This is a genomic window from Paenibacillus sp. PK4536, from assembly GCF_028594455.2.
Classification (GTDB): domain Bacteria; phylum Bacillota; class Bacilli; order Paenibacillales; family Paenibacillaceae; genus Saccharibacillus; species Saccharibacillus nuruki.
This window is the reverse complement of record NZ_CP126313.1, coordinates 458,468-573,810: the sequence shown is the minus strand read 5'-3', so window position 1 is coordinate 573,810 and position 115,343 is coordinate 458,468. Positions and strand designations below refer to the sequence as shown.

At 37.5% G+C, this 115,343-nt stretch carries 86 protein-coding genes (2 of these 86 running past the window's edge); 79 read left to right on the top strand and 7 right to left on the bottom strand.

Going from position 1 to position 115,343, the window contains the following annotated elements; all coding sequences use genetic code 11:
* The 24 genes from PO903_RS02740 to PO903_RS02625 all read left to right on the top strand — a co-directional run.
* On the top strand, positions 1-159 hold the final stretch of the coding sequence (locus PO903_RS02740; protein WP_273592533.1) for a flagellin N-terminal helical domain-containing protein. The gene continues 612 nt to the left of window position 1, outside the view; the window shows 159 of its 771 coding nt (coding positions 613-771); the start codon falls outside the window, past its left edge; the stop codon is at positions 157-159.
* Between the two features lie 236 nt (positions 160-395).
* Positions 396-1,163: a flagellin N-terminal helical domain-containing protein gene (locus tag PO903_RS02735; RefSeq protein ID WP_273592532.1), complete on the top strand. Its 768-nt coding sequence runs from the start codon at positions 396-398 to the stop codon at positions 1,161-1,163.
* A 249-nt stretch (positions 1,164-1,412) separates the two neighbouring features.
* Positions 1,413-2,180 (top strand): flagellin N-terminal helical domain-containing protein, encoded by a 768-nt coding sequence (locus tag PO903_RS02730; protein ID WP_273592531.1) that lies wholly within the window; start codon positions 1,413-1,415, stop codon positions 2,178-2,180.
* Between the two features lie 164 nt (positions 2,181-2,344).
* Positions 2,345-2,725 (top strand): flagellar protein FlaG, encoded by a 381-nt coding sequence (locus tag PO903_RS02725; RefSeq protein ID WP_273592530.1) that lies wholly within the window; start codon positions 2,345-2,347, stop codon positions 2,723-2,725.
* A 12-nt stretch (positions 2,726-2,737) separates the two neighbouring features.
* Positions 2,738-4,216 (top strand): flagellar filament capping protein FliD, encoded by a 1,479-nt coding sequence (gene fliD, locus PO903_RS02720; protein ID WP_273592529.1) that lies wholly within the window; start codon positions 2,738-2,740, stop codon positions 4,214-4,216.
* Between the two features lie 16 nt (positions 4,217-4,232).
* Complete coding sequence (gene fliS / locus PO903_RS02715) at positions 4,233-4,616, top strand: flagellar export chaperone FliS (RefSeq protein WP_273592528.1); 384 nt, start codon at positions 4,233-4,235, stop codon at positions 4,614-4,616.
* A gap of 2 nt (positions 4,617-4,618) precedes the next feature.
* Positions 4,619-4,966, top strand: coding sequence for a hypothetical protein (locus tag PO903_RS02710; RefSeq protein ID WP_273592527.1), 348 nt, complete (start codon positions 4,619-4,621; stop codon positions 4,964-4,966).
* 119 nt (positions 4,967-5,085) lie between these two features.
* On the top strand, positions 5,086-6,888 hold the full coding sequence (locus PO903_RS02705; RefSeq protein ID WP_273592526.1) for a motility associated factor glycosyltransferase family protein: 1,803 nt from the start codon (positions 5,086-5,088) through the stop codon (positions 6,886-6,888).
* Between the two features lie 58 nt (positions 6,889-6,946).
* Positions 6,947-7,966, top strand: coding sequence for a UDP-N-acetylglucosamine 4,6-dehydratase family protein (locus PO903_RS02700; protein ID WP_273592525.1), 1,020 nt, complete (start codon positions 6,947-6,949; stop codon positions 7,964-7,966).
* Positions 7,963-8,673, top strand: a complete 711-nt coding sequence (locus tag PO903_RS02695) for an acylneuraminate cytidylyltransferase family protein (protein WP_273592524.1) — start codon at positions 7,963-7,965, stop codon at positions 8,671-8,673. Before PO903_RS02700 ends, PO903_RS02695 begins: the two co-directional genes overlap by 4 nt.
* Positions 8,674-8,693: 20 nt before the next feature.
* On the top strand, positions 8,694-9,725 hold the full coding sequence (neuB, locus tag PO903_RS02690; protein WP_273592523.1) for an N-acetylneuraminate synthase: 1,032 nt from the start codon (positions 8,694-8,696) through the stop codon (positions 9,723-9,725).
* Entirely contained in the window at positions 9,722-10,861 is a 1,140-nt protein-coding gene (gene neuC, locus PO903_RS02685) for a UDP-N-acetylglucosamine 2-epimerase (protein WP_273592522.1), read from the top strand. The genes neuB and neuC overlap by 4 nt, the downstream gene beginning before the upstream one ends.
* A 12-nt stretch (positions 10,862-10,873) precedes the next feature.
* Complete coding sequence (locus PO903_RS02680; RefSeq protein WP_273592521.1) at positions 10,874-11,512, top strand: acetyltransferase; 639 nt, start codon at positions 10,874-10,876, stop codon at positions 11,510-11,512.
* A gap of 6 nt (positions 11,513-11,518) precedes the next feature.
* Positions 11,519-12,658 (top strand): aminotransferase class I/II-fold pyridoxal phosphate-dependent enzyme, encoded by a 1,140-nt coding sequence (locus tag PO903_RS02675; protein ID WP_273592520.1) that lies wholly within the window; start codon positions 11,519-11,521, stop codon positions 12,656-12,658.
* A gap of 39 nt (positions 12,659-12,697) precedes the next feature.
* On the top strand, positions 12,698-14,740 hold the full coding sequence (locus PO903_RS02670) for a sulfatase-like hydrolase/transferase (RefSeq protein ID WP_273592519.1): 2,043 nt from the start codon (positions 12,698-12,700) through the stop codon (positions 14,738-14,740).
* 52 nt (positions 14,741-14,792) lie between these two features.
* Positions 14,793-16,391 carry a phosphoenolpyruvate mutase gene (gene aepX, locus PO903_RS02665; RefSeq protein WP_273592518.1) on the top strand — a complete coding sequence of 533 codons (1,599 nt, stop codon included), beginning with the start codon at positions 14,793-14,795 and terminating at the stop codon, positions 16,389-16,391.
* Entirely contained in the window at positions 16,391-17,524 is a 1,134-nt protein-coding gene (gene aepY, locus PO903_RS02660) for a phosphonopyruvate decarboxylase (protein ID WP_273594612.1), read from the top strand. The genes aepX and aepY overlap by 1 nt, the downstream gene beginning before the upstream one ends.
* Entirely contained in the window at positions 17,517-18,209 is a 693-nt protein-coding gene (locus PO903_RS02655) for a methyltransferase domain-containing protein (RefSeq protein ID WP_273592517.1), read from the top strand. Before aepY ends, PO903_RS02655 begins: the two co-directional genes overlap by 8 nt.
* Positions 18,203-20,038: a 2-aminoethylphosphonate aminotransferase gene (locus tag PO903_RS02650; protein ID WP_273592516.1), complete on the top strand. Its 1,836-nt coding sequence runs from the start codon at positions 18,203-18,205 to the stop codon at positions 20,036-20,038. The genes PO903_RS02655 and PO903_RS02650 overlap by 7 nt, the downstream gene beginning before the upstream one ends.
* 221 nt (positions 20,039-20,259) lie before the next feature.
* Positions 20,260-20,457: a cold-shock protein gene (locus tag PO903_RS02645; protein ID WP_069328533.1), complete on the top strand. Its 198-nt coding sequence runs from the start codon at positions 20,260-20,262 to the stop codon at positions 20,455-20,457.
* 445 nt (positions 20,458-20,902) lie between these two features.
* Positions 20,903-21,472 carry a ribosome hibernation-promoting factor, HPF/YfiA family gene (gene hpf / locus PO903_RS02640; protein ID WP_069328532.1) on the top strand — a complete coding sequence of 190 codons (570 nt, stop codon included), beginning with the start codon at positions 20,903-20,905 and terminating at the stop codon, positions 21,470-21,472.
* A 391-nt stretch (positions 21,473-21,863) separates the two neighbouring features.
* Positions 21,864-24,317 (top strand): preprotein translocase subunit SecA, encoded by a 2,454-nt coding sequence (gene secA / locus PO903_RS02635; RefSeq protein ID WP_069328531.1) that lies wholly within the window; start codon positions 21,864-21,866, stop codon positions 24,315-24,317.
* Positions 24,318-24,509: 192 nt separating this feature from the next.
* A protein-coding gene (gene prfB / locus PO903_RS02630) for a peptide chain release factor 2 (RefSeq protein ID WP_137225364.1) occupies positions 24,510-25,623 on the top strand; the annotation gives its coding sequence in 2 pieces (ribosomal slippage) (positions 24,510-24,581 and positions 24,583-25,623; 1,113 coding nt in all).
* A gap of 255 nt (positions 25,624-25,878) precedes the next feature.
* Positions 25,879-26,775 (top strand): YitT family protein, encoded by an 897-nt coding sequence (locus tag PO903_RS02625; protein ID WP_273592515.1) that lies wholly within the window; start codon positions 25,879-25,881, stop codon positions 26,773-26,775.
* Positions 26,776-26,965: 190 nt separating this feature from the next.
* Here PO903_RS02625 and PO903_RS02620 read toward each other — a convergent pair whose 3' ends face one another.
* Positions 26,966-27,136 (bottom strand): hypothetical protein, encoded by a 171-nt coding sequence (locus tag PO903_RS02620; RefSeq protein WP_161594325.1) that lies wholly within the window; start codon positions 27,134-27,136, stop codon positions 26,966-26,968.
* A 430-nt stretch (positions 27,137-27,566) separates the two neighbouring features.
* On the opposite strand from PO903_RS02620, the gene argC reads away from it, so the two are divergent.
* The 7 genes from argC (at position 27,567) to argH (ending at position 36,403) form a co-directional block, all read left to right on the top strand.
* Positions 27,567-28,619, top strand: a complete 1,053-nt coding sequence (argC, locus tag PO903_RS02615) for an N-acetyl-gamma-glutamyl-phosphate reductase (protein WP_273592514.1) — start codon at positions 27,567-27,569, stop codon at positions 28,617-28,619.
* A 150-nt stretch (positions 28,620-28,769) separates the two neighbouring features.
* A complete protein-coding gene (gene argJ, locus PO903_RS02610) occupies positions 28,770-29,996 on the top strand; it encodes a bifunctional glutamate N-acetyltransferase/amino-acid acetyltransferase ArgJ (RefSeq protein WP_273592513.1) in 1,227 nt (408 codons plus the stop codon).
* A gap of 57 nt (positions 29,997-30,053) precedes the next feature.
* Entirely contained in the window at positions 30,054-30,857 is an 804-nt protein-coding gene (gene argB / locus PO903_RS02605; RefSeq protein ID WP_273592512.1) for an acetylglutamate kinase, read from the top strand.
* Between the two features lie 569 nt (positions 30,858-31,426).
* On the top strand, positions 31,427-32,680 hold the full coding sequence (gene argD / locus PO903_RS02600; RefSeq protein WP_273592511.1) for an acetylornithine transaminase: 1,254 nt from the start codon (positions 31,427-31,429) through the stop codon (positions 32,678-32,680).
* A gap of 24 nt (positions 32,681-32,704) precedes the next feature.
* Entirely contained in the window at positions 32,705-33,673 is a 969-nt protein-coding gene (gene argF / locus PO903_RS02595; protein ID WP_273592510.1) for an ornithine carbamoyltransferase, read from the top strand.
* A 63-nt stretch (positions 33,674-33,736) separates the two neighbouring features.
* Positions 33,737-34,987: an argininosuccinate synthase gene (locus tag PO903_RS02590; RefSeq protein WP_273592509.1), complete on the top strand. Its 1,251-nt coding sequence runs from the start codon at positions 33,737-33,739 to the stop codon at positions 34,985-34,987.
* 9 nt (positions 34,988-34,996) lie between these two features.
* Complete coding sequence (argH, locus tag PO903_RS02585) at positions 34,997-36,403, top strand: argininosuccinate lyase (protein ID WP_069328523.1); 1,407 nt, start codon at positions 34,997-34,999, stop codon at positions 36,401-36,403.
* Between the two features lie 65 nt (positions 36,404-36,468).
* Here argH and PO903_RS02580 read toward each other — a convergent pair whose 3' ends face one another.
* A complete protein-coding gene (locus PO903_RS02580) occupies positions 36,469-37,110 on the bottom strand; it encodes a pentapeptide repeat-containing protein (protein ID WP_273592508.1) in 642 nt (213 codons plus the stop codon).
* A 257-nt stretch (positions 37,111-37,367) separates the two neighbouring features.
* On the opposite strand from PO903_RS02580, the gene uxaC reads away from it, so the two are divergent.
* The 11 genes from uxaC to PO903_RS02525 all read left to right on the top strand — a co-directional run bounded on the left by uxaC (position 37,368) and on the right by PO903_RS02525 (position 52,972).
* Positions 37,368-38,792, top strand: coding sequence for a glucuronate isomerase (uxaC, locus tag PO903_RS02575; RefSeq protein ID WP_273592507.1), 1,425 nt, complete (start codon positions 37,368-37,370; stop codon positions 38,790-38,792).
* 236 nt (positions 38,793-39,028) lie between these two features.
* Positions 39,029-40,426, top strand: coding sequence for an MFS transporter (locus tag PO903_RS02570; protein ID WP_273592506.1), 1,398 nt, complete (start codon positions 39,029-39,031; stop codon positions 40,424-40,426).
* A gap of 145 nt (positions 40,427-40,571) precedes the next feature.
* On the top strand, positions 40,572-41,576 hold the full coding sequence (locus PO903_RS02565; protein ID WP_069328519.1) for a LacI family DNA-binding transcriptional regulator: 1,005 nt from the start codon (positions 40,572-40,574) through the stop codon (positions 41,574-41,576).
* A gap of 231 nt (positions 41,577-41,807) precedes the next feature.
* A complete protein-coding gene (locus PO903_RS02560; protein ID WP_273592505.1) occupies positions 41,808-43,280 on the top strand; it encodes a tagaturonate reductase in 1,473 nt (490 codons plus the stop codon).
* 58 nt (positions 43,281-43,338) lie between these two features.
* Positions 43,339-44,844, top strand: coding sequence for a UxaA family hydrolase (locus PO903_RS02555; protein ID WP_273592504.1), 1,506 nt, complete (start codon positions 43,339-43,341; stop codon positions 44,842-44,844).
* A 123-nt stretch (positions 44,845-44,967) separates the two neighbouring features.
* Positions 44,968-46,518, top strand: a complete 1,551-nt coding sequence (locus tag PO903_RS02550; protein ID WP_273592503.1) for an MDR family MFS transporter — start codon at positions 44,968-44,970, stop codon at positions 46,516-46,518.
* A gap of 367 nt (positions 46,519-46,885) precedes the next feature.
* Positions 46,886-47,572, top strand: coding sequence for a cell division ATP-binding protein FtsE (ftsE, locus tag PO903_RS02545; protein ID WP_069328515.1), 687 nt, complete (start codon positions 46,886-46,888; stop codon positions 47,570-47,572).
* Entirely contained in the window at positions 47,562-48,482 is a 921-nt protein-coding gene (gene ftsX, locus PO903_RS02540; protein ID WP_069328514.1) for a permease-like cell division protein FtsX, read from the top strand. Before ftsE ends, ftsX begins: the two co-directional genes overlap by 11 nt.
* 141 nt (positions 48,483-48,623) lie before the next feature.
* Positions 48,624-49,919: a murein hydrolase activator EnvC family protein gene (locus tag PO903_RS02535; RefSeq protein ID WP_069328513.1), complete on the top strand. Its 1,296-nt coding sequence runs from the start codon at positions 48,624-48,626 to the stop codon at positions 49,917-49,919.
* A gap of 29 nt (positions 49,920-49,948) precedes the next feature.
* Positions 49,949-51,415 carry a S41 family peptidase gene (locus tag PO903_RS02530; RefSeq protein ID WP_273592502.1) on the top strand — a complete coding sequence of 489 codons (1,467 nt, stop codon included), beginning with the start codon at positions 49,949-49,951 and terminating at the stop codon, positions 51,413-51,415.
* A gap of 156 nt (positions 51,416-51,571) precedes the next feature.
* Positions 51,572-52,972: a PDZ domain-containing protein gene (locus PO903_RS02525; protein ID WP_273592501.1), complete on the top strand. Its 1,401-nt coding sequence runs from the start codon at positions 51,572-51,574 to the stop codon at positions 52,970-52,972.
* 177 nt (positions 52,973-53,149) lie between these two features.
* Here the strand turns inward: PO903_RS02525 and PO903_RS02520 are convergent, their stop codons facing one another.
* Together PO903_RS02520 and PO903_RS02515 are read right to left on the bottom strand one after the other, a co-directional pair.
* Positions 53,150-53,968 carry a flagellar motor protein MotB gene (locus PO903_RS02520; RefSeq protein ID WP_069328510.1) on the bottom strand — a complete coding sequence of 273 codons (819 nt, stop codon included), beginning with the start codon at positions 53,966-53,968 and terminating at the stop codon, positions 53,150-53,152.
* Between the two features lie 2 nt (positions 53,969-53,970).
* Positions 53,971-54,756: a flagellar motor protein gene (locus tag PO903_RS02515; RefSeq protein WP_069328509.1), complete on the bottom strand. Its 786-nt coding sequence runs from the start codon at positions 54,754-54,756 to the stop codon at positions 53,971-53,973.
* Between the two features lie 346 nt (positions 54,757-55,102).
* On the opposite strand from PO903_RS02515, the gene uvrB reads away from it, so the two are divergent.
* The 8 genes from uvrB (at position 55,103) to galU (PO903_RS02475) (ending at position 70,742) form a co-directional block, all read left to right on the top strand.
* Entirely contained in the window at positions 55,103-57,097 is a 1,995-nt protein-coding gene (uvrB, locus tag PO903_RS02510) for an excinuclease ABC subunit UvrB (RefSeq protein WP_069328508.1), read from the top strand.
* A 212-nt stretch (positions 57,098-57,309) separates the two neighbouring features.
* Positions 57,310-60,171: an excinuclease ABC subunit UvrA gene (gene uvrA / locus PO903_RS02505; RefSeq protein WP_069328507.1), complete on the top strand. Its 2,862-nt coding sequence runs from the start codon at positions 57,310-57,312 to the stop codon at positions 60,169-60,171.
* Positions 60,172-60,403: 232 nt separating this feature from the next.
* Complete coding sequence (locus tag PO903_RS02500) at positions 60,404-61,489, top strand: S1C family serine protease (RefSeq protein WP_241669434.1); 1,086 nt, start codon at positions 60,404-60,406, stop codon at positions 61,487-61,489.
* A 96-nt stretch (positions 61,490-61,585) separates the two neighbouring features.
* Complete coding sequence (locus PO903_RS02495) at positions 61,586-63,508, top strand: stalk domain-containing protein (RefSeq protein ID WP_273592500.1); 1,923 nt, start codon at positions 61,586-61,588, stop codon at positions 63,506-63,508.
* A 238-nt stretch (positions 63,509-63,746) separates the two neighbouring features.
* A complete protein-coding gene (locus PO903_RS02490; protein WP_273592499.1) occupies positions 63,747-66,260 on the top strand; it encodes a U32 family peptidase in 2,514 nt (837 codons plus the stop codon).
* A 338-nt stretch (positions 66,261-66,598) separates the two neighbouring features.
* The gene (locus PO903_RS02485) at positions 66,599-68,806 is read left to right on the top strand and encodes a bifunctional alpha,alpha-trehalose-phosphate synthase (UDP-forming)/trehalose-phosphatase (RefSeq protein ID WP_273592498.1); all 2,208 of its coding nucleotides are present in this window, start codon (positions 66,599-66,601) and stop codon (positions 68,804-68,806) included.
* 47 nt (positions 68,807-68,853) lie between these two features.
* The gene (gene galU, locus PO903_RS02480) at positions 68,854-69,738 is read left to right on the top strand and encodes a UTP--glucose-1-phosphate uridylyltransferase GalU (RefSeq protein ID WP_069328502.1); all 885 of its coding nucleotides are present in this window, start codon (positions 68,854-68,856) and stop codon (positions 69,736-69,738) included.
* Between the two features lie 110 nt (positions 69,739-69,848).
* Positions 69,849-70,742 carry a UTP--glucose-1-phosphate uridylyltransferase GalU gene (gene galU, locus PO903_RS02475; RefSeq protein WP_069328501.1) on the top strand — a complete coding sequence of 298 codons (894 nt, stop codon included), beginning with the start codon at positions 69,849-69,851 and terminating at the stop codon, positions 70,740-70,742.
* A 34-nt stretch (positions 70,743-70,776) separates the two neighbouring features.
* Here the strand turns inward: galU (PO903_RS02475) and PO903_RS02470 are convergent, their stop codons facing one another.
* Entirely contained in the window at positions 70,777-73,248 is a 2,472-nt protein-coding gene (locus PO903_RS02470; RefSeq protein WP_273592497.1) for an O-antigen ligase family protein, read from the bottom strand.
* A gap of 135 nt (positions 73,249-73,383) precedes the next feature.
* Here PO903_RS02470 and PO903_RS02465 point away from each other — a divergent pair, with 135 nt between their 5' ends.
* The 22 genes from PO903_RS02465 to ligA all read left to right on the top strand — a co-directional run bounded on the left by PO903_RS02465 (position 73,384) and on the right by ligA (position 102,836).
* On the top strand, positions 73,384-74,754 hold the full coding sequence (locus PO903_RS02465) for an ABC transporter permease (RefSeq protein WP_273592496.1): 1,371 nt from the start codon (positions 73,384-73,386) through the stop codon (positions 74,752-74,754).
* An 11-nt stretch (positions 74,755-74,765) separates the two neighbouring features.
* On the top strand, positions 74,766-75,992 hold the full coding sequence (locus PO903_RS02460) for an ABC transporter ATP-binding protein (protein WP_273592495.1): 1,227 nt from the start codon (positions 74,766-74,768) through the stop codon (positions 75,990-75,992).
* On the top strand, positions 75,989-77,533 hold the full coding sequence (locus PO903_RS02455) for a class I SAM-dependent methyltransferase (protein ID WP_273592494.1): 1,545 nt from the start codon (positions 75,989-75,991) through the stop codon (positions 77,531-77,533). The genes PO903_RS02460 and PO903_RS02455 overlap by 4 nt, the downstream gene beginning before the upstream one ends.
* A gap of 51 nt (positions 77,534-77,584) precedes the next feature.
* Positions 77,585-79,849, top strand: a complete 2,265-nt coding sequence (locus tag PO903_RS02450; protein ID WP_273592493.1) for a glycosyltransferase family 2 protein — start codon at positions 77,585-77,587, stop codon at positions 79,847-79,849.
* 98 nt (positions 79,850-79,947) lie between these two features.
* A complete protein-coding gene (locus tag PO903_RS02445; protein WP_273592492.1) occupies positions 79,948-80,298 on the top strand; it encodes an EamA family transporter in 351 nt (116 codons plus the stop codon).
* A gap of 16 nt (positions 80,299-80,314) precedes the next feature.
* The gene (locus tag PO903_RS02440; RefSeq protein WP_273592491.1) at positions 80,315-82,306 is read left to right on the top strand and encodes a hypothetical protein; all 1,992 of its coding nucleotides are present in this window, start codon (positions 80,315-80,317) and stop codon (positions 82,304-82,306) included.
* A gap of 21 nt (positions 82,307-82,327) precedes the next feature.
* Positions 82,328-85,744 (top strand): hypothetical protein, encoded by a 3,417-nt coding sequence (locus tag PO903_RS02435; protein WP_273592490.1) that lies wholly within the window; start codon positions 82,328-82,330, stop codon positions 85,742-85,744.
* A 238-nt stretch (positions 85,745-85,982) separates the two neighbouring features.
* On the top strand, positions 85,983-87,095 hold the full coding sequence (locus PO903_RS02430) for an FAD-dependent oxidoreductase (RefSeq protein ID WP_273592489.1): 1,113 nt from the start codon (positions 85,983-85,985) through the stop codon (positions 87,093-87,095).
* Positions 87,092-88,036, top strand: a complete 945-nt coding sequence (locus PO903_RS02425) for a glycosyltransferase (protein WP_273592488.1) — start codon at positions 87,092-87,094, stop codon at positions 88,034-88,036. The genes PO903_RS02430 and PO903_RS02425 overlap by 4 nt, the downstream gene beginning before the upstream one ends.
* 40 nt (positions 88,037-88,076) lie before the next feature.
* Positions 88,077-88,853 carry an NAD-dependent epimerase/dehydratase family protein gene (locus tag PO903_RS02420; protein WP_273592487.1) on the top strand — a complete coding sequence of 259 codons (777 nt, stop codon included), beginning with the start codon at positions 88,077-88,079 and terminating at the stop codon, positions 88,851-88,853.
* Positions 88,850-89,662 (top strand): sugar phosphate isomerase/epimerase family protein, encoded by an 813-nt coding sequence (locus PO903_RS02415; protein ID WP_273592486.1) that lies wholly within the window; start codon positions 88,850-88,852, stop codon positions 89,660-89,662. Before PO903_RS02420 ends, PO903_RS02415 begins: the two co-directional genes overlap by 4 nt.
* An 11-nt stretch (positions 89,663-89,673) precedes the next feature.
* Positions 89,674-90,465 carry a glycosyltransferase family 2 protein gene (locus PO903_RS02410; RefSeq protein ID WP_273592485.1) on the top strand — a complete coding sequence of 264 codons (792 nt, stop codon included), beginning with the start codon at positions 89,674-89,676 and terminating at the stop codon, positions 90,463-90,465.
* A gap of 59 nt (positions 90,466-90,524) precedes the next feature.
* Positions 90,525-91,268 (top strand): sugar phosphate nucleotidyltransferase, encoded by a 744-nt coding sequence (locus PO903_RS02405; RefSeq protein WP_273592484.1) that lies wholly within the window; start codon positions 90,525-90,527, stop codon positions 91,266-91,268.
* Between the two features lie 11 nt (positions 91,269-91,279).
* Positions 91,280-91,825 (top strand): dTDP-4-dehydrorhamnose 3,5-epimerase, encoded by a 546-nt coding sequence (rfbC, locus tag PO903_RS02400; protein ID WP_273592483.1) that lies wholly within the window; start codon positions 91,280-91,282, stop codon positions 91,823-91,825.
* A gap of 52 nt (positions 91,826-91,877) precedes the next feature.
* Entirely contained in the window at positions 91,878-92,900 is a 1,023-nt protein-coding gene (gene rfbB / locus PO903_RS02395; RefSeq protein WP_273592482.1) for a dTDP-glucose 4,6-dehydratase, read from the top strand.
* On the top strand, positions 92,897-93,766 hold the full coding sequence (gene rfbD, locus PO903_RS02390; RefSeq protein ID WP_273592481.1) for a dTDP-4-dehydrorhamnose reductase: 870 nt from the start codon (positions 92,897-92,899) through the stop codon (positions 93,764-93,766). Before rfbB ends, rfbD begins: the two co-directional genes overlap by 4 nt.
* 218 nt (positions 93,767-93,984) lie before the next feature.
* On the top strand, positions 93,985-94,950 hold the full coding sequence (locus tag PO903_RS02385; protein ID WP_273592480.1) for a glycosyltransferase family 2 protein: 966 nt from the start codon (positions 93,985-93,987) through the stop codon (positions 94,948-94,950).
* A gap of 91 nt (positions 94,951-95,041) precedes the next feature.
* On the top strand, positions 95,042-95,941 hold the full coding sequence (locus tag PO903_RS02380) for a glycosyltransferase family 2 protein (RefSeq protein WP_273592479.1): 900 nt from the start codon (positions 95,042-95,044) through the stop codon (positions 95,939-95,941).
* A 2-nt stretch (positions 95,942-95,943) separates the two neighbouring features.
* Positions 95,944-97,365 (top strand): undecaprenyl-phosphate glucose phosphotransferase, encoded by a 1,422-nt coding sequence (locus tag PO903_RS02375; protein ID WP_273592478.1) that lies wholly within the window; start codon positions 95,944-95,946, stop codon positions 97,363-97,365.
* Positions 97,366-97,569: 204 nt separating this feature from the next.
* Positions 97,570-98,259, top strand: a complete 690-nt coding sequence (gene pcrB / locus PO903_RS02370) for a heptaprenylglyceryl phosphate synthase (protein WP_273592477.1) — start codon at positions 97,570-97,572, stop codon at positions 98,257-98,259.
* Positions 98,260-98,334: 75 nt separating this feature from the next.
* Positions 98,335-100,671 (top strand): DNA helicase PcrA, encoded by a 2,337-nt coding sequence (gene pcrA, locus PO903_RS02365; RefSeq protein ID WP_273592476.1) that lies wholly within the window; start codon positions 98,335-98,337, stop codon positions 100,669-100,671.
* 146 nt (positions 100,672-100,817) lie between these two features.
* Complete coding sequence (ligA, locus tag PO903_RS02360) at positions 100,818-102,836, top strand: NAD-dependent DNA ligase LigA (RefSeq protein ID WP_273592475.1); 2,019 nt, start codon at positions 100,818-100,820, stop codon at positions 102,834-102,836.
* A gap of 143 nt (positions 102,837-102,979) precedes the next feature.
* Here the strand turns inward: ligA and PO903_RS02355 are convergent, their stop codons facing one another.
* Both PO903_RS02355 and PO903_RS02350 read right to left on the bottom strand, forming a co-directional pair.
* On the bottom strand, positions 102,980-104,251 hold the full coding sequence (locus PO903_RS02355) for a molybdopterin-dependent oxidoreductase (RefSeq protein WP_273592474.1): 1,272 nt from the start codon (positions 104,249-104,251) through the stop codon (positions 102,980-102,982).
* A 355-nt stretch (positions 104,252-104,606) separates the two neighbouring features.
* A complete protein-coding gene (locus PO903_RS02350; protein WP_273592473.1) occupies positions 104,607-105,449 on the bottom strand; it encodes an AraC family transcriptional regulator in 843 nt (280 codons plus the stop codon).
* Between the two features lie 213 nt (positions 105,450-105,662).
* Between PO903_RS02350 and PO903_RS02345 the strand changes: the two genes are divergently transcribed.
* The 7 genes from PO903_RS02345 to PO903_RS02315 form a co-directional block, all read left to right on the top strand.
* Entirely contained in the window at positions 105,663-107,846 is a 2,184-nt protein-coding gene (locus PO903_RS02345) for an alpha-galactosidase (protein ID WP_273592472.1), read from the top strand.
* Between the two features lie 87 nt (positions 107,847-107,933).
* Positions 107,934-109,718 (top strand): sensor histidine kinase, encoded by a 1,785-nt coding sequence (locus tag PO903_RS02340; RefSeq protein WP_273592471.1) that lies wholly within the window; start codon positions 107,934-107,936, stop codon positions 109,716-109,718.
* On the top strand, positions 109,711-111,243 hold the full coding sequence (locus PO903_RS02335; RefSeq protein ID WP_273592470.1) for a response regulator transcription factor: 1,533 nt from the start codon (positions 109,711-109,713) through the stop codon (positions 111,241-111,243). The genes PO903_RS02340 and PO903_RS02335 overlap by 8 nt, the downstream gene beginning before the upstream one ends.
* 77 nt (positions 111,244-111,320) lie before the next feature.
* Entirely contained in the window at positions 111,321-112,286 is a 966-nt protein-coding gene (locus PO903_RS02330; RefSeq protein ID WP_069328576.1) for an ABC transporter permease, read from the top strand.
* 10 nt (positions 112,287-112,296) lie between these two features.
* Entirely contained in the window at positions 112,297-113,235 is a 939-nt protein-coding gene (locus PO903_RS02325; protein WP_137226227.1) for a carbohydrate ABC transporter permease, read from the top strand.
* A 64-nt stretch (positions 113,236-113,299) separates the two neighbouring features.
* Positions 113,300-114,994 (top strand): ABC transporter substrate-binding protein, encoded by a 1,695-nt coding sequence (locus PO903_RS02320; protein ID WP_273592469.1) that lies wholly within the window; start codon positions 113,300-113,302, stop codon positions 114,992-114,994.
* Between the two features lie 179 nt (positions 114,995-115,173).
* Positions 115,174-115,343, top strand: partial view of a glycosyl hydrolase gene (locus tag PO903_RS02315; RefSeq protein ID WP_273592468.1) — the start only. It continues 1,531 nt past the right edge of the window; the window shows 170 of its 1,701 coding nt (coding positions 1-170); its start codon is at positions 115,174-115,176; its stop codon lies beyond the right edge, outside the window.

The following is a 115,343-nucleotide window of genomic DNA, read 5'->3' as shown; positions in this document are numbered from 1 at the left end:
GTAGAAAACTTAACAGCATCAGAATCACGTATTCGTGATACGGATATGGCTAAGGAAATGGTAGCATTGTCCAAAAACAACATTTTGGTACAGGCTTCACAATCGATGTTGTCCCAAGCGAACTCTTCACCACAGGGTGTATTGTCCTTGCTTCGTTAAGATTAGGTATGACTTTAAAGACCTTGCCATTGGCAGGGTCTTTTTTTCTATATTCCTTTACAGCATGAACACGAAAGATAAATATAATTGATAAAGTATCAATATGCTATACATAAGTAAGATGAAGAAGTCGATATAAAGGTAGAGCGAAAAAGTACTTAAGGTCAGCTGACTTTGAACTGGATCGTCAAAAACCACATGGATGTGGGATAACCGAATTCAAGGAGGAAATAACAATGATTATCAATCACAATATTCCAGCTTTAAACACGCAACGTAACATGGGTCTAAACAGTGCAGCAGCAAGTAAAAACATGGAGAAACTATCATCTGGACTACGCATCAACCGTGCAGCCGATGATGCAGCAGGACTATCCATCTCTGAAAAAATGCGTGGACAGATTCGTGGATTAGAGCAAGCACAACGTAACGTACAAGATGGTATCTCTTTTGCACAAACAGCAGAGGGTGCAATGAACGAAGTCAGTTCGATGCTTGGACGTATGAAAGAATTGAATGTTCAGAAAGAAAACGGAACATACAGCTCTGGCGACAAAGCAAATATCAATGCCGAATTGGATCAACTTGGTACTCAAATCGATAGTATCATGAGCAACACAACATTTAACGGTATTCACATTACAAGTAGCGTTAAAGTTCAAGCAGATGATAAAGCATTCCAAATCACAGTTTCTGGTGTAAACACAGGTGGTTTCAAAGGTTTGAGTTCTGGCACTAATCTTTCTTCAGTTAGCCAAGCAATTGAAAAAGTAGCAACACAACGTGCGAACTTGGGTGCTGTGCAAAACCGTTTGGAATACACTTCGAACAACTTGGGAACAACGGTAGAAAACTTAACAGCATCAGAATCACGTATTCGTGATACGGATATGGCTAAGGAAATGGTAGCATTGTCCAAAAACAACATTTTGGTACAGGCTTCTCAATCGATGTTGTCCCAAGCAAACTCTTCACCACAGGGCGTATTGTCCTTGCTTCGTTAAGATTAGATATTGGTGTAAAGACCTTGCCTATGCAGGGTCTTTTTTCATGTTTAACATTATAAATACATTTTAATTTAATCTTAAACCTAAAAAAAACAGAAAAATCATCAAAACTATAAATAAATTATAAGTGGATGACGATATAAATAATAGAGCGACAGAAGGACTCAAGAGTCGGCTGATCTTGAGCTTGATCGCCAAAAAAAACCACATGGATGTGGAATAACTGAATTCACGGAGGAAATAACAATGATTATCAATCACAATATTCCAGCTTTAAACACGCAACGTAACATGGGTCTAAACAGTGCAGCAGCAAGTAAGAACATGGAGAAACTATCATCTGGACTACGCATCAACCGTGCAGCCGATGATGCAGCAGGACTATCCATTTCTGAAAAAATGCGTGGACAGATTCGCGGATTAGAGCAAGCACAACGTAATGTACAAGATGGTATCTCTTTCGCACAAACAGCAGAGGGTGCAATGAACGAAGTCAGTTCGATGCTTGGACGTATGAAAGAATTGAATGTTCAGAAAGAAAACGGAACATACAGCTCTGGCGATAAAGCAAACATTAACGCTGAATTAAGCCAATTAGGTACTCAAATCGATAGCATTATGAGCAACACAACATTTAACGGTATTCATGTTACAAGTAGCGTTAAAGTTCAAGCGGATGATAAATCGTTCCAAATTACTATTTCTGGTGTAGATACAGCTGGATTTAAAAACTTAGGTTCAGGTAGCAAATTATCTGCAATCAGTAATGCTATTGAAAAAGTAGCAACACAACGTGCGAACTTGGGTGCTGTACAAAACCGTTTGGAATATACTTCAAACAACTTGGGAACAACGGTAGAAAACTTAACAGCATCAGAATCACGTATTCGTGATACAGATATGGCTAAGGAAATGGTAGCATTGTCCAAAAACAACATTTTGGTACAGGCTTCTCAATCGATGTTGTCCCAAGCAAACTCTTCACCACAGGGCGTATTGTCCTTACTGCGTTAATACGAAAAACAAGTACTCAAGACTCTGCCTATGGCAGGGTCTTTTTACTTATTTATGCGATATATCTTAAACAATTGCTTGTAATGACCGATATATATACTAACAGACTAATAATAGAAGAAATGATAACTTACACATAACAATATTGAATAAGGAGGTTCTGCATGGATCCGATTCTATCTTCAAGTAATATGGGAAGTACGATACCCACTCCAACCACTGTAATCAAAAAAGAAGTGAGTCCATCTCCACAGCCCAATCTAGCACTTGAACAGGCGATCATAGCTAGTTCCCAACCTACACAATTGACTAAATTACAAAATCAAGAGCAGGCTATAAAAGATTTACAAAGAACGATTGATGCTATCCAGGGCCCACAAAAAGCGTTTGAGATCTCGGTACATCAAGAAACGCATGCGATTATGATCAAAGTGAAAAATAAGGAAACAGGCGATCTGATCCGGGAAGTACCTTCCGAAAAAGTATTGGATGCTTTAGCAAAATTAATGGAAGTTACAGGGCTCATCGTTGATAAAAAGGTATAGGAGGAAAACAATATGGTTACAAGAATAACAGGTTTAGCCAGCGGTATGGATATTGATGCAACGGTTACCAAATTGATGAAGGCAGAAAAAGCACCATTAACTAAGCTGACACAAGATAAACAGTTGGTTGAATGGAAACGTGAAGGATATCGTGATGTTAGTACTAAATTAGTTTCCTTTTTGAATGATAAACTAAACAATTTAAGTCTGAGTAGTTCGATTAATGCTCAGAAAGCAACAATAACGGGTAACTCAACAGCAGTGTCTGCGACTGCAACGGGCTCAGCAAGTGGTGGAGTACTAAATATATCAGTACAAGGTTTGGCTTCAGCAACAAATGTGACTTCAAATACAGGAGCAGGTGCTCATGCAGGTACAGAAGCACTTTCTAATGTTTATAGTGGTACTGATCCGGTAGTCATAAACGGTCAAACTATTAATATTGAACCTACAGATACGATCAATTCGTTTATACAAAAAATTAACTCTAACAAAGATGCTGGTGTTACAGCTGTATTTGATCCAAATAGTGGTAAAATGTCTTTGACCAATAAAGCGACTGGTAATTCTCCATTAACTTTTAGTGGTGCAGCGCTTGAAGCCTTTGGAATCAAAGATGGTAATGTCACAAGCAATTTGGGTAAAGATGCAGAACTTACAGTAAACGGATTAGCGATCACACAAAAATCTAACTCATTTTCAATGAATGGTGTAGATATTACGCTAAATGCAGTTACACCTGCAGGTCAAACGACTCAAGTTTCTGTTACACCGGATACAGACACACTAGTAAAAAGTGTACAAAATTTTGTGGATGCTTATAATGATGTCCTCTCTATGCTTAACTCAAAAGTAGGAGAAGAGCGTTACAAAAAATATGCTCCACTAACAGATGAACAGAAAAAAGATTTAAGTGACGATGAGCAAAAGCTTTGGAACACCAAAGCTAAAAGTGGTATGCTCAAAGGCGATGATATGTTGCAACAAACGATTTCTACTATGCGTACAGCAATGATTCAAGGGGTTACACTAAGTGATGGATCTAAAGTGAACTTTGCTCAATTAGGGATCACTACAGGAACATATGAGACACGTGGTAAGCTTTCATTGGATACAGAAAAACTTAAAACTGCTTTAGCCAAAGATCCTAATATTGTAAATAACTTTTTTGGAGCACAGGATTCAGTTGCAAGCTCAACAAATAAATATACGGATCAAGATGGTATGTTAAGCAGAATGAAAAAAATTACGAAGTCCTCACTTGAGAGCTTAGCCAGTACTGCCGGAACATCTCGCGTAAGTAGTGATGCTAACTCTACATTCTTAGTGAATAGCTTAATGGGAACACAATTAACAGGTATGGAAAGACGTATTTCTGATTGGAATAGTCGTCTAAACACAATTGAAACTAACTACTACAAAAAATTTACTGCTATGGAATCAGCAATCAGCAGATACAATAACCAGTCGACAAGTCTCTCAAGTTTCTAAATAAGGAGGTGATAGAGTGATTAAATCACCCTATCAAAAATATCAACAAGCGCAGGCACAGACAGCTTCGAAACCGAAACTTTTAATTATGTTATATGATGGTGCTATTCGATTCGTCAAAGCAGGTATCGAAGGCATTGAAGAAAAAGATTATCAAAAAGCTAACAATAACCTTTGTAAAGCACAAGCGATTGTACATGAACTCATTTCATCATTGAACTTTGATTTCCCAATTGCTCATGAACTGATTGTTATTTATGAATATATGTTGCACAGCCTTATTGAAGCTAATATTAAAAAGAATGTTAAACTTGCTGAAGAGGTGCTAGTACACCTTGCAGATTTGCGAGAAACTTGGGTAGAAGCAAGTCGTATGCCTGAAGCAGTTAATGGTATATAATAATGAATACGACCGAGAATTTACAAGGTTATTTGCAAAAGTTAGAGCAACTTACTACAAATATAGTGAGTCGTATTTCGATCATAAGCGAAGATGAACTACTTGATTTTGTAAATGAACGTGAACACATTATTACAGGTATGCAAGCTTGTCGTGAAGAGGTAACAGATACAGAAAGACAAGTGATTCAAAGGTTACTGGACTGCGATCCTCTGATCATGCAGAAATTAAATTACTTTAAAGATGAAGCAGGTCGCTGGTTGGAAAAGCAAGGTAGTATTCGTAACCAACATACTGCATACCATCAAAATTATGTGAACGATAGCTTTTTTATAGATCATCTTAAATAAAACACATAAAAATCCACCTAGTGTTGAAACTAGGTGGATTTTTATGTTAAATGTTCACTTCATTCCTATCGATTCCGATATACTACATATAGAAAGTAAATTTACGAGCGAATGGTGGTATGATAGTGTCTAATTTGGAATTGAATCAAATGGTACTAGAGCAACGATTTAATAACGTTGCTCACAAAACGCTTACAATAGATCTTAATCATATTAAAGAAAAAGAAACAGTTATGGAGCCTTGGGATAAAGATGAAGCTTGGCTTGAAGCTGTACGTGGTTCTGTAGGAGATTTAAATATTATTTTTGTGTATGGATTTGGACAAGGATTGGGTATAGCTGATCTTTTGGAGATGTATCCTAATCGCTGGTTGTTTGTATATGAACCTGAAGAAGAAGCTTTTATGGACTCAATGCAGAATTATGATTTTCGGGACTTATTGTCACATCCTAATTTACATTGGTTGTCTGTAGGAGAATCCCAGCTAAATATGCTATTTTATTTAGTTTGTAGCTATATGCAACAAGAAATGGCTTTTGTTGCATTGAGACATTATCTAGATCATGATATGGAAATATTGCACGATATCAAAAAGAAATTTACAGAGTATAGTTTTACATTTAATTCAAATAAAAGAACAGAAGAGTTTTTCCGCCAAGATTGGATTCGTAACAGTCTTTATCAAATGCCAAGTATGCTTACCTCTCCGTCTATTGAACAGGTGAGAGATTCTTTTAAAGGCGTTACGGCTGTGATTACAGCTTCAGGGCCTTCTTTACAAAAAGATATCGAATGGATCGAACGATTAAAATCGCATGCTTTGGTTATTGCAGCAGGTTCTAGTATTCAAGCATTAGTTAAACATGATCTCCGACCTCATATGACAGTGATTATGGATGGTAACGAAATTAATAATAAAGTATTTAAAGATCCGAAAACGCTAGAAGCACCTTTGTTTCATACATCATCAGCTTATTACGAGATATCAGCTAGAAAGCATGATCAATTAATTTATAGTGTAATGGGAAATGATGAGTTTTCTCAATATTTGATGGGCTTAACCAAAGAAGAAATATCGATCTCCTCAACACCTACTGTAGCAGGTACAGCTATTCAAGCTGCGATTCGTCTTGGAGCTACTCGAATTATTATGATGGGACAAGATTTATCTTTTCCAGATAATCAATATTATTCAGATGGTGTGGGACACGTTGAAGCGAAAGCTACTGCAATTACAGTGCAGACAGCAACTCAAAAGATTTTAAATGTAAAAGGAACTTACAATTTAACAGACTCAAGCTTTATGTTTATGAAAGATAGCTTGGAAGAAATTATTAATGCTTATCCAACGATCGAATTTATCAATACGACAAAAAATGGTGCTGTTATTGAAGGTACAACATGGATGCCTATCGAAGAAGCTTTTACATTGATTGCTGATCAGCATGTAGAACCAGATCCTATTGAGTCTTTAATAGCAAAATCAAAAGCAGAAATAAATTACAGCAAAAAAGAATATGTACAAACTAAAATTAGTTATGTGATCAATGATCTTAAAGAGATGAAAAAAGAAATCATTGATATTCAAAAATTAATGTCCAAAATTGAAGAGCATAGTCGTACAAAGCCTATGAAAGCTCAGAACACATTAGAATTGATTGAACAAAAATGGGGAAAAATTGCCAATCGGGAATGGTTTGAACCTATTTTCAATACAGTTATGCCTACAGATCTGAGAGAATTCGATCAGCAGCTACCTTTTATAGTGAACGAAAAAAATCTACCGATTAAGTGTAAGTTAATCAATCAATATTTAGGCAAATTGCTTAAAGATCTGGTAGAAAAAGAATCATTTCTTGAACAATTATTGAATGAATCATTGATTAAAATTAGTGAAATCAGACCGAATCAATTTTCTTGAAACTATTAACATATCTCTTACATGTACTATAACAATGATGAAGAAATAGGAGAAAAATATGTTTAAAAATAAAGTTGTATTAGTTACGGGTGGAACAGGTTCTATCGGCAGTGAAATTGTCCGTAATATATTACTGCAAGAACCCAAAGCTGTTCGGATCTATAGTCGTGATGAAAGTAAGCAGTTTGATATTCAACAAGAATTAAAAGGCTATTCAAATGTACGTTATTTGATTGGTGATATCCGTGATCAGAAACGTCTAAGTTATGCGATGGAAGATGTCGATTACATTTTTCATGCAGCGGCTTTAAAACATGTGCCTTCTTGCGAGTATAATCCGATGGAAGCTGTCAAAACAAACGTAATTGGAGTACAGAATCTTATCGAAACGGCTTTAGAGCATAATGTTAAAAAGGTAGTAGCTATAAGTACAGATAAAGTCGTAAACCCTACCAATACGATGGGTGCAACTAAATTATTATCAGAGCGCCTGATCTCAGCTGCCAATATGTATAAAGGAAGCAAAGATACTGTCTTTTCCTGTGTGAGATTTGGCAATGTAATGGGATCTAGAGGTTCGGTTATTCCTTTATTTCGAGATCAAATTGTTAAAGGAAATTCAGTTACAGTGACCCACAAAGAAATGACAAGATTTATGATGTCTATTCCTCAAGCAGCACAATTAGTTATTGATGCAGCTACGTATTCTCAAGGTGGAGAAGTATTTGTTTTGAAAATGCCTATTCTTAAAATTACAGACTTAGCACAGTGTCTTATCGATTCGTATGAACAAGCTTCAGGAATGCAATTTGCAGGTTCTATTAACGAAACCGGTATACGTCCTGGTGAGAAACTATACGAAGAATTGATGACATTAGATGAATCCGAAAGAGCAATGGAAAATGATAAAATGTATATCATCCCATCACTTTTTGATGTGAATGAATCTGTATATGAAGGATTTCAAAAAGCGAAGCATCAAGAGTATTCTTCTCATACGGCTCCTCAATTATTTATGCCAGAAATCAGATCACTCATTGATCGAAATGGATTAGGTTTTGAAAGAGGCGTAGTATGAATTCTAGCTTGAAGTGCTTGGCTATTATTCCAGCTCGTGGAGGTTCGAAAGGACTTCCTGATAAAAATATTAGATTGTTGGATCAAAAGCCATTAATTCAATATAGTATCGAAGCCGCTTTGCAAAGCTCATGTGTTACAGAAGTAATGGTTACTACAGATAGTATAAAGATAGCTGAAATCTCGCGTCATGCAGGTGCAACAGTTCCGTTTTTACGTCCAGCGGAATTATCAAATGATGAAGCCAAAAGTATTGATGTTTTACAACACGCTGTGGATTTTTATGAAAGTCAGTTAAAACAGTATTATTCGTATATTATGCTGTTGCAGCCTACTTCTCCTTTACGACAAGTTCAAGATATTGAGCAAGCTTTTACGACGTTTCTTCAGTATGAAGCTGATTCTTTACAAAGTATAACTTTATCGCATAACCATCCTTATTTATTAAGAGAGTTAGATGGGGAACAATTAGTGCCTTATCTGAAGCATGAAGATTCACATTTACGTAGACAAGATTTGAAAGATGTATATGCTCTGAATGGTGCTATTTATATTGTGAAAAGGGATGTATTAATGATAGAACATTCTCTGGTTGGCCATCGGAATTATGGTTATATTATGCCAGAAGAACGTTCTATAGATATAGATACAGCATTTGATTTGCGATTAGCTCAGTTTATGCTTACACAAAATAGTCTATCGAATTGAAATAAAATGGAGGTGTGATAATGTCGGTACAAAGCCTTTTTTCGGATAATAATACTTCTACTTACATCATTGCCGAGATAGGTGTTAACCATAATGGTTCTATGGAGTTAGCTTTACAATGTATTGATGAGGCAGTACAAAGTGGAGCAGATGCAGTGAAATTTCAGACTTTTAAAAGTGAAAATCTAGTTACTAAACATGCACAAAAAGCAGAATACCAGACAAACAATACGTCTTCTACTGAGAGCCAGCTAGAAATGCTACAAAAACTAGAGTTAAGTTTTGATAATTTTGTAGTGCTTAAAAAATATTGCGAAGAACAAAATATCGATTTTTTATCTACCCCTTTTGATGAAGAAAGTGCAACGTTTTTAGATTCTATTGGTATTGATGCTTTCAAAATTGGTTCTGGCGATATGAATAATATCCCTTTTCTAGAGCAAATTAATAAGTATAAACGTCCTGTATTATTATCCACAGGGATGTCGAATTTGGAAGAAGTTCGAGAGCCATTAGAAGCGTTAGGAGATTGTTCTGTCGCTATTTTGCATTGTACTTCAGACTATCCTGCTCCTTTGGAAGATGTGAACTTAAACGCTATCCACACGTTGTACAAAGAATACCGTCAAGTAACTGGTTATTCTGATCATACTTCGGGTATTGAAATTGCAATAGCTGCAACGGTAATGGGTGCACGTATTATAGAAAAGCATTTTACATTAGATCGTTCTTTGCCAGGTCCAGATCATAAGGCTTCATTAGAACCGTCTGATTTTGCCAAGATGGTTGGTGCTATACGTAATGTAGAACTGGCACTTGGAGACGGTGTAAAAAGATGTATGCCTTCAGAAGAAAACACCAAAATTGTAGCAAGAAAAAGTATTGTGATGGCTTGTGCCCAAAAAGCAGGTCATATTTTGGCTTTGTCTGATCTTGTTATCAAACGTCCAGGGACAGGTATTGAGCCTCGGTTTTATCGAGAGTTAGTCGGCAAAAAATTAATACATGATATGCAAGAAGATCAATTGTTACAATGGGATGATCTTACATGAAAAAAGTACTTGTTATTACAGGAACAAGAGCAGACTATGGGATCTATTTTCCTATTTTGAAAGCTATACAAAAAGATCAAGAATTAGAGCTACAGTTATTAGTTACAGGTATGCATCTATCTCCGCAGTATGGATATACTATGCATCATATTGAAAAGGATGGCTTTACAATATCTGCAAAAGTAGATTGTTTACTTCAATCATCTACTCATGCGAATATGGCTAAATCGATCGGACTTGCTATTGTAGGGATGAGTCAGGCGTTAGAGACACTATCACCTGATTGTGTCCTCGTACTAGGAGATCGTGGTGAGATGTTGGCTGCGGCTATTGTTGCTACGCATATGAATATTCCTCTTTTTCATCTGCATGGTGGTGAAGTATCAGGAACTATTGATGAATCTGTTAGACATGCCATTAGTAAATTAGCCCATATTCACTTAGCTGCGACAGAAGGTAGTCGTGAACGTTTAATAAAACTTGGTGAAGATGCTTGGCGCATTCATGTAGTTGGAGCCCCTCGAATCGAAACCATGCTCAATACACCTTTGCCAGATTTGGAACACGTGAAAATTAAATACGGATTAACGGCTATCCGTAAATATATACTATTTGTGTATCATCCCGTTACGACTGAATCAGCTAACATTACAGAATTAAAGCTTATAATTGAAAAGCTTCTAGCAACACAACAAGATATTGTTTGTGTTATGCCTAATGCAGATGCAGGTACTGATGCCATCATTCGTGTCTATCAGGACTATCAGGATACCCCTCATTTTTATCAGATTACTAATTTCGAACAGCTGGACTATCTAACCATGCTTAAACATACAGAGGTTCTTGTCGGCAATTCATCTTCTGGAATTATAGAAGCAGCTTCTTTCGCTATTCCTGTTATTAATATAGGTAGTCGTCAAGAAGGCAGAGAACGATCCGCTAATATTATCGATATTTCTGAAAGTGCTGAACAATTGGATCAAGCGCTTCAGCATATTTTTAATAATTCTTTTAAACAGAATTTAAATTCTACCGATAATGTATATAGTCAAGAAAATACCAGTATGAGCATTATAAGCTTATTTAAACAATTTTCTAAATCCGATGAGTTAATTCAGAAAATGATTACGTATTAAGGAGTGTAATTTTTGAGTTATATCATTTATGGAGCGGGTGGACATGCAAAAGTAATCATAGATATTTTGCATGCCAATCAAGAAATGATTATTGGAATCGTTGATGATCATTTTAATGAGAAGGAATTCAAAGGCATTCCTGTACTAGGAAAAAGTAAAGATATCGAACGAATCATTAAAGATTATCCAGATGTTCGATTTCTAATAGCGATAGGAAACAATAGTATTCGAATGAAGATTGTTAAACAATTAGAAGATTTCGATGTTGTATGGGGAACAGCCATTCATCCTAGTGTGATTATCGGCTCCGAAGTCACGATTGGCGAAGGATCAGTTATGATGGCTAATGTAGTGGTGAACGCAGATAGTACAATCGGCAAGCATACTATTCTAAATACAGCAGCCACTGTAGATCATGATTGTTCTATTGCAGATTATGTTCATTTATCTCCTGGTGTTCATACGGCGGGTGGAGTATCTATTGGTGAACGTACGCATATTGGTATAGCGGCTAGTCTGATTCCAGGTGTTCATATCGGTAGAGATACTATCGTAGGCGCTTCTTCGTGTGTTCTTTCTGATTTGCCAGATGAGATTGTAGCGGTAGGATGCCCGGCGAAAATGATTAAAAATTTAAAGGATAAAGGATGAGTAAGTATGGCAGATCGCGAAAGAATTTACTTGTCTTCTCCACATATGAGTGGACTGGAACAACAATATATTACAGAGGCTTTTGATAGCAATTGGGTAGCTCCGCTTGGTAAAAATGTAGATTCTTTCGAAGAAGAGATAGCAAGTTATGTAGGCAGTGCAGGAGCGGTTGCTTTGAGCTCAGGTACAGCAGCTATTCACCTTGCATTAATTTTGCTAAATGTAGGCAAAGACGATATCGTGTTTTGTTCTTCACTTACTTTTATTGCAAGTGCTAATCCTATTTTGTATCAGTCAGCCATCCCTGTATTTATTGATTCAGAGCCAGATAGTTGGAACATGTCACCAGAAGCATTGGAACAAGCTCTTAAAGAATATGCAGCTAAAGGCAGAAAACCTAAAGCTGTTGTTATTGTGAATCTATATGGACAAAGTGCAGATTATGATCGTTTGAAAGCGATATGTGATGCATATGAAGTTCCAATTGTAGAAGATGCCGCAGAATCTTTGGGAGCTACATACAAGCAGCAAATTAGTGGAACGTTAGGCAAGTTTGGTGTTTTCTCTTTTAACGGTAATAAAATTATAACAACCTCAGGTGGAGGCATGCTGGTCTCAGAAGATTTGTCTCTTTTGGAAAAGGCGAGATTCTATGCTACTCAAGCTAGAGATCAAGCAAAACATTATCAGCATAGCCAACTTGGTTATAATTATAGACTTAGTAATATCCTCGCTGGAATAGGTAGAGGGCAACTTCAAATATTAAATGAGCGAATTGTGCAAAAAAGGAATATATTTGACTTGTATCAAAATGAATTATCAACAATTCAAAGTATCCAATTTATGCCGGAAACCTCTTTTGGAAAAGCTACGCGTTGGTTAACTACCGCTTGGATTGATCCAGAGCAATCCTCTGTATCAGTAACCGATATTATTACGCATTTAGAAACGTATAACATCGAATCAAGACCGGTATGGAAGCCTCTCCATTTGCAACCATTATTTCAAGATTGTGCTTATTATACACATCATGAACAAGATGTTAGTGCTAGGTTATTTAATCATGGTATTTGTTTACCTTCAGATACGAATATGTCTACACCACAACAAGCATTTATTATTGATCAATTGAAAGATATTTTTTAGCCAAAGCAGGTATATCTATAAGAAGCGAGATGAAAAAGTATGCGGAAATATCCAATTCAGCAAAGTATTAATCATTTATCAGAATTGTATCAAAATATTAAAATGGATTTTGAAAATAATAATATGATAGATTTACAAAAAGATATTGAAGAATATGAACATTCTATAAATGATGCTAATTTAGTTTCAATTAAAAGTAATGCGTATTTTCAATCAGGAGAATATGAAAAAGCTGAATCGGTTCTATTGGCTGGTTTGAAAAAGTATCCTTTTCATTTTGATATTAATTTAAATGCAGGTATCGTCTTTGAAATGCAAACAAAACTTGAGATGAGTGTATGTTATTATATCCAGGCACTTAAATTTTCTAGAACAAAAGAAGAACGTAGCTTAGCCGAAACATATATAGATCGTATGAATCTTTTGTTAAAAGAAGTATATGCTAGTGAGCCGAACGAACTAGTTAATATTTTCAATCTTGGGAATCGACTTCTTCAAGAAAATGATTATCGCGCGTTTCCATTAGATGCTTATCATCAAAGCACAATACGCCACTTGATGGCTTCAGAAACCCCCGATTCTTACATGACTAATATGTATAAAAGTCTTATGATTGATGATGTAGATCAACGTAATAGAAGTGATTATGCGACAGAAACACTTCCGGGAAAAATCTATCCATCTCAACATGAGATTAAGATCGATCAGCCGTCTATCTTACCTATTTCCGTTATGGATTTAAAAAGTACAATCAGTTTTGAACTGAATAAAGAAGTATACTCTTTTACAAATGATCTCTCGCCTAAAACACATCACTATCTAAGATTTAATGAAGTCGGTACTTTAAAAATAAAAACAAATAAACCTGTTTTTATTGGAAAACCTTTATCCATCATAGACACTCCACTACCTAAAAAATTAGTTGTTAATATTTTTGTTGATGGTGTATCTGGTGAATTTGTACAGAAACATCAATTATCAGAGTTAATGCCTAACACGTATAAGTACTTTGAAAACAGCTTCACCACCAATGATTGTTATGCTACTAGCGAATGGACATTTCCAAGTGTAGCTAGCATGTATACAGGAAGATATACAACAAACCATCATATTTTCCATCCCGATTTCAATTATGATTTTGCAGGCAATAATAAATTGATGCAGGAGTATTTTCAAGACGCTGGCTATATGACGACTCAAATCGGTGGAGATTGGCGTGTGACTCCAGCACATGGTTACCATAAAGGATTTGACCGCATAGTATATAAAAACTTTATGGGCGGTATGGATGCTGCAAATATTGTGAGTGAAACATTAGAACATCTAGAAGCATTCAAAGGGAAAAATAATTTCTTATGGATATCACTGGCAGATCTCCATCATGTTCCTGATGATATTGATCAAAACTTGATGACTCAAGTACAGCTTGATATCAGTCAACGAGTTAAGCAAGGTGAAAAAGGAGCTACAACTGTACTTACACCTTATGATAGCAACAAGCATGGTAAGTATATTAATGAAATCAAACGAATCGATTTTTATTTAAATACATTATATGAATACTTTAATAAAAACTATCAAGATGAAGAGATTTTGATTGTGTTACATTCAGATCATGGACAATCTTTTTTAGAAGATACTGATATATTATTAAACGAAAGTAGACGTAAAGTTCCATTAATGATCAAAGGTGGATCTACACCTGTCGGAACATCTGATGAATTGATATCTACGATTGATATTTTGCCTACATTGCTTCATTTAGCGAATCTACCGGCTGCTACAAATATCGATGGTCAATTGCCTGTAGTATTTGGTGGCGATACAGCTAGAACCTTCACTTATACTGAAGCCGTTCATCCGAATCAGACGTATAAAGCAGCGTTGACCGATGACACTCATCATATTTATTTCGAAAATGGAACGCCGATCCAAAATGATGGATTAGTTGATCTGAATCAGTACACACTGAAACTAATCAATAAAGTTACAGGTGCAGACGAAACTGAATCATTACCCGATCGAGCAGATTATTATGAGCAGATCATATGGGAACATATTCAGAGCAACTCTAAATTTTAATCAGATATTGTTTGAGAATTACCACTAACTTAAAGATAAGGATGAAATAATAATGAAAAAAACGCAAATGCTCAAACAAATGATTACAAGCTCTGAACTTGATTTTATTATGGAAGCTCATAATGGGATGTCTGCCAAAATTGTAGAAGAAGCTGGATTTAAAGGCATCTGGGGAAGTGGACTCACCATTTCAGCTTCCCTAGGTGTACGGGATAACAATGAAGCTTCTTGGACACAAGTTCTTGATGTAATGGAATATATGAATGATGCTACAACACTTCCTATTTTGCTAGATGGAGATACAGGTTATGGTAACTTCAACAATATGCGTAGATTGGTTCGAAAGCTTGAGCAACGTGGCGTAGCCGGTGTATGTATAGAAGATAAATTATTCCCTAAAACAAACTCATTTATCTCAGGAGAAACACAACCTTTAGCAGATATTGAAGAGTTCTGTGGCAAAATTCAAGCGGCTAAAGAAACACAATTGGATGACGATTTTTGTGTAGTTGCACGCTTAGAATCATTTATTGCTGGCTGGGGACTAGATGAAGCTTTGCGCCGGGCAGAAGCTTACCGTTTAGCAGGAGCAGATGCGATTTTGGTACATAGTAAAAAGGCGGATAGTTCAGATATTGAAGCCTTTATGAAAGAATGGGGCAATCGTCATCCCATCGTTATCGTACCGACCAAATATTACTCTACACCAACTGATCAATTTAGAGATATGGGCATCAACATGGTGATCTGGGCGAATCATACGCTTCGTTCTGCTATTCAATCGATGCAACAGACTGTACAACAAATTTATCGTGATCAATCATTGATCAATGTAGAAGGTAAAATTACCACTGTTTCTGAAGTATTCAGCTTGCAAGGAGCAGATGAACTAAAAGAAGCAGAAAAACGCTATTTGCCAACATCCGGTAAAAAAATCAATGCGGTTATTTTGGCAGCAAGTCAAGGTAGTCTGGGTGAACTCACACAAGATACACCTAAAACGATGTTGAAAGTGAATGGTAAGCCGATATTGAGCAGACAAATCGATGATCTGAACAAAGTAGGTATTAAAGATATTGCTGTTGTACGTGGATTTGCCAAAGAGCAAATTGCGTTAAATAATATTGCAACGATCGACAATGATCAATATGCTTCTACACAAGAATTGAGTTCTTTGTATCTAGCGAAAGACAACATAGCAGGCAGTGCTACACTGATCAGTTATGGCGATATTATCTACAAAAATTACATTTTGAATGATTTGTTGAATGACGAAAATGATATTACGATCGTGGTTGATGCTGATCCTGAATTGTCTGGCAAGCCACAAGATTTTGTAGTCAGTGAGAAGCCTTATTCGCGCAATATGTATTCAACAGCAGTGAAGTTAATCCGTATTAGTGAATCACAAGATTATACTTCATTTAATGGAGAGTTTATTGGACTCTGGAAAGTCTCGCAAAAAGGCGCTGAAGCTGTTAAAGAAACATTAGAACTATTAGCACAACAAGCGAATTTCAATCAATTAACTGTGGTCGATTTGTTTAATGAATTAGTGAAAAAACACCCTGTAGCTATTAAATTTATTAAAGGAGATTGGCTTAATATTGATAGCATTGTTGATTTGCAAAAAGCAGGTGAATTGCTGTGATCGAAACGAAAGCATTTGGCGAAGAGCTAAAGCATTTAGGGTTTGACTTTTTTACAGGTGTACCTTGTTCGTTTCTCAAAGACCTTATTAATTATGCAATTAATGAATGTGATTATGTAGGAGCTGCAAATGAAGGGGACGCTGTTGCTATTGCAAGCGGTGCTTATCTGGGAGGACGTAAAGCTGTAGTGCTGATGCAGAACTCTGGTCTGACCAATGCAGTCTCGCCTTTGACTTCACTAAATTATACGTTTAAATTACCCGTGCTAGGCTTTGTAAGTCTACGTGGAGAAGTAGGCGTTGCAGATGAGCCTCAACATGAGTTAATGGGGCAAATTACGACTCAAATGCTTGATTTGATGCAGGTGAAATGGGCATATCTTGCAGAAGAATGGGAAGAAGCCAAAGCTCAATTACAACAAGCAAATGAATATATTGCTCAAAATCAAACGTTTTTCTTTGTTGTCAAAAAAGGAACGTTTAATAAAGAAGCTCTACAACAATCTACTCATTCGAAAACCTACCAATCTGCTAAAGTGAGTCGTCCTACCGATCAAGAAGACTCATTATTAACGAGATTTCAAGTATTAGATACGATTAATCGCTTGAAAGATTCCAGTTCGATTCAATTAGCGACGACTGGATTTACAGGCAGAGAGTTATATGAAGTAGAAGATTCAGCTCAAAATTTATATATGGTTGGCTCTATGGGTTGTATCAGTTCGTTGGGGTTAGGCGTTTCTTTAGCGCAACCTTCCAAAAAAGTGATTGCAATTGATGGAGATGGCGCTCTATTAATGAGAATGGGCAATTTAGCGACGAATGGACAATATGGACCTAAGAATTTGCTTCATGTGGTACTGGATAATCAATGCCATGATTCTACAGGTGGACAAGATACGGTGTCTGCTACGATCGACTTTGCGACGATTGCTGCTGGATGTGGATACAGCCATGTTGAAGTGGTCTACACGATCGAGCAATTAGAGACTACGATCACATTATGGCAACAACAGCCACAACTGACATTCATCTATATACCAACGACCAAAGGCGCCAAAGATAATTTGAGTCGTCCGAGTATTAAGCCTTATGAAGTGAAAGAAAGGCTGGTGAAGTATATCAATGGCTGATTGGAAAGAGATTTGGTCACGTACCCGACAACTTCCAGCAGAAAAACAAGATTTACAATTTTTAATTGAAGCAGATGGCTTTAACTCAGGTGCAGGCAAAATTGCTGCGCCTGATTGGCTAGCTTATATCGAATATGTCACTCAGTTAGCGCAGATTGTACCTAATGATTCTATTTATGAGATTGGTTGCGGTAGCGGCGCTTTTTTATATCCTTTTTATCAAAAAGGTCATGCTGTAGGTGGGATTGATTATTCTTCGAGTCTTATTGAGATTGCCAATAGGGTGATGCCTAATATGAACTTTGATGTTCAAGAAGCGTTACAATTAGATACTTCTCACTCCTCTGATGTAGTGATTGCTAACAGTGTGTTTCAGTATTTTCCTTCGTTGACGTATGCGACAGAAGTGATTGAACGTATGTATGCCAAAGCTAAGCGAAGAGTGATTTTGCTGGATTTGAATGATATTGCTTTTGAAGAAGAAGCATTGGCTATTCGCAAAGGGGCTTTATCTGAAGGCGAATATGAAGAAAAGTATAAAGGTCTGGATCATTTGTTTTATGATCGTCAGTTTATAGAGCAAGTAATGCAAGGCAAGCAGGCAATTGTTCATTGTAGCGACCAGCAGATTGATAATTATGGTAATAACAAATTCCGATTTAATGTGGTGATTGAGAAATGGTAAATACAGCCGTTATTCTAGCAGCAGGGTTAGGCAGTCGGTTAAAAGAACGAACAACTCATCAACCTAAAGGATTTGTAGAAATCGATGGACTGGCGATTGTAGAACGTTCTATTCAACAATTACTGGCTTCAGGCATCACACAAATTATGATAGGTACAGGTTATTTATCTGAATTTTATGAACAGTTGTCTGAAAAGTATCCAGCGATCACTTGTATCCATAACAAAGATTATCGGGACAGTGGAAGTATGTACACGTTATATCAAATGAAAGATGTATTAACGTCTGACTTTTTGTTGTTAGAATCTGATCTGTTGTATGATCCAACAGGATTGAAATGTCTATTAGACGATACAGCTGAAGATATGATTCTAGCCAGTGGGACAACTCATTCTAATGATGAAGTGTATATCGAATATGATCATAATCATTTTTTAGTGAATATGTCCAAACAGCTAGCTGAATTGAAAAGTGCTGATGCTGAGCTTGTAGGCATTTGCAAAATTTCTATCGATACGTATAAGCGGATGTGCCAATGGTCAGCAGATGTGTTTGCAGTACATTTGAAATGGGATTATGAACAAGCGCTTGTAGCTGTAAGTCAGCACAAACCATTACTAGTATACAAATTAGAGCGCTATGTATGGTGTGAGATCGATACCGAAGAACACCTTATACGGGCGCAAAATGAGATTTATCCTAAATTGCAACAGAAACCAAATGATACTTTACCTATTCGCCGTCATATTTTATTGAATCCGGGACCGGCTACCACAACAGATACAGTGAAATGGGCTCAAGTTGTACCTGATATCTGCCCGCGCGAGACTGAATTTGGTGAATTGATGAAATGGACAGCAGAGCAATTAACATCTTTAGTTGCTCCTATCAATCAATATACAACAGTGTTATTTGGTGGATCTGGAACAGCTGCTGTAGAAGCTGTGCTTAGTTCTGTGATCGGTGAAGGGAAATTACTGATTATTAGTAATGGGGCTTATGGCGAGCGTATGGCTGAAATTGTAGAAGCTTATGGGATCGATTACGAAGTGTTCTCAAGTTCACCTATTCTACCTCTAGTGCTTGATGAGATTGAACAAGTCTTACAACGTAACCAAAATGTATTCACACATGTAGCTGTGGTACATCACGAGACAACCAGTGGATTGTTGAATGATATTGATCGTCTAGGTCATATATGTGCACGTTACAATGTAGATCTTATAGTAGATGCGATGAGCTCATATGGAGCGATCCCTATTGATATGAAGCAGAGCCAAATCTCATTTCTCATATCTAGTTCGAACAAAAATATTCAGGGCATGGCAGGGATTGGCTTTGTGATCGCTAATCGTGAGAAACTCCAAGCTCTACAACATCACACCCCTAAAAATTATTATCTGAATCTATATAAGCAATATGCCTATTTTGAGAAAACAGGGCAGATGCGATTTACTCCACCGGTACAGACATTTTATGCATTAAAACAAGCGATCATTGAAACACAACGTGAAGGTGTAGAACAACGTTATGCGCGTTATACACGTTCATGGGAAACGTTGATCAAAGGCTTGGATCAACTAGAGCTTGAGTATCTAGTGCCTTTAGAACACCATTCCAAAATTATTACCACTATTCAAGAACCTGCAATAGCTGGATATGATTTTGACCATATGCATGATTATTTATATGAATATGGAATTACCATTTATCCGGGTAAAATAGGTCAATTATCTTCTTTCCGCATTGCAAATATTGGGGATATTAATCATCAGGATATCACGTATTTTCTTGAGAAATTAAAAGGGTATCTTGATACGATTCGTTAAAGTGAAATGGTCGCTTTAACAAGACTATTTACGAATAATGTTGAATATTGTATATTCAAATAGTGAAAATAATGAATTAACAATCGGAACAATATAATTGTAATAAAATACCATGAAAGTATTTACTTTACCAATTGACATTTACCCACCAAATTTGGTATATTTATAAATGTAGGCAATGTCTTACTCTACTTATTTGATAACGAAGGGAATGTTATTGCATGAATGGTAAAGTAAAATGGTTTAACGCAGAAAAAGGTTATGGTTTTATTGAGACTGATGAAGGCGGAGACGTATTTGTACACTTTTCTGCGATTCAAACTGAAGGTTTCAAAACGTTAGAAGAAGGTCAATCCGTAGAATTCGACATCGTTGAAGGCGCACGTGGACCACAAGCAGCTAACGTTATCAAATTATAATCATCCTTTTGGCATTTGCCGACCTACATAGGTATTATTGATGGTTACACATTTGACTATTACGCTAAGGCTCCGGAGACTCCGGAGTCTTTTTCTATGATGTGACAAGCTTATGAATAACTTAGGTACTTACTGATCAATAACTTTCAGTGATCTGTCACATAACAAGCGATTTAACAGGCAATAGATTGGTTAATGGAGAACAAGGGCGGCATAATAGATGAGCTATTTTCGATGCTATACCTGTTATAGACGAAAGTAGTTTTGAGGATTTTGCAAGCGTTTGACAGAAGTATCCTTATATACTCAGCTTTATCATATAAGGTCAGACGCGGGTACTCTGACGGCTATATTTGACAATGTAATGTCACTGCTAATTTGCACCAGTATCCTTTTTACATGCCGTTAACATCTATGTTATAATTCCCTAAAGGAGGAGTGCCTTATGAACTTTGCTATACGTGGTCAACAAATCGATGTTACTGAAGCTATGAAAGATTATGTGGACAAAAAGTTAGGCAGACTTGAAAGATATTTTGATTCACCTCCCGTTTCTGACGGAACGGTTACACTTAGTGTTAATCGTGGACAGCACACGGTAGAGGTTACTATCCCTCTCCCAGGACTTATTTTACGTGCAGAAGATCGCAGTGAAGATATGTATTCTTCAATCGACTCTGTAGTGGATAAGCTGGAACGTCAGATTCGCAAACATAAAACTAAATTAAATCGTAAATTCCGCCAAGAGGGAAGCTTGAAATCCTTCTTCGTAGAAGATCCTACGGCTGCTGCACTTGCTGTTGCTGAGGATGCGGATATTGAACATGAATTAGATGAATTGGAAGTTGTCCGTAACAAACGCTTCTTATTGAAGCCTATGGACGTTGAAGAAGCGATCTTGCAAATGAATATGATTGGACATACATTCTTTGTATTCTCCAACGTAGACACGCAAGAGGTAAACGTAGTTTATCGTCGTGATGATGGTAAATACGGACTTATTGAACAAGAATAACTTTTAATTGATATAAAATCAGAGCTTATCCTTCGGGATAGGCTCTTTTTGCGTGGAAAAATTGTACAACCCGCTCTACAGTACGGTATAATAAGACTTGAATGATTTAAGAAACATTTTGTGTTCTTTTGCGTAATAAGTAGAAGAAGTTCTCAAAAAACGATGACGAACATCATATGGATATAGTCAGGCACGGGATATATTGATCTTGTGCCCTATTGAAATTTTATCATATGTCAAAGAAGTATAGGAAATGCGCTGTTTTGTTGCGGCTTTTCCCTGAAACTGGTACAATTTATTGCAACTGAGGTTATTGAATAATCCCCCATAAGCGTTACGGTATTTGCATTATTCAATAATCTATCTCTGTTTTGCGCGAAAGGGGTAAACCATGCTAGGACTTGTAAAGAAAATTTTTGGCGATACCAATGAACGTGATGTTAAACGTCTATTGAAAACCGTCGAGATCATTAATAAAATGGAACCGGAATTTGAGGCACTGTCTCATGAAGAAGTGCAAGCCAAAACGGCTGAATTCCGCGAACGTCTGGAAAAAGGAGAAACACTGGATCAACTATTGCCAGAAGCATTCTGTACTGTACGTGAAGCTTCCAAACGTGTGCTAGGCATGCGTCATTTTGACGTACAATTGATCGGTGGTGTCGCTCTGCATGAAGGAAGAATTGCAGAGATGAAAACAGGTGAAGGTAAAACACTTGTAGGGACACTTCCTGTATATCTAAATGCACTTGCTAGTAAAGGTGTGCATGTGGTTACTGTTAATGATTATTTGGCTCAACGTGATAGTCTACAAATGGGTCGCATTTATAACTTCTTAGGCATGACGGTAGGGGTTAACCTGAACGGTATGCAACATGACGAGAAGCAAGCGGCTTATGCTTGTGATATCACTTATGGTACAAATAATGAATTTGGATTTGACTACTTGCGTGACAACATGGTGCTATACAAAGAGCAAATGGTACAACGTCCATTGTACTTCTGTATTATTGATGAAGTGGATTCGATCTTGATCGATGAAGCTCGTACACCACTGATTATTTCAGGACAAGCACAGAAATCGACTGAATTGTATTTTGCTGCGGATCGCTTTGTTAAAACATTGAAAATCGAAGATGATTTTAATGTGGATATTAAAGTAAAATCGGTAGCTTTGACTGAAAAAGGGGTAGAAAAGGCTGAGAACTTCTTCGGACTTGAAAACCTGTATGATAATAAAAATGTAACTATCAATCACCATGTAGTACAAGCGCTTAAAGCAAATACGATTATGCGTCGTGATGTGGATTATGTAGTCGCTGATGGTGAAGTATTGATCGTTGATGAATTTACAGGTCGCTTAATGGCTGGTCGTCGTTATAGTGATGGTCTACACCAAGCGATCGAATCGAAAGAATCGTTAAAAGTACAAAACGAAAGTATGACGCTTGCTACAATCACGTTCCAGAACTACTTCCGTATGTACAAAAAGCTTGCAGGTATGACAGGTACAGCGAAAACAGAAGAAGAAGAATTCAAAAAGATCTATGGTCTAGAAGTACTTCAAGTACCTACTAACCGTGTGAATCAACGTGAAGACTTTGCTGATGTTGTCTATAAGAGCGAAGAAAGTAAATTCCGCGCTGTTGTCGACGAAATCGTTGTACGTCATGAGAAAAACCAACCGATCCTTGTCGGTACGGTATCGATTGAGAACTCTGAACGTCTTTCTGAAATGTTGAAACGCAAAGGCATCAAGCATCAGGTTCTTAATGCGAAATACCATGCAGAAGAAGCAGAAATTATTGCACGTTCTGGTCAACCGGGTACAGTAACAATCGCTACCAATATGGCTGGACGTGGTACAGATATTTTACTTGGCGAAGGTGTAAAAGACACAGGTGGACTTCATATTATCGGTACAGAGCGTCATGAGTCGCGTCGTATTGATAATCAGCTTCGTGGTCGTGCCGGTCGTCAAGGTGATCCAGGTTCCACACAGTTCTATCTTTCTCTTGGTGATGAGCTGATGAAACGCTTCGGTGCAGATAATGTAATGAATATGATGGAGAAACTAGGCTTTGAAGAAGACCAGCCTATCGAAAGTCGTATGATTACACGTGCTGTTGAATCCGCTCAAAAACGTGTTGAAGGTAGTAACTTTGATATGCGTAAAATCGTTTTGCAGTATGATGATGTGATGAACAAGCAACGTGAAATCATTTACAAACAACGTCGTGAAGTATTAGAATCCGATAATATTCGTGAAGTTGTATTGCAAATGATCAAGCCTTGTATTGAACGTATCGTCGAAGTACATTGTAATGACGATATCCCTGAGAACTGGGAACTTCAAGCGATTGCTGATTATGTAAACAATAACTTCTTACAAGAAGGTACTATTACAGAACAAGAACTACATGAGCAAGAAAAAGAAGAGATGGTTAACTATCTGTTCGAGCGTGTAGAACTTCGTTACTTGCAACGTGAAAAAGAAATTGGCGAAGAAATGGTTCGCGAATTTGAAAAAGTAGTCGTTCTTCGTGCAGTTGACCGTAAATGGATGGATCATATTGATGCGATGGAACAATTGCGTCAAGGTATTCATCTTCGTGCTTATGGTGGTACAGATCCTTTGCGTGAGTATCAGTTCGAAGGCTTCGAAATGTTTAACCAAATGATCGCTGAAATTCAAGAAGAAGTCGCTACTTATGTGATGAGAGCACAAATTGCAAGTAATCAGGAACGCGAAGCCGTTGTAGATGAAAGCAAAATGAGCACAAGCGGTGGCGAAACGGCTGAAAAACGTCCTTCTCGCGAAGAACGTCGTCGTAGACGTAAATAATTTATAATCAATTTAATACAAATATTTAGATTTGTTGTATCCCAAGAGACACTCACCATTATCGTGGGTGTCTCTTGTTGGATCAATGAATCGCTATCTATAACGCTTGGAAGTAAAAGCGTTAATGGTTTAAATAAAAGAAGATTTTTGCACAGCAAAATATCTATTCATTATGAAGAGGTGAATGTACCAATGATCGATCCGAGTATAAAACATGATTTACGTGAAATGGCTACCAAATTATCTAACCTTAGGGGGTCTCTTTGACTTAGACCTGAAGCGTGAGCTGATTGCTAACTTTGAAGAGAAAATGTCTGCACCCGGGTTCTGGGATGATAACGAATCGGCACAAGAAGTCATTTCTGAAATGAATGCTGTTAAAGGTGCTGTAGATGATTATCTAGAGCTTCAACAAGAGCATGATGATGCTAGCCTAATGGCAGAATTAGCAGATGAAGAAGATGATGAATCACTGGCTAAAGAAGTAACCGAAAGTGTGAAAAAGCTTGTTCGTAAAATCGAAGCTTTTGAATTGCAGTTACTGCTAGATGAACCTTATGATAGCTTAAATGCTATCTTAGAACTTCACCCAGGAGCAGGCGGAACCGAGTCGCAGGACTGGGGCGAAATGTTACTCCGTATGTACAGACGTTGGGCAGAGAAAAGTGGCTTCAAAGTGGAAGTTATGGATTATCTTGCTGGCGATGAAGCTGGAATTAAAAGCGTAACGTTGCTAATCAAAGGACATAACGCTTATGGTTATCTCAAAGCGGAAAAAGGGGTACACCGTCTTGTACGGATATCACCATTCGATTCTTCAGGTCGTCGTCATACTTCATTCGTATCTTGTGATGTGGTGCCAGAGATTACGAATGACTCTACGATTGAAATTCGTACAGAAGATTTGAAAATTGATACGTATCGTGCGAGTGGTGCCGGTGGACAGCATATCAATACTACCGATTCTGCTGTACGGATTACGCATTTACCTTCTGGGGTTGTTGTTACCTGTCAGAGTGAACGTTCACAGATCAAAAATCGTGAACATGCGATGACGATGTTACGTTCCAAATTAGTAGAACGTAAAATTGAAGAAGAACGTAAGCAATTGGATGAGATTCGCGGCGAGCAATCAGAGATTGCTTGGGGTAGTCAAATTCGTTCTTATGTATTCCATCCATATAGCATGGTCAAAGATCACCGTACTTCTGTCGAAACAGGAAATATTGGTGCAGTGATGGATGGAGACTTAGATCCATTTATCGATGGATTTTTACGCAGTAAGCTCAAAATTGAAGTTGAATAATAATCGATCGTTTAAAGTCTGGTATGAGAGTTATCTTTCATATCAGGCTTTTTTTGTGCTTCAATTACCCAAATAGATCTACTTTTAGTCTATAGCGATATAAAGATTTCTATATTTGATTAAAAAGATGGTGGCGAAGCAAAACATCTCTGCTACACTACGGTACTGTATGTTCTTTTCAAATAAATAGGGTTGCGTTAGAATAAGAAAGCTATGTAACTTTATGCAAAATAATGAGTACAGGAGAATATAGAAATGATCATGCAACCTCGCACAGGACAACGCAGACGTAAACCACCAATGATTCCATTAACAGGACCTCTTCGCAACAGTTGGGATATTTTGTTGATTATCGTAGGGGCTTTTATTATGGCACTGACGTTTAACCTGTTTTTATTACCCAATCATATCGCTTCAGGAGGGGTCTCCGGGATATCGATTATTGTTAACCAACTGCTTGGGATCGAACCCGCTTATATTCAGTGGCTACTTAATATTCCTTTATTTATCGCAGGTGTTATTTTACTAGGTAGACAATATGGAATGCGTTCGTTAATCGGAACGATTGTGCTACCTCTATTTGTCTATCTGACGAGTAGTTTTCCTGTGCCTACCACTAACCCTTTATTAGCAGCATTGTATGGAGGGATTGGAGTCGGATTGGGACTTGGGATCGTATTTCGTGGACGTGGTTCGACAGGCGGATTATCTATATTAGCGCAAATTATTCAAAAGTATACTGGATTCAGCATGTCTTTTTGTGTGATTTTGACAGACGGTAGTGTTATTGTATTCGCAGGATTATTACTCAAGCCAGAACAAGCATTATATGCATTAATTAGTCTGTATATCACCAGTAAAGTGATCGATGCGGTAGAGCTAGGATTCAGTAACTCCAAAGTAGCGTATATTATCACCAACGATATTGAGAAAATGCAAACAGCGATTTTGAATGATCTGGATCGTGGGTTAACAAAGCTTAATGGTGAAGGCGGATATACGGGTGACGAACGAACCGTATTAATGGTCGTCATTGGACAGAATGAAGCCAGTCGTCTTAAAACGATTGTACGTTCTGTTGATCCAGATGCTTTTGTTATTATCAGCAATGCCCAAGAAGTATTAGGTAAAGGATTCAAAATGACTGGATAAAATAAAAAATCCTTTTCGCCATATCAGCTTAGAACTCATTAGGTAAGAGTTCTAAGCTGAGAAGCGAAGAGGATTTTTTTATAGTGTACCGGGTCAGAGCAATAGATTATAAAGGTGCTGTCTAGGTACTGTCTGGTATAGTTCTAATCATCTTTAATCTTATAAGCTAAAACTATTTTTGTAGTATGTATTAGTTAGTTTTTCTTTTCAAAAGATAAATGACGGCATAACCAATTGCTAAAATAGCTACACTGGCTAGACAAGCAAGTACAATCGAGATAGTAATAGTTCCGCTTAATAAGTAACCCACAAGCAATCCTGTGAGAAAAGCAGAAATTAGATTAATCGCTATATTCCTCATCTACAGAATCCTTTCTCTTTATCAAATGGTATATCAAGTATTAAAATAAAATGGTAAATAATGTTTTATAGATATCATAGCATGATATATGTACAAATGAATAGCATAGATGAATAAGATCATTTTAACGATATAATTAGTAATATCAGACAAAAGTATAGATTAAAAGTAAAAAAGACCTTTTCTGAAATTTAATCAGATAAAGGTCTTTTATTCGTATATAATACAACTAAAATAGATAAGATATCGTATAGATGCATAAAAGTAAGAAATTTATTCATAAAGTTGTATTTATATTAACATCGATGTATAATAATACACATCTTATTTATTCGGACTGAAATGGAAATCGTTGTTATGGAAATGGAAAATTGCTTATACATGGATACAGTAGATCGATGATCTTATTTGAGTACAGGAGGAGTTCAACTTGAATCCAACTAAACAAAGAGTAGCTATTGTAGGTTCCACCGGCTATGGCGGGGTGGAACTGATTCGTTTTTTACAGCATCATCCGCATGTCGAGATTACTTCGGTTATTTCTGCATCTAGCAGTGGATCACCCATGTCGGATCAATTTCCTCATTTAGGCGGAGTTATTGATATGGACTTAGACGGAGTCGATGCATTAGCTACGGCTGCCAAAGCAGATATTGTATTTACCGCAACACCTTCAGGAGTGAGTAGCACTTTAGTTCCACAATACTTAGAAGCAGGGTTGAAAGTCATTGATTTATCCGGTGATTTTCGCCTAAAAGATAGCAGTACTTACGAGCAATGGTACAAGCACGATGCACCCGCAGATCACTATTTAGCAGAAGCGGTGTACGGATTATGCGAGCAAAAGGGTAATGATGTACAAGATCAGCGTCTAATCTCGAATCCGGGTTGTTATCCTACGGCTACATTACTTGGATTAATGCCTGGTGTGGAAGCAGGATGGATCGATCATAGCTCTATTATTATCGATGCGAAGTCAGGTGTATCCGGTGCAGGACGTGGAACGAGCTTAACAAGCCATTATGCAGAAATGAATGAAAATTTTAAAGCGTATAAATTAAATAAACATCAACATATTCCAGAAATAGAGCAAGTATTGTCTGGCGTTACTGGAGAACCTGTGGTTGTCACGTTTAGTACTCAATTGGTACCGATGACACGTGGAATTATGACAACGATGTATGCAACGATCAAAGGCCAACATAATGAACAAGATTGGATCGATCTGTATCGTGAGTATTATTGTGATCGTCCATTTGTACGTATCCGCAAGCAAGGCAACTGGCCTTCAACAAAAGAAGTAGCTGGTTCTAATTATTGTGATATCGGATTCGCCGTAGATGAGCGCACAGGACGCATTACAATTGTGTCTGTGATCGACAATCTAGTCAAAGGCGCCGCAGGACAAGCGATCCAAAACTTAAATCGTATGATGGGCTGGGAAGAAACACTAGGTCTAAAAATGGTCCCTGTTTATCCATAGTGCTTGGCAATATAAGCACGACCCAAGTTCAATAAGAAAAAGATTTTTGCAAAGCAAAATATCTAGTCCATAGTGCTTGGCAATATAAGCATTAATCACTGTATAGCATTTAAAGTAGTTATTGTCGATCAGGAAGTGAGAGGAGATATCATGGCAGATCAGGGATTCAAAGTAGTTGAGGGAGGTTCTATCGTCACTCCCCGAGGATTTCAGGTAGGTGGATTGCATTGTGGTCTGAAAAAAACAGAGCGTAACGACTTGGGTGTTATTGTATGTGATGAACTGGCAAATGCAGCAGCTGTGTATACAACGAATCTTTTTCAAGCGGCACCGCTTCAAGTGACCCGCGAAAGTCTAGCACATGGAACATTACGTGCGGTAGTAGCGAATAGCGGAAATGCTAATGCTTGTACAGGCAAACAAGGGGAACAAGATGCATATACGATGCGTGCTCAGACAGCACAGTATTTAGGTCTTCACGAACATGAAGTAGCAGTAGCCTCTACAGGCGTTATTGGTGAATTGCTTAAAATGGATCGTTTATCTGCTGGAATCACTCGACTTCCTGCTCATATCGGCAAAACAGAAGAACATGCCGAAGCTTTTTGCCAATCGATCTTAACAACAGATTTAGTTAAAAAAGAAATCTGTGTGTCTGTGATGGTCGATGGACAAGAAGTGCATATTGCAGGAGCGGCTAAAGGATCAGGAATGATTCATCCGAATATGGCAACCATGCTGGCGTTTATGACGACAGATGCTGTGATTTCTTCAAGTGCGTTACACCAATTATTAAGTCAGACCACAGATCAGACATTCAATATGATCACGGTTGATGGAGATACAAGTACCAATGATATGCTAGTTGCGATGGCAAGCGGCTTTGTTACACATAATGAATTAACACCAGAGCATCCAGATTGGGCTCATTTTGCTGCGGGATTCCGTAAAGTCTGTGAATATCTAGCTCAAGCGATCGCTCGTGATGGCGAAGGAGCGACCAAGCTAGTCGAAGTGGTCGTGACAGGAGCGATTAGTGAACTATCTGCAAGAGCAATCGCCAAAACAGTGATCGGATCAAGTTTGGTTAAATCTGCAATGTTTGGAGCAGATGCTAACTGGGGACGTGTAATAGCCGCTGTAGGGCGCGCAGGCGAACCTTTGAATGTAGAGACCGTAGATATCCGTTTAGGCGATATCGTGGTACTGACAGGCTCTAGACCGGTTCCTTTTGACGAAGAAGCAGCACTGGCGTACTTACAAGGCGATAAAGTTGAAATCGTCGTGGATCTACACTATGGAGATGGACAAGCTATAGCATGGGGCTGTGACCTGACGTATGACTATGTACGTATCAATGCAGCTTACCGGACATAATAATTATCAACTACACATCCTATTCTAAGTTCAAATAAAGGTTAGGTGATACCAACAATGAGCGGAGCCAATACACGTACTTTTGTCATGAAGTGCGGAGGGAGTACACTTGCAGCATTACCGGATTCTTTTTTTACCGATTTAAATGAGATTCAGTTATCCGGCATTCAACCTGTTATCGTGCATGGCGGTGGACCTGCGATCTCTGAGAATTTGAGCAAGTTAGGCATCGAAACTGAATTTGTCGGTGGATTACGTAAAACAACAGAAGAAGTGTTAGACGTAGTTGAAATGGTACTCTCAGGCAGTATCAACAAACAGATTGTACGACGTATCCAAAGTACAGGTGGCAAAGCGATCGGTATATCGGGTGTAGACGGTTCATTGATCCAAGCGAAGCCTGTAGCCAACTCAAGTGAAGTCGGGCTAGTCGGCGATGTGACGTATGTTGAAGCTTCGATTATTCAAGGTATTGTCGATCTAGGGTATATGCCTATTATCGCTCCTGTTGGTAGTGATGCAACCGGACAACGGTATAACATCAACGCAGATACTGCTGCAGGTGCAGTTGCTTCTTTTCTAGGTGTACCACAAATGATCGTTGTCACAGACGTACCTGGAATCATGCGATCTATCGACGGCAATAAACAAGTATTACCCCAAGTGTCTATTCAAGATATTGAGGACATGATCGCTACCGGAGAAATTTACGGCGGCATGATCCCCAAAGTCAAAGCAGCCATCGCTTGCATTCACGGCGAAGTACAAGAAGTCATCATCGTAGATGGCACCGAACCACAAGTACTCAGCCGTGTACTCAAAGGCGAAACCATAGGCACACGCATTGTGCGTAAAAATTAAAGATACAATCAAGCTAAGCCAACAATTAAATCTATAGTTTAGATAGGCGATAAGCAGTATCTATTGTTAAAAATTCCTATGAATTTTTGATTAACATCTTAAAGATATTCAATCTCATTCAAAGTATATGTAAAAATATTATTATTTATGGCTATATCCAATATTGTTATACGCAACTTAAAATAAATCTTTCAAAGACTAATCCAATTTCAATGTACTTTAACTAACCAACTTTTAAAATATTAAATCTATTTCAACTAACCCAAAATCCAAGAACTAAATCTAAACACTAAATGCAAGAACTTTAACCACCTTGCCACCCCACCTGTAAAATTAAAAACGATCTTAAAATGAGGTTATATGCACAGAGTGGAAAAAATGGATTTGATTCTGAAAGAGCGAAGCGCTCGCCTTTGAGGTGGTATCCTTACCGCAAAGCGGAATCAAAAGGATACCACCTCAACAGCGACGACAAGAACAAATCGATTTTGTAACGATCCCTGCATACAACCCCATTTTCATTCGTTTTTCAAATCACACAATAATTAATTATGAGGAGCGTGACCAGCATGGCTAATCCGATCAGCAGTCAATCTGCACAACCAACGCACACTGAGCAATCTGAAAGTTCTTTATTTCCAACGTATGCGCGTTATCCCATCGCTTTTGCCAAAGGAAAAGGTAGTTATCTGTGGGATACTGACGGTAAAAAATACCTCGACTTTATGTGCGGTATTGCTGTGACGAATCTAGGTCATGCACCGGACACTGTTATTGATAAACTCAAAAATCAATTGGATCAATTGTGGCATACATCGAACCTGTTCCATATTCCCAATCAAGAACAAGCGGCACAACTCATAACCGCTAATAGCTGTGGAGATGCGGTATTTTTCTGTAATAGCGGAGCAGAAGCGAATGAAGGGGCAATCAAGTTAGCTCGTAAATATCAGCAAAAAGTTAAAGGTGAAGAACGTTACGAGATTATTACTTTCGGACAATCGTTTCATGGACGTACACTAGCTACACTGACAGCAACCGGACAAGATAAAGTGAAAGAAGGATTCCATCCATTGCCAGCAGGCTTTGTAACGGTACCTTTGCATGATCTGAATGCTCTTAAGTCAGCGGTGAATGAGCATACAGCAGCTATTATGATCGAAATGATTCAAGCTGAAGGTGGCGTCTATCCAGTAGAACCTGAATTTATGCAACATATTGTAGATCTGTGTAACGAGCACGGATTATTGTTGATCGTAGATGAAGTACAGACAGGTATGGGACGCACAGGCAAAATGTTCGCTTATGAGCATTATGGTATCGAACCGGATATTTTCACATTAGCCAAAGGGTTAGGAAGTGGCTTCCCAATCGGAGCATTGGTCGGTAAAGCATTCCTCAAAGAAGCATTTGTCGCAGGAAGTCATGGTTCTACATTTGGAGGTACACCTCTAGCAACAGCGGCTGTTATCGCGACGATTGAAACGATGCAAGAACAGAACGTAGTAGAACAAGCGGCTACGATGGGAACCTATCTACAAGAACAATTACAAGCGAAAATCGGAAACCATCCGTTTGTTAAAGAAATTCGTGGTAAAGGATTATTGATCGGTATTGAATGTGATGGTCCTGTAGGCGAATTGGTTACAGTTGGGCAAGAAAAAGGATTGTTATTTATTACAGCAGGACCCAATGTGATTCGGTTGTTACCAAATCTTTTAGTGACTCAAGCAGAAGTGGATCAAGCAGTAGATATGATCAAAGATATTATCGAAGCGTATGCGCCGATTGTAAATAATTCAACGATCATCAATGGAAAATAAATCGAAATAAGGAGGTTCATATCCATGACAGATGCAGTATCGAAAAACAGTTCGTTAGAACTTAGTCATTTTAAAGGCAAAGATTTTGTAGAATTAAGCGACTATACCGCAGAAGAAATTCATTTTTTAATTGATCTAGCAATCGAACTGAAGCGTAAGCAAAAAGCAGGAGAATCGTATCGTCCACTCGAAGGTAAAACAGTCGGATTAATTTTCGAGAAATCTTCGACACGTACACGGGTATCTTTTGAAGTCGGTACTTTTCAGCTAGGTGGACATGCTCTGTTCTTGAGTAAAAATGATATCCAAATGGGACGCGGTGAGATTATTGCAGATACAGCACGCGTGATGTCACGCTACCTCGATGGGATTATGATTCGTACCTTTGGACATGAAAATGTAACCGAACTGGCGAAATATGCAGATATTCCGGTTATTAATGGACTGAGTGATCTAGGACATCCTTGTCAGGTACTGGCTGATTTACAGACGATTGTGGAGAGCAAAGGGAAGCTTAAAGGATTAAAACTTGCTTATATCGGAGACGGTAACAATATGGCACACTCGCTAATGATTGGTGGCGCCCGTGTAGGATTGGACGTCTATGTAGCCACGCCAGAAGGATATGAGCCTGATCCAGAAGTAGTGAAACAATGTGAAGCCTTAGCCGCTGAAAGTGGAGCAACGATCAAAGTGGTTCGCGATCCAAAAGAAGCTGTGCAAGATGCAGACGTAATCTATACCGATGTCTGGGCAAGTATGGGCTTTGAAGAAGAACAGAAGATTCGTGAACAAGCATTTAAAGATTATCAGGTCAATGAAGAACTGGTAAGTCATGCGAAATCCGATTATATTTTCTTACACTGTCTGCCGGCTCATCGTGGTGAAGAAGTCAGTGCAGGCGTTATTGATGGACCCAATAGTGTGATTTTTGATGAAGCAGAAAATCGTCTACATGCACAAAAAGCAATTATGGCGGCTTTGATCGGATAAAGTAAGATAGAATAAGAATAGTTCGATATATGGATATGAAGAAAGTGGAGGGAATATAACAACATGGCTAAAAATAAAATTGTACTTGCATACTCGGGTGGACTGGATACATCTATTATTTTGAAATGGTTAAAAGAAACATATGATGCAGAGATTATCGCATTTACCGCAGATATCGGACAAGCCGATGAACTGGATGGTTTGGAAGAAAAAGCATTAGCAACAGGAGCTTCTAAAGTCTATATTGATGATCTACGTGCTGAATTTGCCGAAGATTTTATCTATCCAATGTTCCAAGCAGGAGCACTATATGAAGGACAATATCTACTAGGTACAAGTATTGCTCGTCCGCTTATTGCGAAGCGTATGGTTGAGATTGCGCGTGCTGAAGGTGCTATGGCTATCGCTCATGGTGCTACAGGTAAAGGAAACGATCAGGTTCGCTTTGAATTGAATGCAGCAGCTCTTGCTCCTGAGATCAAAGTCATCGCTCCTTGGCGCTTAGAAACATTCCGTGATCAGTTCCCGGGACGTGCTGAGATGATTGAATATGCTGAAAAGCATGGCATCACGGTAACAGCTTCAGCGGCAAAACCGTATTCAACTGACCGCAATTTGCTACATATCAGTTATGAAAGTGGTGTATTGGAAGATCCTAACTTTGATGCAAGCGCAGAAAGTAATAAAGATATGTTCTTGCTTAGCGTTTCTCCAGAAGATGCACCGGATCAACCAGAAATGTTAGATTTGGAATTTGAAAATGGAAATTGTGTAGCGCTAAATGGAGAGAAATTGACTCCACTCGCAGCGATGGAAAAATTAAATGAGCTTGGTGGTAAACATGGTATCGGTCGTGTTGATATGGTGGAAAACCGCTTTGTAGGTATGAAGAGCCGTGGCGTATATGAGACACCGGGTGGAACGATTCTATTTACAGCGCATCGCAAATTAGAATCTTTAACGATGGATCGTGAAGTCATGAGTCTGCGTGATTCACTGATTACTCGTTATAGCAATATAGTATACAACGGCTTCTGGTTTGCACCGGAGCGTCTAGCTTTGCAAGCATTAGTGACTGAAAGTCAAAAAAATGTTACAGGTACAGTACGTGTGAAATTATACAAAGGTAATATTATTGCAGCAGGTCTAAGCAGTCCTTACAGTCTGTATAACCCTGAAATTGCAACGATGGAAGCTGATCCAACCAATGCTTATGATCAAGGGGATGCAGCAGGCTTTATCCAATTGAATGCTCTTCGTCTACGTGTAGGCGCAGGTGTGCGTCAAGCAGCGCAAGCGGATAAAGGAGAGTGAACCACAGCTATGAGTAAATTATGGGGCGGACGTTTTACCAAACAAACCAATCATCTGGTTGAAGAATATACAGCTTCGATCCACTTTGATAAAGCTTTGGCAGAAGAAGATATTCAAGGCAGTCTGGCACATGTCAGTATGCTAGGCAAATGCGGGATTGTACCTGCTGAAGATGTAGAAATCATCAAAAAGGGTCTAAACAAAGTACTCGATAAAATCCGTGCAGGTGAGATTCAATTTTCGGTGTCGGATGAAGATATTCATATGAATATTGAAAAGCATTTGATCGAAGAAATCGGTGCTGTAGGTGGTAAATTACACACTGGACGTAGCCGTAATGATCAGGTAGCGACAGATATGCATTTATATTTACGTAAACGTGTTGTAGAACTTACAGGTCTACTTCATGGATTACAAGAATCATTGATTACACAAGCGAAAAGCAATATGGATACGATTATCCCGGGCTATACGCATCTACAACGTGCTCAACCGATTCTTTTCCCTCATCATCTGATGGCGTATGTCTCGATGTTTGAGCGTGATATTGATCGTCTGAAAGACAGCTACAAACGGATTAATGTATTGCCACTGGGTGCAGGTGCGTTAGCTGGAACCACATTCCCGATTGATCGTCATTATGTAGCAGAACAATTAGGATTCGATGGTGTATATGAGAACAGCCTGGATGCGGTTAGTGATCGTGACTTTATCGTGGAATTTTTAGCAGGTGCGTCTCTGATTATGACCCATCTCTCTCGTCTTTGCGAAGAATTAGTGTTATGGAGTAGTACTGAATTTAGCTTTATTGAATTGGATGATGCATTCTGTACAGGTAGCAGTATTATGCCACAGAAAAAAAATCCGGATGTAGCAGAATTGGTACGTGGTAAAACAGGTCGTGTATACGGTAATTTGATCGGATTACTGACTGTACTCAAATCGTTGCCACTTGCGTATAACAAAGATATGCAAGAAGACAAAGAAGGTATGTTCGATACGGTTGCCACGTTGGAAGGTGCACTTCAATTGTTCGCACCAATGATCGCTACGATGAAAGTAAATACAGGACGTATGCGTGAAGCAGTCAACAAAGACTTTTCCAATGCGACTGATATTGCAGACTTCTTGGTTGGTAAAGGTCTTCCTTTCCGTCAAGCTCATGAAGTGATTGGTAAAACGGTACTGTACTGTATCCAAGAAGGTAAATACTTACTGGATCTAACACTGGAAGAATTCCAAAACTTCTCCCCGTTGTTCGATGACAGTATCTATGCTGTATTGCAACCAGAAGCTGTAGTCAATGCACGTAATGTATATGGCGGTACAGCAACTGTACAGGTCGCTGCGGCTATTGAGCGTGCTGAAGATAAATTAACACATACTGTGACATGGCTAGAAGGTCATGTACAGTAGAATAAATAAGCTAGAGTGATGCAAAAAAGGACAACCGCGATAATAAGGTTGTCCTTCTTTGTGTATTAAGATTTGATGACAAGTCCCATCAGTCCGACAAATGAAGAAGCTTGATACGGCGAAATGATACATCCTCGTAAATCTTCAATTTCAATCTGTAAGTTTGTAAAATCACAGGTACTGAGATCCACTTCCTGTAACGAAGTGCCTGACATCATAGCGGTGTCTAACTGACAATGATCGAACATAACAGATTTGAAGGTAGAAGAGCAATAATCCGCCCCGATCAATGAGCAATGTTCGAAAGAGACATTTTTGAAATTAGAAAAGCGAAATACAGAGTAATCAGCGACACAGTCGATAAAGCGAACATTTTGCAAGCGACTTTGAGCAAAATCGGTACCGATTAATTTGCACTGCCGAAATTCTGTACGATGAACAAACGAATGAGGAAATGGAATATTCGAAAGATCGCATTGATCAAATATCACATCGGTCAGTTCGATTTCAGCTAAATGCGACTCGATGATATCTACTTTTTCAAATATCGTTTTCTCAAAAGATACCCGTTGCGCTTCCTGACGATCGATCGTGAATTGTTGTATTTTGGCACGACTAAACTCGTCTTTGGCTTGCAAAGAGTATAAAGGTTCCTTTAACTGCTCTAACTGTTGCGGAATTTTGGGAGCTTCGATTGGGATAGACATATGTAGTAGTACCTCCATCTTTGGGATTATGATCATTATATCGCAAGGATCTGCTGTGATTGTATGACTCTATGCCTAGAATATGAATTTGCTATGATATCTGTTACAATAACAGCACTTCTTAGTTCATATAACTGTAACAATAAAAATAGCGAAATCCTATTGCGTATTCTGCAAAAAGAGATACAATAAGACTGTAAATGTTCACGTTAACAAAATGAATAAACATAGCTGAATCAAGGAAAGGAAGGAATACAATGACTGTTAAATTTTTGGATCAAAACTTTATGCTACATAGTGATACAGCGATCCAACTGTACCATCAAGTAGCAAAAGATATGCCGATTATTGATTACCATTGTCATTTGAGTCCGCAAGAAATTTTGGAGAACAAAACGTTTAAAAATATTACAGAAGCATGGTTATATGGAGATCATTACAAATGGCGTGTGATGCGTGCTAATGGAATCGAAGAAAAATATATTACAGGCGATGCCGATGATTATGATAAATTTCTGGCGTGGGCAAGAACCGTACCGCAATTGATCGGTAATCCACTGTATCACTGGACACATCTCGAATTACAACGCTTTTTCGGAGTAGACGAATTATTAAGTGAAAAGACAGCTCCGCAAGTCTGGCAAAAAGTAAATGAACAACTACAGGGTGAAGGATTCGGAGCGCGCGATCTGATTACCAAGTCGAAAGTAACTGTCGTGTGTACGACAGATGATCCTGTCGATGATCTTGGTTATCATGCACAGATTCGTGAGTTGAACGGTTTCTCGACAGCTGTCTTGCCAAGCTTTCGACCAGACAAAGCATTAGAGATTAATCGTGCTACATTCCGTCCGTGGTTAGAACAATTAGTGGGTGTCTATGGATCAGAGATTCGTACCTATGACGACTTTTTGAAAGCGCTTGAGCAAAGAGTTCGCTTTTTCCATGCCGCAGGAGGACGAGTATCCGATCATGCGCTGGATACGGTTGTTTTTGCAGAGGCAACTCAAGCAGAAGTCAATCAGATTTTTGCCAAAGCGTTAGAGCAAGGACAAGTGAGTAGTGAAGAAGAAGCGAAGCACAAATCGTATACACTTGTATTTTTGAGTCAATTGTATGCAGAGCTAGATTGGGCGATGCAGTTCCATATTCATGCGTTACGTAACAATAGCACATCGATGTTCAACAAATTAGGACCGGATACCGGTTATGATTCTGTAAATGATGGATTGATTGCGAAGCCGTTAGTGTCACTATTAGATGCTATGGAATCAGCAGGAGCCTTACCGAAAACGATTTTGTACTCACTCAATCCGAATGATTATCCTGTTCTAGCAAGTGCAGCAGGTAGCTTCCAGAGCGGTGGTATCGCTGGTAAAATTCAGTTCGGTACAGCGTGGTGGTACAACGATCATCGTGATGGTATGCATGAGCAGATGAAATTGTTAGCCAATATGGGTGTGTTAGCTCGTTTTGTAGGGATGTTGACCGACTCACGTAGCTTTTTATCATATACCCGTCATGAATATTTCCGCCGTCTGTTGTGTGATCTGTTAGGTACATGGGTAGAACAAGGGGAAGCACCTGATGATATGGAATTGTTAAGTGGTATTGTAGAAGGCATTTGTTATACCAATGCAGAGCAATATTTTAATTTCCCAGCAGTCGTTTCTGTACAGTAATCAGGTAGAAGTATCGCTTTGGCTGATATAGAACATAGAGTATGGAGACAGTGATGTTCTAACAGATGCAGTCAAAGCGATATTTACTTCTAAGTATTATGTGATTAATTTCACAAATGAAGTAAAATCTTATCCAATTTATTTAGGCAGCAAGAAACGTAGAAATGCTCAAAACAGTATCGCATGATTGTCGATATTGTAAGCGGTTGATTTTATCAAATCAAGGGGTGTGTCACATGGGAGTTGCTACATTAAAAGGGGTCAAAGCGGAAGAAAATGTGATTGACGGCAAGATCAGTTTGAAAGAAAAGATTTCGTACGGTATGGGGGACTTTGGGAACGGATTTATGTTTGATCTGGGGCAATTGTATCTATTAAAGTTTTTTACAGACGTAGCAGGGATTCCAGCGATTGCAGCAGCAGGTATATTTCTAGTCAGTAAATTATTTGCAGCGATCTGTGATCCGATTGTTGGTTCTTCGATTGATTATCGCAAAAATATCGGAAAGAATGGTAAATTTAGACCGTATTTGATCTACGGAAGTCTTATTCTTGCGATACTGACAGTATTTACGTTTATCTCACCTAATCTATCAGTAACAGGTAAATTAATTTATGCGTATGCTTCTTATATGATCTGGGGGATTGGGTATTCATTTGTAAATATTCCTTACGGTTCACTGGGTGCATCGATTACTCAGAATACGATTGAACGGGCGTCGTTATCGTCATTCCGTCAAGCCGGTTCACTTGGAGCCTTATTTGTAACAAGTGTAATCGTAATGCCTTTAATTGTGCATTTCGCTAATCCATCTGTAGGTTTCCCTGTGGTGATGGGGATTATGTCTATCATCGGTGTGCTTGCTTTTATTGTGTGTTTTCGCGGAACGAAAGAACGGATTATTAGTCAAGCTGCTCCTTCTGAAAAATTATCGGTTGGCAGTGTTGTCAAAACGTTTGTAAGTAACAAACCGCTATTAGTACTGGTTTTAATGACCGTATTTACGATTTCAGCGTACAATATCAAATCAGCGATGTTGATTTATTTTGCACAGTATAATTTAGGTAATGTAGAACTGATGGCGTATATGAACTTTATTATTATCGGATCTTCATTTATCGGCGTCTTGTTTTTACCTAAATTGGTGAAAAGATTCGGTAAACGCAAAACAGCGATGATCGGGCTTGGAATTAGTGTTGTTGCAGATACGATCAACTTTATTGCACCATCGAATGTGTATCTTTTCACAATCTTAGCGAGTATTGCATTTATCGGTATTAGCATCCCTAATGGTGTTACATGGGCTTTTGTATCTGATATTATTGATTATGGCGAATGGACATCAGGTGAACGTAAAGAAGGAACGACCTATTCGTTGTTTAACTTTTCTCGTAAATTAGCACAATCGTTATCCGGTTTCTTATCAGGTGTAGGTCTTGCTGTTGTTGGTTATGTACCGAATGTGGTGCAGACGGTCGGCACTCAGATCGGGATCAAAGCGTTATTGTGTCTGTATCCAGCGATTGCTCTGGCTATTGCCATGTTGATTATCGGGTTAATGTACAAATTAACAGATAAAAAACATGAACAAATCGTTGAAGAACTACAATTGCGTCATCAACCATTAGAGTAGAAAGAATGAGAACAATCGCATAGCGCTCAGCAACCGTCCGTATTATGGTGAGTGGAACATAATATGTTATTCTTAGGAGAAGAGGAGTCATATGATTCCTCCGAGTCGATGAATCGAACAAGCTGGAATAAAGGAAGGTATGCATATGGCAGCCACTATCAAAGATATCGCCAAGCTAGCGAATGTTTCTCATACAACCGTTTCTCGTGCACTGAATAATAGTCCGCTTATTAAAGAAGTCACCAAACGTAAAATTATGCAGATTGCGCAAGAAGTGAATTATATTCCGAATTATAATGCTAAAAGTCTGGTATTACAGCGTTCGCATACGATAGGTTTGTTTTTTACCAGTATTTCCAATGGTACCAGTAGTAGCTTTTTTGCCGCTACGATTCGCGGGGTTAATCGTGTGATCGGGATCGAATACAATTTATTTGTACGTGGCATTGATGATTATTTAGATTACAGTTCGATTCATCGTAAACGGTTTGATGGCATTATTTTGATGAGTCAAAGTGAAGCGGATAATGATTTTATCCATCATGCATTAGAGCAAGAAATTCCGATTGTGGTGTTGAATCGTCTTCTTCCCGGTGCAAATCTAGTCAATATTGTCTCTAACGATAAAGAAGGATCTTATCATGCTGGACAATTTCTGATTGAGCAAGGGCATACACAGATTGCTATTATCGAAGGGATCAAAAGCTTTAAGTCTACAGAACAACGCCGATTAGGATTTGTTCAAGCGATGGAGGAAAAGGGATTATCGATCCCATCCCAATATATTGTAGGCGGAGAGTATGATACAGAAAGTGGTTATCAAGCGATGCAACAATTGCTAGCTTTATCAACACCACCAACCGCTGTATTTTGCTCCAATGATGATATGGCGATAGGTGCGATGAATGCTGCATTTGAACAAGGGCTCAAAGTGCCACAAGACCTGTCGATTGTCGGGTTTGATGATATTAATTTCTCCATGTATACCAATCCTGCATTAACGACAGTGAAGCGTCCGATCGAAGACATCAGTGCACGCGGGGCAGAGAAAATATTAGAACAGATTCGTGAAAAAGAAACACAACAAGAATTGATCTTTGTTGAAACTGAATTGATTCAGCGTAAATCAACAGCTGTTTATTCAGAGTAATTTATTGAAGCCACCAATCGTTCAAGTTGCTAAATAAGATCGTTATAGATTGAGGATTCCAGAGCTTACTACTATGCGCAGGAATTCTCTTTTTAATAAATGATGAGATTGTGATCTAATTCACTTTGTTAACGTGTGCATAAAATTATAATTATTGATAAGAACACAAATAGTATCCAGAACATAAGTTAGCTATTCCTATTTTAAAATAAAGATCAGGAGGATATGATCATGCCAGCACTTAACCGAACCACTTATCCAGCTTCAACCTATACTGAAAAAGTACTGCAATTTGGGGAAGGCAATTTTTTGCGAGCATTTACCGATTGGCAGATTCATCAGATGAACCAAAAAGCGAATTTTGATGCAGGAGTGGTCATCGTACAACCCCTAGCTACAGGGATGGCTGAACGACTGAATGAACAAGATGGATTATATACAGTGTATCTCGAAGGGATTCAAGAAGGACAACCTTCTCGAACTCATGAAGTAATTGAGTGCGTCACACGCGGAATCAATCCTTATGAGCATTATGAACAATATGAAGCTTTGGCGTATCAACCTGAATTACGTTGGATTATTTCTAATACGACTGAAGCTGGCATTGCTTTTAACAGCACAGATCAATTAGCAGATCGTCCACAGCAAAGTTATCCTGGTAAATTAACATCATTATTGTATCGCCGTTTCCGTCATTTTCATGGAGAAGAGAGCAAAGGGTTTATTATTCTTCCTTGTGAGTTGATTGATCATAACGGAGATGAGTTGAAACGAATTGTTTTGCAATATGCAGAGTTGTGGAACTTGGAGCCTGAATTTGGTGCGTGGGTACATCAAGCGAATACATTTTGTAGCACTCTGGTGGATCGAATAGTACCGGGTTATCCTAAACAGCGTATGTCTGAGATTACAGCTGAGCTTGGATATGAAGATCAGTTTGTTGTAGTAGGTGAACCATTTCACTTACTTGTGATTGAAGGCCCCGCATGGATCGAACAAGAATTACCTTTTGCTCAAGCTCAGTTGCATATCAAAGTGGTGTCGGATATGGCGCCTTATCGCACTCGTAAAGTACGTATCTTGAATGGCGCTCATACCGCAATGACTCCTATTGCGTATCTATATGGTCTCAATACAGTAGCAGAAGCAGTAGAACATCCGATCACAGGTGCTTTTGTTCGGTCTCTTATTCAGGATGAGATTATACCAACTTTGGATCTGCCTGCTGATGAGCTAGAGCAATTCGCTGCTGCTGTGATGGAACGTTTCCGCAATCCATATGTAGAACATTTTCTTATGAGTATTTCACTTAATAGTATTTCCAAATTCAAAACCCGTGATCTACCTACGCTTACTTCTTATATCGAACAACAACATCAATTAACAGCCAAATTAGTATTTTCGCTTGCGGCTTTGATTGCTTTCTATAAAGGCGATCGTAGCGGAGAACCTATCTTGTTAAATGATGATGAAGCTGTGTTACAACAATTAGCTGAACTATGGAAAGACTGTGATAACAGTCAATCAAGCCTGCATCAGCTGGTGACTGCTGTACTCGGTGAAGTTTCATTCTGGGGAATGAACTTAAATTCTTATGCAGGCTTAACTGAACAAGTGACGACTAATTTGTACCATATTCAACACCAAGGAATGGTTGTTGCTTTGCAAGAGTTGATGGCTCCGTCGGTAACACCTACTGTGTAATCGGCTATAAGTATTATTTTACGATAAAGAGACCTTTTATAAGGAGGCATACCGAATCATGTTGGAATATATACAGATTCATCCGCAAGATAATGTGGCTGTGGCGCTACGTGATTATCAGCAAGGTGAAGTGATTACACTAGATACCACAACAGCTACGGCACAATCAATTACGTTAACTGAAGATATTGCAAGAGGACATAAGATTGCACTACAACCGATAGAAATCCATCAACATATTATCAAATACGGCTACCCGATTGGACATGCGATTCAGCCGATTGCCGTCGGTAGTCATATTCATACTCATAATGCCAAAACCAATTTGACTGGTATTGAAGAATATCATTATGATCCCAAAATATTATTCAATCCATATACGCTCGAAAATCGTACATTTCAAGGGTATCGACGTAGCAATGGAGATGTCGGTATCCGTAATGAACTATGGATCGTACCTACAGTGGGCTGTGTCAATGGAATCGCTGAATTGATCTTAAGTGAGTTCGAGCGTGAAGTAGGCGATATCGCTCCTTTTGAAAATACATTAGTGCTTAAGCACAGTTACGGTTGTTCTCAGCTTGGAGATGATCATCAATATACACGTACTATTCTGGCTGATGCGGTGAAGCATCCAAATGTAGGCGGTGTGCTGGTACTTGGGCTTGGCTGTGAAAATAATGAAATGGATCAATTTAAGCTTGCGATCGGTGAACATGATGAACAACGGGTCAAATTCCTTGTCTCGCAAATGGTATCTGACGAAGTCGAAGCAGGTGTGCAATTGCTTAAAGAAATCTTTGAACATGTACAAGGTGACCATCGGGAAGAAATACCGTTAGCTGATCTCAAAATCGGACTTAAATGTGGTGGTTCTGACGGATTATCAGGGATTACAGCTAACCCCCTATTAGGTCAACTGTCTGATTATATGGCGGCACAGGGTGGAACCACAGTATTAACAGAAGTACCGGAAATGTTTGGTGCTGAACAGATCTTAATGGAGCGTGCAGCAGATGAACAGGTATTTGGCAAAATTGTTCATCTAATCAATGACTTCAAGCAGTATTTTATGGATTACAAACAGCCTGTATATGAGAATCCGTCTCCGGGTAATAAAGCAGGTGGGATTACTACATTAGAAGATAAATCACTGGGTTGTACGCAAAAATCAGGCATTTCTCCTGTACAAGATGTTCTATTATATGGAGAACGATTACAGACACGCGGATTAAATCTGCTGAGTGCACCGGGTAACGATCTAGTGGCTTCATCTGCATTAGCAGCAGCAGGTTGTCAGTTGGTCATTTTCACGACAGGACGGGGTACGCCTTTCGGTTCGTTTGTACCCACTATGAAAGTATCAACCAATTCACCTTTATTTGCTAATAAACCACATTGGATTGATTATAATGCGGGCACTTTAGTAGAAGGTGTAACGATGGAAGATGGATTGCGTGATTTTATTGAGTATATTATCGAAGTCGCCAGTGGGCGCTGGGTCAATAATGAAAAAAATAAGTTCCGTGAATTGGCGATATTTAAAAGCGGAGTTACTTTGTAAATAGGCGTTTGTCGTCTTCAATTCAATAATATGCTATACTCATTCCATTGTGACCAATGGGTCAGTAACAAACAGATGCTTCTTAGAAGGATCATGTTATGATTACGAAAAAGGAGTGAGTATATGTCGGCATCTGTTGCTGAAAAAAGCAAAGGAGCTTCGAAAACAGGCTGGATCGTCGCAGGATTGTTGCTCGGTATTTTTATTGCAGCGATAGATAATACGATTGTGGCTACAGCAATTGCTACAATCGTAGGCGACCTTGGAGGATTTGATCAATTTGTCTGGGTAACTTCAGCTTATTTGGTTGCTTCTCTCGCAGGAACCCCTATTTTCGGCAAGCTTTCGGATATGTATGGTCGTAAGCGATTTTTTATTTTTGGTGTTGTTGTGTTTATGTTTGGTTCTATTTTATGTGGGACAGCCGATTCGATTGTACAACTTAGTATTTATCGAGCGATTCAAGGAATAGGTGGCGGTGCACTTGTACCGATCGCTTTTACAATTGTGTTCGATACGTTTCCACCGGAAAAGCGTGGTAAAATGACAGGCTTGCTGGGTGCTGTATTCGGAATGTCCAGTTTGTTTGGTCCATTATTAGGCGCTTATATTACTCAGTATATGAATTGGCGCTGGGTGTTTTATATCAATGTTCCGTTTGGTATTATTTCATTTCTATTGATTATGGTCTTTTATCATGAATCGATGGAACGTTCGAAGCAAAAAATCGATTGGTGGGGCGCAGGTCTGCTTATTGGTGCTGTCGTTTCATTAATGTTCGCTCTAGAATTAGGCGGAGATACGTATCCGTGGAATTCAGGCGTGATCTTAGGATTATTTGTGAGCTTTGTGATCTTACTGATCGCTTTTATTTTTGCGGAAAAGAAAGCAGCAGAACCTATTATTTCATTTCCAATGTTCAAAGATCGTCTGTTTACTAGTAGTACATTAGCGGCTTTCTTCTATGGAGCTGCGTTTATTACAGTCGCTCTATATATTCCGATCTATATTCAAGGGGTTAGCGGTGGAACAGCAGTCAATTCAGGGCTGACTTTGATGCCGATGACGATCGGATCAGTAATTGCTGCGATGCTTGGCGGCATACTGGTTAACAAATTAACCTTCCGTCGTATTATGATGATTTCTGGATTTTTATTTGTATTAGGCATGGCACTGTTAAGCCGGATTACACCGGAGACCCCTGCACTATTATTGTATCTATATCTAGCTACAGCAGGATTCGGTATTGGCTTCTCATTCTCTGTACTTAATATCAGTGGGATTCAGAACTTTGATTTCCGCCAACGTGGAGCTGCAACCTCTACGTTAACATTTGTTCGTTCACTAGGGATGGCACTGGGTGTTACGATATTTGGATTGATTCAGCGCAGTATCCTTAGCAATCAATTGCAAGCAGGTGTCGATCAAAGTGGTAGTGGAAGTTCATTACCTCCGGGACTTGATCTGACACAGTTAGATCCACGTGCATTATTATCAGATGATATCAAAGCTAATCTACCTGCCCAAGTTATTGAGATGATTCAAGTGGCTTTGACCAGTTCGATCGCCGGTACATTTATGTGGGCAGTTCTACCCGCCATCGGGGCATTAATCGCTGTTTCGTGTATGGGTAAAGAACGTGCTCTACAAACCAACAAGCCTAATCAAAAGTGACGTTACAGTATGTTTTTTAAATATAGACGCTTTTTAAGGTCGTTAGCAGAAGAAAGTCTGATTTCAGCATGATGCTGATTTCAGGCTTTTTTGATTACTGAGTGATTTTCGAGTTATTATAGTACTCAAATGGTAACGAATTTGTTACAATAGAGATTATTGAATCAGTCTTTCAAACATATGGTGTTTTGATACATTCTGTACAAAGTACCTCATCGTATATTGGTTTACTTGATAAGAACCAACCTACCTATACTTAGTGTTGTTGAAATGTGAAGAATAGCAGTACCGAATAAAAGAATTCAGACTTCATCTTGCCACACGAACAGTGTACAGATGAATGATCTTGTTATTAGGAAGTGATGATTTGATAGAAATGCAGGACGTATGGAAAACTTATCCCAATGGAGCACATGCTCTACAAGGTATCTCTGTGAAGATTGATCGCAACGAATTTGTATATGTGGTCGGTCCTTCGGGTGCGGGTAAGTCTACCTTTATGAAGCTAATGTATCGTGAAGAAACACCAACTAAAGGTCAAATTTCAGTAAATGGATTCAATTTAGGCAAATTAAAACAACGTAAGATTCCATTATTACGTCGTAATATCGGGGTTATTTTTCAAGATTTTCGTTTGCTTCCGAAGTTAACAGCGTACGATAATGTTGCTTTTGCAATGGAAGTTATTGAAACGCCGAGAAAATTAATGAAAAAAAGAGTAATGGAAGTATTGGATCTAGTAGGACTTCAAAGTAAAGCAGGGCGTTACCCTGAACAAATGTCCGGTGGTGAGCAACAGCGGATTGCTATTGCACGCGCAATCGTCAATAATCCAGCTGTTATTATTGCGGATGAACCGACAGGTAACCTTGATCCTGAGACGTCATATGGCATTATGCAATTGCTAGATGAGATTAATTTCCGTGGTACCACAATTATTATGGCAACTCATAATAGAGATATTGTGAATTCGATGCGTCGTCGTGTATTAGCGATTGAAGACGGCATGATCGTCAGAGATCAGATTAGAGGGGAGTACGGTTATGAATTTTAATACCTTCTTGCGACACTTGCGGGAAGGTTTTAGAAGCGTATTCCGCAATGGATGGATGTCGATCGCATCCATTACTTCCATTATTGTGTCTCTGTTTATTTTGGGTGTATTTATTTTGTTAGTATTAAATGTGAATCAACTAGCTGATCAGGCAGACAGTGAAGTTGAAATTAATGTCTTTCTAGAACTCAATGTAGATCAGTCGTTACGACAAGAACTACAACAAGAAATCAGTGCAATGACAGAAGTAAGCACGGTCACTTTTGTTCCCAAAGCACAAGGATTGAAAGAATTACGTGATCGTCTGGGTGAAGGTGGAGAGTCCTTTTTACAAGGATATGCACAAGATAACAATCCATTACCTGATGCTTTACGTATCCAAGTGATAGAACCAACAACCGTTCCTTTTGTCGCTCAGAAGATTGAAGCACTGAATACAGAACATCCTGAGAAACCTATTCTCAAAGTTCGTTATGGTGGAGACACTGTACAGACGTTATTCAAAGTTACTGCATTGATTCGTAATATTGGTCTGATCTTAGTCGCTGCGCTTGGACTGATGGCGATGTTCTTGATTGCCAATACGATTCGAGTCACTATACTTGCACGTCGTCGTGAAATTAGTATTATGAAGCTTGTTGGAGCCACCAATCAATTTATCCGTTGGCCGTTCTTTATTGAAGGTGCACTATTAGGCGGTATTGGTTCACTGGTAACAATCGGTATTCTATTTATCGGATATCAGCAATTGGTAGCCGCTTCTGTTCGATCATTTGGAATAGCGTCTGTGATCACTTTGATTCCGTTACAGCAGATCTGGCCATTATTAGGCAGTCTATTGCTTGGACTTGGAGTATTGATCGGAATATGGGGTAGTACACTCTCGATTCGTCGCTTCCTTAAAGTATAAAATAAATTATTTTCGTAAATATGCAAAAAAAGCTAAGATATCTGCAAAATATTGCCGATAATCATACTTGATGCAAGTGCTGAACGCCGGAAAACGACTGTTTCAAAAACCTACAAACGGTAAAAGGATGGGGAGAAAAAGTTGAAAAAAGTCGCATCAGTTATGGCTGTTATTTTATTGGCAGTCTCTGTGATACAACCACAACACGTACACGCCGCCAAATCGGTTAGTGATATCCAAAGTCAATTAAATGCTGTGGAGAAAAAAGCACAGGAAGCAGCCCAACAGAAGAAAAAAGCTGCTGCTCAAAAGAAAAAATCGCAAGTACTGAAAGCTAGAACACAAAAAGATCTAGGTAAAGTATTGCAAGCGATCAATGAAGTGAGCAGTCAGTTGGCTCGCGTTTCTAGTGATATTTCACAAACCGAATCAGGTCTGCGTCAAGCGAAAAAAGATCTGGCTGAAACCAAAGAACGTATTCATGCTCGTGAAGGTATGATTGATACTCGTGTACGTATGATGTATACCGATGGATTAATCTCTTATATGGATGTGTTAATGGCATCAACCAATTTTTCTGATTTTGTAGAACGTGCCGATTCATTACGTATGATTGTAGATCAAGATCAGGACATTTTGGCTCAACATGAGAAAGACAAACAATTCGTAATCGTAACGCAAAAAAAATTGACTGCTTCGTATGCAAAAGCGAAAAGTCTATATGCTGAAAAAGCAGAGCGTAAAGGCGAATTAGATGCCAAAGAAAGCGAAAAACAAGTACTTATTTCTAAATACAATACACAGATTGAAAATGCAGATGATATCACATCCGAGCAAGAACAAGCGTTGTGGGATCTAGCTGATAAACGTGCTTCTCTGTATCAAGAGAAAACAGCACTAGAAGCACAGGAAAGAGCAGCAGCGGCGGCTCGTGCAGCAGCTGAAGCTCAAGCCAGAGCAGAAGCAGCAGCGAACAATCCACCATCATCCGGTGGAGGTGGAAGCTATACACCACCAAGTACAGGTGGGTATCAAGGTAGCGGTAATGGTAGTATGGGTCTACCTGTAAATGGCGCACGTATTTCTTCTCCATTCGGGTATCGTAATCACCCGATTCAAGGGGTATACAAAATGCATACAGGTGTCGATTTTGCAGCTCCTCAAGGAACTGATATTCATGCCGCTCAAGGCGGTACAGTCGTTGTCGCTCAATGGCAAAATGGATACGGTAATACTGTGATTATTGATCATGGAAATGGAATCAAAACCTTATATGGACATATTCGTGATGGCGGTATCGCTGTTTCTGTAGGGGCTACAGTGAGTCAGGGACAGAAGATTGCAGAAGTAGGTTCTACAGGAAACTCTACAGGCCCTCACTGTCACTTTGAAGTACGTGTGAATAATACACCTGTCGATCCGATGGGTTATCTGTAATAGCGTTAAGCTCAGAGAGGCGGTAACACATGATGAGAAAACGCACCGTAGCACTACTTGTGATTGCCATGATGGTGCTGAGTAGCGTGCTTACACTGGCTTTTACCAGTCTGCCAGGAATCGCTCGTAACGCTGTCAACGGACAAGGATTGCTCGCAGCCCTTAGCGGTGGTGGTCTAAGCGACCAACAGCAAAGTAAATTAAGTACAGCTGCCAAATTGATTGAAAGTAATTATTATCAAGATGTAGATAGCAACAAGCTAGTAGATGGTGCGATCAATGGAATGATGGAAGCATTAGGTGATCCTTATTCCAGTTATATGGCTCCTGAGACAGCGACTCAATTTTCCGAATCAATCGCAGGATCATTTACTGGAATTGGTGCAGAAGTGTCGCAAGAAGATGGTAATGTAGTGATTGTTTCTCCAATCAAAGGGTCGCCTGCGGAAAAAGCAGGATTACGTCCTAAAGACATTATTGTATCGATTAATGGCGAATCGTTAGCGGGCGTAGACTTGAATGACGCGGTTAACAAGATTCGTGGTAAAAAAGGCACAACAGCTACTCTTGAAATCAAACGTTCTGGTAGTTCAAATACGTTAGATTTCAAAATTGTACGTGATGATATTGATGTAGAGACGGTTACTTCGAGAATGACGGATGACAAAATCGGCGTAATCACTGTAACGCAGTTCTCGATGAATACAGCCGAACGTTTTGATGCTGAAGTGAAAAAGCTTGAAGGCGAAGGTATGAAAGGTCTTGTGATTGATGTTCGTAACAATCCAGGCGGTGTTCTATCTGTTGTAATTGATATGGCTGAACAATTTGTTCCGAATGGCAAATTGATTGTACAGGTCGAAGACAAAGCAGGTAAACGTGATGAGACTAAGTCCAAAGGTAAAGGTGTTAAATATCCGATTGCTGTAGTGACGAATGGTGGTAGCGCAAGTGCTTCTGAGATTCTAGCAGGTGCCTTGAAGCAATCTGCTGGTGCGACTTTATACGGTGAGACGACGTATGGTAAAGGTACCGTTCAGACGAGTATGGATAATATCTTTAACGATGGCAGTCTAATTAAAATTACGATTGCCAAATGGTTAACACCAAATGGAGATTGGATTCACAAAAAAGGAATCAAACCAGATGTTAAAATTGCTCCACCGGATTACTTTACAGTAACTCCAATCAACAAAGAGAAAACACTCAAATATGATATGAATAATAGTGATATTAAGAGTGCTCAAATTATGTTAGATGGTCTTGGTTACACGGTAGATCGTAAAGATGGCTATTTTGACCGTGATACCGAAACAGCAGTGAAATCATTTCAGACCAAGCAAAAGCTAAAAGTAACGGGTGCGATTGATGAGAAAACAGCAACAGCACTTGAAGTAGCATTAGTGGAGCATATCCAAGATCCACAATACGATGTTCAGATCAACAAAGCGATTGCAGGCGTTGAAAAGCAGATTTCTACCACGAAGACCCCGTAATTTGAAACTGTAATGCGCTTATTCATAAGTATTTCCAAAAAGAAGGCTGTTATAGCCTTCTTTTTTTATGTAGAATAGAGAGAGTTGAGTCTATATGCGAATGAATGGTACGCTTTTAGTAAAGCAAAGATAGATGGCAAAGGAGAGTGGCAACCGTTGAACGTATTGGGTGAGGCACTCCGTATGATAGGCGGGGCATTAGGGGCGCTATTAACGCAGCCTTTTTACTATATATTTCTAATCGGTGTATTGTTGCACTATAGAAGACAAGGTATTCTTGAACGTAAATTATTTAATATCCGTATTTATGTCTATGCAGGTCGTGTGTTGCGAACCGTCGTTACTGGAATCATTGCAGGGCTACTAATCTCGATCGTTATGGCTTTTATTGGTATACATATAGAGACAGAAATAATCTGGTGTATAGGCATTATTTTGATCCTATTATCCTTATTCCGTCTACGTTACGCTCATTTAACGATGGCTTTAGCTGTACTTACGATTATCTATATGGTGTTACTTTCATTTCCGTCATGGCAACCGACCGGTGTGATAGGGTCATTTATTTCGAGTATTCGTCATATTGACTTGCCTGGATTATTAGCAATATCGGTATTGTTGCAATTGATCGAAGCGTTATTATTTCGTATGCAAGCGCTACGTTTTTCTTCACCTGTAGTGATCGAAGGCAAACGTGGTAAGCCTGTAGGTGCATATGCAATGGAAGCTTTCTGGCCTGTTCCACTGTGGTTATTTATTCCTTCTGTAAGTAGTATCGTTGTACCGTGGACACCTCTTCATGGAGCACAATCATGGATAGACGGTGTATCGCTAACGGCATTGCCTGTAATGATCGGTTGTAGTGTATTAACACAGACCCATTTGCCACAAGCGAAAGCACAGCGAATAGCGAAGCGGTTAGTACAAAGTGGTCTGATTATGGTAGTATTTGCAGCCCTAGCATTATGGTGGGCACCGATTGCAATACCGGCAGTCATTATTGCTGTGATATTACGTGAATGTGTGATGTACTTCAGTCGACGAGAAGAAACAGAGCAGAGCCCATTATTTATTCGTGGATTACGTGGAATCAAAATTTTAGATATTATTCCGTATAGCCCTGCGGCAGAACTAGGCATTACCGCAGGTGAAAGTATGTATAAAGTGAACGGACAGCTTATCCATGATCCTCAATCTCTTCATGCGGCATTGCGAATCAATCCTGCGTTTTGTAAATTGGAAGTATTAAATGTAGAAGGCGAAAGTAAATTTCTGCAACGGGCGATCTATGCAGGAGATCATCATCAGTTAGGAATGATATTCGCGCCAGACGATCAAGCGGTGGTTTCGCCAGATATTCAGCGACTATCGGCATGGCATTTGTTAACCAAACCGCGTGTACAGAAGTTGCCTAGTAGCTATCATGAACATTCTGCTTTGTTATTACCAGAAGGTGAGCAAGTGACCGAACCGGAAGTACCGGAAGAGCCAATTGAATTGACTCCCGAGTATATTGAAAAGCATGGATTACCCAAGCGTCCTCGGCGTAAGTCATAAAGCGCATAAAATAGTATGTTGCTAAATAATAGGTGTACCCAATACCTAATAAACAATCATTAAATGTTAGCAAAAAATAAATTTTAGAACATAAAAACACTCCAGTGTAGCTTCTCATCTATAGATAGAGAAGTACGCTGGAGTGTTTTTTGTATTTCAACTTTTATATGCAGCCCATTAATCTTGCAATTGACGTAACACGATGATTTCAACACGGCGGTTTTTTTGACGACCCGCAGCGGTTGAGTTATTTGCGGTGGGGCGAGTATCTCCATAACCTGCATATTGAAACTTCGATTTGTCTAACCCTTTAGTATCAATAAAATAGCGCAGAACAGACAATGCACGAGCACCTGACAACTCCCAGTTATCCTGATAACGTGAAGCATTTACAATCGGCAGATTATCGGTATGCCCTTCAATGCTGACCGTCGTATCAATCGATTGGAAAAGGCTAGACAATTGCGCCAGTGTGGCTAAAGAAGGTGATTTGAGATTGGCTTGTCCTTCATTGAATAAAAATTGATCGCTTAGTGTAATCGAGATCCCTTGAGGCTTATCAGCAACCACAACTTGATTGCCTAGATTGTTCGTTTTGACATAGGTTTCGATTACACTCATAAGATTGGCTAGTTCACTTTCCTGCTTACGGAAAGCTTCTTCACGATTAGTTAGTGTAGTAGATCCACTTTGTGTATCTTTACCGCCAGCATTACCTGCTTGATTACTGGTAGAAGTAGAACCACCGTTACTCGTATTTTTACCTGCTGTTCCGGTAATGCCTTTACCACCATCTAGAATTGAATTGTCGCTTTGAAAAGTAAGCTGTAACGAGTCCGTAAGCACCTGATACTTTTCTGTATCAACATGACTCACCGAATACATGACCACAAAAAAGATGAGTAATAGTGTAATTAGATCCGCATAAGTAATCAGCCAGCGATCTTGATGGTTATGCCCATTTCCTTTTTTACTGCGCCGAGAATAACGTGCCATCGTTATTCCTCCCCTGTTCTAGCTTCGCGAATAAGATTCCCATTACTTTCCGGCAAAAAGGTTTCTAGCTTTTTACGAACCAATTGAGGGTTCTCACCATTTTGGATAGACAATACACCTTCTAATAACATTTCCATCGTCTGAATATCCAGTTCACTACGTGAACGAATCTTGGAAGCAATCGGTAGGAAGATGAGATTGGCGCTGGCTACACCATACAACGTGGCTGTAAAAGCAACAGCAATTGATCCACCTAATCCTGTGGGCTCGCTTAGACTGCCTAATACTTGAATCAGACCCATAACCGTACCAATAATCCCCATGGTAGGTGCATAACCACCCGCAGAATCAAATACTTTGGCATATTGTTCATGTTCTAATTCGGTTTTGGTCATTTCAAGTTCTAGAATCTGTTGAATGACTTCACGATCTGTTCCATCGACCACTTGCTGAATCCCTTCTCGTAGAAAAGGATTATCATGTGAAGAAGCTTGAGGTTCCAGTGCAAGTACACCTGCCCGGCGTGCATGCGTAGACATATTCACGATATCTTCAATCAATTGCTCATTATCTGTACCACCTGATGAAAAAGTAAAAGCTATCGCACGTGGAATTTTTTTCAATCGTGCTAATGGAAAACTGATGACAACAGCCGCAGCTGTTCCTCCAAATACGATCAATGCAGCAGCACCTTGAACCAGTCCGCTAGCATCTCCGCCTTCCCATAAAAAGCCCCCAATCAATGCAGCAAGTCCTGCAATAATCCCAATAATCGTTGTTAAATCCATTCGTTCATCTCCTGTTCTGGGTATGGGGAATAACCGTAAATGTAACGATTTACATAAAAAAAGTTAAAATTTCAGTCTTGTTTCAATTGCATAAACACAATAGGAAGAGTATAATATAAGAACAAACATTCCTATAGCGGTATATTTTTGCTGTGCTATAGAGGGTATGATCTACAGACAACTTATTATAGAATAATTAACCAAAAATGAGATTCGTCAATTCATGGTGTGCCACCATCGTACATGTTGGGTAAAGAATAATGTATTCGGCACTTTGAGTAACGGTCTCTTTTGTTATTATCGGGCACGTGTAATTATATTTTAGACGATAGGGTGATGCAGGGCAATGAATGATATTGTTGTCAGCTCCAAGAAATTTGAAATACAGTCGGAATTCTCTCCTCAAGGCGATCAGCCTCAAGCGATAGATGAGTTGGTAAAAGGTATAGAACGAGGAGAAAAGTATCAGACTCTTCTCGGGGCAACCGGGACAGGTAAAACATTTACAATGGCACAAGTGATTGCCAAGGTGCAACGACCTACACTAGTTATTGCACATAACAAAACATTAGCGGCGCAATTAGCAGGGGAATTTAGAGACTTTTTCCCTAACAATTCTGTCGATTATTTTGTAAGTTATTATGACTATTATCAACCGGAAGCCTATATTCCGTCTTCAGATACGTATATTGAAAAAGATTCCAGTATCAATGAAGAGATCGATAAATTACGTCACTCAGCGACCAGTTCGTTATTTGAACGTCGTGATGTGATTATTGTAGCCAGTGTATCTTGTATCTATGGTCTGGGTTCACCTCAAGATTACGGCGGTTTGTTATTATCACTGCGTGTAGGTATGGAGAAGTCACGTAATGAGATCTTATCTCGTCTAGTTGATATTCAGTATCAACGGAATGATATTAACTTTGTACGCGGTACGTTCCGTGTACGTGGTGATGTGATTGAGATTTTCCCTGCTTCTCGCGGAGAACAAGCAGTACGTATTGAATTGTTCGGTGACGAGATTGAACGGATTACTGAAATTGATGTACTGACAGGCGAATTAGTCGGTGAACGCGAACATATTGCTATTTTCCCGGCATCTCACTTTGTTACCAAAGAAGAAACGCTTAAAGTAGCGCTTAAAAATATCGAACGTGAACTAGAAGAACGTCTTAAAGTGTTAAATGAACAAGGAAAGTTGCTAGAAGCACAACGTCTAGAGCAACGTACTAATTATGATCTTGAAATGATGAGAGAAGTAGGCTTCTGCTCCGGGATTGAGAACTATTCCGGTCCTCTTACTTTCCGTGAACGTGGAGATACTCCTTATACACTCATGGATTATTTTCCAGATGATATGTTGATTGTTGTCGATGAATCACATGTAACATTGCCGCAAATTAGAGCGATGTACAATGGTGACCAGGCGCGTAAAAGTGTACTGGTTGAGCACGGATTCCGTCTTCCATCAGCATTGGATAATCGCCCGCTTAAATTCGAAGAGTTCGAAGATAAAGTTAGTCAGATTGTGTTCGTTTCAGCGACACCAGGTCCTTATGAATTGGAACATTGTCAAGAAATGACGCAACAGATTATTCGTCCAACAGGACTGCTTGATCCTATTATCGAAGTTCGTCCAACCAAAGGACAGATCGACGATATTATTGGAGAAATTCATTTACGTATTGAGCGAGATGAACGGGTACTGTTAACGACATTGACCAAGAAAATGTCGGAAGACCTTACCGATTACCTCAAAGAAATAGGAATCAAAGTCAGGTATCTGCATTCGGATATCAAGACGTTAGAACGGATGTCGATCTTGCGTGATCTTCGTCTGGGAACGTTCCATGTTCTTGTCGGGATTAACTTGCTACGAGAAGGACTTGATTTACCTGAAGTATCTCTGGTAGCAATTTTGGATGCGGACAAAGAAGGATTCCTGCGTTCTGAACGTTCATTGATCCAGACTATTGGTCGTGCGGCACGTAACTCGGATGGTCGAGTCATTATGTATGGTGATCGCATTACAGATTCAATGCAGAAAGCTCTTTCAGAAACCGAGCGTCGTCGTAGTATTCAGATCGCTTATAATGAAGAACACGGTATAACTCCGCAAACGATCCGTAAAAAAATACGTGATGTTATCGAAGCGACCAAAGTGGCTGAAGGTAAAGCAAGTTATATGGAAGAGATCGGTAAAACGAAACTTTCCAAACGTGATCGTCAAGCACTGATCAGTCGTCTTGAACTGGAAATGAAAGAAGCAGCGAAAAATCTACAGTTTGAGCGTGCAGCGGAATTGCGAGATGCTGTGCTAGAACTCAAAGCTGAATAACATCTAGATTCTACAAAAACAGAGTACCTGTTACTCTTCATCTATGAATAGATAAATAATGAAGGTTGTTAAATATCCTGTGTTGTCTCCAGTGATGTTTGACAACCTTTATCATAGCTTACTGCTAAATGGATAGCATGCTCAATTAGAGATGTGGATATACAGAAATGTAGCAATTACTCCGGAAGCACCGGACTTGGAGGTTGGATTATTTGGCAAACAAATTTATCGAGGTCAAAGGTGCACGCGCACATAACCTCAAAAATATTGATATTAGTATCCCGCGCGATAGCTTTGTGGTATTAACAGGGTTAAGTGGATCAGGGAAATCTTCACTGGCATTTGATACGATTTATGCAGAAGGTCAACGTCGTTATGTCGAATCATTATCTGCGTATGCTCGTCAGTTTTTGGGACAGATGGAGAAGCCGGATGTAGATTCAATCGAAGGATTGTCTCCTGCAATTTCGATCGATCAGAAAACAACAAGTCGTAACCCTCGTTCTACAGTAGGTACAGTAACGGAGATTTATGACTATTTACGTCTTTTGTTTGCACGAGTAGGTCATCCTCATTGTCCTGTGCATGGAGTTGAGATTACGTCGCAAACGGTAGAGCAGATGGTTGACCGTATTATGGAATATCCAGAACGTACCCGTCTGCAAATTTTGGCACCAGTCATTTCTGGACGTAAAGGTGAACACAAAAGTATTTTCTCTGAAATCTCTAAGCAAGGATTTGTGCGTGCTCGTGTGAATGGCGAGATTAGAGATGTATCTGAAGATATTCAATTGGAAAAAAATAAAAAACATACCATCGAAGTTGTGGTTGACCGTATTGTAGTCAAAGAAGATGTAGCTACTCGTCTGGCAGATTCGATTGAGATGGCTTTGAAAATGTCTGGCGGTCAATTGCTGGTAGATATTATCGACAAAGAAGAACTTCGCTTTAGTTCCAACTTTGCGTGTCCGATCTGTGGATTCAGTATGGAAGAGTTATCCCCACGTATGTTTTCGTTTAACAGCCCGTTTGGAGCTTGTACTGAATGCGATGGTCTGGGTGTACGTATGGTTGTTGATCCAGATTTACTGATTCCTGATAAAAGTAAAACGATCGATCAAGGTGCTTTTCAAGCATGGAGTGGTGGATTATCGAACTATTATCCTCAATTTCTAAAATCAGTATGTGAGCATTACAAGATTCCGATTGATGTACCTGTATCTGAATTAAAAGAAGAGCAGATTAATCTGATTTTAAAAGGATCAGGTGAACAAAAGATTCGCTTCCGTTATGAAAGTGACTTTGGACAGAAAAAAGAAGCTCAAGTGCTGTTCGAAGGCATTGTTCATAATTTGGAACGTCGTTATAAAGATACGTCTTCAGATAGTATGCGTGAATATATCGAAGGCTTTATGAGTGCGAAGCCTTGTCCGGTATGTAAAGGTAATCGTCTCAAAAAAGAAATTCTTGCAGTTACCGTTAATCAAGTGAATATTTCAGAAGTGACAGCGATGCCTATTGGCGATGCAACTACTTTTTTTGAAAATCTAGTATTGAGTGAAAAAGAACAAAGTATTGCTCGGCTGATTTTGAAAGAAATCGGTAGTCGTCTAGGATTCCTTGTTAATGTAGGTCTAGAATATTTGACGATGGCACGTGCAGCAGGAACATTATCCGGTGGTGAAGCACAGCGTATTCGCTTAGCGACACAGATCGGTTCTAGTCTAACCGGTGTACTTTATATTCTGGATGAGCCTAGTATTGGGCTACATCAACGGGATAATGATCGTCTGATTCATACGTTAGAGCATATGCGTGATCTAGGAAATACATTGATCGTAGTTGAGCATGATGAAGACACAATGATGGCGGCTGATCATATTATTGATATCGGACCGGGTGCAGGAATCCATGGTGGGCATGTGATCGCAGAAGGAACACCTGCTGAGATTATGGCGCATCCTGATTCGTTGACAGGTCAATATCTAAGTGGACGCAAATTTATCCCTGTTCCTGCGAAGCGCCGTGAAGCAAGCGATCGTTGGTTAGAGATTCGTGGAGCCAAAGAAAACAATCTTAAAAATGTAAATGTTAAATTCCCTATTGGATTGTTTACAGCTGTAACGGGTGTATCGGGTTCCGGTAAATCAACACTCGTTAATGAAATCCTGTACAAAACATTAGCTCGTGATCTGAACAAAGCTAGAGTTCGTCCGGGTGAATATCGTGAAATCCGTGGACTAGAGCATGTGGATAAAGTAGTTGATATTGACCAATCACCTATCGGTCGTACACCACGTTCTAATCCAGCAACATATACAGGTGTATTCGATGATATTCGTGATTTATTCGCACAGACCAATGAAGCCAAAGTACGTGGTTACAAAAAAGGTCGCTTTAGCTTTAATGTTAAAGGTGGACGCTGTGAAGCTTGTCGCGGAGACGGTATTATCAAGATCGAAATGCACTTTTTGCCAGACGTATATGTACCTTGCGAAATCTGCAAAGGAAAACGTTATAACCGTGAGACACTTGAAGTGAAATACAAAAACAAAAGTATCTCGGATGTGCTTGAAATGACGGTGGAGGATGGCGTAGATTTCTTCCAAAACATTCCTCGTATTCAGCGTAAAATGCAAACACTATTCGATGTAGGTCTAGGTTATGTGAAGCTTGGACAACCTGCTACTACATTATCCGGTGGTGAAGCGCAACGTGTGAAATTGGCTTCTGAATTACATCGTCGTAGCACAGGTAAAACGATCTACATCTTGGATGAGCCGACAACAGGACTACATGTAGATGATATTGATCGTCTATTAACAGTACTTCATCGTCTAGTCGATTCTGGTGATTCTGTACTGGTGATTGAGCATAATCTGGATGTAATCAAAACAGCCGATTATTTGATCGATCTTGGCCCAGAAGGCGGTAGCGGTGGAGGTACGATTCTGGCATCGGGTAGCCCTGAACAATTAGTCAAAGTGAAGAATTCATACACAGGGCACTATCTCAAACCTATTTTGGAACGAGATACACAGCGTAGTCGTGAACTTGAAAGCAGTCAGGTTTAAACAATGAAATAAAGTAATCATAGCCAGTACATGTTGAATAAGGATACGCATTCAGATGTACTGGCTTATTTTTGCCCAAATATGCTTATATTTATCAATGATTACCGAAAGATAGTTCTTCATGGCAATTGTGTCATACCTGTGCATATGCTACATTGGAATCAGACTATTGTTCCTACAACATGATGATTTTACAGGAACGTATACGCAACTATAGAAAGGCTGGATGAATTTGAAATTATTCCGATCCAAATTACCTGCACTTGTATTATTAACTTCTGTGTTGATGTTACCGGCACAACCATCGGTATGGGCATCGGATACAAGCGACGCTTCAAGTTATACATATTCATCTCCTAAGTATGCAGCTTCTACCACAAGTAATATTTCCAAAATTATTGCACGTATCTCTCCTTCTGTTGTCGGTATTGTAGGCACAGCCAGTGCGGAAGCGATTGCTGCTGAAGGCGGTTCAGGAGACGAAGAACCCGGCGGAACAGGTATTGCTTTCGGTTCAGGCGTTATCATTTCATCAGATGGATGGATTGTAACCAATGCCCATGTGATCGATAGTATGGAACCTGGAGCTAAAGTTATTACATCGGAAGCCAAAGGAAATAGCAAAACGTATTTGGTTAAAGAAATTTATAGCGATACGGTAAGTGATCTAGCCATTATCAAAATCAATGCTACATCACTAAAAGTTGCTTCTTTTGTGTCTAGTAAAGAACAACCTGTTGTCGGCGAGCAAGTAGTAGCGATTGGAACACCGTTGTCTCTTTCACTACGCAATTCAGCAACATCCGGAATTATTAGCGGGGTTAATCGTGCAGTTGATGCTTCGTACAAATTGCTTCAAACGGATGCAGCAATCAATCCGGGAAATAGCGGCGGTCCTTTAGTGAATATGGATGGTAAAGTGATCGGGATCAACACTATGAAATATGAAGCATTGGGCGTAGACAATCTTGGATTTACGATCCCAGCAGATACCGTTCAATATATTATTGGACAGTTATTCAAATACGGAGAAGTTCATCGGGCTTCGCTGGGGCTAGATTTTGAAGAAAGTGAAGATGCTCTTAGCGGTATGCCTACAGACGATGCATTGACTGTAGGAAAAGTGAACTCGACGATTGCTAGCAAAGCAGGGATCAAAAAAGGCGATATTCTCTACAGTGTAAATGGTAAAAAAGTACACACTGTTGTCGATTTGAACGAAATTCTCAAATCTTATGTACCCGGACAAAAGGTCAAACTTGTGATGCAATCGAATGGTGATATCGTGAATCGTCAAGTGAAATTAAGTAAAGAATAAGATACTTTTAGATCTAATAGTACCATTCAAAAAGTAAAGATCAGACATCGCTGTTGGAATTTCCAGCAAGCTTGGATACAGAAATGAGGAGCTTGAATGAGTAAGTGGTTGCGGATTACCGCTTCAAGTCTACTGGCTATTGTGCTCGTGTTGACCACCGTGTATGCAACAACAGGAACAGCATCGGCAGCAGCACTATTGGAATTGAAGATCAAAAAAGGCAGTACATCTGCAACGATCAATGGTCAAAAGCAAACGATCGTCAAACCTTACGAAAGTAATGGAATCACGATGGTGCAATTAGGTCTATTCACACGTGCATTCAAAGCACAGGTGAAGTTGCAAGAAAATGATTCAATCAAGTTGATGTATGGCAAACGTACGCTTTCGATGACAATCGGTAGCAAAAAAGCCTATCTCAATGGTTCTACATTTACATTGGATGCAGCTCCTGTGATGAAGTCAGGTATCTTAATGGTTCCTGTTCGCTCTGTAGCCAAAAGTATCGGTGCTAAGTTCAAAGTAGTATCTGGTCAAATGATTATCACGGTAGCTCCAGCCACAACAGATAGTGGTACAGATAAATCTACACATGTCGGTAAAACGAAAATAGGCAGTAGTAAATATCAATGGTCGATAAACTATCCAAGTGATCTGACGAACCTTGGTTTACAGGATGGCAAAAATGCAGCATTTATGGACAATGAAGCTAAATACTATCTGCAAATTTTTGTAGATCCTGAGATCGCTATGGTAGGTCAAGGTAGTGAGAGTGATCTACAAGATTTATTAGATGAATTGGTTTCTTCTGCTCAAGATGCTGGAGAAATGATCGTCGATCAAAAAGTAGTCAATAGCAGTAAAGGCAACTATGCTTATATTACTTCTAAAGATTCAGATGGCATTTTGTCTCAAACTCGTGTGTATACAGGGAATGGACATGTTTATTATGTGATGTATGCTGATTCAGAAGCTACCAGTTACAAAGACTTTACTAAAGCCAAAGTAACTTCATTATTAAATTCGTTCAAAACGTCATTCAATAGTGCTGACAAAGCAATGGAAGATCTTGCTAGTAAAGAAGAAGATACAGGCACAGGCAAAACGTTAGAAGCTAGTGAATATGGTGTTTATATGGAACTTCCGGCTGATTTTGAAGCTAGTGAGAGCAGTGTAGATGCTTCTGCAAAAGATGGATCTTACGTCGCTGTTAATGTTTATAGCGCACCAGCAGGGAGTACGCTAGCAGAATGGTTACAGAAGATTCAAGGCTGGTTTGCAGACAATTTTAATAGCGATGCTTACCGTAACTTGGGTAGCGAGCAAAAAGAAATTGCAGGACAGACTGCGACTGTGAATAAGTTAGAATATACATTTGGTGATACATGGATGACTGAATATGAAGTCTTATTCCAAAAAGACGGATATCGTTATTATATGGAATACAGTACGCCATCCGATAAAGCATCGAAAGATGCTGATTTCCAGGTAATGATCGATTCGTTGGAAATTGATTTCCCTACACTGGAAGAGAACTTTGGTTCGTTACCTGTTGACTACTATTCACAAGATCGTAGCAAAGTAGCGACACATACATCGGAAGCGAATCATTACAGTGTGCAAGTTCCTCGTCATTGGACAAGCACAGACAATGATTTCGAATCTTCTTATGTGTATTTCTCTCATACCGGTGGATCTTTCAATATTTCGACCAAGACAACCAGTTCTTTGGAAAAAGCAGTCACTCAATGGAAAGCGACATTTGAGGGTTCAGGAGATAATAATGTATATGGTGTAGAGCTATCTGAAGGCACGCCAACAACGTTTGCAGGTGTTCCTGCTTATACCTTTACAGCTAATTATCCAGATGCTACTCATCCATATACAGGCACGTATACGATATTTACCAAAGGGAAAATGACGTATATCTTAGGTGATGAAGTAAACAATACTAACAATACACCTGTGCATCAAGCAGATTTAGCTAAAATCTTAGCTTCTTTTCAATTAACCTCTTAAAATATGCAAGTAAGAATAGAGCTACCTTAACGGGTAGCTTTTTTCTTATGAATAAATGTGAAAAAAGATCATGATTTTCATTGAAAATTCAAGCAATAAGGTAGATAGACGCTCTTAGGTCTGTTACACTGGAATTAGAATAAATTTAAATCATATGATCTGTTGATAACAACGATGATGATAACTATTAAAAAAGTATTGCCAGAACTAAGGCAATCTAGGAGGATATAAATTCTACATGAGTGATACAGGGTTACGAAGAGAAGACGTGGAGCTTTTAGCACCTGCGGGTGACTGGGACTGCATGCGGGCGGCGGTAGCCAATGGGGCAGACGCAGTCTTTTTTGGCGTGGAGAAGTTCAATGCACGGGCGCGGGCGAATAATTTCCGGATGGATGAGTTGCCTGAGATTATGTCTTTTTTGCATAGTTATGGAGTCAAAGGGTTTTTAACCTTTAATATACTGGTATTTGAAAATGAATTAGCCGATGCGCGTGAATTGATTGACGCTTGCGTCGTTGCAGGTGTGGATGCAGTTATCGTACAAGATTTGGGATTGGTTAAAATGATCCGTGAAATTTCACCGGATTTCCCGATTCATGGTTCAACACAGATGACGATTACATCACCAGAAGCGGTTGAATTTACGAAGCCATTTGATATCGAACGTGTCGTTCTAGGACGTGAAAATAACCTGAAACAAATCAAAAAAATCGGTGAGCAAGCACGTCTACCGATGGAAGTATTTGTTCATGGAGCACTATGTGTATCTTACTCCGGTCAGTGTCTAACTTCTGAAATGTGGGGCGGACGTTCAGCAAACCGTGGCGAATGTGCACAAGCTTGTCGTTTGCCATATGATCTGATGGTTGATGGCACGCAGAAGATCATGGGAGACGTAACGTATTTGCTTTCTCCTAAAGATCTGGCGGCTATCGATATTATGCCTGAACTGATTGAAGCAGGAGTAACTTCTTTCAAAATTGAAGGCCGTCTCAAAACACCTGAATATGTAGCCAACGTAGTTAGCAAATACCGTAAAGCGATTGATCGTTATTTTGAAGGCGATCGGGATTCGATTACACGTGAAGATATTCGTGAATTGGAACAAAGCTTTTCCCGTGGATTCACTCATGGTTTCTTAGATGGAACGAACAATAAGAAGTTAGTAGACGGTACATTCCCGAAAAGCCGTGGTGTTTATATGGGACGTGTCGAGCAAGTCTTGCGTGATGGGGTAGTCTGTCGCTTAGAAGCTCCGCTTAAACGTGGAGACGGTATCGTATTTGATGCTGGAGATCCTACGCAAAAAGAGCAGGGTGGACGCGTCTATGATCTACGTCGTAAAGGCGTAAAAATCGAAGGCGAAGCTGATGAGACATGGATGGTCGATATTGTTCCAGGACGTAACGATGTTAATTTGCATCGTGTACATGTAGGCGATAAAGTCTGGAAAACCAACGATCCTGCACTGGATAAACGGATGAGACAAAGTTTTGATACCGAGAAGCCTTACCGTGTATTCCCTGTTCATGTCAAAGCTGTTGGTCATGTAGGTCAGCCTTTAGTAACATGGTGGACCGATGTACAAAAAGGAGTCACAGTACGTGTCGACTCTGAAATGGAACTGGAGATCGCTGCTAAGCGTCCAATGACTTCTGAATTATTGGAAGAACAATTCGGTCGTCTGGGAGGAACTGTTTTCCAATTGGATCAATTAGAAGTTCAATTGCATGGCGATATTATTATCCCGATGCGTGAGCTTAACAATATTCGTCGTCAGGCGGTAGAACAACTTGCAGGAGAGCGTCCGAAGCCTCCGGTATATATTCAACGTGATATCGAAGTCTACAGCGATGCTGTGGCGGCATCTGCACCTGTACAAGGAACGGCTGCTACATTAACAGCATTATGTCGTAGTGTAGAGCAAGTCGAAGCAGCACTACAAGCTGGAATCGAAATGATCTATGCAGACTTTGAATTTATCAAGCAATTTCCAGCAGCTGTGGCAGCTGTACGTGCAGCTGGCAAAAAAATTGCTTTAGCTACACCTCGTATTCATATGCCTGGTGAAAATGGATATCATGCGAATATTTTGCGTTTACAACCCGATGCGGTATTGGTGCGTAATACAGGAGCATTATATTACTATTTAAGCCGTCGTCAGACACACCCAGAAGAGAACCATCCTGAATTGATCGGCGATTTCTCATTGAATGTAGCCAATCACAAAACAGTAGATCTATTCTTAGAAGCAGGTGTAGACCGGATTACTCCTTCATACGATTTGAATATTCAACAAATGGTTGATTTATTAAGTCGTACGAAGACTTCTCAATTAGAAGTGGTTATTCATCAACATATGCCTATGTTCCATACAGAGCATTGTGTATACTGTACATTTTTGAGTGAAGGAACAGACTATACCAACTGTGGTCGTCCTTGTGAAGAGAAACGTGTTTCGTTACAAGACCGGATTGGGATGTCTCATCCTGTACGTGTAGATGAAGGATGTCGGAATACTGTTTATAATGCGATCGAGCAATCAGGTGCAGAATATCTAAGTGACTTCTTGAACTTGGGCATACCTAGTTATCGCATTGAGTTCTTGGAAGAAACGCCAGAGCAAGTGATAGAAGTCATCGAATTATACACCAAAGCATTACGTGGTGAAATCAACGGAACTCAAGTATGGCGTACGCTAAAAGCAACCAACCAATTAGGCGTAACCCGCGGACAATTGGTCAAATAATTATAAAAAATACAGATTCAATCTTAAGAGAATGCTTCGTGCATTCTCTTTTTTTATATTCGATAAAGTGTCTATTTAGAGACAAATCTAGGATGTAGAGCATCCTTTTTGTAGTGATTATTTTTCCAGATAGGGAGCGGATGAAAAGGCTCTCATGGTGTTGGGTCGCTAAGAATGTTGAGTCGTACATATCAATTAAGGGTAATTTGCATAAGCAATGACTTTACTGCCGGTGAAGTCAAATGAAAGAAATTGTCTTGTTATTCAGGCGATTTACACATAGTAAAGAGTAAACCAATCACATAACTATTCAATTATTGTTTAGGAGAGGGGATTCAATGAGTAAAATTATTTTTGTATCCAACCGTTTACCTGTAACTGTAAAAAAAAGTGAAACAGAGATTGAATATAGTAAGAGTATAGGTGGACTAGCTACAGGTCTTAAAAGCTACCACGAACAATCGGATAGTCTATGGGCTGGATGGCCTGGTGTAGCTAAAGACGATCTTAACGAAGAAGAAACACAAACGATCAGTAATGAATTGCAAGAATCCTATAACTGTTTGCCTATCTTTTTGTCTGAACAAGAAATAGAGCAATATTATCATGGATTCTGTAACGAAACGATCTGGCCGTTATTCCACTATTTCAACGACAAAGCGGAATACACAACAGATACATGGGATGCTTATAAAAACGTCAATCAAAAGTTTTTTGATGCGTTAGAACCTGAGATTGGACCAAATGATACAATCTGGATACATGATTATCAATTGATGTTACTTCCACAGATGATTAGAGAAAAATATCCCGATACTCAAATTGGGTTTTTTCTGCATATTCCATTCCCTTCTTTCGAAATCTATCGCTTGCTCATTTGGCGTGAAGAGATTTTACAAGGATTGCTTGGTGCAAATCTGATCGGATTCCATACTTATGATTATGTACGTCACTTTTTAAGTAGTGTACGTAGACTTTTAGGTAAAGAACATAATTTATATAAAATCAATGGAGAAACACATACCACTCAAGTCGATGCCTTCCCAATGGGAATTGACTATGATTATTTTGCAGCACCGACTCAATCCCAAAACTTGTCTTCGGAAGCGCAAGAATTTATCGAAAGTACGAAGAGTGTACAAAATATTATCTCGGTCGATCGCTTAGATTACACTAAAGGGATTCCAGATCGTATTAAAGCGTTCAAACAATTTTTGGCGCAATACCCGGAATATCATGAAAAAGTACGCTTAAACCTTATCGTAGCCCCTTCTCGCGTCGGTGTAGAAGCTTACGATTCACTTAAACGTGAAATCGAAGAGTTGGTTAGTGAGGTTAATGGTAAATACGGTACACTCAGCTGGATGCCTGTATGGTTCTTTTTCCGTACATTTACGCAAGATGATCTGATTGCTTTCTACCGTAATAGTGATGTGTTATTAGTGACTCCTCTACGGGATGGAATGAATCTAGTAGCGAAAGAGTATATTGCTTCTCGCACAGACTACAAAGGTATGATTGTTCTTAGTGAAACAGCAGGAGCGGCTAGTGAACTAGGTGAAGGTGTTATTGTAAATCCGAATGATTATGGTGAGATCGCTGCCGGTATCAAAACAGCATTAGATATGCCGGATCATGAGAAAATCGAACGTAACAAAATGTTACATGTTCGTCTTTCCCGTTATAATGTGAAATTCTGGGCAGATGAATTCCTAGAAGCCCTTAAAAATACAACAGAAGAACAGACACCGACTCGTCCACTTCTGAATCTTAAATCTGGATATTCAGATATGGAAAAAGTATATAGTGATTCTGAAAAACGCCTATTATTCTTAGATTACGATGGTACACTGGTAGGATTTAAGCCGACTCCAGAACAAGCGAAGCCAGACGAAGAATTGAAGCAGTTGCTTGCTGGTCTGTGTGCAGATCCTCGTAATACCGTAGTTATTATTACAGGACGAGATCGTTTTGTAATGGAAAAATGGTTAGGAGATTTGGATCTTCATATTATTGCTTCTCATGGATTATGGTTCCGTAAGCCAGGAGCAGACGAAGATTGGATGATGACCGTTAACGTAGACAACGATTGGAAAGATACGATTCGTCATATTTTAGAGAAATATACAGATCGTACGCCAGGTTCGTTGATTGAAGAAAAAGAATACTCGTTAGCATGGCATTACAGACAGTGTGAACCTGATATGATCGGACTCAAACGCGATGAGCTGAAAGAAGCATTATTGTCGATTACCAATTCGATGAGTATCGGTGTACTCGAAGGTAATAAAGTGCTAGAAGTGAAAGATAACCGTATTAACAAAGGTCATGGAGCACATTTATTGCTACGTGATCAGGAATATGACTTTATTTTAGGTGTAGGCGATGATACAACCGATGAAGATTTGTTCTCAGCGCTTCCTAAAGATTCATATTCGGTTAAAATTGGAACAGGTAACACACATGCCAATTATCGTTTGAAATCAGTCAAAGATATGCGTTTATTGCTTAAACGATTAGTGACACAAAATAAACAAGAAGTATAATATATAATCTATAGATGCAAAACAGCATAGAAAAAGGAGTTTGAATCATGAAAATTCGTAAAGCGATTATCCCAGCGGCAGGACTAGGAACACGTTTCTTACCTGCAACCAAAGCAATGCCTAAAGAAATGTTACCGATCGTAGATAAACCAACGATCCAATACATTATTGAAGAAGCTGTAGCTTCGGGTATCGAAGACATTATTATCGTTACCGGTAAAGGCAAACGTGCGATCGAAGATCATTTCGATTATTCGTTTGAATTGGAACAGAATTTAGAAGAAAAAGAAAAGTGGAAATTACTTGATGCCGTACGTGAGTCTTCGGAGATGGCAGATATTCACTATATTCGTCAAAAAGAACCGAAAGGTTTGGGACATGCCATCTGGTGTGCTCGTAAATTTATCGGAGATGAGCCATTTGCAGTGCTTCTAGGCGATGATATTGTAGAATCAGATGTTCCTTGCCTGAAGCAGATGATGGATGTCTACGAGAAGCATGAGTCTTCTGTAGTCGGTGTGAAAGAAGTACCATGGGAACATGTATCTCGTTACGGACTTGTCGATGCTGAACCGACAACCGAATCAGATCGTTTGTACAAAACAAACGGTTTGGTAGAGAAACCACCACGTGAAGAAGCACCTTCTAACCTGGCAATTATGGGTCGTTACATTTTGACTCCAGAAATCTTTGATATTTTAGGTAATCAAGATGCAGGTGCAGGTGGAGAAATCCAGTTAACGGATGCGATTTCCAAATTGGGTGAACAGCAAGATATCTTTGCTTATCAATTCGAAGGATTACGCCATGATGTTGGTGAGAAAAGTGGATTTGTTCAAACAACGATCCATTATGCATTACAGCATCCTGAACTACGTGAATCTACATTAGAATATTTGCATGAAATTATGGCAAAAGAAGAAAATAAATAATAAACAAAAGACTTTCTCTACTAAAGAGAAAGTCTTTTGTTTTGTATATTGGTTTATATAAGGGGAATGAAGTATATTATATCTAATCATAGATATAGAGGAGAATTACATTGAAAATCCGTAAAGCGATTATTCCAGCAGCAGGACTAGGAACACGTTTCTTACCTGCAACCAAAGCGATGCCCAAAGAAATGTTACCGATTGTAGATAAACCAACCATTCAATATATTATCGAAGAAGCTGTAGCTTCGGGTATCGAAGATATTATTATCGTTACCGGTAAAGGCAAGCGTGCCATCGAAGATCATTTCGATTCTTCATTTGAATTAGAACATAATCTAGCAGAAAAAGAGAAGTGGGCATTACTTGAGGCTGTACGTAAGCCTTCTGAAATGGCAGATATTCATTATATTCGTCAAAAAGAACCCAAAGGCTTAGGCCATGCGATCTGGTGTGCTCGTAAATTTATCGGAAATGAACCTTTTGCTGTTTTACTTGGAGACGATATTGTGGAGTCTAATACACCTTGCTTGAAGCAGATGATGGATGTCTATGAAGAGTACGAATCATCTGTTGTAGGTGTCAAAGAAGTACCATGGGAACATGTATCTCGTTATGGCATTGTCGATTCTTCACCTTTGTCAGATCGCTTGTATCAAGCTAAAGGGTTGGTTGAAAAGCCAGCCAGAGAAGATGCTCCTTCTAATCTTGCGATCATGGGAAGATATATTTTAACGCCAGAGATTTTTAATATTTTAGGCGAACAACAAGTTGGCGTAGGTGGAGAAATTCAGCTGACAGATGCCATTTCTCAATTGGCATTAAAAGAAAGAATTCTAGCTTATCAATTTGAAGGATTACGTCATGATGTTGGTGAGAAAAGCGGTTTTGTCCAAACAACGATTCATTATGCTTTGAAGCACCCTGAATTACGTGAGGAAACATTAAATTATTTACGTGAAGTATTACTGCAAGAAGAACAAAAAAAGACTTTCTCTAATTAAGAGAAAGTCTTTTTTGTTCAAATCAACACTACTATTATTTACCGCTATAATCCATATTTGCAATCGTATTAATTTGTTCTTTTTCTTTTGCATCTATTTTGATTAACTTATCATAGATGGCTTGATCATTTTGTTTATCCTTTTTCAAAGCAGCTAGATAATAACGAGCAACTTCACGATTGGTTTGATCATTCAGATCGTCAGCTAATCCTAATTTGAATGTGGACGCTGCATCAGCTGTTTTACCTTGCATTAATTGAATTTTACCAATATTCAAAGCAATTGTAGGTGTAACAGCAAAAGCACGACCTTGTAACTGTCCTGTAGGTAATGTTTTCAAGTATTCTACACCCGCTTCTACTTCTTTATAAGCATTTAGACCGGCATTGAAATATTTCTCTTGAGCAGCTGTATCTTTTTTCTCATAAGCTTGATTACCCAGTGCATAAGCTTGAGTGATTACACCCTCATACCACTCGATATCCCATTTGTATTTCGGAATACTGTTTACAAGTAGATCAAAGGCTACATCTGATTTTCCACCCAATTGGTAAGCGGTAACTAATTGTTTCACAATATTTTTATTAAATGGTTCTTTTTCCTGTGTTTTAGTAAGAAGAGCAATATCTTCGTTGTAATATTGTTCATCTTTAGTCTGTTGTAATACCTGAGTCAATAAGGAACCCATAAATACAACTGCATCAGGGAATGTACTACGTATAGCAAGTGCTTTATCGAGTGGAGCACGAATACCCTCATAGCTTGGACTTGCCACTTGAGAAGCTTTCTGAGCATCCATAACATCTCCAGAAGCGACTGAGAAGCGAAGAGAAGTAAAAGCAACGATAATCGCAACGACACCGATCAAAGATACATAGATCCCCCGGATCATACCAGCAGGAGCTTTCAATCGTTTGAGTGGCGTTAAATCCATTGCCGAAGCCATACCACCTAGACCTAGAAAGACTAAAATGCTCATATAAGCATAACTTAAGTTAAAATCAAGCAAACTATGCATTAAGATCGATACAACGATAATAAAGTAAATAAAGTGAGATTCTTTACCGGCACGATCTGTTTTGAAATAACCACGAATATATTTGTAGAAAATAAACCCAACAAACAAGATAAAGATGATAAAACCAATTACACCAACTTCAACTAAATACTGAATAAAGAAGTTATGTGCCTGACGGCTGACATACGGGTTATTCTGGTACGCTTCATAAGAAGCACCCCAAGCTCCGCCACCTGCGCCGAACAATGGATAATCACGTAATAATTTCATAGCATCACGATAAAAAGTAAAACGTTCTAATACACTACTTTGCTGGAAGTTAATATTCTCAAAACGCACACGAATATTAGCTGGCAATAGATTACGTAGATTCGTCGCAATCAATAACACAAGCATAAGGATACCGAGTAGAGCAGAACCAATAGGAATCCATAGACTCGCTCCACGACGTGCTGTCCATCCTTCTACACCGACTTCAAGCTTAGGTGCAATGTAGCGTCCAACAAGCATAATCAGTACGCCTGCGATTAAGGAAGCGATTAAGAGATAAGCCCAACCTTTAGCAGCAACAGCACCATCATACTTAGCGATCACTTGTAGTCCAATAGCTGTTACTGGATTCAAAATGACTGCTGTAGCGGTACCTGCAATCACTAGATTAATAAACCATAGTATCTGTTGAGCAGGACGAAGTAATAGAAGTAAAATAAGTAATACAAATGGTAAAACAACTAAACCACCACGAGAAAGAGTAAGAATTAAAGCTAAAATAACAGGAACTAACATAAATCCGTGAATCAACTGGTCATACCATGTTCTGAGGCGACTGGCATTAAAGAGCCCCGCAAACATAATAGCCATCAAGAAAGCTGCATATGTATTCGCATATTGGAATACAGAAGTTAAACGCCAACCGTTGGAATCTTGCATGATGGCATCAATATAGACACCGTTACCTACTCCATTGGAGAACCACCATACTAAGTGTCCAGCTAGATAACCTTGACCGAACCAACTAATGTATCCAAAGAACACAATAAGATAAGCTGAACCCATCAATGTAATCTGAATAATCTTATTGGAGACACGATCACGTAACAGATAGATGCCAATTACAAAAATAAATGCGTACATCCATTGAATTAGCACCATATTTACGGCATAATGCCAAGAGGCAGCCGAAAACATAGAGATCATATACGAGAGAGGAAGCAAAATGATTAATAATGCGACCATATCACGTTGATCATTCAATTGGACCTTTTTGTTGAACTGAATAAGTCCTAGAATCATAAGGATACATACCAACATGATTGCCCAAAAGAGAGGCTTTTCAAAACTGATGCCTAGACCATTAAATAATGCAATTTGAAACGGGGCCCATAATAAAAATAAAATCATACAGATATTAAGGACCCAAAACATACTTCCACGTTTTTCGTCCTCAGTGGACGCTTTAAAATGTTTGCCGTATACTGGATTAGCCAATGTTTTAAACTCCTTTTTGTAAGAGATACTAGCATATTTTATCATAATATAGCCTATGTTCAACAGTAGACTATTTCAGATCAATTTATTATCACTTTTTAATTTATTAATTTATAAGATGTCAGGAGAGTATGAATGAGAAACTCTATTATAAAAAAAGCACTTTTAATAGTATTTACCTTGATTTTAACATTATCATTTTTTTTCATAATCAATATTTATTATCAGTCTAAAATTGTTACTACATTGAGTTTGCAATATAAATCTAATATAAACGCAGACATACAATTATTTTTCAAAAGTCAAAAAAGCCAAAAGTGGAGCGAACAACAATCAGTCACTAAAACGTACAATGATCCTACAGAATGGAAAAAAATCCAATTTGATATCCCTGCAAACGTTAATATACTAAGACTGGATACAGGCAGTAAAAAAGCAGATTTAGAGATTAAAAATGTGAGTTTATCAAGAACTAAAATGACAAATATTGATTTTCTAGATTTAAATTTAAATGTTCAACAAATGAAGATGATTAACAAAGGACATGACATTCTTAGTTTAGAAGCTTTAGGAGAAGATCCGTATTTAAGCTTTAGTGTTGAAAATTTTTATCCAACAATTTCACAAAAAAATTATTTACATTATACTATTTTTCTAATTATTAGTTTAATTTCTGCAGTGCTTTGTACATGGTCTATCAAAAATAGCAAAGATGTTTTGAGGTATTTGAAATATATAGTACAAGGACGAAAATTAATTTTTAATTTAGCAAAAAATGATTTTAAAACAAAATACGCAGCTTCTTATCTGGGGATCATATGGGGCTTTATCCAACCATTTATTACAATAGCTACGTACTGGTTTGTTTTTCAGGTTGGATTAAGAAGTGGGGATATATCTAGTGTTCCATTTATTCTTTGGTTTATCGCTGGTATTATTCCATGGTTTTTCTTTTCTGAAGCATTGCTTGGTGGGACGAACGTTTTTATTGAATACAGTTATTTAGTAAAAAAAGTGGTTTTTAAAATAGAATTATTACCTGTCGTCAAAATAGTTTCCGGATTATTTGTACATTTATTTTTTATTATATTTATTTTCGTCATTTATAGTTTTTATGGATATTATCCCAAACTTTTCGATTTACAATTATTGTATTATTTAATATGTTCACTTGTATTGGTTTTTGCTTTGTCTGTTTTAACTTCAGCAATAATCTTATTTTTTAAAGATCTTAATCAGATTATCGGTATTATTTTGCAAGTAGGTTTTTGGTTTACACCAATTGGTTGGACAGTTGCTATGTTAAATAGTTTTTGGGCATTTATTTTCAAGCTCAATCCAATGTATTACATTGTACAAGGATATAGAGACACTTTTATCGAACATATTGCTTTTTGGGAAAGACCTTATCAAACGCTATACTTCTGGATTTTATGTAGTATTCTTCTTGTTTTAGGGATTAAAATTTTCAAAAAATTAAAGCCACATTTTTCAGATGTGCTTTAGGAGTGAAAAATTTGGAATCTATTATTGAAGTTAATAATGTTGTTAAAACTTATAAACTATATGACAAACCTATAGATCGATTAAAAGAGTCTCTTAGTTTTTCGAATAAAAAATATCATTTAACGTTTAATGCCTTGGATGGTTTAAATTTGAAGATTTATCCTGGAGAAGCTGTTGGTTTTTTAGGTCGAAATGGTTCTGGTAAATCAACATTATTGAAATTAATTACAGGGATATTGACTCCTACACATGGAGACATTATTGCTCGTGGGAGAATTTCAGCTATTTTAGAGCTTGGTGCTGGATTTAATCCTGAATACACTGGTCGTGAAAACATTTATTTGAATGGACTCATGCTTGGTATTGAAAGAGAAGAGATGAATCAAAAAATAGATAGTATTATCGAGTTTGCTGATATAGGATCATTTATAGAGCAACCAGTTAAACTTTATTCAAGCGGTATGTTTGCACGTCTTGCCTTTGCTGTTTCTATCAACGTAGATCCAGATATTCTTATTGTAGATGAAGCACTGGCAGTAGGAGATAGTCGTTTTCAGACAAAATGTATTGAGAAAATGAAAGAACTGAAACAAAAAGGAGTAACGATTCTGTTTGTTTCACATGCTACTGAACAAGTTAAACGTTTCTGTAATAAAGCTGTCTGGATAAAAGAAGGTAAGATTGAAGCAGTAGGAGAATCTAGCGAGATTGTGGATTTGTATGAGAGCTATATGAAAAACGATTCAGCTAATATAATTCCAACAGTTCCACCAGCTGAAATTATGTCTGATATTTCTAATGTATCAGAATCTTCAACGATAGTAAAAACGTCATCTGAGTATATAGCTTATATTTCTCATGTGAAAGTTAATAAAGAAGATGTCAAAACATTCGATGAAATCATTGTAGAAATTCAATATGAAGTTTATGATTCTAACGTTAATGATTTGTTACTTGGAGTCGCATTGTATACACCTCAACGAGAGTATATTTTTGGACCTAACACCTTTTTGGAAAAAATTGAAATACCACAAACTGTAGGTACACATACAGTTAGATATATTATTTCCAAAATTCCTTTACTTGGTGGAACTTATTGTGTAGATGTAGGACTGTTTAATAATGAAGGTTTAGTTTGCCTGCATTATAAAGAAAACGCTCAGACTATTTCAATTACTAATAAATATATTTCTGAAGGCCTTGTATATATGAATCATAGATGGGAAGTGGTACAGTGATACATGTTATTTATGATCAATATCAACGTTATAATAATGTTTCTATACTCATAAATCGCTTTAGAACGCCCAAAAAGTCTTTCCGTATACTTGAAGTGGGTGCTAATGAACATAGAAATTTAGAAAAATTTCTACCTGATGATATAATAACCTATTTAGATATTGAATTACCTGAGCATCTCCTTAATGATCCGCAATATATACTTGGAGATGCAACTGATATGAAATTTGAAGATGATCAATATGATGTTGTTGTAGCACTTGATGTATTCGAGCATATTCCATCAGAAAAGAGAAATCAGTTTATTGATGAACTTCAACGTGTGAGTAAAGAATTTTTTATCATTACTGCTCCTTTTGATTCACCAACAGTTGTACAAGCTGAAATAGCAGCTAATTCTATCTATAAAGGGATATTTGGTAAAGACTTTATCTGGCTTCAAGAACATAGAGATAATGGATTGCCACATTTGGATTCTTTAGAAAATTATCTGCGAAGTAAAAAAGATATAACTTATAAAATCATAGGGCATGGAAATGTTGACATATGGGAAAAAATGATGAAGATTCATTTTTTTACAGCATATAATCCCAAACTTAACTTTTTCAGAGATGAAATTGATCGTTTTTATAACTCTAACATCTTTGAATGGGATTATTCGCAAGATTCATATAGAAAAATAGTGATAGCCTCTAAACAGATGAATATATCTTTACTAAATGAGCATTTCTCAGAAAAAACGATTCCAGTAGAGTATAAAGAAAAATTAGAAGTAATGGAAAAAGATTTTTACAATATGGTTTCATTATTAACTAAAGCCCCTGAAATTAAACAGGAAGTTTATAAAGATGAGCTTAAAATATATATTAATACTGGAGAAGGTTACAACGAAGAAAATACAATTATTTTTAACTTGAAAGAATCTGTGCACTTAGACTCTTATGAAGTTGATCTTTCAAATTATGAATTTATTCATTCGATTCGAATTGACCCATCAAATTATGCAGGTATCTATAAAATAAATAATATTAAACTACTAAATGATGAAAAAAAGATAGGATATTTGGTAGATGGAAATTTTGACTTGAGTTTAGAAGAAACTTATATTTTTGAACAAGATGATCCTTACATTACATTGAATTTTGAATATCCTTTTCATATCAAAGTATTAGAATTAGATGTATATGTATTTTCTAAAAATTATGAAGTAGTTATCAAAGAGGTCAAAAAAATATTTGAATTTAAAAAAGATAAGCGTAAAGGAATAAGAAATAACTTAGAGTTAATACAAAATAAATACGATGAATTGTTGATATTACAAAATGAAAATTCTGTTAAATACGAAAAAATGATATTAGATTATCAACAAAAAATAGAAAATCAACAGAAAGAGTTAGAACAGTATAAAAATCATGCTGATCAACGTATACAGCAGACAAACAAAGAAAAAATAGAATTACTTCAAGAATTGAATACGGTATATAATTCTAAAACTTGGCAATCTATACTTGTTTTAAAAAGATTTATAGGTAAAAAATAAAAGATATGCAAGAAATTAATTTTGTCTACAAAGGAGTCGAATCAAAAAACTATGTCTCATTTTTTTGCAAGTCTTTTAAAAGTGAAAACTAAAGTGCAACTAGTTCCAGTGTCTGATTTAATTAAAATAGAACATACTAAATGGGAAAGCACTGGAAATGATCCAGCATTTATATTGAAAGGGACTGTGTACAAGGGCTGGAATAATATTCAGTGGGAATCAAAAGCAGATCAATATATACCTTTAAAGTTGTATTGGGATGATGGGAGTGGCTTTCAAGAAGAAAATAGTTGCTCTATGTCAGCTATATCGGTTGAAGGTGGGAAACAATATGTAACACTTTTTATTCCACCATACGCGCAAACATTACGTTTAGATCCTGGAGAAGAAAAAACACAATTTGAAATTAGTGATCTAGAATTTAAAAAAGTGAATAAATTATATATAGCGTTAAAATCTGTAAAAAATGTTTTTAAACAAAAAGGGAATTCTTGGTCTACCATCAGCTTTCTTGTCAAGAAAAGCATGAAATTATATAGACAACAAGGATTAAAAGAAGTCTGGGAGAAAACGAAAAATAAATCCGGTGTATTTAATCAGCATAGTGTACAATCTATCGATCAAGATCGATATAAATTATGGACAGCTTCAGCTCTTTATTCCCGCAAAAATCTAGAAAATAAACTAGATAGTTTGAATTATAAACCTTTAATTTCTATTATAGTTCCTGTATATAATGTTGAAGAAATATGGCTAAGAAAATGTATTGATTCTGTTCTTGCTCAAGTATACCCACATTGGGAATTGTGTATTGTAGACGATAATTCAACTAAATTGCACATTAAACATATACTAAATGAATATGCAAACAAAGATACTCGAATCAAGCCTATTTTCCGCGAGAAAAATGGACATATTTCTCAAGCTTCCAATTCAGGACTTGAAGCAAGTAAAGGCGAATTTATAGCTTTATTAGATCATGATGATGAGCTAGCAGAAAATGCTTTACTTGAAAATGTACTAGTACTTAATCGTTCTCCAGAAGCAGATGTGGTTTATAGTGACGAAGATAAGATTTCTATACAGGGTGAACGCTTTTCTCCTTTTTTCAAACCAGATTGGTCTCCAGATACACTTCTTTCTCAAATGTATACTTCTCATTTGACTGTATATCGTAAATCTTTAGTAGAAGAAGTTGGTAGTTTTAGAATAGGATTAGAAGGAAGTCAGGATTATGATTTAATGCTAAGAGTATCTGAAAAAACAAATGAAATATATCATATCCCTAAAATTTTATATCATTGGCGTGCTATTCCTGAATCAACGGCTTCGAGTAACTCTTCGAAAGATTATACTCAAAATTCTGGATTAAAAGCTTTAGAAGATGCTTTAATACGAAGAAATGCAAATGCATGGGTAGAAAATGTAGAAGATGCATTTAATTTGTATCGTGTGCATTATCGCACCGAACAAGAACCTTTAATTTCTATTATTATTCCAAATAAAAATATGACTGATACATTGTCTACTTGCTTAAATTCCATTTTTGAAAAAACTCTTTATACTAATTTTGAAATTATTATAGTAGATAATGGAAGTACAGAATCTTCAACAAAAGAGCTTTATCAATACTGGTCAACAAAAGAACCGAATCGATTCAAATCCTATGATTATGATATCCCTTTTAATTACTCTAAATTAAACAACTTTGGGTGTAATAAAGCTAATGGAGAATTATTTCTGTTTTTAAATAATGATGTAGAAATAGTTACACCTGATTGGTTAGGAGAAATGGCTGGACAAGCCATTCGTTCTGAAATTGGTGCTGTAGGGGCTAATCTTCATTACCCAGACCAAACTGTTCAACATGCTGGTGTTGTTTTGAGTTTGGGAGGAGTAGCAGGACATAGTCATAAACACTATTTAGCTACAGATCCAGGATACTTTAGAAGACTTCAGATGGTTTGTAATTACTCAGCGGTTACAGCAGCTTGCTTAATGATTCGCAAAGAAGTATGTGAAGAAATTGGCGGATTTAATGACAGTTTACAAGTTGCATTTAACGATATTGATTTTTGTCTAGAAGTTCGCAAAAAAGGTTATTGGAATATTTGGTTACCTCAAGTACAACTAATTCACTACGAATCTAAAAGTCGGGGTTATGAAGATACTCCAGAGAAGCAAGCACGTTTTACTAATGAAGTGATGTACATGAAAAATAAATGGCCGGAGGAGTTATTAGAAGATCCTTTTTATAATCCTAATTTAACCAAAGACAGAGAAGATTATTCATTAGGTAATCCATATATTGATTGATAAATTTAATTCTATGCTTAGGAATAACTAAAAAGCAGTCAATACTAGTTATATTAAGTATTGACTGCTTACTGCTAATTAGAGAAGGACATGATTAAATGATATATATATTATTATTCTTAACAATAGTTTCAAATGTCACAGCACAATTGATTTTGAAAAAAGGAGTTTCTTCAATCTCTTTAAATGAAATTAGTATAAAAAGTATAACGGATGTTATCTTATCGCCATATATATGGTCAGGTTTATTTTTGTATGGTTTAAGTTTTGTATTTTATATCGTAGTATTGTCTAAATCTGACTTAAGTAAAGCAGCCCCTATCACACAGTCACTTACAATTTTATTGATTGTATTAATTTCTGTTTTTGTACTTAATGAACCTTTGGGAATTGCAAAAGCAGTAGGAATTGTACTTGTTTTATTAGGTGTTTATTTAATTATGTTATAGAGGTGAATAAACGGGAATGTTAAGAAAATTGAATTTTAATACAAATCAAATAAAGATTATTTTAAATATTGCAATTTTAGGTACAATTTTATACCTCGGCATGCTTATATATCAAACTTATACAGGAAATGGATTTCTATATGTTCATTACTTCATTTTTCCTTCGATATTATTTACAGTATACTTAGGTATTTTCTATTTTTATTCTTCTAAATTTTTTTATTTTGCGATTTTTTTTATGGTGATTTTATATTTTGTCTTTATTCCTTTTTATTCGCCTATAGATGAAGGTGCACATTTTGATATTATTCTCCATATAGCTCAAACAAAAAGTTTTCCGATTTTGTTTGATAATATTAATTCTTCTTTACTTATGCAACTAACAGGTAATAATGTACCTGGTGGTCTACAATACGAAGCTACACATCCTCCCTTTTACTATTTAATTGGTGCTTTATGTATACTTCCTTTTAAAAATAGTATTTTAATTAGCTTTTTTATCTTAAGAATTTTAGATGTACTAATTTTAGCAGTTACTTTTGTTATTGTGATGAAAGTCTATACTATATTAGTAACTAAAAAAAAAATTATTGAACAACCTATTGTTTTGATGTTGCTCTTCATTTCTTTTTTTATAAATCCAGCATTTATTACACGCATGATAACTATTAGTAATGAATCATTAGTGGTTGTTTTATTTTCAGTACTTTTTTACCTTGTTATTCGATTTGAGAACACTGTGCTCAGTTATAAACAAATTATTATATTAGCAGTATTATCTGTTGTTTTATTATTAACCAAGTTCACTACTATTTATGTTATTGGTCTTATCGTTATTGCGTTAATACTATCCAAGCAAATTAAAAAAATTCCATTATATATTTTTACTACTGGTCTATTATCATCACCGTGGTTTATTTATAATTATCTACATTATGATAGTTTGACGGGTAATGCTATTCATGCTGAATATGTTAGAAAATTGGTTAATCCAGAAAATATGATAATGCATTCTCAATATATTGTGCAAAAGTTATCTTATTTTTTAGGTAGTTTTTGGAATCCGCAAGAAAGTACTTATCCAAATTTACAGGAACCCTTCAACTTTATTACTACAACTTTAAGCAGTGTTCTTCTGTATTCTATTTTATTTAATATTTTTTATGTTATTTATACGTATATCAAGTACAAAAAAATAGAGAAGATATTAATTCTTTCGTTGGTAAGCATAATATTAAATATAGCAGTCGTCATTTATGGAACTTGGAGTGAATCAATAGATATTTTGATAGGAAGATATCTATATATGAATATTGTTCCACTTACTATTATTATTTATTTTTCTTTGAAAAAATTAATTCAAATTAAATATAGAAGCTATATTGCAATCACAATTTTCATTCTAACTATGTTCTTAACGGTTAATCAATTATTTACCTTTATGCAAGCTCCATACAATCTATTAGAGCGAGCAAAAACATACATTTTAATTACACATATCAATTCAGAAAACTACAATACTGATGCTTATAAACAATATGTCACAAAGCAAAATTTAAGTATTATACCTATGTCTTTTAGTATAGATAAATCAAAAACAACAGTAACGAGAAATATTACAATTGATAAACCATCCAAACTAAATGATATAAGTTTTTTGAATAATTATTATAATGTAATTGGTTTAGATCCATATATATTATGGAAATTACCATATATATTCAAAACAACGTCAAAGGATGTACTTTCTTTAGACCTTAAATATGCTCAAGGAGTAAATTTGAAAAATAAAACAGCACAACTATTTTGGGATGATGGTTCTGGATTCAGTGAAGAAAAATCAATTACTTTTGATATATCTAAATCCCAATCATATACTATTCCTATTGGTAAAAACCAACAGTGGTTAGATTCAAAAGTAGTAAAAGCGTTACGTTTTGATATGGTTACCACAGACACAAAAGTGTCTTTTCAAGTAGATAATCTTCAGCTTTTAAAACTTCAATAAAGTATAAGGAGATCTATTTTAATGTTTAAGTTTAAAAATTTAGCGATTAGAGCTATTATGTTATCTTCAGCTTTTTTAAGTTTAATTATTATGTTGCCTTACATTAATATAAGTTTAAGTTCGCCGGTTCCTATTAAAGATTTTTCACAGCACATCATGTCATGGGCTACATTAAATAATGTTGATATAGCTAGTAGAATAAAAGATTATTATCAAACTATTTTTGTAACAGTATTTATTTTTTTCGGCCTGAGTATTTTGTTATATTTACTTTTCCGAAAATATAAAGATCAAAGTGAAAATGCACCAATGTTTATTTTTATTCAGTCATGCTCACTAATAGGTTTTTTTGCTATTCTAGGTAATATTCTTGCATTCTCATTAGACGGAGCTTTATATTTTTTAGGTGGAATAATTGTATTAGCGTGGATTGCATTGGGTATAAGTAAAGAACACAAAAACCAACCATTTATATTAATTCTGTATTTTTGTTTGGGTGTACCATTTGCTTTATACTTTTGGCGTATATGTAAATCAATTAATATACTTACGAATTTTATTTCTTTTGAAAAAATAACTTATGACGTAACAATTTTTTTGATTTTATGGTTTGTAATTACATTTATTTTTATAGCACTTCATAAAAAAGTGGTAGCTATTGTAGAAACATTTACTGGAAAGAAAGAAGAAGTTTATTTATACAGTTTATCTTTAGCTGCTATCCCCGTACTAAGTACCATAGTTTTTCAATCTATAGCTTTAGAGAGCTACAATATATTGAATAAAAGATTTGATGTAGTCTTACATTCACCTGTAGCATTGTACAGTTTTATTATGGTAAGTAGCTTAATTATGGCATCTATTATTTTTTGGAAAAAATTATATAAATCAAGTAATAGAGATGTTCAAATAGTAAATAGTCAAACTCAGTATGTAGTATACACATGGTTTCTACCAATTGTTTTACTATCTTTTGTAATGATTAGTATTCAACCAGCAAAGTTTGCTTCAGTCGGAAACGAGTTTTTTGAATTAGCTAATCATGGATTATCGGTTGATCATTTATTTAAGTATGGAAGTATTCCGATTATAGAAACGTTTGATGCGCACATGTTAGCTTATCAAATTTTTGCATATATATATAGTTTGTTAAATGGTTATGAGCCCTGGGCAACTTTTCTTTATAATTCATATATTGAAATATTTAATATACTTATACTATATTGTGTATTAAGAATTATGGTGAAAGAGATCTATGCCTTTTTATTAATTATAAGCTTTCCTTTACTTGCCAGTTTATTTAATAGCGACTTTTTATTAGCTGCTTGGTTAGTACTTGTTATCATTAGGGGAGTCCTTAGATATTCGAAATCCTTGCGACAAACTAAATGGCAGTTTTTAGAATTCTGGATTGTAGCTTCTTTAATTTGTTTATACAGATTAGATTTGGGCGCAACTTCACTTTTTGCTGGAATTTGCAGTTATATTTCGTTTCTTATTTTTAGCTATAGATTTAAAGATATTTTTAAATTTTTAATAACAGGAATATTGTATGGAATTTCAGGCTTGATTGTTTTTATTTTACTATGTATATCTAAAAATATTTCCCCGTTTAGACGATTAAGTGAATTTTTAGAAATAGCAAATTCTAATCAAAGTTGGGCCTTTCCTGAAGTGGGAAACCCTCTTTCGCTCGCATATACAATTGGCTATTATATTTTTCCACTTGTCAGTTTAGGTATATTAATATTTATTATTATGAATTATTGTTTTGATAAGAAAAAATTTAATGAAATTGAATCTCAACATAAAACTCTTATTATTTTGACTTTTTATTTTCTTTCATTTGTGTTATTTAATATACCTCGTGGCATTGTACGCCATTCATTATTGGAAGGCACATTAATTTCTTTATTGAGTGTATTATCTCTCGGTCTGTTATCTTTTATTATGTTAATATATAAAGGGAAACAACGTCTTTTGGTTTTCTTATCATCTAGTTTTGTAATTTTGGTTTTGATCAATATTAATCTTGGTGCTAAAGGAGAAGATCTTGCAGATAAAAAACCTAAAACATTTGCATCTAATTCAATAATTCAATATGCACTAAACTCTCCATCTTATAATCAACAATATGAAAGTGGACGTTCTTTTAAATATACACGTCTGCAAGGAGAATATCCTAAAGATGCTCAAAATCTAAAAACAGTGTTAGATGTCATTTTGGACAAAAATCAAACCTATTTTGACTTTTCTTCAACTAACTATTTTTATGCATTAGTTGATCGTAAAAATCCTGTTTATATGAATCAATCTCCTTTAATTATAAATAATGATAAAATGCAGAGAGATGTAATAGAAACACTGAAAGAACAAAAGATACCTGTGGTTTTAATGCCTATATACGGAAAAAGTGGAAGTAAAATGGATATATTAACTGTAGATTATAAATATTATTTGTTAGCAGAATATATTTACAATCGTTATTCACCTATGCTTCGTTTGAACGGTTTTGACGTTTATGTATTAAAAGAAAATAAAAAAGCGTTTTTAGATAAATTATTAAGCGAAAATATTATTCAACCTGAAAACTATAGTAGTGATTTTAGTTATTTAAAAAATGATAAAAAATCGAATGGCCTCAATATGCATTTCAGTGAGAATGGTACATTAGAAATTAAAACTACAGGACGAGATCCTTATATTTACGGTTTTTGGCCTAACAACAAATTTAAAAATAATCATCCTTCCAAAAATAATAATTCCGTAAATATTAATATTAATTATTCTTCTGTAGCTTCTGGATCAGTCCAGTTATTTTATACTTTTTCTAAATCAGAATCATTTAATGAAAAGTATTCTCAAAAGATTCATATAGATGCTAACTCGCAAGGTGTTCTTAATTTTCAACTTCCCAATATACCTGCAGATTTGCGACTGGATATAGATATGCCTTCTATAACTTTAGAAAAATTTAATATTGACTATAACACTCAAGGAATAACTTTAAATGATGGACAAAATGAATTGTGGGAAAGGATTTTAGGTTATATTCCACTACTATGGGGAAATCAAGATGGAAATAGTGTCTATCAACAAATTCATTCTTTACCTAGTATATTAGAGACTAAAGAGATTTTTTGGTCAACTCAATCAATCAAGTCGTTAGAACAACCTGTGGAAATTGTTTTTGATATAGATAGTGATATTGAACAGTTAGCTTATTTAAGCTTATTAGACAAAAATAATAAAGTAATAGGAACATTTTCTTTTAATGTACTATCAGGTAAGCATTTATATGTTGTTCGTTTAAGTACAGATTATAAATTTTGGAATGGGAAAGTAAATAAAATTAAATTTAATACAGATTCAAATGTAAAGCTAGATAAATTGTCTTATTTTTTTCCTAATAGCACACAATTTATTTCTGTGAAGTAATGAAGTTGAGAGTATGAAAATTAATGGTCACAAAATGTTACCATCTAAAAACAACACTTAGCTACTGTTTTTAGATGGTAACGGTAAAATGTAGCACTATTATATACGTATACTATAAAATAAATGAGTATAGACTGTGCAATCTATTATAGGATTTATAGGTATAGAATGGTATTATATGAATCGGTTACTGTGTAGGATTGTATATTTCATCTCGAAATGGAAGGAAATGAAGAAATTGAAATTTGATTATATCATCTTTGGTGCAGGTATATATGGGCTATATGCTGCTCATTTATTAGCACAAAAAGATGTGAATGTAGCAATTATTGAATTTGATTCAGCTCCTTTACTACGAGCAAGTTTTATTAATCAAGCTCGCGTTCATAATGGATATCATTATCCAAGGAGTGTATCTACTGCTGAAAAATCAGCTCACTATTATGAGCGTTTTGTTAATGATTTCTCATTTGCTATTAATGATAGATTTAAGAAAATATATGCTATATCTGCTAACGATTCGCTTACAAATGCAGAACAATTTTTGAAATTTTGTGATTATGTTAAAATACCGGCTTCAGAAGTTAGTAGTCAGACATATTTTAATAAAGGGTTAGTAGAATCAACTTTTGAAACGATTGAATATACATTTGATGCTGATATTATTCGTAATTGGTATATTGAAAAATTAGCTGAATTCAAAAATGTTACTATTATGTATGAAAAAAATTTAGAGAAGACATCTATTAATGAAAATTTATTCTATTTACATTTTAAAGATGGAAGTGTTGTTTCAACGCCTAAAGTTTTAAATGCTACTTATGCTAGTATTAATCAAATTATTGCTAAATTTGGAATGGAATTATTCAAAACTAAATATGAAATTTGTGAGGTTATCATGACTCATGTGTCCAGTAATATGAAAAATGTAGGTCTTACTGTTATGGATGGTCCTTTTTTCTCTTTAATGCCTTTTGGAGATAGCGGATATCATTCTCTTACTTCTGTAGGGCATACTCCTCATGAGAGTTCAATGAATGAATTACCAATATTTTCCTGTCAAGGTATCAATACAAATTGTACATCTTCACAATTGATGAATTGCAATTCCTGCTTTGCGAGACCAGAAACAGCTTGGATCAGAATGAACCAACTCGCTAAAAAGTATCTAGTACCTGAAATTCAAGTATCATACCAAAAATCGTTATTTGCAGTAAAAGCTTTAGTAAGTGCATCAGAATTGGATGATTCAAGACCTACTGTTATTAAAACTTTCACAGATAATCCTATGTTTACTTCAGTATTTTCTGGGAAATTTAATACTATATATGATTTGGAGGAAGTTCTGTGAAAGAACCCGTTTTCGTATCAGTAGTTATGTACACATATAATGATGAGCATGTAATTGCTGATGCTCTAATAAAAATGGATCAAAAAATAAGTGCATCTTTTAAAAACTACGAATTGATTTTAGTAAATGATGCAAGTACTGATAAAACCTTAGAAAATGCAAGAGAAGCAATTGCTAAATTACATGGAGATACTACTATTATTAATCTATCCAGAAAACATGGTGTAGAATCATCAATGATGGCTGGTCTAAATAAATCTATTGGTGATTTTGTTTTTGAGGTTGAATCGATGGATGTTAACTATTCTTTTGAATTACTTTACGAAATGTTCAAAGTTGCAACTGGAAAAGGGTATGATATTGTTGCTGCTACTTCAGGGCAAACGGGTTGGAAGTCAAAGCTGTTCTACAAATTATTAAATAGTATGTCTTATCTAAACTTATCTTTATCAACCGAAAATGTAAGATTAGTTACAAGAAGAGCATTGAATGCAATGTTGAATTTAAAAGAAAAAGTTAGATATCGTAAAGCTTTGTACGAATTTACAGGATATTCAAAAACTCTTATATCGTATAAAACAGATAAAGCAGATAGTCATAGAAAAATGAATCGAGAAAATTTTTCTTTGGCTATAGATGCTTTAGTTTCTTTTTCAAATGCTGGGCTTAAACTATCTCATTATTTATCTATTGCCTTTTTTTTATTTTCTATTTTTATGGGTGCTTATGCACTTTACAACTATTTCTTCAACAAATCTGTTGTAGAAGGTTGGACTACACTAATGATTATTATTTGTTTTGGTTTCGCAGGTATGTTTTTCATTATCGGAATCATTGGAGAATATATTGCTAGAATATTGATTGAAACACAGAATCGTCCATTTTATAGTGCTTCTTCTGTTGAAATGTATAAAGAAAAAAGACAATCTGTAAATAAATAATATTCAATAAAATTCAGTGTAAAAAGGAGAATGTTTATCTATGGGGAAAACAAGTTTATTAGGCTATACAGGATTTGTAGGTACTACTTTAACTCAACAAACTCAATTTGATGATCTTTATAATTCTAAAAATATTAACGAACTTAAAGGTAAAGAATATGATCTGATTGTATGTGCTGCTGCACCAGCAGTGAAATGGAAAGCAAATCAAAATGCAGAAGAAGATTTAAATAACCTCCAACTGTTAATGAATAGCTTGAAAGAGGTAAAAGCAGAATTTTTTGTTCTAATTTCTACAGTTGATGTTTATAAAAACCCTTATAATGTTGATGAAGATACTATCATTATTCCAAAAGAACTTGAACCATATGGAAAACATCGTTTTTACCTAGAACAATTTATTAAGGAACATTTTTCTAAACATCTTATTATTAGATTGCCTGGATTGTTTGGAGACGGATTAAAGAAAAACTTTATATATGATTTAATAAATAATAATCGTTTTGATTTAACGCATAAGGACAGTAGCTTTCAGTTTTATAATATGATTAATTTATGGTCAGATATTCAAATTGCTTTTAAAAATAACGACTCTCTTGTTAATTTTAACTCTGAACCTGTTACAGCTTTTGAAATTGCAGAGTATGCTCTCGGTTTAGAATTTAATAATATTACTGAAAAATCACCAGTATATTACAACATGGAGAGCAAGTATGCTAAAAATTATGGAGGAGATAACCGGTACTTTAAAAATAAATCAGAGATTTTAGAAGAAATAAAGCAATTTATTAAAGTACAACAGAGTGGCTTATCATGAATATTTCTATTTCGAATATTGCTTGGGAAATGTCTGAAGATGCTAAAGTGTTAGATTTATTAAAAGAATATTCTATCCATGGTTTAGAAGTAGCTCCTACTAAAATCTGGGATAATCCAACAGAAGCTTCAGTAGAAGATATTAAAATATTTAAAGAAAAATGGAGTCAACATAATATTGAATTGGTTGGAATGCAATCTTTATTATTTGGACAAACCGATCTTTATTTATTTAAATCTACAAATTCCCGTGAAAATTTAAAAAACTATTTAATTAAGATTATAGAATTGGCTGGAATACTTGGAACTAAGAATTTAGTATTTGGTTCTCCTAAAAATCGACTGGTTGAAGGAAAAAGTAAAAAAGAACAACTAGAAATTGTTATTCCTTTTTTTCAGCAACTTGGTAAAACAGCATTAGATAATAATGTTTTACTATGTATCGAACCTAATGCTCCCCAATATGGGTGTGATTTTATTACGAATACAGACGAAGCTATTGAATTAATTGAACTAATCAATCACCCTGGTATTCAATTACATTTAGATGCGGCAGTAATGACTTTGAATAAAGAAAATTATGCTGAATCCTTAGAAAAAGCAAGTCCATATTTAGCTCATTTTCACATCAGCGAGCCATATCTTAATTTAATAGGTTCCGAAAATACAGATCATCATGCTATTTTTAATGCTTTAAATAAAATAAACTATAAAAAATGGATTTCTATAGAAATGAAGAATGGACTATTAGATAATAATATCGATAGTGTCAAAAAATCTCTTGATTTTGTAAGTAAAATTTATAAATAGAGTGGAGCTAGATGAATAAAATCATGCAAAAAAATTGGCAAGTTCCTCATTCTAATGTTAAAGAATTTTTCTTGAAAAAAAACAAATATTGTGTTTGTGTTCCAGTCATTAATGAAGGTGAAAAGATTCAAAAACAACTTAAACGTATGAGTGAATTTGCAAATATTATTGACATTATTATCTTGGATGGAGGGAGTACAGATAACTCACTAAATATAGATTTTTTGATGTCTATAGGAGTTAAAGCACTTCTCACTAAAAAGGATAAAGGTAAGCTAAGCGCACAATTACGAATGGGTTTTGCTTATGCTCTTGAGCAAGGTTATGAAGGTATTATAACAGTAGATGGTAATAACAAAGATAGTATAGAATCTATACCTTCTTTTATTCAAAAGTTAGAAGAGGGATTCGATTTTGTTCAAGGATCGCGTTATGTACCAGGAGGAAATGAAATAAACACTCCTTTATCACGTAAGCTTGCTATCAAACTCATACATGCTCCAATGATTTCTTTTATATCTGGCTATCGTTATACAGATACTACTAACGGATTTAGAGCACATTCTAAAAGATTTTTAATGGATGAGCGACTTCAACCATTCCGCAATATTTTTGAAACTTATGAATTATTGGCTTATTTATCTGTAAAAGCTCCTAAGCTTGGTTATAAAGTAGTAGAAATACCAGTTACTCGTTCATATCCAATAGGAAAAATTCCTACTAAAATAAGTCCACTACGTGGAAATATGTCGTTAATTAAGATATTATTAGGCTTGGCTATGAAAAAATACGATCCTAAATAAATTTTAACATTTAAATAGTTTATAATTTGGAACGTAATATATCAGGGAGGTTTTTATTCATGAAAGGCATTATTTTAGCAGGAGGTACAGGTTCACGCTTGTATCCATTAACAAAAGTAACTAACAAGCATCTTTTACCTGTTGGAAAATATCCAATGATTTTCCACTCGGTTTATAAATTAAAACAAGCTGATATCAAAGATATCTTAATCGTTACAGGTAAAGACCATATGGGTGATGTAGTTAACTTATTAGGTAGCGGAAGTGATATGGGGGTTACATTTACATACAAAGTGCAGGATGAAGCGGGTGGTATTGCACAAGCTTTGGATCTAGCAGAACACTTTGTAGCAGATGATCAAATGGTTGTTATTCTAGGCGATAATGTATTTGCTGATGATATTGCTCCATTTGTACAAAATTTCCGTGAACAAAAACAAGGTGCTAAATTGCTACTTCAACAGGTACATGATCCACAGCGTTATGGTGTAGCTGAAATGGATGGCGAACGTATTATTTCGATCGAAGAAAAACCAAAAGAACCTAAAAGTGATTTTGCTGTAACAGGTATTTATATGTTCGATAACAATGTATTTGATATCGTCAAAACATTAAAACCATCTGATCGCGGTGAATTAGAAATCACAGATGTAAACAATGCGTATATTGAACGTGGTGAGCTAACCTTTGATATTCTTACAGGCTGGTGGACAGATGCAGGTACACACGCATCTTTAGCTAAAGCAAATGAATTAGCACAAGAAATTGTTTTTGGTGAAGAGTTCGGTAAGCTCAAACTGTAAGGAGGATCATCATGAAAGTCACATCTTTAACATTAGAAGGCGCTAAACTTGTAGAACCTGTAGTACATGGCGATCATCGTGGATTTTTTATGGAAAGTTATAATGAAAAATTAATGCATGAACACGGTATTATGCATAACTTTATTCAAGATAATCATTCTCTTTCTGCTGAACCTGGTGTGCTTAGAGGAATGCATTATCAGCTTAATCCCAAAGCACAAACTAAATTGATTCGTGTAATTTCAGGTTCGATTTATGATGTGATTTTGGATATTCGTAAAGACTCGCCTACATTCGGGCAATGGCAAGGGTTTATTCTAAGTGATGCGAATAAACGTCAATTGCTAGTTCCACAAGGATTCGCACATGGATTCTGCACATTAGCAGCGAATACCCAAGTCATCTATAAAGTAGATGAATATTACTCACCTGAGCATGACCGAGGAATTGCTTGGGATGATCCGTCTTTAAATATTGATTGGCCTGTATCAAGTCCAGTATTATCTGATAAAGATACGCGTCATCCTTTACTCAAAGATGCAGAACTTAATTTTTAATATGATAAATAAATAGTTAGAATCTAAATTGGATTCTTACAGGAGGCAAACTATGAAATTACTTGTTACTGGCGGAGCCGGTTTTATTGGTAGTAACTTCGTTTTATATATGTTACGCGAACACCCTGAATACCAGATCGTTAACGTAGATGCTCTTACTTATGCAGGAAATCTTGAAAATTTAAAATCGATTGAAGGCAATCCTAACCATACATTTGTGAAAGCCGATATTGCAGATACAGCAACCATGGATCGCTTAGTTGCAGACGGTGTAGATATCATTGTTAACTTTGCAGCAGAATCGCATGTAGATCGTAGTATTTTGGAACCTGAAATTTTTGTGAAAACAAATGTTGTGGGTACTCAAGTACTTCTGGATGTGGCTAAAAAATATAACATCACCAAGTTTGTACAAGTGTCTACAGATGAAGTATACGGTTCTTTAGGCGAAACAGGACTCTTTACCGAAGAGACACCTATTACACCAAACAGTCCATATTCAGCAAGTAAAGCAGGTGGAGACTTATTAGTACGCGCATACCATGAGACATTTGGTTTGCCGGTTAATATTACACGTTGTTCTAATAACTATGGTCCTTTCCAATTCCCTGAGAAGTTGATTCCATTGATTATTTCTCGTTCTTTAGCTGATGAAGCACTGCCTGTATATGGAGATGGACTCAATATCCGTGACTGGTTGTATGTAGAAGACCATTGTAGTGCAATAGATCTGGTTATTCATGAAGGTAAAAATGGAGAAGTCTACAATATTGGTGGTAACAATGAGCGTACGAATATCCATATTGTTAAAACCATTTTAGAACAACTGGGTAAACCAGAATCTTTGATCAAATATGTAGAAGATCGTTTGGGTCATGATCGTCGTTATGGTATTGATCCTACCAAAATTATGAATGAACTGGGATGGAAGCCTAAGCATAATTTCGAAACAGGGATCAAAGAAACAATTCAATGGTATTTGGATAACAAAGACTGGTGGACACGTATTGCTTCTGGAGCGTATCAAGAATATTACCAACAGCAATATGGAGATCGCCTAGGAGCCAGTCAATGAGAGTATTGATAACAGGCGCTTCTGGTCAACTTGGAGTGGATACTGTAAAAGTAGTCCAAGCTAAAGGGCATGAAGTATTAGGCTGTGATCGCCAGACATTAGATATTACAAATTTAGAGCAGTGCCAGCAAGTCATCACTTCTTTTGGGCCGGAAGTGATTATTCATTGCGCAGCGTATACCGAAGTAGATGCAGCTGAAACGGATATTGATGGAGCTTATCTAGTAAATGCTGTAGGCACACGTAATATTGTTATCGCTGCAGAAGCGGTACAAGCTAAAGTGATCTATATTAGTACAGATTATGTATTTGATGGACAAGGTATACATCCTTATCATGAGTACGATAATACAGATCCTCAAAGTATTTATGGTAAATCTAAGCGTGCTGGTGAAGTATTGACTCAATCTTTATCCTCACGTTATTTTATTGTGCGTACTTCATGGGTATACGGTTTGCATGGTAACAATTTTGTGAAAACGATGCTGAAGCTAGGTCAGGAAAAACCACAACTTAAAGTCGTTCATGACCAAAAAGGCTCACCCACCTATACAGTAGACTTAGCAGGATTTTTGACAGAATTGATGGAGACTGAGAAATATGGCGTTTACCATGCTTCTAATAGTGAATCATGTACATGGTATGAATTTACTCAAGAAATATTCAGACAAGCTGTTGATATTCTAGGTGTAGATATAAAAGCTATCATAGAACCATGTGCAACTAATGAATTTCCAAGACCCGCTCCAAGACCGGCTAATTCTGTGATGGAGCATTTAGCTATACGGACGAATGGATTTACAGATATTCGTCCTTGGCAAGAAGGGTTAACTGCTTTTTTGCAAGAATCTCAAAATGATAAGTAACTCAAATTAAATAGCTACGTAAAAAGCTGAATTTGATCTTTTATAGGATCAGTATTCAGCTTTTTATATATATTGTTTAATAGATGTACAGCAATAGGTGTTTCAACGGTTTAGGATCTAAATTTGTGATGGATTACAGAATAGATTATTATCGATCGGTTAAATTTGCTATATTAGAAGTAAGATTAATTATTTTTATAAATAAATGAGGTAAAATAATGAGTGCACAAGGATTATTGCAAGTATTAATGTCTACATACAATGGAGAAAAATATATTTCAGAACAGCTGAATAGTATATTCTCTCAGCCTTATCAATCGATTCAAATTTTGATTCGTGATGATGGATCTAGTGATAATACTCTTGTAATCATCAATCAATATCAACAGGATTATCCCGGGCGTATCCATCTTATCGAAGGAAAAAATATAGGGGTAGTCCCTAGTTTTTGGACACTTATGCAACATGCAGATCTTTCAGCAGATTATTTTTGTTTTTGTGATCAAGATGATGTATGGATGCCTCATAAAGCTCAACGTGCAGTGCAACTGCTAGCAGAGATGGAAAAAGAAGATGAACCTTTTAAAAGTAATATTCCAGCTATGATCTGTACAGATACTCAGCTTACAGATGGGGAGTTAAATCCAACGGCGATATGGCCAGGAATGCCACACTTAAAACCTTCTTTTTACAATGCTCTGATTCAAAATATTGCTGTAGGAGCAACAGTAACTTTTAATCGTGCTACTTTAGAATTATTAATGCATAAAAAAAAGAACGTCAATATAGCAGATATTCAAATGCATGATTGGTGGGCATATCTAGTTGTATCTTGTTTTGGTAAATTTCATTTTGAACATACGCCATCTATTTATTATCGTCAGCATGGAGGAAATGCGGTTGGTGGGGAATGGACTATTTTGCAAAAGTTGAAAAAGAAATGGAATAGCTTTTTAAAACATAAAGGGAACAAAAATCTGTTAGTGCAACAAGCGAAGGAATTTAAACGTCTTTATGGTAGTGAAATTGTTGATCCAGAAATGTGTATTCAACTAGATTTGTTTATTGAACCTCGAAAAAATATAATCAGTAGAATAGGATATTTAAGAAAATCGAAATTGTATAGACAATCTTTAATGGAGCAACTATTATTCCGCTTTTTAATTTTAGTAGGTTATATCTAAGAAGAATAATAGAATCTATGCGGATTTATCTTTTTGATATATAGATATGCTATAATGCCAGTAGATTTATATTTTAGTCAGGAGCGTTACCATGGACGTTAGCATTTTAATTTTAAATTATAATACTTGCCAGCTTACACTTGATTGTATTCAGTCTGTGTACCAATCGCAGACTCAATATGCATATGAGATCATTGTTATCGATAATGCTTCTAGCGATGGTTCCGCAACAGCGATTCCTGCTGCCTATCCAGAACTCAGTTTTATCGCTAATACCGATAATGTTGGATTTGCTAAAGGGAATAATCAGGGAATGAAGATTGCGCAAGGACGATATATACTACTACTTAATTCCGACACCATCGTTCAGTCTGATACTTTAGAGACGATGGTGTCTTTTATGGATGCTTATCCACGGGCAGGAGCTTCAGGCTGTAAAATTGTATTACCTGATGGATCACTCGATAAAGCATGCAAACGAGGATTCCCTACACCGGCAGCGTCATTTTATTATGCATTTGGATTTTCGAAATGGTTTCCAGATAATCCACGCTTCAATGGTTACCAACTAGGCTATCTGAATCCAGATGAGTCTTACCCGATTGATTCATTGGTAGGTGCATTTATGTTAGTTCGACGTGAAGTCATCGAACAGATCGGTGGACTGGACGAATCCTTTTTTATGTACGGAGAAGATATTGATTGGTGTTACCGCATCAAAGAAGCGGGTTGGGAAATTCATTACCGGGGAAATACACAAATTATTCATTATAAAGGTGCAAGCAGTCGTCGCAAACCTTTCAAAATCATTTATGAGTTTCATCGAGCAATGTGGCTCTTTCATCGTAAACACTATCGGCAAAAGTATTCTTTGGTTACGAACAGTGTTGTATTTATCGGTATTGGAGTCAAATTAATATTGTCACTGATAAAAAATAAATTATTACCTGCTAAACCTACTTTATCGACAGAAGCAGAAAGGAGAACGTAAATATGATTCGTAAAAATCAACGCTTTTTAACCCGTCTGTATATATTAGCTGATTTTTTGATCATTCAGTTTTCTTTTCTACTTGCCTGGTTTATAAAGTTTGAAAGTGGCTGGTTTGCTTATGATACCCCTGCTGAATTCGGAGCCTTACCGATCGAAACATATGCGCTTTGGAGTATAGTATATGGTGGTATAGCGATCTTGATTGGCGGAATGAGCACACTGTATTCACCGAAACGTAAAAAACGTTTTGCTGATGAATTGCTGAAAATTTTCCAAACGCATCTTGTCAGTATTTTTGTACTATTGGGTGCATTATTTTTTGTAAAAGAAGTCAATATTTCTCGTTCTTATTTGTTTATTTATGTCATTCTAACGTTGATGCTGATTATGGCTTATCGCTATGTGATTAAAAAAGGACTAAAACGTGCGAGACAACGTGGATTTAATAAACAGTTTGTTTTGATCCTCGGAGCAGGTTCACTCGGTAAACGATTTTGCAATAACCTAGAGCAGTATCCAGAAATGGGTTATGAAATTGTTGGATTTTTAGATGATTATTTAGAAGATAATGAAGCTGAACCGAATAAGTACAAACCGATTTTAGGCAAAATGGATAAACTCGGTGAGATTTTGCATACGATGATGATCGATGAAGTCATTTTAGCTTTACCGTTAGATGCACATCATAAATATCCAAGCATTATTGCTGAATGTGAAAAAGCAGGCGTCCGGACTTTAATTATTCCAGATTTCTTTGATTATCTACCTGCCCGTCCATACTTTGATAACTTTGCGGGTATGCCTATGATTAATGTACGTGATATTCCACTCGATATTGCAGCGAATCGTATTTTTAAACGATTATTCGATATTGTCTTTGTATTAATAGCGATTATTATTACATCACCAATCATGATTATTGTAGCGATTGGCGTACGAATGACTTCGCCGGGCTCTGTCATCTTTAAGCAGGAACGTGTAGGACTGAATCGTCGTAACTTTACGATGTACAAATTCCGTTCGATGCGTATTATCCCTGAAGGGCAGATTGATACAGGCTGGACTACAGCCGATGATCCGCGTAAAACCAAATTTGGTGCTTTTATTCGTAAAACAAGCTTAGATGAGCTTCCTCAATTTTTTAACGTATTATTTGGAGATATGAGTGTAGTTGGACCTCGTCCGGAACGTCCATACTTTGTAGAACAATTTCGTGATGAAATTCCAAAGTATATGATCAAGCATCATGTACGTCCTGGAATCACAGGGTGGGCACAAAGCAATGGTCTACGTGGAGATACATCGATTGAAGAGCGGATCAATCATGATATTTTTTATATTGAAAATTGGTCATTATTATTTGATATCAAAATTATCTTCAAAACGATTCATAACGGTTTTGTGAATAAAAATGCTTATTAATAAGTACATCACATAAACAACGATAAGTAAGCAAGAAAAGTGTCTTGTTCCGGATATAAAGGAGCAGGGTACTTTTTTTGCATTTTATATGATTATCAATGGTAAAATAAATTTGTTCCCCTAAAATGCGAACAAAAAATTGACACTGTGCATCGGCTATCATAGACTTAATTTGAAGGTTGTCCGAAGACGGAGGAATGAAGGTTGAGAGAACAAATCAAATCATGGCAACATGTATTTAAACTGGACCCAGATCGACCTATTTCGGACGATGAATTAAGACAAGTTTGTTGTTCCGGAACAGATGCTATTATGGTAGGCGGGTCGTCTGGAGTCACGTATGATAATACAGCTGATCTTGTAAAGCGCATCGGTCAATATGAGGTACCTTGTGTACTTGAAGTATCTGATTTAGAAATGGTTGTACCTGGATTCGATCTGTATATGATTCCACTGATATTAAATACTAACGATAGTCAGTGGATGATTGGTCAGCATGTAGCAGCGATTGAACAATATAGCCAACTGATCCCCTGGGATAAGCTTGCTCCTGAAGGATATATTGTGTTAAATGCTCATTCTACAGTTGCTCAGCGTACTGAAGCGTTAACAGAGATAGATACCGATCGAGCAACCGCTTATGCTCAAGCAGGCGATCGCTTATTTCAGTTGCCTATTATTTATATTGAATATAGCGGACGTTTTGGAGATATGACATTAACCGCTGAGATTCATCGATCTATACATCAAAGCCAATTATTTTATGGTGGAGGCATTAGAGATATGCATTCTGCTCGTCAAGCCAAGCAAGTATGTGATACCATTGTCGTCGGTAATATAATTTATGAAAATCTGCAAGCCGCATTAGATACTGTACAAGTTATCTCCAGATAACGAGAAGTATCCTAACTTGATCATAGATGATTTTCAACTATCATTGTTTTATTAAGAAAGGAGCATGACTTCCATATGAATACTGTGAATATACAGGAAGCAATCAATCGATTGAACCCTAGACAAAAAGAAGCCGCGCTCGCAACAGATGGACCGCTATTGATTATGGCTGGTGCAGGTAGTGGTAAAACACGCGTACTAACTCACCGGATTGCCCATATTATTGATGCACGCAAATCAGCACCATGGGGTGTACTAGCAATTACGTTTACGAATAAAGCCGCACGTGAAATGCAAGAACGTGTTTCTCGTTTGGTAGGTCCTGCTGGTCGTGAGATTTGGGTATCTACTTTTCACTCGATGTGTGTGCGTATTTTACGTAAAGATATCGAACGTATCGGATTCACATCTAACTTCTCTATCTTAGATTCTTCGGATCAATTATCTGTTATTCGCTCTTGTATGAAAGACTTGAATATTGATACCAAAAAGTTTGAACCTAAAGCAGTGCAATCTATGATGGGCACAGCCAAAAATGAATTAGTCTCTCCCGCTCAATATGAGCAAAAGATTGGTGACTATTTTGAAGGCATTGTAGCCAAAGTCTATACCAAGTATCAACAACGTCTACGTGCGAATAATTCCTTAGACTTTGATGATCTCATTATGAAGACGATTCAATTGTTTAACGAAGTTCCTGAAGTACTAGAATTTTATCAAAAGAAATTCCGCTATATTCATGTCGATGAGTATCAAGATACGAATAAGGCCCAATATATGCTTTGTAAAATGTTAGCAGAAGCTCATCACAATATTTGTGTTGTTGGAGATAGTGATCAGTCGATCTATCGCTGGCGTGGAGCAGATATCAGCAACATTTTGAATTTTGAAGAGGATTATCCAGAAGCCAAAACGATTTTGTTAGAACAGAATTATCGTTCGACTTCTAATATACTAAGTGCAGCAAATGAAGTGATTGGCAACAATACAGGACGTAAACCGAAAAAGCTATGGACAGATAAAGAAGGCGGAGCCAAAATCAAAGTATATCGTGCTGATTCTGAGCATGATGAAGGATACTTTGTCACTTCTGAGATTCACAAAAGTGTGAAAACCGGGCAACCTTATCGCAACCATGCAATTTTGTATCGTACCAATGCGCAGTCACGGGTTATAGAGGAAATTTTGATCAAATCGGATATTCCTTACCAAATCGTGGGCGGTATAAAGTTCTATGATCGTAAAGAGATCAAAGACTTACTCGGCTATTTACGTTTGCTTTCGAATCCAGATGATGATATTAGTTTAACTCGAATTATCAATGTGCCTAAGCGTGGTATTGGTGATACGACAGTAGCCAAATTAGCAGTAGCAGCGGCAGAAAAAGGCGTTTCTATTTTTAAAGTATTAGAAATAGTAGATGATCTAGGTTTTGCAGGTCGTACACGTAATATGTTGGTTGAATTTTACGATATGATTGCTTCACTTCATCAAATGGTAGAGTATTTATCGGTTACCGAATTAACGGAGAAGATTCTAGAGTTATCTGAATACCGTGTAGAGTTACAACGTGAGAATACACTAGAGTCCAAGGCTCGCTTAGAAAATATAGAAGAGTTTTTATCTGTAACGATGGAATTTGAAAAAAATAACGAAGATCGTTCACTGATTTCATTTCTGACTGATCTAGCATTAATCGCAGATATTGATACGGTAGGCGATGAACCTGAAGAAGATGACGATGCTGTTGTATTGATGACGATGCATAGTGCTAAAGGTTTGGAATTCCCAACTGTATTTATTATAGGCATGGAAGAAGGCGTATTCCCGCATAGTCGAGCTTTTCAAGATAATGAAGAGTTGGAAGAAGAACGTCGTCTAGCGTATGTAGGCATTACACGAGCAGAGAAAAATCTATTCTTATCTTGCGCACAGATGCGTACTTTATTTGGACGAACCACTGCGAATCCACCTTCACGCTTTTTGGAAGAAATTCCAGAAGAGTATAAAGAAGATACAGCAGGAGCTCCTAACTATCGTCGTGGTGGAGCATCGCGCGGAGGAAGTAGTTATGGATCAGGTAATCGTAGCTTTGGAGGTAGTACGAACAGCTTTGGTGGTAAACGCGAAAATACGGCTGCTTTTGGTAGTGGATCATCTGCACGTGCGGTACCTTCTACCAATGCACGAGTGACTGTGACGACAGGAGCTACACCTAAGCCTGTTGCTTCTGGTGGAGGTTCAGATAGCTTCCAAGCAGGTGATAAAGTATCTCATGGCAAATGGGGCATTGGCACAATCGTAGCGGTTAAAGGAACAGGCAACGATATGGAGTTACAAATTGCTTTCCCAGCGCCGACAGGACTCAAACGATTGTTAGCAGGCTTTGCTCCTATTACTAAAGTAGAATAAGGGATAAGCTATAACAAATGATTGGAATCGTGATTAGATTCACTCGATGCGTATTTTCAAAACAGAACCGAATTTCTTACTGTTCGGTTCTGTTTTTTAATTTAAAATAAATATGATCTTATTGAATCCGGGAGGGTATACCACATATGGATCCGATGCATGAAATGGAAGAACTCATTACAGAGCTTAATAAATACAGCTATCACTACTATACGTTGGATGAACCTTTAGTCGATGACAAAGAATACGATGTACTGTATGACCGTTTGATCCAATTAGAAGAAGTGAGTGGAATGGTCTTACCTGACTCACCTACTCAGCGTGTGGGGGGAGAATTGTTAAAAGGATTTTTACCTCATCGTCATCTTTCACCATTATGGAGTCTGGACAAAGCTCAAAATTTAGAAAAATTAGCAAGCTGGCATACACGTGCTCGCAAATTAATTGCAGATTATAATACCAAAAATCCAGACACACCTTTGCCTGAACCATCCTATGCGATCGAACTCAAATTTGATGGTCTTACACTGAATTTAACTTATGAGAACGGTAAATTAGTTCAAGCTGCAACCCGAGGTAATGGAGTAACAGGAGAAGGTATTTTAGAACAAGTCAAAACCATTCGTTCGATTCCTTTATCGATTCCTTTTAAGGAAGGTAAGATCGAAGTGCAAGGCGAAGGCATTATGAACTTATCTGTATTAGCAGCATACAATGATAGTGCTACAGATAAAGACAAATTAAAAAATGCACGTAATGCAGCCGCAGGAGCACTTCGCAATTTAAATCCTAAAGTAACAGCAACTCGTCGGTTAAGTGCCTTTTTCTACAATATAGGTTATATGGACGGCATTCAGTTTGAAAGTCACCAAGAGATGATGCAATTTCTTAAAGACAATCATTTTAAAGTCAATCCGTATATCTTCTACTTTGAGAACTTTGACGATGTGATTGCGCAACTTGAAGATATTCAAGCACAGCGTACAGGATTAGATTACTTAATTGATGGGGCTGTCGTTAAAATTACTGATATGCGTACACGCGAAGTGCTCGGATATACCGACAAATTCCCACGTTGGGCGATTGCGTATAAGTTTGAAGCTGAAGAAACCAGTACGATTCTAGAATCGGTTTCTTGGAATGTAGGTCGTACAGGTAAAATTACACCCCTAGCGCGTGTAGAAGCTGTTGAACTTGCAGGTGTAACCGTACAGAATTGTACGTTAAACAATATTGGAGATATCGAACGTAAAAATTTAAAATATGCTATAGGTACACGTGTCTTTATTCGCCGTTCGAATGAAGTTATCCCAGAGATTCTGGGTAAAGTTACCGAAGAAAACGATGGAGAAGAAATCATTTTTCCAGAGAAATGCCCTGCTTGTGGATTTCCATTAGAACAACGTGGAGCACATCTATTCTGTAACAATACTCTAGAATGTACACCACAGATTATAGCTAAGATTACACATTTCGCTTCTAGAGATGCTATGGATATCGAGACATTTAGTATCATGACCGCTCAACAGTTGCATAGCGAATTAGAAGTGAAAGAACCCGCAGACTTATATGCATTAGAATTTGAAAAATTAGTAGAGTTAGAACGTTTTGGCGAGCGCAAAGCGAAAAATTTATTGCAAGCGATCGAAGACAGTAAAACAAGAGATTTGGCATCATTCCTATATGCTTTAGGTATTCCGAATACAGGCAAATCGACAACTCGGATGCTGGCAGAACATTATCGTGATTTACACAAAGTTATGAATACCACCTTAGAAGAGTTAATTGAATTACCGGATATCGGTAATATCGTTGCGGAAAGTATCGTTGCTTTTTTCGCCGATCCTTTTATGCAGGCAAGTATTCAGAAAATGCTAGACCGAGGCGTACAACCGCAATCTCCTGCTGAGCCAGTAGTCATTAACGTCGATTCTTATTTTGCGGGTAAAACGATAGTTCTTACCGGTACATTACAGACGATGACTCGTGAGGATGCCGCCGCTCGCTTAGAATCTCTAGGAGCCAAGGTGACTGGTAGTGTATCCAAAAAGACAGATATTGTTATCGCAGGTGAAAAAGCAGGTAGTAAACTCACCAAAGCACAAGAGCTTGGTATTGAAGTCATTGAAGACGAAGAAGATTTAAAACGATTGTTGGAATTATAAAAAATAATTGAATCTACATGAAAACAGAAAAATGTATACCATTAAGCTTCTACCATCTATGCCTTATCAACAAAAAAGCAGTGTGTTTCTCTTTAGCTAAGAGTAAACACACTGCTTTTTTATTTATTATCATCAAATTCGACCTAAGCTTTAGGCAACCAGGCATCTTTATCATAACCACGTTGTTCCCAGTATCCTACATGATCTTCAGCAATCAGTTCAATCCGGTTGAGCCATTTTACCGATTTGTAAGCATACATCTGCGGAATAACCAATCGTACTGGCCCACCTAGATCAGCAGGAATAATATTACCATCATGCAATACCGCTACAATAATATCTTTCATCTGCGCTTGATCAAGTGTAAGAGAGTCCGTATAGACATTATCCCCTGAATAAAATTTGACCATGGTCGCAGAAGATTGAACACCTGCTGCTTTTAAAAAGTCACTTAAAGGAATACCTTCCCATGTGTTTTTATACACCGACCATCCAGTGACACAATGAAAGTCGCTCACTTGCACATCACGTTTTAATTTCAAAAATTGTTCCCAGTTCCATGTTTGAGGTTTATCGACCAATCCATCTATTTTGAAATCCCAGTTACTATTATCAAAATTAGGAATAGGTGTCACCGTATACACACGAAACTCACCTTGAGCACCACCACCGATAGGCGGAGCAGATGATTTCAGTGGTGTAGGATCAGGAATCATCTTATTGCCATTACTGGCAGCAACCTGTTCCCATGTACCTCCACTGGTCAAAGAACTTCCCAACCATCTTACAAACGTAGGCCCGATCGATACAGCGAGTCCAACACCTATAGCAGAACGCAAAAAGGTACGTCTTGTGTAAAAAGGAGAAGGAGCCGTTGGTGATGATGCAGCTACTACAGTGCCACTTTTATCCGTAATCGTTTTTTCTACAGTGACTGGTTGTTTGATCGTACGTTTTTTCGGATCTTTTAACCAAGCGGTACGTGTTAGAGAATGATAGATAATATAAGGAAGTCCCACCCAAGTAAGTAGATCATGAACAAATAAAGCCGAGTTAGCTACAGCCGGTCCTACTTGGCGCAATAACCATAATAAGATGCCTGATATAATCCAACCTACCAATAAGACCATAACTACAATAACATTGAATTTTTGCCCGGGTTTATCAGACAGCCTTTTCCAGTGCTTGGCTGCCAGAAATAAGTAATAGACTACAGGGACCAATAAAGCTAATCCTCCTATAATATGAAGCCAACGTACCCAGACTCTAACCTCACCCAGTATTTCTCGCCAAAAACCTCCGACAAGTACCAGACCTGTAACAGCTAGAAGAGCAACAAGCCAAGCATTCCAAGCATGCAACCGAATAAGCTTTTTACCAAATCCTTTTTGAACTGCTGCAATCCAGCGTCCCATGAATCTTCCTCCTTCGAAATGGATCTGCAGCGAATGAATACTATGCAGATCAACACCTTGTATTTATTTTCAGCGATCTCATTACGTCCTATCTGCATATTCGTAATAACAAGCAAAATAGTTCAAAATTCCGACTGGACGACGTCTTGCTCGTGATAGATAACCTGTATGAGAAAGGAAAGAAGAAAAAATGATATGACCGACATATTCAACAACTTTAAATACTAGATATACAAAGTTAAGCTAATATATAAAATTAATTATAAACCTTTCTAGTGGAATAAGGCGAGAAGAGAAGTGACATAAAGCATAAATAGATATCGGTTCGCTAACTTTCTTTTTTGAGCGTATAGAGTCAGTCAATTATTACATTGGCATTCAGTAGCGATTGACTTCGATACTCTCTAGGCGACATCCCTTTAATTTTTTTGAAAATTTTGGAGAACAGTAAAGGATCGATATAGCCTACTGAACGGGCAATATTACCAATCGATAGATCTGTACGGATCAGCATACTGGATGCTGTATCTATTCTGTAACGAATAAGATAATCTTGAATACTGAGCTTGGTTGTTTTTGTAAATAAGGAACATAAGTAACTTCGATTCAATCCGATAAAATGGGCAATATCTTCTACTGTAATCTTTTGAGAAAAATTCATTTCAATAAAATCTTTGACCTGCTCCACATAGATATCAGCGTTACTTCTTGTTTGCGCCATTAGCGTTTTCGGCGCATTTTCCATTAGTAGCGAAAAAATCATATATAACAATCCAGTCAATCGCGTTTCTCGTGCTGCTGGATATTCATTCGATTGAATCATCCACTGTAAATACTGATGTATTCGATCTTTGTGTTCATAATAGATTATTGGAGAAGCAAGAGTCATTCCTGCTTGTTCCAGCAGGGATTCGGCGAGCGTACCATTGAATCCGATCCAACCGTAGGACCATGGTTCTGCTTCGTCTGCTACATAATAGGTAACTACATGGGGACAGATTAGAAAGCCTTGTCCTGAACCAATCGAATGTTGTACTCCATTCACCTCAAAAGTCCCTTTTCCCTCAAATACATAATGAAGCAGATAATGAGTTCTGACTGCCGGTCCAAACTCATGACCAGATATACAATCTTCGATCCCAAATTGGGTGAGATACAATTCGGTGTGTTGTTTGCTTCTTGGTAAATACTCGATCATTAGCGGTTCTCCTTATTTTTATAATATCTATCAAAATAACATATTTTCGAATCATCATGCCATATACGATATAGTCCGTTTCATATAACATTTTTATAGAATAATCATATTCATTGTTGCATACCAGACAATCATTAATCCATATTTTATGAACGATGGTATTACAGGTAGCATGAATATACATAATGGAATGAACAAGAAAGGGTGTTGGTCATGAGTGTAATCGTTCAGGAAGAATTGGGATTGTTTCATCTACAATCGTCCGGTATGAGTTATATGATCCAAATCGTAAATGGATATCCAGTGCATGTATATTGGGGAGCCCCATTGAAGCATCGGTCAGTGATGGAGAACCTGCTTATCCATACGTCTTCGACAACAGGGTTGGATAGACTTCCACAGGAATACCCACAGTATGGAAGTGGAGATTTTCGCAATCCAGCGTATCAGGTCGAATTAGCAGACGGAACTCGTATCACTGAGCTTCAGTACGACAGTTACCGACTGATCCAAGGAAAACCATCACTGAGCGGACTTCCAGCAGTATATACGGAGAATGAATCCGAAGCACAGACATTAGAACTTGTTTTGAAAGATCAGTATTCGGGTCTTACAGTTGTGTTACAGTACACTATTTTTGAACAGCGAAATGTAATCATACGTGCTGCACGCTTCATCAATGAAGGAGAGGAGACACTGCGACTTCGTCGTGCTTTGAGTGCAAGTGTAGATATGTATGGTCAGGATGAACTGGAGATGATTTACTTATCGGGTGCATGGGCAAGGGAAGGCAATATACAGCGAAGATCGCTTCGGCAAGGCGAAATTCGAATCGACAGCAAGCGTGGAATGAGCAGCCATCAGTTTAATCCGTTTGCTGCGCTTGTCACCCCGGAGACGACAGAGAATCATGGTGAAGCTTTTGGTTTCAGTCTGGTGTACAGCGGGGGATTTGAAGCTGTTGCAGAAGTCGATTCGTTTGGCTCCACAAGGTTAGGTATTGGGGTGAATTCGTTTGATTTTGGATGGCAGCTGAATGTCGGAGAAGATTTTCAGACTCCTGAAACAGTGATGGTATATTCCAACCAAGGAATTGGAGAAATGTCGCGGACCTACCATCGTCTGTATCGCAGTCGATTATGCCGTGGAACATACCGTGATCGGGAACGACCAATTCTGGTCAATAACTGGGAAGCGACCTATTTTGATTTCAATGCCGAAAAGCTAGTCTCCATTGCGGAGGAGGGGGCTAGACTCGGGATTGAGTTATTTGTGCTAGATGACGGTTGGTTTGGCAGACGTGACGCTGATAACTCGTCTTTGGGTGATTGGTACGAGGATCGTCGCAAACTACCTGAAGGACTAGCTGATGTAGCGCAGCGTATTCGTGAAACAGGTCTACAATTTGGACTCTGGTTCGAGCCAGAAATGATTTCGCCGGAAAGCGAGCTGTATCGTGAACATCCTGACTGGTGCCTGCATGTTCCGGGAAGAAGACGTAGTGAAGCGAGATGGCAATTGGTACTGGATTATACACGCCCGGAAGTGCGAGATTATATTTATAATTCACTCTCTACGATTTTCTCTACGGTTCCAATCTCTTATGTGAAATGGGACATGAATCGGGCTTTGACAGAGATGGGATCGGCAACATTGCCACCAGAGCGACAAGCTGAGACTGCGCATCGTTATGTACTTGGATTATATGAGCTACTAGAGCGGATTACGGTACAGTTCCCGCACATCTTGTTTGAAAGTTGCGCCAGTGGAGGTGGACGTTTTGATCCCGGAATGCTTTATTATATGCCGCAAACGTGGACTAGCGATAATACTGATGGGGTAGAACGACTCAAGATTCAATATGGCACTAGTCTTGTTTATCCAGTGAGTGCGATCGGTGCACATGTATCAGCTGTACCCAATCATCAGGTCGGACGCAGTACACCCCTTGATTTTCGAGGTAGTGTCGCTATGTCTGGCAATTTCGGGTATGAACTGGATCTCACAGCATTTACTGATGAAGAAAAGAATATCGTTCAGCGGCAGGTTGCCAACTACAAAGAGATTCGCAATCTGGTGCAGCAGGGAGATTTATATCGATTAAAGAGTCCATTTGCAGGGAACCAATCTGCGTGGATGTTCGTCTCGGAAGATAAAATGCAAGCTCTCGTCTATGCTTTTCAGGTTATGGCAATACCTAACGGACCTCAACAAATTCTGCGGTTGGATGGACTGAATCCAGAACTGGAATATGAAGTGAAATCTGATATCAATGAAGAAAGTAGTATATATGGAGGAGACCAATTGATACAGCTCGGTTTGGCTCTTCATTACGAGTCCAAAGACTATCAGAGTCGCTGTTTCACACTTCGAGCCATAGATAGGGTGCTTGAATAAGCAAGAATTGATCCAAAACAGAAAGCCCCTTTTTATAGAAGGGGCTTTTTTTAAATATAAAGCATGCTGGTTACTGGAGGTTAAATCATGTTTTTCGTTCGAATAATGAATGATATGAAAATAAGAAAGAAGTTAGCTATTACGTTTATAACAGCAGCAGGCATCCCTCTACTATTATGTGGTCTTTTTTTGACTGCAAGATTGCGTGAAGTTGTAGTGCAAAGTACTTTGGTGCAGGTATCTAATAATGTGGATCGTGTTCAAAAGCGTACCGCAGAATTAATCAAAGTTCCATTAGATATTTCGAATCGGCTTATGAATGATAATCAGATGAAAAAAACAGCCAGTCAGACGTACAACAGTTATACCGAAGTCATTCAGCAATATCACAATTACACGAATATTCGAGAATATATACAGCTCTATAAAGAGATCTCGGGCATTCGAATATATGCGATCAATCCGGGAGCACTCAACAACTGGGAATTTATGCAGCCGACTCAAAAGTTACTTGATCAGATCTGGTATCAACAAGCAATAGCACAAAAAGGAGTGGTCGGTTGGAATATGATCCAAGATGAACGAACAAATGCTATGGAATTAAGTTTGATTCGCTCATTTCCTTTAGCCGCTTCAGAGCAAAAAGGAGTAATGGTGATTAACGTAAACAAACAACGATTAAGCGCCATTCTGGAACAAGAGTCTTTTCCTACATTTATTGTGGACAGTGAGAATCAACTGGTTGCTTCTAATTCTATAAAAGGGTCGGAACAAGAAGCATCGACTCTGTATAGTAGTAACGATATTTTGAGTCTTGCTGAGGGCAGTTATAATATATCACTCGATGGAAAAGACTCCAAAGTTGTAGTCGCTACCTTACAACCGAATGATAGCTGGAATAGTCTGCGGATGATCTCCGTTTTTTCAATTGCTGAGATTACTCGTGATGCCAATTATGTGATCTTTCTTGGCGCTATAGTGATTGCATCGAGTCTAATTGTTGCCACTTTTCTGACGTATGCTTCTGCTTTATTACTTTCCAGAAGACTACAACGACTCAGCCATCATGTAGACAATGTTCGTTCTGGTTCGTGGAAAACCTTTTTACATATAGATGGCAATGATGAAATTGGAGTGCTGTCTCGCCAGTTCAATGCACTGGTGAAAGACATTGACAGATTATTTCATGAAGTCCAGACAACCAATCGAGAGAAAAGCCTGATAGAACAAAGACAAAATGAAATGAAATTTAAAATGCTAGCGAGTCAGATTAATCCTCACTTTCTATTCAATGCGCTGGAGTCGATTCGGATGGAAGCCCATATTCGCCAGCAGGATGATATTGCCCAAGTCGTATGGTTACTCAGTACGTTGTTGCGTAGTAGTCTTGAGACCAATAGCGATATGATCTTGCTGGAAACAGAACTGAAGTATGTTCAAGGTTATTTGGATATTCAAAAGTTCAGATATGAAGATCGTTTGCAGTATCAGCTAACGATAGAACCCGAAATCCAAAAGATCCGTGTGCCGCCCTTAATTATTCAGCCATTAGTGGAAAATGCGATTATTCATGGTTTGGATCATCGTGCAGAAGGTGGACAGATTAGAGTAGAGGTCACGCAGATCATAGGAGGAGCTCAAATTCAGGTGAGCGATAATGGTACCGGCTTTTCAGCCGAGCGACTGGAAAGTGTACAACAAGAGCTTGCTTCTCCTGCCAATGATTCAAAAGAACAGCGGATTGGTCTTCGTAATGTAAATGATCGGCTTGTGTTGTTGTATGGTCAAGCAAGCATTTTGCATATTAAGAGTAGCTACGGAAGCGGAACGACTATCACATTTATTGTACCGGGAGGCGATGATATTGATTAAAGTTCTTATTGTAGATGATGAACCGAAGTTGCGACAGGGGCTTCAAACATTAATTCCATGGAAGAAATTAGGCTTTGAAGTGATTGCAGTGGCGGCCAATGGAGAAGAAGCACTTAGGATCATTGCTGAAAAGCAGCCGGATATTGCACTTGTTGATATTCGAATGCCACTTATGGATGGGCTACAGTTACTTCAAGCTGTATCTTCAGAGGGATATCGTCTACACGTTATCATCTTGAGTGGCTATGCCGATTTTGAGTATGCAAAACAGGCGATCAAATACGGTGTTGATGGTTATCTTCTCAAGCCAGTGGATATTCAGGAGATGACCTATACGATGGAACGCATTCGTGAACAGATAGAGCAGGAACAAATAACAAAGACAGATCAGACTTGGCTGCTTCAGCGTTTGCTTGTTCCGCAACATACAGAAGATTCTATAGTTTTGCGAAATATAGCAGAGGATGCAGGAGTATTTTGGGAGAGTTACGAGATTGTTATTGTACGTCCACAAAATGCCAATGTGGATCTTTCGGATAAATTACATACATTCCTAAATAAGTTAAAGCCATCTCTAGAATATGACGGTAACGGAGTAGTCACTGTCTTTTCATCCTATATCGTTATATTACTCAATCAACCGCTACGTGGTACAAAGTCTCGCCAGAAATATTATCAATGGCTTAAACAGACACTCGGGAGCAGTGAATTTATTGCTGCTACAGGTGGAGCTGTATCAACACCCGAGAAGATACATATGTCTTTTGCAGAAGCTGAATCTGCTTTAAAACAGGCATTTTTTCATGAAAAAGAAGAATCAGTAAGAGTGAGCTCTGCAAATTGTCTGGTACCGAATGCTATGGATACAAGGAATAGCCTTCCAGATGAAATGATGGGAGAGTTTACTCTGCGCTTATATTACAGTTTGGACACAGGCAATCATAAGATGATCCGACCGCTATTGGAGCAAGCTCTTTCTTTTTTTCTTGCTCAAAAGTATGACGAAACCCATATTAAAGAATCTTTTTTCTATCTATGCCATGCAGTGCTACACAAATTGAACATACATTCCTATACACACTGGAAAGATACAGAGAAGATTTCACATTTTTTAAAAGGAATTTTTGCATATGAGTATCTGACTGATCTTTTAGCAGAAATCCACTCTTTTCTGACGATGCTTGCCAAAGATACGGCACCAGAAGGTAAAGAAAAAGAATTAAAAATGATGATTAGCATTATTCATAATCATTATAGTGACCCTTTGAAGTTGGAGACACTGGCAGGAACACTGAATTACAGTACAGCTCATTTGGGTCAGATCTTCAAGAATAAAACAGGGGAATACTTTAATACTTATCTAGACAAAATCCGTATTCAAAAAGCCAAGGAATTATTAAATCAAGGAATGAGAGTCTATGAAGTCTCGGAAAAGGTCGGCTATACAAGTGTTAATTATTTTTATAGCAAATTCAAAAAGTATGAAGGATGCTCACCTTCGGATTTTAAAATCCATAATTTGTAGATGATTTTCACCGAAATTCGTTGTATGTCGGCTTGATGTTCTCTGATTTAAGATAAAAGTCAGAGAGGAGGGGGAATATGAGCAAACGGATATTAGAAAAGGAAAGCGTATACAAAAAAGTAAGCCCAATCAGAAAAGGTAAATGGAAAGAATGGCATAATCAAAGATATTTGTACTACATGTCTATTCCATTTGTACTTTGGGTGTTTGTGTTTCAGTATTTTCCTTTGTGGGGTTGGACGATGGCTTTTCAAAAGTATAGACCAGGGTTAGGTTTTTTTGAACAGAAGTGGGTGGGTTTGGAACACTTTCGCACTTTGTTTCAAGATGACCACTTCTATCAGGTTCTTCGTAACACACTGGCAATGAGTTTTATGGGGCTGGTGGCAGGGTTTGTAGTGCCAGTCATTTTTGCCTTAATACTTAATGAAGTTCGAATTGGGGTCATGAAGCGATTTGTACAGACCGTATCTTATCTGCCTCACTTTGTATCATGGGTAGTTGCAGCAGGGATTGTTACCAAAATGCTGTCCACAGATGGTGGTGTTGTAAACAGTATATTGCTAGGTCTCAATCTGGTCGATCAGCCGATTCCGTTTATGTCTCAAGGACATTGGTTTTGGTATATCGTCACCAGTGCAGATATTTGGAAAGAAACGGGCTGGAACGCCATCATTTATCTGGCTGCTATTTCAAGCATTGGTCCCGAACTATATGAAGCTGCACGAGTAGATGGTGCCAGCCGTCTAAAACAAATGTGGCATATTACACTACCGGGCATCCGACCGACCATTATTGTGCTTCTCATTATGTCTATTGGTCACCTGCTAGGTAATGGCTTTGAAAAGCAATTTCTGCTAGGTAATCACATGGTCATTGATTATTCTGAAGTTCTTGATTTGTATGCGCTTAATTATGGATTGTCCATGGGTCGCTACTCATTCGGTACGGCGATCAATATTTTTAACTCGGTGATTAGTCTGTTCTTGTTGTTTGCAGCGAATGGCATTTTTAAACGTGTTACTAAAGAAAGCATTATGTAAGGAGGAAGAAATGGGAACTGCCAACAGTACGACATCGGCTAGCCGTTCTAAAAATAAACTACATACCAAATCGATACAGGATCGCATTTTGGAAGTGATCGTTTATGTATCCATGATTCTGGTAACTGTGCTAACACTATATCCATTTCTTAATGTACTGGCCATTTCTCTGAATGATTCGGTTGATACCGTCAGAGGGGGGATCACAATCTGGCCAAGAGAATTTACATTGAAAAATTACGATTTGATTTTTACGTACAAAGGTTTGATTACTGGATTTCAAAACTCTGTGTTGCGAACAGTTATCGGAACCGTATTAGGGTTGTTAAGTGGATCGATGCTGGCGTTTGTACTTGCACGTAACGATTTTGGAGGAAGAAGATGGATCTCCATGTTTTTAGCAATCACTATGTATGTATCAGGTGGAATGATCCCCGGATTTATTCTGATGAAGGATCTGCATTTGATTAATACGTTTGCGGTATATGTTTTACCGGGTCTAGTTAGTGCATTTAATATTTTTGTTATTCGTTCTTTTATAGATGGTTTGCCTTACGCTCTACAGGAATCTGCCAAACTGGATGGAGCCAATGACTTTGTCATCTACTGGCGTGTTATTCTTCCACTTTGCAAACCAGCACTGGCGACTGTAGCGCTCTTTTTGGCAGTAGGACAATGGAATTCCTGGTTTGATACGTATTTGTTTAACGGGTCTAATGAAACGTTGACTACTCTACAATATGAATTAATGAAAATTTTACAGAGTACGACAACCAGTGCAACCAATTCTCAGGATGCTTCCAATATGGCTGAACGGATGGCACAGGTATCACCCGAGTCTGTCAAAATGGCAATTACTATCATCGTAACGATACCTATTCTGATTGTTTATCCTTTCTTGCAGAAATATTTTGTAAAAGGAATGACGCTTGGAGCTGTTAAAAGTTAAACCGTTTATATCTGACTGCTATAGTCTCAGATCTATGATTTATCATAATGAAGGAGGAAGCTTCATGAAGTCAGGCAACAAAAAAATAGTAGCTTCTGTATTATCGCTGGTCATGATCACAGCGCTGGTAGGATGTAGCAATCCTTTCGCTACAGATTCGTCTGGAGATCATCTACCTGATAGCGGAGATGGAAAGCAACCAATCACCTTCACTTATTTTTCTGAAGATTCCAGTACCAATTGGAATAATATGAACGATGAAGTCGGCAAAGTAATCAAGGCGAAAACCGGTGTTACCTTAAGCGCAGAATTTGCTGTAGGCGATCCAGTTCAAAAGCTCTCATTAATCGCAGCAACTGGTAATTATCCAGATTTGATTGCAGCGAAAGCAGATGTGGGCAAACTGGTCGATGCAGGAGCTATTCTTGATCTTACTGATCTGATCAATGAACATGCACCCAATATCAAAAAAATGCTGGGAGACAAAATCGTTCGCACCAAATACAGTCTGGATGATCAAGCAATCTATGCTGTTCCTACCTGGTCAGCTGTAGATGAGAAAAAAATCAGAGCAGACGCAGGATTTGAACTACAGCATCGTGTTGTTAAGGAAGCAGGGTATCCTGAAATCCGTACAGTACAGGATTATGAAAAAGTGATCCAGTCTTATTTATCCAAACATCCATTAGATGAGAACGGTAATAAGAATATCGGGATGTCACTGAATGCGGATGATTGGCATATGTATCAGGTAACCAATCTTGGATTCCAGACAACTGGAGGCCCTGATGACGGAGAATATTATATCGATCAGAAAACACATCAAGCGACCTATCATTTTCGTCGTCCGGAAGAAAAGGAATTTTTTCGCTGGTTGAACCATATGAATGCGATCGGGTTATTAGATCCAGAAAGTTTTGTTCAAAAAACCGATCAATTCAAAGCTAAAGTGGCTTCAGGAAGAATTCTAGGTCTTGCTGATCCGGAATGGGATTATGGAGATGGCCAAAATGCGCTTAGAGCAGCAAGTAAGTTTGATCAAACATATGGTCATTATCCTGTTACTATGAGCAAGGAGTATAAAGATACCAGTTTCTGGCTAGCTGGATTTGATGGTGGCTATGGTATTTCGATCTCCAGTACATGCAAAGACCCAGTACGTGCAATCAAGTTTCTTGACTTTTTAGCTTCAGAAGAAGGTCAGGTTCTAAATAACTGGGGAATTGAAGGCAAGCATTATACTGTCAAAAACGGCAAACGCTCATTTATACCAGAAGTGCAGGAGAGAGCGAATAATGATAGTGCCGCATTTCAGAAAGAAGCGGGTCTTGGTCTGTACTGGAATATGATGGTTCATTATGGAGATGGCATTAAAGATTCGACAGGCAATTACTTTACTCGTAATTATCCAGAATTACTAAGTCTCAATTACAGTAATGCTGAGAAAGAGACACTCAAAGCATACAAAGCTAAACACTGGAAAGATCTTTTTCCAACCGAAGAAGACTTCCAGCCACGAGCTTATGGAGCAGCTTACACCATATCTCTTCCTAATGATGATCCATCTATGATTTTGGGAGCGAAGATGAAAGATATTACATGGAAGTATATCCCGGAAGCTGTGATGTCCAAACCGGAAGATTTTGACCGAATTTGGGATGCCTACATGGCGGAATTAGAAAAAGACGGCGTTCAGGAAATGGAAAAAATATATACACAGCATATTCAGGATCGTATTAAGTTATGGTCAGCACAATGATTAGCATAATAGAGTAAGTGATTTTTCTCAAAAAGATGTATAGCTAGATATAAGTTAAATGGACGGCTTGTTCAATATTCGATTATACAAGCCGTCCATTTTCATCACTTTACTGTAAACGATTACAAAATGATTCTTTCTACTACATCCAAATCAAAAATGAGAGTGAGGAAGATTAAGTGAAAAAAACAGGCATTGTCTTGATGGTTATTATCATGTTTGTTTCTCTAATTCCATTATCATCAGCAAAGGGAAAAGCAGAAATCTATGAAGCAGAGAATGGATTATTGCAGGGAGTCGATGAAGCTTCTACCGTAACGGGTTATTCAGGAGATGGATATGTAACAGG

Excerpts from the sequence above, each read along its gene's own strand:
- PO903_RS02675 (WP_273592520.1), top strand. The coding sequence starts at position 11,519 with ATGGCAGATCGCGAAAGAATTTACTTGTCTTCTCCACATATGAGTGGA.
- galU (WP_069328502.1), top strand. The coding sequence starts at position 68,854 with ATGAAAATTCGTAAAGCGATTATCCCAGCGGCAGGACTAGGAACACGT.
- PO903_RS02320 (WP_273592469.1), top strand. The coding sequence starts at position 113,300 with ATGAAGTCAGGCAACAAAAAAATAGTAGCTTCTGTATTATCGCTGGTC.
- PO903_RS02725 (WP_273592530.1), top strand. The coding sequence starts at position 2,345 with ATGGATCCGATTCTATCTTCAAGTAATATGGGAAGTACGATACCCACT.
- PO903_RS02350 (WP_273592473.1), bottom strand. The coding sequence starts at position 105,449 with ATGATCGAGTATTTACCAAGAAGCAAACAACACACCGAATTGTATCTC.
- argH (WP_069328523.1), top strand. The coding sequence starts at position 34,997 with ATGAGTAAATTATGGGGCGGACGTTTTACCAAACAAACCAATCATCTG.
- argJ (WP_273592513.1), top strand. The coding sequence starts at position 28,770 with ATGGCAGATCAGGGATTCAAAGTAGTTGAGGGAGGTTCTATCGTCACT.
- pcrA (WP_273592476.1), top strand. The coding sequence starts at position 98,335 with ATGAATACTGTGAATATACAGGAAGCAATCAATCGATTGAACCCTAGA.
- PO903_RS02355 (WP_273592474.1), bottom strand. The coding sequence starts at position 104,251 with ATGGGACGCTGGATTGCAGCAGTTCAAAAAGGATTTGGTAAAAAGCTT.
- PO903_RS02560 (WP_273592505.1), top strand. The coding sequence starts at position 41,808 with ATGCCAGCACTTAACCGAACCACTTATCCAGCTTCAACCTATACTGAA.
- PO903_RS02710 (WP_273592527.1), top strand. The coding sequence starts at position 4,619 with ATGAATACGACCGAGAATTTACAAGGTTATTTGCAAAAGTTAGAGCAA.
- PO903_RS02655 (WP_273592517.1), top strand. The coding sequence starts at position 17,517 with ATGGCTGATTGGAAAGAGATTTGGTCACGTACCCGACAACTTCCAGCA.
- PO903_RS02440 (WP_273592491.1), top strand. The coding sequence starts at position 80,315 with ATGTTAAGAAAATTGAATTTTAATACAAATCAAATAAAGATTATTTTA.
- PO903_RS02325 (WP_137226227.1), top strand. The coding sequence starts at position 112,297 with ATGGGAACTGCCAACAGTACGACATCGGCTAGCCGTTCTAAAAATAAA.
- PO903_RS02700 (WP_273592525.1), top strand. The coding sequence starts at position 6,947 with ATGTTTAAAAATAAAGTTGTATTAGTTACGGGTGGAACAGGTTCTATC.
- uxaC (WP_273592507.1), top strand. The coding sequence starts at position 37,368 with ATGACTGTTAAATTTTTGGATCAAAACTTTATGCTACATAGTGATACA.
- neuC (WP_273592522.1), top strand. The coding sequence starts at position 9,722 with ATGAAAAAAGTACTTGTTATTACAGGAACAAGAGCAGACTATGGGATC.
- PO903_RS02695 (WP_273592524.1), top strand. The coding sequence starts at position 7,963 with ATGAATTCTAGCTTGAAGTGCTTGGCTATTATTCCAGCTCGTGGAGGT.
- hpf (WP_069328532.1), top strand. The coding sequence starts at position 20,903 with ATGAACTTTGCTATACGTGGTCAACAAATCGATGTTACTGAAGCTATG.
- PO903_RS02645 (WP_069328533.1), top strand. The coding sequence starts at position 20,260 with ATGAATGGTAAAGTAAAATGGTTTAACGCAGAAAAAGGTTATGGTTTT.
- rfbD (WP_273592481.1), top strand. The coding sequence starts at position 92,897 with ATGAGAGTATTGATAACAGGCGCTTCTGGTCAACTTGGAGTGGATACT.
- rfbB (WP_273592482.1), top strand. The coding sequence starts at position 91,878 with ATGAAATTACTTGTTACTGGCGGAGCCGGTTTTATTGGTAGTAACTTC.
- PO903_RS02375 (WP_273592478.1), top strand. The coding sequence starts at position 95,944 with ATGATTCGTAAAAATCAACGCTTTTTAACCCGTCTGTATATATTAGCT.
- PO903_RS02380 (WP_273592479.1), top strand. The coding sequence starts at position 95,042 with ATGGACGTTAGCATTTTAATTTTAAATTATAATACTTGCCAGCTTACA.
- PO903_RS02650 (WP_273592516.1), top strand. The coding sequence starts at position 18,203 with ATGGTAAATACAGCCGTTATTCTAGCAGCAGGGTTAGGCAGTCGGTTA.
- PO903_RS02340 (WP_273592471.1), top strand. The coding sequence starts at position 107,934 with ATGTTTTTCGTTCGAATAATGAATGATATGAAAATAAGAAAGAAGTTA.
- PO903_RS02465 (WP_273592496.1), top strand. The coding sequence starts at position 73,384 with ATGAGAAACTCTATTATAAAAAAAGCACTTTTAATAGTATTTACCTTG.
- PO903_RS02450 (WP_273592493.1), top strand. The coding sequence starts at position 77,585 with ATGTCTCATTTTTTTGCAAGTCTTTTAAAAGTGAAAACTAAAGTGCAA.
- PO903_RS02345 (WP_273592472.1), top strand. The coding sequence starts at position 105,663 with ATGAGTGTAATCGTTCAGGAAGAATTGGGATTGTTTCATCTACAATCG.
- PO903_RS02730 (WP_273592531.1), top strand. The coding sequence starts at position 1,413 with ATGATTATCAATCACAATATTCCAGCTTTAAACACGCAACGTAACATG.
- argB (WP_273592512.1), top strand. The coding sequence starts at position 30,054 with ATGAGCGGAGCCAATACACGTACTTTTGTCATGAAGTGCGGAGGGAGT.
- argF (WP_273592510.1), top strand. The coding sequence starts at position 32,705 with ATGACAGATGCAGTATCGAAAAACAGTTCGTTAGAACTTAGTCATTTT.
- rfbC (WP_273592483.1), top strand. The coding sequence starts at position 91,280 with ATGAAAGTCACATCTTTAACATTAGAAGGCGCTAAACTTGTAGAACCT.
- PO903_RS02495 (WP_273592500.1), top strand. The coding sequence starts at position 61,586 with ATGAGTAAGTGGTTGCGGATTACCGCTTCAAGTCTACTGGCTATTGTG.
- ligA (WP_273592475.1), top strand. The coding sequence starts at position 100,818 with ATGGATCCGATGCATGAAATGGAAGAACTCATTACAGAGCTTAATAAA.
- uvrB (WP_069328508.1), top strand. The coding sequence starts at position 55,103 with ATGAATGATATTGTTGTCAGCTCCAAGAAATTTGAAATACAGTCGGAA.
- PO903_RS02410 (WP_273592485.1), top strand. The coding sequence starts at position 89,674 with ATGAATAAAATCATGCAAAAAAATTGGCAAGTTCCTCATTCTAATGTT.
- PO903_RS02405 (WP_273592484.1), top strand. The coding sequence starts at position 90,525 with ATGAAAGGCATTATTTTAGCAGGAGGTACAGGTTCACGCTTGTATCCA.
- PO903_RS02620 (WP_161594325.1), bottom strand. The coding sequence starts at position 27,136 with ATGAGGAATATAGCGATTAATCTAATTTCTGCTTTTCTCACAGGATTG.
- PO903_RS02670 (WP_273592519.1), top strand. The coding sequence starts at position 12,698 with ATGCGGAAATATCCAATTCAGCAAAGTATTAATCATTTATCAGAATTG.
- argD (WP_273592511.1), top strand. The coding sequence starts at position 31,427 with ATGGCTAATCCGATCAGCAGTCAATCTGCACAACCAACGCACACTGAG.
- PO903_RS02515 (WP_069328509.1), bottom strand. The coding sequence starts at position 54,756 with ATGGATTTAACAACGATTATTGGGATTATTGCAGGACTTGCTGCATTG.
- PO903_RS02570 (WP_273592506.1), top strand. The coding sequence starts at position 39,029 with ATGGGAGTTGCTACATTAAAAGGGGTCAAAGCGGAAGAAAATGTGATT.
- PO903_RS02435 (WP_273592490.1), top strand. The coding sequence starts at position 82,328 with ATGTTTAAGTTTAAAAATTTAGCGATTAGAGCTATTATGTTATCTTCA.
- PO903_RS02530 (WP_273592502.1), top strand. The coding sequence starts at position 49,949 with ATGATGAGAAAACGCACCGTAGCACTACTTGTGATTGCCATGATGGTG.
- PO903_RS02580 (WP_273592508.1), bottom strand. The coding sequence starts at position 37,110 with ATGTCTATCCCAATCGAAGCTCCCAAAATTCCGCAACAGTTAGAGCAG.
- PO903_RS02445 (WP_273592492.1), top strand. The coding sequence starts at position 79,948 with ATGATATATATATTATTATTCTTAACAATAGTTTCAAATGTCACAGCA.
- PO903_RS02420 (WP_273592487.1), top strand. The coding sequence starts at position 88,077 with ATGGGGAAAACAAGTTTATTAGGCTATACAGGATTTGTAGGTACTACT.
- PO903_RS02625 (WP_273592515.1), top strand. The coding sequence starts at position 25,879 with ATGATCATGCAACCTCGCACAGGACAACGCAGACGTAAACCACCAATG.
- neuB (WP_273592523.1), top strand. The coding sequence starts at position 8,694 with ATGTCGGTACAAAGCCTTTTTTCGGATAATAATACTTCTACTTACATC.
- PO903_RS02330 (WP_069328576.1), top strand. The coding sequence starts at position 111,321 with ATGAGCAAACGGATATTAGAAAAGGAAAGCGTATACAAAAAAGTAAGC.
- PO903_RS02490 (WP_273592499.1), top strand. The coding sequence starts at position 63,747 with ATGAGTGATACAGGGTTACGAAGAGAAGACGTGGAGCTTTTAGCACCT.
- PO903_RS02550 (WP_273592503.1), top strand. The coding sequence starts at position 44,968 with ATGTCGGCATCTGTTGCTGAAAAAAGCAAAGGAGCTTCGAAAACAGGC.
- PO903_RS02415 (WP_273592486.1), top strand. The coding sequence starts at position 88,850 with ATGAATATTTCTATTTCGAATATTGCTTGGGAAATGTCTGAAGATGCT.
- PO903_RS02590 (WP_273592509.1), top strand. The coding sequence starts at position 33,737 with ATGGCTAAAAATAAAATTGTACTTGCATACTCGGGTGGACTGGATACA.
- PO903_RS02565 (WP_069328519.1), top strand. The coding sequence starts at position 40,572 with ATGGCAGCCACTATCAAAGATATCGCCAAGCTAGCGAATGTTTCTCAT.
- aepX (WP_273592518.1), top strand. The coding sequence starts at position 14,793 with ATGAAAAAAACGCAAATGCTCAAACAAATGATTACAAGCTCTGAACTT.
- PO903_RS02735 (WP_273592532.1), top strand. The coding sequence starts at position 396 with ATGATTATCAATCACAATATTCCAGCTTTAAACACGCAACGTAACATG.
- PO903_RS02520 (WP_069328510.1), bottom strand. The coding sequence starts at position 53,968 with ATGGCACGTTATTCTCGGCGCAGTAAAAAAGGAAATGGGCATAACCAT.
- PO903_RS02385 (WP_273592480.1), top strand. The coding sequence starts at position 93,985 with ATGAGTGCACAAGGATTATTGCAAGTATTAATGTCTACATACAATGGA.
- fliD (WP_273592529.1), top strand. The coding sequence starts at position 2,738 with ATGGTTACAAGAATAACAGGTTTAGCCAGCGGTATGGATATTGATGCA.
- PO903_RS02555 (WP_273592504.1), top strand. The coding sequence starts at position 43,339 with ATGTTGGAATATATACAGATTCATCCGCAAGATAATGTGGCTGTGGCG.
- PO903_RS02705 (WP_273592526.1), top strand. The coding sequence starts at position 5,086 with ATGATAGTGTCTAATTTGGAATTGAATCAAATGGTACTAGAGCAACGA.
- secA (WP_069328531.1), top strand. The coding sequence starts at position 21,864 with ATGCTAGGACTTGTAAAGAAAATTTTTGGCGATACCAATGAACGTGAT.
- PO903_RS02485 (WP_273592498.1), top strand. The coding sequence starts at position 66,599 with ATGAGTAAAATTATTTTTGTATCCAACCGTTTACCTGTAACTGTAAAA.
- ftsX (WP_069328514.1), top strand. The coding sequence starts at position 47,562 with ATGAATTTTAATACCTTCTTGCGACACTTGCGGGAAGGTTTTAGAAGC.